Genomic DNA, 83,214 nt, shown 5'->3' with positions numbered 1-83,214 from the left:
AGCGCACATTGACCTGGTGTGGGCGTCCTCCTCGCTACACCACGTCGCCCACCCCGCGCGGCTCCTGTCGGGAGTCCGCCGGGCGCTGGCACCGGGCGGGGTCCTGGTCGTCGTCGAGCTCGCCGCCCTGCCCCGCTTCCTCAGCGATCCGCACGAAGCGCAGCTGGAGCAGCGCTGCCACACCGCCGCGGCGGCCGAGGGATGGAACCATCACCCGAACTGGGCACCGGTCATCGAGGGCGCCGGGTTCAGCGTCACCCAGTCCGAGGTGACGACAACCGCACCCGCGACCCCGGCGGCACGGGAGTATGCCCAGCAGTGGTTCGCGCGCTTCTCGCACCTGACCGCCCTGACCGCGGACGACCGTGACTCCGTGGAAGACCTGCTGGAACGGTTCCCCGACAACATCGAGCTGGAACCCCGCGCCACCCGCACCGTCTGGGTGGCCACCCCGGACCAGAACCAGCAGCACCCCTGAACCCGCACGCCCCGATGCAGAATTCGCACGCTCGGGAAGGGCCTGCTTTTCGCGGCTCCGGGCGACAACGGGCCCGCATTCTCCGCCGGTACCAGCGCTGTTCAAAGACCATGAACAACCCCAGAACGGCAATGTTGATGCCACAGATGACCACCGCAGTGACCAAAGACCCCCTGCACATCCCGTATTCCGGTGCCCGAATCTGACCTCGCCTGACAACAGCTGAATGTGGCCTTGCACGTTGCTAAAGGCCTTGTTTGGGTGGGAAACGACCAGTAGCGTTCTGCTCAGTGGGCCTGCGGACCGCTGGCCCCCTTCGAGAGGACGCGCTATGCCAACCGTGATCGGCCACCACGATGTGAAGGACAAGGATCATTGGCTTGCCTCACCGAAACGCGAAGAGGTCTTCGGGCCCCTCGGAGTCACTAACATCCGGACGTTCGTCAACCCTCAGAACCCGACGCAAGTGGCGGTGCTGATGGACGTTCCCGACATGGATGCCCTCATGGCCCTGATGCAATCCGGGGCCGGGGCCGAGGCAATGGCGTATGACGGCGTGCTGCCCGAGACATTGGTGATTCTCGTCGAGGCGTAGTTCCCTTTCTCGGACGCGGGCGCGGCCAATTCTTCACTTAGATAGAAGTCGTCTGCGTGGTCTGCCTTACGGGAGCGAATGCGTGCGGGGGCGACAGATCTCGGAGTTGCCAAATAAATGGTTCCCGCTTCTACACGAAGCCGCCTCATCAGTTTGCGATAATCCTCCTCGGGCATTCTTTCGGGACCAAAAAAGAAAAGTCGAGGACGACGTCTGCCACACCCGGCGCCAAACAGCGCCGCAATAAGACCGCCATTTACCGCCGAAAGTCTCAGGCGGGGAACACCGTCACTTTTCCCCCGGCGTCGACCTCCACGCTGAAACGCGTCTTGCCGGAACGCAGTCCCTCCACGCGCATGGCGCCGAACGGCGTCGGGCTGGAGGCTGAGCTGAGGGGAAGGCCGTCGGAGCCTTGCGGCTTCAGGTCGAGGGTGGCCAGCATGACGGGAACCACCGACGCCGCCGCCCAGGCCTGGGGGCGGCACGATGCCGGGTAGGGCAACGGCCCGCCCTCCTCGGCGGTATCGCCGGAGAACAGTTCCGGCAGGCGGTAGCCGAAACCTTCCGCGGCGTTCAGCAGCGCCGCCGCGAGCTGCGCGGCCTCGGCCGGATGGCCGGCTGAGGCCATGCCTTGCAGGATCACCGCGGTGTCGTGTGACCAAACAGATCCGGCGTGGTAGCGCAGCGGCCAGTAACCGGCGTTGCCTGTGTCCAGGGTGCGGATGCCGAAGCCGGAGAACATAGATGGGTGCATCAGCCGCCGCACCACCACCTCAGTCTCCTCGGCGTTGAGGATCCCCGTGCCGAGCAGGTGGCCCATGTTGCTGGCCACGCCGTCGACGGCGCGTTTGTCCACGTCGAGCGCGATGGCCGGGTACGGGCCGAGGTGGTCCGCGCACCAGAATGATGCCCGGAACTTGCCGGCCAGGTCCGTGGCGTAATCCCTCCATTCGTCCCCGCCCGGTCGGCCGAAAGCGTCGAGGATATCGGCCGCGTTGACGGCGGCTTGATAGGCATAGCCCTGCACCTCGGCCAGTGCAATGGGGCCGGTGGCGAGTGATCCGTCGTTCCACCGGATGGAGTCGCCGGAATCCTTCCAGCCCTGGTTGGCCAGTCCGTGGCCGGTCTCGTCGATGTATTCCAGGAACCCGTCGCCGTCGGCATCCGCCCAGTGCTTGAGCCATTCGAGCGCGCGGTCCAGGTTGCCGAGCAGGCCCTCGACTTCGAGCGCGGGCATGCCCCATTTCCAGGCGTCGTGGAGGAGGGAGACCCACAGCAGTGTGGCGTCCACAGTGCCGAAGTAGACCGGGGGAAGTGCCAGCCCCTCATGACTGCTGCCCTCCGGAAACCGCAGTTCGCCGCGCCGCACCTCGTGCAGGATCTTGCCCGGCTGCTCCGCCGTCTCGATGTCGTTCCGTGTGCCCTGCCGTGCGGCAAGGGTGCGCAGGGTGCCGGCGGCGAGGGCGGGGTCCACCGGCAGCAGCATGCGCGCCGCGATCAGGGAGTCACGGCCGAACAGCGTGAAGAACCAGGGCGCGCCGGCTGCAAGGAAGACGTCCTCCGGCGCCTGGGCCGTGGCCATACGGAGACCGCCCAAATCCGCCATGGCCTGGCCGGCGAGCAACGCCAACCGCCGATCGTCCGCGCGGACGTGCATTCCCGCAGGAGCCTTGCCCGGGGCCGCGACCACCGGCGCCTCGCTGTCCGCCGCCCGCACGGACCAGTCCACGGCGACGGATCCTCGGGCCGGGACGGTGACTTCCCAGCGCAGCCGGAGCCGGTGGGCCTCCGGGGAGACAGCCGCGCCGGCGGCGGTGATCACCGAGGTGACTCCCCCTGCGGCCGCGCGCCAGGCGCCGTCGTGCTCTTCCGGCCGGACGGGGTGGGAGGCGGCGCCGGACTTCACCGCTTCCAGGGGCGAAAAGTCGTTACCCAGAACCAGTTCCACCACGGCGGTGACGTCATGGGCGAGGTCCGAACTCAGCCGGATCTCCTCGGACACGGCCCCCGTTGTGACGCTCCGTGTTCTGGTGAGCCGGACCAGGGGGTCGCTTCCTTCGCCGCCGACGGTGCGGACCAGCGCCTCGAAGGAGGAAACGCCGCCGCGCGTTCGGCCGCTGCCGATCGCTTCCGGTTCCTCGCCAGTGACCAGCAGGACGGCCTCGTCGACCACGCGGGTGTCGGCGCAGTAGATCCCCTGGGCCCCCTGGCGACGAAGCTGCCCGTCATGACCGCTCCACGCCTGCATGGGTGCGGCGAGCAGAACGTTCAAGTCGTGCAGGAAGGGTTGGCGGTGGGTCATGAGGTTCCTCCTGGGAGTCCTGCGGACCCCGTTGAGTTGATGTGAGTTGGGCGATTTCCCAAGGACAGTTGACAGTGACCTCGGCCACAATCCATGATGAGGATAACTTTTTTGATCGATCAAATACAGTTTTATCCCAAATTTGATCGATCTAAAACCCCTAGAAGGCAATCGGAGGAACAATGGCGTCGAGGCCTACCCTGGCCAGCCTGGCCGAAGAGTTGGGCCTGTCCCGGCAGACCGTCTCCAACGCCATCAACGCGCCCGAACGGGTCAAGCCGGACACCCTGCGGCGCGTGAACGAGCTGATCTCAGCGTCCGGTTACCGCCCCAACGCCGCGGCGCGGCAGCTGCGGACCCGGCGCTCACGGAACCTAGGTTTCAGGCTTATGCCCACCGGGGACGGAATCAACGGCGCCATCCTGGACCGGTTCCTGCACGCGTTGACCGAAAACCTGCAAGATCACGGCTACCGGGTCACGCTGTTCGCGGCGCGCAATGACGAAGCTGAGATGCAGTCCTACGAGGAGCTCCTGGAGACCTCCGACCTCGACGGTTTCGTGCTCACCGGCACGCACCACGGTGACGCGCGGACCGACTGGCTGATGGCCCGGGACATCCCCTTCGTGACTTTCGGCCGTCCCTGGACCGGATCCGGCAATGACGAAGACTGTGCCCACTCCTGGGTGGACGTGGACGGACAGGCGGGCACCGCTGAGGCAACCACGTACCTGCTGGGCCGGGGGCACCAAAGGATCGGCTTCCTCGGCTGGCCGGCCGGCTCTGGCGTCGGCGACGACCGCCGGGCAGGTTGGGCATCCTGCCTCGCCACAGCACTCCCGTCGTCGGACCTCGAGGCCCTGGCGATCGGAGTGGACGACGGCGCACGGCAGGGCGCGGAAGGTGCGCGCCAGCTCCTGGAACGGGGCGCCACCGCAGTGGTCTGCGCCAGCGATTCGCTCGCCCTCGGCGCCTCCGAACAGCTGCGGGCGGCGGCGCCGGGCACGCCGCCGGCCGTAATCGGGTTCGATGACACCCCGGTGGCGTCCGCCCTGGGCCTCAGCAGCGTCGCCCAGCCGGTGGAGGCTGCCGCGGTGGCGATCGTCGACATCCTGCGCCATGTCCTCGACGGAGCACCGGAGCAGCCCGTTCCGGTGACGCACCGGCTGCTGAAGCCGAGGCTTGTCCTGCGCGACGGCGGCGGTCCCCTCGCCAGCCCGCACACCCATTAGTTCCGCCCACCTCACCACACTTTCCAACCACCCATGATTTGCCGTGCGCCCAACGATGGGCGCCCTACTGAAATGGAGTTCGACCCATGGCAAGAACCCGAACACAGCGACTGGTCACCGGCGCCGTCGCCGCCATCGGAGCCCTCGCGCTCAGCGCGTGCGGCTCCGGCTTTAGCAGCCCGGCTTCCAGCGGCTCGGCCGAAGCGACCGGCTCCGGTCCCATCAGCGTCCTGATCGGCAGTTCCGGCGACGCGGAGACGACGGCGGTCAAGTCCGCCGTCGCCGACTGGTCCAAAACATCCGGGACGGAGGCCTCGGTGAGCGTTGCCTCCGACATGGTGCAGCAGCTGAGCCAGGGCTTCGCCTCGGGCAAACCGGCAGATGTTTTCTACGTCTCCACCGACCAGTTCGCCGGATTCGCGGCCAACGGATCCCTGGAGCCCTACGGCGACACGCTCACGAACAAGGCCGACTTCTACCCCGGCCTGGCCAAGGCGTTCAGCCATGACGGCAAGCTCTACTGCGCCCCCAAGGACTTCTCCACCCTCTCGCTGGTGATCAACACGGAGAAGTGGGCGGCCGCCGGGCTTGGCGAGGGCGATATCCCCACCAGCTGGGACCAGCTGGAGTCAGTGGCCAAGAAGCTCACCAGCGGACCCACTACCGGACTGTCGTTCAGCCCTGAAATCGCCCGCGTGGGCGCCTTCTTCCCGCAGGCCGGCGGTTCGTTTGTGAGCGAGGACGGCAAGAGCGCCACAGTCAACAGCCCGGAAAACATCCAGGCCCTGACCTTTGTGAAATCCATGCTGACCGACGGCGCCGCCAAGTACTCTTCCGACCTCGGAGCGGGCTGGGGTGGCGAGGCATTCGGGAAGGGACTCTCGGCCATGACCATCGAAGGCAACTGGATCAGCGGTGCGTTGAGCAAGGACTACCCCAACGTGAAGTACCGTACGGTGGAACTTCCCGCCGGCCCCAAGGGCAAGGGAACCCTGCAGTTCACCAACTGCTGGGGCATCGCCGCGGACAGCAAGAACAAGCCAGCCGCGAAGAAACTGGTGGAGCAGCTGACCAGCACGCAGAGCCAGATCGGCTTCGCCAAGGCCTTCGGCGTGATGCCCTCCGTCGAGTCCGCCGCCACCGAGTTCAAGTCGGCCTTCCCCGATCAGGCAGCATCCCTGGCCGGCGCCGAGTACGCCCAGACGCTGCCCTCGCAGCCCGGCGCAGCTGATGTCATCAAGGACCTGAATGCCAAGCTGGCCACGCTGAAGACCTCCGACCCGAAGGCCATTCTGGACGCCGTCCAGACCGAAATGACCGCGGTCCTGGCTAAGTGACTGTGGCCCCACAGCAGCTCCCCCGGCGGCGTTCTGGTATCCACGGACACCAGAACGCCACCGGGTGGCTCTTCATCGCACCCGTCGTGATCATCCTTGGCCTGTTCCTGGCGCTGCCGGTGGCCATGGCGGCGTGGGTCAGCGTGTCCGACTGGACCGGCCGCGGCAGCCCCTTCGCGGGCACCACCCGGTTTGTCGGGGCCGGCAACTACGAGGCCATCCTCTCCGGCGGGGGCCTCGCCGCGCGCGACTTCGGCACGGCGCTGCGCAACAACTTCTACTACGTCATCCTCACCGTTCCGCTGCAGACCACGCTGTCCCTGCTGCTGGCTGTGCTGGTGAACCGGCGGATCCTGAAGGGCCGGGGATTCTTCCGCACGGCCTTCTACTTCCCCTCGGTGACCAGTTCGGTGGCCATCACGGTGCTTTGGCTGTTCCTCTTCAGCGCCGGCGGTGTGGTCAACAAGCTGCTCGGCCTCGTCGGCGTCGCCGGGCCCAACTGGTTTCAGGACCCCAACGGCGTGCTGCACCTGCTGGCCGGGAGCCTGGGCGTCACCACGCCGCCGGCCGCGCTGGCCAGCGGAACGTTCCTGGGTGTCAGCTGGTGGGAGTGGCTGTCCGGCCCCTCCGTGGCGATGTCCGCCTTCATCCTGATGGCCGTCTTCACGACGTCGGGCACATTCATGCTCTTGTTCATCGCGGCGCTGCAGAATGTGGGCGGCGAGCTGCAGGAAGCGGCCATGCTCGACGGCGCCGGCGGCTGGCAGCGCTTCTGGTACGTGACCCTGCCGATGCTCCGCCCCACCCTGTTCACCGTGATCACCCTCGGTCTGATCGGCACCTGGCAGGTGTTCGACCAGATCTATACCGGCACCCAGGGCGGACCGGCCAAGACCACTCTCACCCCGGCGTACCTGTCCTTCAGCACTGCATTCAACAACCAGCAGTGGGGCCAGGGTGCGGCCATTGGCTTCATTCTGTTCGCCATCATCATTGTTTTTGCCATTGTCCAGCGGCTGATCCTGCGCGAACGCACCACCGTTCCGCGCCGCAAACGGTTCAACCCGCCACCGTCCAAGGGAGGAACCCCGTGACCGTTCCGCACACTGGTTCATCCGCCGTCACCGCTGAACTGCCATTCCGGCCGGAAACCCTCACCCAGGAGGAGACACCGGCGCCGGGCAGCCGCCAGCCGGCTCCTGCCCGCGGTCGCAAGCCTGTCGCGTGGGGCTGGGTGACCTACGCTGCCCTGATCCTGCTGGCGATCGTGTACATCTTCCCGTTCCTGGTCAATATTGCGACCTCGTTCAAGACCGAACCCCAGGCCGCCGCGGATCCGCTGTCCCTGATCCCCCCGACGTGGACGGCAGCCGCCTACGAACGGCTGTTCCTGAATTCGGATTTCCCGCTCTGGTTCAAGAACTCGATCGTGGTCACTGTTGTAGTCACGTTCGGGCGGGTGTTCTTTGACCTGCTGGCCGGGTACGCCCTGGCCCGGCTCCGGTTCCGCGGCAGGTCGGTCGTCTTCGCCGCCCTCGTCGCCGTCATGGCCGTTCCCGGCGTCGTGCTGCTCATTCCGAAGTTCCTCGTCATCAACCAGCTGGGGATCTACGATTCCTACGCCGGCATGATCGTTCCCCTGCTGGCCGATGCCGCCGGGGTGTTCATCATGAAGAACTTCTTCGAGTCGATTCCGGTGAGTGTGGAGGAACAGGCGAAAGTGGACGGGGCGGGAACCTTCCGCACGTTCTGGTCGATCGTGCTGCCCATGTCTGTCCCGGCCGTGATGACCATCATCATCCTGTCCTTCCAGGGGTCCTGGAACGAGTTGAGCCACTTCATCGTCTCGACCCAGGACCCCGGGCTGACCACACTGACCAAGGGCGTGGCCCAGCTGTCCTCGGGCCAGTTGAGCGCCGGAACGCAGTACCCGCTGAAGCTGGCGGCGGCCGCCATCATGACCATCCCCGTAGCCATCGTGTTCTTCGTCTTCCAGAAACGGATCATGAATGCCACCGCCGGAGCGGTGAAGGAGTAGCCGAGCGGTGAAGGAGTAGCCGTCGCGGTGCTCCCGCGGCTTACCCGCCTCCAACGACGGCCAGGCTCACCAGCCTGCCGCCGTCGCGGTCCGCGAACAGCCCTACCTGTGTACTGGATTCCGTGGGGAACACCTGGTCCGTGATGGTGGCGAGGCCGTCCTGGGCGAAGACCTCCACGGAGCAGCGGTCCAGGAAGATCCGCAGCCGCAGCCGGCCTTCTTCCAGCGGCACGGGCACGCTTTCCAACGAAGCGAACGATTCGTGGAAGTCCGTGTTGCCGGAAGCGGACCGGTCCAGGCTGAGCACGCCCGTGGCGCACTTGTAGGCGAGGACCGTCCGTTCGGCGCCGCTTGCCCGGAGCAGGAGGCCCACTTCTCCTGCGGCGCCGGGTTCGAATTCGGCGTCGATCCGCAGGACGTCGCCGGAGGCTTCCGCGGGGATCCAGTGCGTTCCGGCAGGAAGAGGCCGGGCGGCCTCGGTGTAGGGGGAGGCTCCGAGATTCCGGCCGGCCCCGACGCTCTCGAAGGGGTCCAACGCCGTCTGCATGGGCACCACGCGGCCGCCGCGGACGGCCAGCCTGAATTCCCGCACCAGGGACATGGCGCCGCGCCATCCGTCGGTGGGTGTGAGGGCCCCGTACTCCCAGTTGTTCATCCAGCCGATCATGAGCCGGCGCCCGTCCGGGGCGTTGCTGAAGGAGACGGCCGCGTAGTAATCCCGGCCCCAGTCCAGCCAGCCGTACTCGGCCATGCGGCTCTCATCCTTTTGGAGCCCCTCGGTGACCGTCGTCTCGGAAACGAACGCGACGCCGTCGAAGGTTCCAAGGAAGTACTGTCCGGCGGAACCGCCGGCGATTCCGCCGGGGTTCAGGTTCACCACCAGCACCCACTTGGTGTTTCCGGGATCGCCGTCCACCGGAAGCTCGAACAGGTCCGGGCATTCCCACACTCCCCCGGTGGCGTTCGCCGGGCCGAAGGTGCTCAGGTACTCCCAGGCTTTGAGGTCGGCGGACTTGTACAGGACAGCTTCCCGGTCCATCGCCTCGACGGCGACCATCACCCAGTAGCTGCCGGCGGCGCCGTCGTACCAGAAGACCTTGGGGTCGCGGAAGTCTGCGGAGCCGCGGTCCAGCACGGGGTTCCCGGCGTGTTTTGTCCAGGTGGCGCCGTTGTCCGTGCTGTAGGCAAGCGACTGCGCCTGCCGGCCGGACAGCGGGGATGCGGGCGAATAGGCGCTGGTATAGATGGCAACGAGCGGCGGATTGTCCGGGGTGCCGAATCCGCTGGTGTTGGCCGCGTCAAGCACGGCCGAACCGGAGAAGATGGCTTCCTGGTCATCGCAGGCGATGGCCACGGGTTGTTCGTCCCAGTGCAGCAGGTCCGCTGAAGTCGCGTGCCCCCAGGACATGTTGCCCCACCCGTTCCCGGACGGGTTGTGCTGGTAGAAGAGGTGGTAGGTGCCGTTGGCGTAGACCAGTCCGTTGGGATCGTTCAGCCAGTTGCGGTCCGCCGTGTAGTGGTGCTGCGGCCGGTACTGGCAGCCGAGCGCGGTGGTGGTTGTCATGGTTGTGCTGTCTGCTTTCACGGTGTGTGCCGGAAGGGTGGGTACGGAGCGGCGGGTGGTTAGCCCTTGACGCCGCTGGACGCGATGCTGTTGATGAAGGAACGCTGGAAGGCGATGAACAGGACCACCACGGGAACCGTGATGAGGGACGCGTAGGCCATCACTTCGCCCCAGGAGACGTTCAGCTGGAAGAAGTACTGGATGCCGATCATGACCGGCCGAAGTTCCTCGGACTGGACCACCATGAGGGGCCACAGGTAGGAGTTCCAGGCCGGCAGGAACGTCAGGATCGCGACCGTCGCGGTGGCCGGGCCCGCCAGCGGCATGACCACCTGGCGGTAGATCTTGAACCAGCCGGCACCGTCGATGCGGGCGGCTTCGTCCAGTTCCTTGGGGATGGATTCGAAGTACTGGTGATAGAGGTAGATGGAGAACGCATTGGCGATGAACGGGATGATCTGGACCTGGTAGGTGTCCAGCCAGCCCTTGGAGATCTCGAGGCTGAAGCCGTTGAGTTCGAAATAGGGCAACTGGTTGACCCACCAGACCAGCGGCAGGGCCAGGGTCTGGAACGGCACGATCAGCGTGGCCAGGATGACCGTGAACACCACCCGCTTGCCGCGCAACTCCATGCGGGACAACGCGAACGCGCAGAGGCTGTTGACGAAGATGCCCAGCACCACAGTGATCGCGGAGATGCCGATGGAGTTGACCAGGAACCGGGCGGCCGGGACCCGGTCGAACACCGCCGCGTAGTTGTCAAAGGAGACGTTTCCCACGGGCAGGAAGGCGGCCACGGAGGACATGTCCCCGAAGATCTGGGTGTCCGGCTTGAGTGAGGACACCAGCATGAAGACGATCGGGAAGGCCGCGACGGCGGCGAACAGGATCCGGACCAGCATGGTTGCCGCATTGTTGAGTCGAAGCGAATTTTTCACGTCAGTCCTTCTCTCGGGTCAGGTATCGCTGCACCGCGGAGATGAGCAGCACGAGGACGAAGAAAACCAGCGAGATCGCGGAGGCGTAGGAGGTTTCCTGCTGTTTGAAGCCGGAGCGGACGGCCTCGTAGATGATGGTGGTGGTGGAGTCCAGCGGGCCGCCCTGGGTCATGACACTGACCTGGTCGAACAGGCCGAGGGCCTGGATGGTGATGGTCACCAGGACCAGGCTGCGGGTGTGCTTCAGGCCCGGCCAGGTGACGTACCGGAACTGGTGCCAGCGGCTGGCGCCGTCCAGCTGGGCTGCCTCGTACAGTTCGCCCGAGATGCTCTGCAGCCCGGCGAGCCAGATGATCATGTGGAATCCGGCCGCCTGCCAGATGGACAGCGCGATGATGGCGGGCATGGCCGTGGCGGGGTCGTTGAGCCAGTCGGCGCCCTGGATCAGGCCGAAGCTGAAGGTGGACAGCAGCTCGTTGATCAGGCCTTCCTTGCGGTACATGAAGAGCCACAGGAGGGAGACCACCACCATGGATGTGACCACGGGCAGGAAGTAGATGGTGCGGAAGAAGTTCACGCCGCGGAATTTCTTGTTGATCAGCAGCGCCATGGCCAGGGCCAGGGCCGACTGGACCGGGACCACCACCACGGCGAAGTAGGTGACGTTCAGCAGTGACCGCCAGAAGGTCGGGTCCGCGAACAGCCGGGCAAAGTTGTCTGTGCCGACGAACTCCACCGGGCGGGGCGAGATCAGCCGGGCGTTGGTGAAGGCTAGGCCGAAGCCCAGGATGGCCGGCAGGAACACAAAGAGCAGCAGCAATACCGCTGCGGGGGCGATCATGCCCCAGCCGCTGATCTGTTCGCGCAGCAGGCCTGCCCGGCGGCGGCGCGGCGGGGCCGGCAGCGGCCGTGGCGCCGGTTCGGCGGCGGGGCGGGGACGGGTGGGAAGTGGGCTGGTTGTCATGGGATTCTCCGTTGACCTGCAGCACCGGGGGGACGACGACGGCGGAACTCTCCCGCCGTCGTCGTCCTCCGCGGAGGGCTGCTAGTTCTTGTAGCCGCCGTTGGATTTGATGTTGGCGTCGATGGCCTTGACGGCCTTGTCCAGGGCCGTCTGGGGGTCGGCGCCTGCGAGGACGTCCTGGACGGCTTTGCCGTATTCGGTGGCGATGAACGGGTAGGCCGGGGTCTCGGGACGCATCACTGCGTACTGGCGGGAGAAGTCCATGAAGATCCGGTTGGTGCCGCCCTTTGCGAACGACGGGACCAGGGCCGCGGCCTCATCCGTCGCCGGGATGGTGCCCGTGGCCTTGGCGACTGCGGCCAGGTTTTCCGGCTTCAGCGAGTAGGAGAGGTAGTCCATGGCGGCGTCGGTGTTGGCGCAGCCCTGGGTGACGCCCCACTGCCAGGAGGCGCCGCCGATCTTGGGTCCGTTGCCAAGGTCCACGGTGGGCATGACCACCAGGTCGTCGCCCAGGGCAGCCCGGGCCTTGTCCGCGGCCCACGAGCCGGTGTACAGCACGCCGCTCTTGTTGTTCAGGAAGTCCTGGGTGGAGTCCTTGCCGCTCTTGGTGGCCATGAAGCCTTGGTCGGCCAGTCCGCGGAACCACTTGGCCCATTCCACTGCCTTGTCCCCGTTGAGGACACCGTCCGCGCTCTGGAAGCCGTCGCGGTTGATCAGGTCGGCGCCGAAGGACTGCAGGAACGGCGAGTAGCCGTAGGGCAGCCATTCGCCGCTGCCGGCGGTCCCCATGTCCAGCGGGTACTCCCATTTGCCCAGGGCTTTGAGCTTGGTCAGCGCGTCCTGGAACTCCGCTTTGGTCCAGGGCTGCTCGATTGTTGCGGCGCGCACTCCGGCTGCCTTGAGGTCCGACGCGCGTGCAAGCATGGCCAGCGCCACGTCGTAATAGCCGACGGCGTAGGTTTGGCCCTCCCACTTGGCCACGGTGCTGGGCAGGTTGGCGGACAGGTCGGTGGAGAGCTTGAGCGGGGTCAGGTACTTTGCCCATGCCCAGTTGGGGACATTGGGTCCGTCGATATCGACGATGCAGGGAAGTTTGCCGGCGGCGGCCGCGGAGACCACGGAGTCGTTGTAGGACTCCTGCGGGAACGCCTGCACCTTGATCTTGGCCTTGGCGCCGCTGCTCTTGTTGTAGGAGTCCACGATGCCCTGGATGGAGGCCAGCTCTTCGGGGTTGCCGGCGTTGTGGGTCCACAGGGTGATCTCTTTAGTGCCCTCGGACGTGGCCGAGGCACTGCCCTTGCCGCACGCGCCGAGGCTGCCGACCAGGGCGGCCGCCGTTATGCTGGTGGCCAGGATGCGGGTGAATCGCTTGTTCATGAGTGAGTCTTTCTGCTTATTTTTGTACGCGGATGATTAGCCCGGGTCCTTGGGGGCGCGGCCGGTGCAACGGCCGCGTCCCCTTTTTGCGGGGCCCGGGATGGGTCTGTGGTGGATGCGTGTGGGTGCTGGTGTAGCTGAAGGGCTCAGTTTGGGGGCTCAAGCCCGGGGGCTCAGCCCGGCGGCCCAAGCCCGGGTGCTCAGTCCGGCGGCGGCCCGACGGACCCCCGCTCAATGAGCGGGCAGGAAAGCAGTTCCTGGACGGCTTTCACCTCGGGGCCTTCGATGTCGTCGAGGAGCCGGGTGACGGCCCATCGCCCCATCTCATAGTGCGGCAGCGCCACCGTGGTGAGTCCGGGCCAGAGCGCGGCGGCGATCAGCTCCAGGTTGTCCATGCCGACCACGGACAGGTCCTCGGGAATGCGGAGTCCCAGGGTGGCAGCGCTCTGGTAGGCGCCCATGGCCACGCGGTCGCTGAAACAGAACAGTGCCGTCGGGCGGTCCGGACGCTGCAGCACCTGAAGCGCAGCTTCCCGACCGCCGGGAGTATCAGCCGTGCCTGTGGTCACCAGCTCCGGATTGAACTGGAGGCCGTGGCGGGCCAGCGCGTTCCTGTAGCCCTGAAGCCGTCCGTGGGTTGCCGGGATGTCGTCAACGTTGTTCAGCATCCCGATCCTGGTATGGCCGGCCCGGACGAGGGCTTCCACTGCCGTTTCCGCCGCGGCCACCTCGTCCGGGACCACCGAGGAGATGGACCGGTCCGCGCTGACGGCGTCGAGGAGGACCGTGGGCAGCGTGTCCAGGTCTTCAGGAAGGCTGACGCCCTGGTGGTACATCCTCGCGTAGACAATCCCATCAACCTGGTGCTGCTGCAGCGTCCGGATTTCGCGGTTTTCCAGTTCCGGGTCGAGGCCCGAGTTGACCACCATGACGACGTAGCCGCGCTCGTAGGCGGCGTCCTGGGCGCCCCTGATCATGGCCCCGGCGAACGGTGTGGTGGTGATTTCGTCGCTGACGAGGCCAAGGATCTGCGAACGATGGTTGCGCAGCCCGCTGGCGAGCCGGTTGGGCGCGTAGCCAAGGTTTTTGGCGACGGCCCGGATGTGTTCCCGGGTTTCCGTTTTGACCCGGGTGCCGCCCGCTGGGTTGAGGGCGTGGGACACCGTGGTCACGGAGACCCCGGCAGCTTTCGCTACGTCCCTAATTCCGACCTTCGTCACCGTTGACTCCCTTTGCAAAACGTTTTGGCATGTTGTGTGGCTCACACTATCCAAAACGTTTTGGCAGTGTCAAGAGGCACAGCGTCAGCGGGCAGCGCCGTCGGGCCGCGTGCCTGAAGCAATGCGGACCCGGGCTTAACGCAAGAACCCCCTCAGGAGAGGGGGTTCTTGCGGTGCCGCATGCTCAGTCGCCGGGTCAGGCAGGAATGTTCTCCGCCAGCTTGGAGTGCGCCGCGCGGTCGGCCGGCACACCGTCGCCGTCCTGGCCGTACAGCCAGTCGTTGTACTGGAAGTCGTTGTCCTTCCGGCTCTTGAACAGCAAGTTGCGCAGCGTGCGGGCCAGCCCGGAGACGTGCCATGATTCGCCCCAGACGCGGGCGGTGCGCTGGACCCGTGCGGTGCGGCCGGCGCGGAGGCTGTTGAACTCCTTGATGGCCTGGTCCCAGCCTTCCGGGTTGACGCCGTCGGCGGTGAAGACGGTGCCGGTGCTGGCGTCCTGCAGGACGGCCGCGTCCTCGAGGGCCTGGCAGGCGCCCTGGGCGAGGTACTGCAGCATCGGGTGAGCGGCGTCGCCCATCAACACCATGCGGCCGGCGACCCAGTTTTCGATCGGGTCGCGGTCGTACATCGGCCAGCGCATGCCCGTGCCCAGGTTCTTCAGCGCCTCCCGGACGGCCGGGACGCAGTCCTTGTACGCGGCCTCAAGCTCGTCCACTCCCCCGTACTGCTCCTCGCCGCGCTCAAAGGAGGCGGACTTGAAGACGGCCACGGTGTTCAGCAGTTCGCCCTTGCGCAGCGGGTACTGCACCAGGTGGCAGTCCGGGCCGAGGTAGACAATGACGTCCTCGAGGTCGGCCTTGGGCGTGTTTTCGGTGATCGGCACGGTGCCCCGGTAGGCCACGTAGGCCGAGGGGACCGGCTGGTCGTTGGCCACGAGGGGACGCAGGGTGGACTTGAGCCCGTCGGCGCCGATCACGACGTCGGCCGAGTAGTCCACTCCGGCGGCGGTGTGGGCCACGCCGCGGCCGTTGACCGTTTCCACGCTCTCGACCATGACGTCGTTGACCAGCGTGACGCCGGCGGCTTCACAGCCTTCGAGCAGGACCCGGTGCAGGTCGCTGCGGTGGATCACGACGTACGGCGCTCCGTAGCGTTCCTCGAATTCCCCGTCGAGGCTCTGGCGGGTGAGTTCCTCGCCGGTGACGGCGTCACGGAAGACCAGGTGCTTGGGCTGGACGCCGATTTCCAGGGCTTTTTCCAGCAGGCCCCAGCGCTTCAGGACGCGGGAGGCGTTGGGGGCCATCTGCAGGCCTGCGCCGACCTCGCCGAATTCGGGGGCCCGTTCCACCAGAGTGACGTTGGCTCCGTTTTCCCGCAGCGCGAGGGCTCCGGCCAGTCCGGCCATTCCCCCTCCGATGACGAGGACATCGGTGGAGATATCGATGGACGGGGCGTGCTCAGACATTGCTTGCTCCTGTTGGTGAGGTTGARGATTTTGACTTGAGTTTGAGGCCGACGGCGGCCAGCAGTACCGCGGCGATGGCGGCTGCACCGGCGAAGGCGAGGAAATTGGAACTGACGCCCAGCCCGGCCGCCAGCAGGAGGCCGCCGATCTGGGGTGCGGCGACGGCGCCGATGCGGCCGGTTCCCAGTGCCCAGCCAAGCGCGGTGCCGCGCAGGTGACCGGGATAGTGGCTGGCGACGGCGGCGATGATGAGGCACTGCGTGCCGTGGGTGCCGACGCCGGCGAGGACCAGCATGAGGTACACGACGGTGACCGGCGGTCCCGTAACGAGGACCACGAGGGCGCCGCCGGCGACGGCTGCGGCGGCGATCGCCGTCGGGATCGGGCCGAAGCGGGTCCCGGCCCAGGCTGTGATGACCGAGCCGGCCACCGCGCCCAGGTTCAGGGCAAGGGCGAAGGTCAGGGCGGAGCCAAGGTTGTAGCCGGCCAGCTGCATGAGGTTGGGCAGCCAGGTGCCCAGCCCGTACCAGGCGAACAGGGTGGCGATCGTCGCCAGGGCGAACAGCAGGCTGACTCCCAGGTACGGGGCGCGGAGCAGGGACTTGAAGCCGATCGGCTCCTCGAGGCTTCGGCCGCCGCTGGCGGCGCCGACCGGGGCCAGCGTCTCCGGCAGGTACTTCAGTCCGAGGGGCACCACGATCAGCAGGGCCAGCACGGCGACGAGGAACATGGACTCCCAGCCGAAGGCGGGGATCAGCTGGATGCCGACAAGGGCGGCGATGGATCCGCCAATGGGGACGCCGGACATCATCAGGGTGGCGATCGTTGACCGCCACTTGGCCGGGACAAGTTCGGCGACCAGGGCATTGGCCGAGGGCACCAGGCCCCCGAGTCCGACGCCGGCCAGGAGCCGCAGGGTGCCGAATACCGGGGCGTTGGGTGCGAAGGCGCACAGGATGGTGAAAATCGAGAAGACGATGGCGCAACCCAGAATGGTGCGGCGGCGTCCCCAGGAATCGGCCATCCGGCCGGCGAAGATCGCTCCGATCATCATGCCGACGAAGGCCATGGAACCGATGGTTCCGGCGGTGGCCTTGGTCAGCCCCCAGCCGGTCTCGGAAATCAGGGAGGACTGGACGGTGCCGTAGACAATCAGGTCGTAGCCATCGAAGACCACCAGGAGCCAGCAGACCAGGACGGCGGCGGCCGAGCTTTTGGAGAACCGTGCCGCGGGCCCGCCAACGGTAACGGGGGTGGGATCCCCCGGCGAGGACCGGCGCGGCGCTGCAACGGAGGGTGTGTGATTCATGCCACTACTGTCATGGCCTTCGCAGGTGAACCACAATACAATTCTGATGTGCAGAATACTCCATCGGCCCGATCCACCCGTAAGCCCGTCCAGAAGCGGCCGACCTATTCCATCGAGGCAGTGGACAACGCGCTGCAGCTGCTCCAGCTCCTGCGCGACGGCGGCGCCTTGCGTCTCAAGGACGCCGCGGCCGAGCTGGGCGTTGCACCCTCGACCGCGCACCGACTGCTGGCGATGCTGGTCTACCGGGGCTTCGCCGTGCAGGACGAAACGCGCCGCTATGTCCCGGGCCCGGCAATGGGGGTCGGGCCGGCCGGGCTGAGCTGGACCCGGCTGCTCCGATCCATCGCCCAGCCCCATATGGAACTCCTGTCCGCACGGCTGAACGAGACAGTGAATCTGATGGTTCGGGTGGGGACCAAGGTGCGGTTCCTGGCCACCGTCGAGGGCAGCAATGTGCTGCGCGTGGGTGACCGGCAGGGGACGGTAATGCCCGCCAACAAAACCTCCGGCGGGAAGGCCATGCTCGCGGAGCTGGAGCCGCCGATGATCGAGCAGCTGTTCCGCAGCCACAACGCRGAGATTGGCGGCGACACCATCCCGGATGACGAATTTCCGGCGTTCCTGCGGGAACTTGAGTCCATCCGCGGCAACGGCTTCGCAGCCAACTTCGAAGGCACGGAGGAAGGTGTAAGCGCCCTGGGGATGGCCCTGCACAACCGGCACGGAATAGTTGTTGGCGCGCTCAGCGTCGCCACTCCAGCCACCCGTTTCCGCAGGGTGTTCGACGCCGGGCTCGTCCCCGCCCTGCGGGAAACCTGCCGGCAGCTGGAGATCGACATCGCGGCCAACCCGGCGGAGCCGGACTGACGACCACCCAACTGACTCGCAGTTGAGGCCGTTTTGAGGGCCCATAACCGCCCCTGCTGCGAGTCAGCTGGGCTGCAGGGAATTCTGACCAGCAGAATATGTTGGGGATCACACGGATGAATCTTTAGTGTCGAACTACGCCAAGAACTGTTCTGACCTATCGAGGAGGCCCACGTGTCCATCAGCGCTGAGAACACGACTCATGAATCAGTGGCCGCGGGGCTTACTGCTCCGGAGCCGACACCTGAAGAGGCTGCCCAGCTGCAGGAGCTGTACCGGGATTTTGACCGGGAGAACCTGATTCCGCTGTGGACCGAGATCGCGGACCTGATGCCCATGGTCCCGACTCCCAAGGCGGTGCCCCACGTCTGGCGGTGGAGCGACCTGTACCCGCTGGCCGCCCGCGCCGGGGACCTGGTTCCCGTGGGCCGTGGCGGGGAACGCCGCGCCATTGCCCTCGCCAACCCGGGCCTGGCCGGGACGCCGTACGCCACCCCAACGCTGTGGGCTGCCATCCAGTATCTCGGGGCCCGCGAGACTGCCCCGGAGCACCGGCACTCGCAGAACGCCTTCCGCTTCGTCGTCGAGGGCGAAGGCGTCTGGACCGTGGTGAACGGGGACCCGGTCCGGATGTCCCGCGGTGACTTCCTGCTGACCCCGGGCTGGAACTTCCACGGCCACCACAACGACACCGATGAACCGATGGCCTGGATCGACGGCCTGGACATCCCGTTCGTGCACTATGCCGACGCCGGCTTCTTCGAGTTCGGCACCGAGCGCGTCACCGACGAGGCCACTCCGGACATCTCCCGCTCGGAGCGGCTCTGGGCCCACCCGGGGCTGCGCCCGCTCTCCGGGCTGGATGACACCACGAGCTCCCCCATCGCCGCGTACCGCTGGGAACACACGGACCGGGCTCTGCGCGAGCAGCTCCTGCTCGAGGACGAGGGCCACCCGGCCACCGTGTCCCAGGGCCACGCCGCCGTCCGCTTCACCAACCCCACCACCGGCGGTGACGTCATGCCGACCATCCGGGCTGAATTCCACCGCCTCCGCGCCGGCGCCTCCACCGAGAGCCTCCGCGAGGTCGGCTCCAGCGTCTGGCAGGTCTTCGAAGGCTCCGGCACCGTGGTCCTGAACGGCGAGACGAGGAACCTGGCGAAGGGCGACCTCTTCGTCGTCCCGTCCTGGCAGGAATGGTCGCTGCAGGCGGGGACCGAATTCGATCTCTTCCGCTTCAGCGACGCCCCCATTTTCGAACGGCTGAACTTCAACCGCACCTACATCGAAGGACGCAACAAATGAGACTCCTGACCCTCCGCACTGACAACGGAACCGGCACCGGGACCGTGGCTGTCCGCCAGGACGGCGACACCCTGACCGAAATCGACGGCTTTGCCGACGTCGGGGAGCTGCTCCGCACCGCGGACTGGGAAGCGACGGCCAAGGCCGCCAACGGCGCAACCCACGCGCTCGACGGCGCCGACCTGGCCGCCGTCGTCCCCTCCCCCGGCAAGATCATCTGCGTGGGCCACAACTACCGCAACCACATCAAGGAAATGGGCCGGGAGGTCCCCGAGTTCCCCACCCTGTTCGCGAAGTACGCCGAATCCCTGATCGGTCCCAACGATGACCTTGCCCTGCCGCAGGAATCCGACGCCGTGGACTGGGAGGCCGAACTCGCCGTCGTGATCGGCAAGAAGGGCCGCCGGATCAGCGAAGCCGACGCGTCTGACCACATCGCCGGGTATGCCGTGCTGAACGATGTGTCCATGCGTGACTACCAGTTCCGCACCATCCAGTGGCTGCAGGGCAAGACCTGGGAAAAGTCGACCCCGTTCGGCCCTGCCCTGGTCACCAAGGACGAATTCCGTGCCGGGCCGCTGATGACCTCCGAGGTCGACGGCGAAGTCCAGCAGCAGACCCCCACGGGCGACCTCGTCTTCACCCCCGAGTACCTGGTCTCCTACATTTCCACGATCATCACGCTGAATCCGGGCGACGTGATCGCCACCGGCACCCCCGGCGGCGTGGGCCACGCCCAGGACCCCAAGCGCTACCTGCAGGAGGGCCAGATCCTGGTCACCACCATCGAGGGACTGGGTCAGCTGAAGAACCGCGTGGTCAAGGAAGCCTGATGGTTGCCCGCCAGGACCTGACGACGGACCCGGAGCTGCTTGCGGCGCTGCTGCAGGCGCGCCGGGGCACGGCGTTCTTCGCCCGCAAGCTCAATGAGCTCTCCGACGCGGAGCTCGACGGCGACTCGCTGCTGCCGGGCTGGACCCGCCGCCACATCACGGCGCATATCGGCTACAACGCCCGGGCCATCGCACGGCTGGTCGAGTGGGCGGCCACCGGGGTGGAAACCCCCATGTATGCCTCGACCGGGGTCCGCAACCATGAGATCGATTTCGGCGCCACGCTGAGCCCGATCGCGCTGCGGAACCTCTTCGACCACTCCGCGGTGCATTTGAGCGTCGAGTGGCGGGACCTGCCCGGGGACGCCTGGCATAACAGGGTCCGCACCATCCAGGGCCGGGAAGTCCCTGCCACCGAAACGGTCTGGATGCGCAGCCGCGAAGTCTGGATGCACGCCATCGACCTCGACAATGGGGCCTCGTTCGCCGACATCCCTGCACCGGTGCTGGAGCGGCTCCTGGCGGACATCACGGGCGCCTGGAAAATCCGGGGCACCGACGCGGGCCTGGTGGTGAAGGTGGCAGGCTCAGGTTTGTCGTTCGGCGACACCACCGCCGCTGACCCGACGATCATCACCGGGGCCCTGCCCGGCGTCGTCGAATGGGCCGCCGGCCGCGGCACCAGCGGCGTGAGTGCGAGTGGCCCGGCCGCCAACGGCACGGTGCCGGCCGCGCCGAAGTGGATCTAGGCCCCATCTCCGTTGGGTTCGCGACGCTGGCGGACCTGGACGGGATCGAAGCCGGCGCATTCGATGCGTTCGACGTGAACCCTGCGAGCGTGGCGGTGTACCACCTCGGCAATAACGGGACGGCCCGCCAACTGCTCAAGGCATGGCCACTCAGCACCTAGGGCCTCAACGACACCCGAAATAGTTGACGGGGAATACCCGACGCTTCATGATAGTTGAAGCTTCAATAAACAGTCCTGTGCTCACTCCCCCTCACCCAGGAGCTTTCATGCGAATCCCCGAGACGCCCACGGTCGTGGGCGACCCCTCCCTCAGCGCTTCACCCGTGGTGGCGACCGCCGGATCAGCCGACCCGTTGGCGCCCCTGGTGGTGCTCCTGCATGGGCGCGGCTCAAGTGAGCGCGAAATCATTGCCCTGGCTGACCAGCTGCCGCCGGGTGCCGCCTATGCGGCAGTCCGGGCCCCTATTGCCGAAGGCGGCGGCTATGCATGGTTTGCCAACCGCGGCATCGGCCGCCCGGTTGCCGAGTCGCTGGCCGCCACCATGTCCTGGTTCCGAACCTGGCTCGATGCCGCTGCCCCGGACGGACGGCCCGTGGTGCTCGTCGGCTTCAGCGGGGGCGCGGCTTTCGCCGGCGGACTGCTGCTTGCAGATCCGGCACGTTTTGACGGAGCCGCCATCCTGTACGGGACTTTGCCGTTCGACGCCGGCGTCCCTGTCACGCCGGCCCGGTTGACCGGACTACCGGTGTTCGTCGCCCAGGGCGACCAGGACAGGATTATTCCGCCAGAGCTGCTGGAGCGCACGTGGCAGTACCTGCTCACGGATTCCGCAGCCGCCGCCTATGCGCGCCGCGATCCCGGCGGGCACCACATCAGCGCTCAGACGCTCGGTGAACTCGGCGGCTGGATCCACGAGCGCTTTTCGTTCCTTACGCGGCCCGGGGCGCGCGACCGCACCGCAAACAGCACCCACTGGTCGGCGCTGCCCGGGGGGCACCTGCCGGTGAGGGCCGGCCAGCGCCCGGCCGTGTCGTGGACCATCCCGCAGGAACAACTCAGTGACAACGCGCCACTTGAGCTTCAGGAAAGATTGTTCGACCGGATACGCTCGCTCGCCGGCGTCGCGACGTCGCAGTCAGCGATCTCCGTTCCGGGTGCGCGCGGCCTCAAGGTGAAGCCCGGGGCTGATGCCCCGGCCGATGCGTTCCTGGTTCCCTCGGTTGGGGAGTTTGCCCACCAGCACCCGCCCTACGACGGCTCGCTCCACCTGGCCCTTCCGCCCGAACTGGTGGCCGACGCCGTTGCCAAGGGCTGGGCGGCGGCCCATCCGTTGGCCGGCATCCGGCTGGCTCGAGGCATGGTCATGGTCTACGGGCCGCGGGACGACAGCGAGCTGGAGGTTGTCGCGGCGATGGTGGCCACCAGCCATGGCTACGCCACCGGGGCCGACGCCGAAGAGTTCTGACGGTTCACCGGGACGTGACGCCCAGTGCCTTCCCGAAGATGATCATGCGCCGCGGCGTTCCCCGCCAGCGGACCTGTTCCATTTCGTGGCGCGGCGCGCCCGGGCGCGTGCCGCGGCCCGGCTTAGCCGCGCCTGGATCCGGAGGAGCCGGGGCACCGCAAGGTAGACGGCAGTGGGAACCACCACGAGGGTGAGCGCAAACGCCCGAAGGACCGGAGGCCACTCCGGCACCAATGCAGCCAGCGCGCTCATCCCGATGGCGGCCAGCGGAAAAATCGCCAGCCACGTCACCGCGGCCCTGACATGGACGGATGCGATGCCGGCGGTCCGATGATGATCTACGCCCGTTTCGTCGGCGGCAAGCGCTTTGCCCTCGTGTTCCACTCAATCTCCAAACGTCTGGTTGGAAACGATGCTACGGAGCCGCGCCGCCCAAAAGCAAACGAACGGTTGGAGATAGGATGGGGCCATGGCCTGGGACACTGACGCGACGCGGGAGAAGATCCTCGCGGCCGCCATTGCCGAATTTTCAGAGCGTGGCTTCTCCGGCGCGCGGATCCACCAGATTTCGAAGAGTTCGGGGTGCAACCGCGAACGGATCTACTTCTACTTCGGCGACAAGGCCCAACTCTTCGAAGCGGCGCTCACCCGCCAACTCGCCACGGCCCTGGACGGCCTCCCGGTTATCGGCTCGGGACCTGCTGCGATCGCCGATTTCGCGGGACGGTACTTTGACTTTTCCAGGAGCCCCCCCGGTCTCGCGCGGCTCACGTTTTGGGAGGGGCTTGAGCTGGGCCATCCGGTCGGCGCAGAAGCTCGCGCCCTCCGCTCAGCAGACAAGGTGGCCGAGATCCGTCGCGCGCTGCCCACGGCGAGCGAGAGGGCAGCGGAAGACCTGCTGCTCACAATCGTGACACTCTGCCACGCATGGGCATCGAGCCCGAACGTCCACCTTGTGATCACCGGAGCGGCGGACGAGGAACGCAGGCGCGTGGCCATCATGCGAACCAGCGAACTGCTCGCCCATGACGCCGCGGACGCACAGTAGGCACAGATGCAGTAGGCACAGGCGGGCTCAGCCCAGGCGGACGACGGGGTGTCGCCTTCATCGCCGGTGAATGTCTTGCGGTCGACGGTGATCAGCAGCAGGGCAACCGGGGCGATCAGGACCGCCACACCGGCGGCCCAGAGTGAAGACCATCGAGTAGCCTCCAGAGAGCGCCGCCGGCAACATACCGCCGGCCGGAGCGGGCACCAGCCCCTCCCGAATCGCCCATGCTTTCGCCGTTTCGTGGTTTCGTGCCACGGACTGCCCTGACATGCTTGTGGGGTGTCCACTATCTCGACGGAAACACCCCGGACCGCGCTCAGCTGGAAACTGGTGCCGGCGGCGCTTGTTTCCACGTCCGGTGTGCTGCTGTTTGGCGTCCAAAATGACGCTCTTGGCTACGGTACTCTCGCGGCTGGCCTGGCGACGGCGGCCTTCATCGACCGCGGGTTGATGCGGCACCTCGTGCTCATTGCGGCGGGAATGGTCATCATCAGCGCGGTTCCTCTGAACGCCGATTTGAGCATCCGGCACATGGTCCTCATGGGTGGCGCCCTCGCCCTGGCCGTGCTGGTGCCGTGGCTGGTGTCGCGTTTCCTTTACGGCGAGGAGATCATCAGGTTTCCGGTGAACACCGGCCGGAAGTGGCCGCTCGCCGCGAAGCTGTACCTGGTTGGCGTGGCGGCGCTCGGATATTTCATTCTGCCCGTGTATCTGATCAGTACCGGGGTCTACCAAAACTGGCCGGACGCGTCCGATCCGGCAATCTTTTGGCGGCTTTTCCTGGGAGTGAACGCCGTTGGCATCTGGGACGAGTTGTTCTTCATCTGCACAACTTTCACGCTGCTGCGGCAACACTTTCCAGACTGGCTGGCCAACGTCCTGCAGGCCGTGGTTTTCTCCTCGTTCCTCTGGGAGATCGGCTATCAGGCCTGGGGACCGCTGTTGACGTTCCCCTTCGCGCTGCTGCAGGGCTATACCTTCAGGCTGACGAAGTCCTTCACCTACGTCGTGTCAGTACATCTGATCTTCGACTTTGTCCTGTTTCTCGCGCTGGTGCACGCACACAACCGGGACTGGCTGCCCATCTTCTTGTACTGACGTGGCGGCCCGCCGTGCAGCCAGGCTCCCCGGCCACTGCGGTCAGATTCGGTAGGCTGACGCCAGCCCGTCATCGAGCGGGAAGCGCCTGCTGGATTTCCATCGACAGGCCTGCGGGGACTATTGGTGGTGGGGTTGAGTCGGTGACAGGTTTTGCGCGGTGGGGGCGAACCTATTTCGYCATGCAGGCGATTGGCGGCATCTCCTGGTGGACCGCAGTGTTCCTCGTGCCCGGGGTGCGCGAGGCGACCCTAGGGAATCTGGACCCGGCCGCCGTCGCGGTCTTCGACATTCCGCTCTTCGTCGTGGCCTCGGCCGTGGCGGCATGTGGCGTCAGGGCTGCCGCGGTGGTGAGCGCCGGCTGGACAAGCGTCGTCGCCGTCGCACTGGCGGTGTACGCCACGTTCACAACCGAAGCGGGCTGGGGCGTACTGAGCATGGGTGCTGCTGCCGCATGTTCGGTGATCGCGCTCTGCGCCCACTTGCTGGGACGCGTACCGACCACGTGGATCATCCGCGGCCCCTTCGCATTCCGCCCCGCCGTCACCCGCTCAACCGCCGCAACCCACGTGGCGTCAACATTCGGGCAGATCGTCCTGTTCTGGGGGTTCTTCCTCGTGGTGGTTCCGTGGGCCATAACGGTTCTTGAGCAGCGCTGGGCGGTGTCGCTCCCGTTCCCTCCGGGTGCGGGGCCTGTCGGGGTCGCAGTTCTCCTACTCGCCAGCGGTCTTGGCATCTGGTCGGCCCTGGTGATGTCGACCCTGGGAGAGGGCACGCCGCTGCCGTCGGCGATGCCGAACCGTCTGGTCATCGCAGGTCCGTATCGCTGGATTCGGAATCCTATGGCGGTAGCGGGCATCGTCCAAGGCACCGCGGTCGGCCTGATCTTGCAGTCATGGCTTGTGATCGCCTACGCGGTCGTGGGCTCGCTGGTGTGGAACTACGTCATCAGGCCGCTTGAGGAATCTGACCTCAAAGAACGGTTTGGCGAAGAATTCCAGCACTACCGCGACACGGTGCGCTGCTGGATCCCGCGGGTGCCGACGTCTCAGCGTTCAAAGGGACTATGGAGACGTCTTTCCGAGACATACGAGAGGCCGGCTTTCTCACGCCGCCGCTAAACCTGCCTCGGCCAGTGTCTTGAAAAACCGTAGTATTCCAAGGCGTCCACGTGGCCAGACTTCGCAGGAATCTAGGTTGCAATTAGCGCCCCCTCACAGTGCATTTCACCGTACGGGTCATACGTACATTGCCCTCTTCGGCGCCGGACCAGGAGCCGTGGAAGTAGGGAGAGTGCTGTCAGGGACCGGCTAACGGGCGCCGGGCAAGTGCGGAGCGTTCGTTGCCGCGCGTGGTGGCCACCTGCCAAAGTGCTCGCATGGAATATCAACGCCGCCGCACGGTGGAGGCAATCGCCTGACATTGGAGTGCAGTGGTGGCCGTGGTCGAAACGATTGAGCTTCCCCGGGTGTGCACCGTGTGGAATAGTGCCATCCATAACCTTGGGGGTAGAAGTGATGAAGTGCAGACGTTTGCTGGACCTCGCAGTCGCGATTTCCCTTGTAGCGGTTCCGCTTACGGGATGCGCGGGGCAACAGCCAGAACGCGGGAACCCGCAATCTTTTGACTCCATTGATGAGGCCTATGCTGCCGTCGATAACGTCCTGGGCTGTGATACTAAACCCGATGGCGATCCGGTTGTTCCTATGGGCGATGGCATTCCTCTCACTTCGGCGCAGAGACTTTGTTCAGAAAAAATTCAGATAGATCTCTATCCGAATCAGGACGCCCTTGAGAAGAGCTATCAAATATGGTCTGACTCAAAACAGGGAAAGATCCCTCTCGTTCGGGGAAGTAATTGGATGGTTGTTGACCTCAGCCAAATCGCGAGTGGCCAGCCATCAAGCGTTAACATCGAACGTTTGGCCGAGAAACTGAATGGCCAGTACGCCATCGTCGGCACGTAACCGGTACACCCCGAGAACGTCCGTCCGCAAATTCCTTGACCAGATACTCTGCAGCCGCGCGCCCGGTGAAGGATCCACAACTGTGCCGCGTAATGCCTGCCCCTGCGATCAGGACTAGGTCTTGGGCAAGGCAGCAGAGTGGCTCGGTTTAGGACGATTAGTTCGTGCGAACTTGGGGTCTTGCGTGGCTGCCCATCGAGGTAACCACGGCGGCTACGGCGGCGGCCAGGGCTGGAATGTAGAACCATCCGATGCTTGCGGAGCCGATGACTACGAAGACAATAAGAACGACAGTAGTCGCGACCGACACTGGAGTCCGCGCGCGTCCTCGTGCGAGGAGAGGTAGCGCGGTCAGGGCCACGGGGATGAGCAACGGCACGAACATAGACGGCCCTCCTGTTTCCAACRGGGTCGGATGGCTAACCTGCTCTGGCCCACCGGACGTTAGTTTTACCTGGGTGTACATGGGAACCAGAAGAGAACCAAGGACGTGATTATCGCGAGTGAGACAGCAAGGACTTGGCGAACATTCCAAGTATCCGGATGACGTTTCATATGACTCCCCAGATGTAGCTGTGTAGGTCAACGAAAGCACCGTTGGTGTGTTTCCACTAGAGGCCAGTGGGATCGAACAGAACGTCCTGCTTGAGGTTCCTCAAATGGACGGGCTTGTAGGTCGCTTCCTCCTTATTGAGAAGAGAGCTAGGGCGATTCCTGCCGCCGCGATCGGCAGGGCCGTTCTGTACGCGCTGCCCAGATATGTAAGGACCCCACCTAGAGGGTAGGTCGCACCAAGCCACCCGACCGTCACCACCGTAGCCCTTCCGATGGTTGAAAGGGGGTGACCCAGCAGCGCAATAAGCCTCACCGTGAGGCACGAGGCTCCGGCTAGAAGGAATATGAACGCACCGACGAACGCAAGACGGTCGGCGGTAGATGCGCCAGCAAAATTTGCGAAGCCAGTTAGCGCCAGGACGAGTCCCAGAAGCAGCAGCCCGAGTTCCGACGCTAACAGGGCCGGGTGTTCGAAAAGCGGCTTGAGCATGGAACGACCCTAATTGGAGCGGCTACGACTTGCCATACCAACTCCGATTCGGTGAAAACGCTTAAGCTGTCCCGTTTACGGATCGGCCTACGGGCGCAGGTGTGACACCAAGGGATCACAGAACACCGTCACGAAGCGATCAAATCCACACTGACATCAACAGTGTGTTGACAACAAAGTGTTGATCGCGTGGGATTGATGCATGACTCCGGATGATCGCTCTCTCGCCGATGCTCTCGCTGCTCACCGTGCCGTCTTGGGTGCTGTCGGGGGCGACGGGCTGTCCGAGCGGCCGTGGCAGCATCTTGGGCAGCCGGCGAGCGACTGCGATCTCGTGCGTCTGGCGGCGTGGAAGGCTGCGGATGAGGACGTCGAAGCGGACGTTGTGACGGCTGGGTTGGGGCTGATTGGCGCTGCCCGGGCTGAGCTGGACCAAGTCGAGGCGGGGCTGTTGTTCGCCGCGAGGGCTGCGGGCGTCACGTTCCAGCAGCTCGCTGTAGCGCTGGGATTGGGGTCGGGGCAAGCCGCGCAGCAGCGGATGTCGCGCGTGCTCGCCCGCCTGGGTACCCAGTCGTGAACGCGTTCATCCCGCTTCGCGAGGCGAACGCGGCCTGCGGGTCGAAGGCTGGAGTGCTGGGTCAGCTGTTGCGGGCCGGGTTCGCGGTCCCGGATGGATTCGTCCTGCCAGTCGATCCGGACGCGGGCTGGGAGCAGGAACTACCCGGCGTCCTGGACGCGCTGGGCGGCTCCAGCTGCGCTGTGCGGTCTTCGGGGATGGTCGAGGACGGGCACGAGTGGTCGTTTGCGGGCCAGTTCCACACGAGTCTGAGGGTGCTGCCTACCGATGTCGAGACTGAGGTGCGCAGGACAGCTGCTGCTGTGGAGGAGGCGCGCGCATACGCGTCCGCCGTCGGCCAGCCCGCCCSTGACAAGGTGGCTGTCATAGTGCAGCGGATGTTGTCCCCCGCCGCGGCGGGCGTCGCTTTCACGCGCGATCCCGTCACCGGACAACGGATCAGCGTCATCGAGGCTGTCCATGACCTGGGTGACCGGCTCGTATCGGGACAGGGCCACGCGGAGCGGTGGCGAATCACGCCCGGCGACCGGCCTCGGCGCTTGACGGCGCGCATGGTCCTCAATGCCGAACAGGCAACCACGGTGAGCCAGGTCGCCGTATCGGCCGAGGAGCTCCTTGGCGGCCCACAGGACGTGGAGTGGGCGATCGCAGACGATCGGGTGTGGATTCTGCAGGCCCGGCCGATTACCGCAACCTGGACAACCGAACAGGTTCTCGCTGCCCCAAGCCGGGACGCGACGGCAACGGTGGGCCTGATGTTCGGCACGCCTTCGAGTCCGGGCACCGCACGCGGGCGCTTGCGCATCATCGAGGGCCTTGACGACTTCTCCCGGTTCGCCGCCGGTGAGGTGCTGGTATGTCGGGCGACGTCACCGGCTTGGACGCAGCTGCTTGCTCGAGCGGCGGCTGTCGTCACCACGCGCGGTGGGGTGCTGTCGCACGCCGCGATCGTCGCCCGCGAGTTGCGTATCCCTGCCATCACCGACGTCCCCTTCGCCATGGGCCTGCCCGATGGCGTGCTAGTCGACGTCGACGGCACCACCGGAACCATCACCGCAACGGAGACCCGATGACATCACCAGACGACGTCCGGCTCCAGGTCCTTCACACAGTGCGGATCCTCGGCTACGCCGGAACTTCCCCCGTGAGCGAGCGCGCGGGTCTTCCGGCCGCCCAGGTCGACGAAGCCCTGCTCGATGCTCAGGCAGCAGGGCAGGTGATCTGGACCCGGTTCGAGGCCGACGGCGGATGGTCGCTCACCGAAGCTGGCAAAGCAGAGGGCGAGAAACTCCTGGCCGAGGAGCTGGAGCGCGCCGGCGCCCGTGTCGTGGTGCAGTCCGTGATGACCGAGTTCGAATGGCTCAACCATCAGGTCACCGACGCCTGCACACGCTGGCAGTTGGCCGAGATGGGCATCGCCGAAACGGGCATGAGCCTCGCCGAGACCATCAAGGAACTCGCCCGGGTCGGGGAAGCATGGGCGATGCTCGAAGAGGCGTTGGTGCGCCGCTTGCCGCGGTTCGATGGCTACCACGAACGATTTAGCGTGGCTGTCGATCTCGCCTCGAGCGATCCCGCGTGGGTGACAGGGACCGGCCGCGAGTCCGCGCACCGAGTCTGGTTCGAACTTCACGAAGACCTCCTTGCCACACTCGGCCGCTCCCGCTGACGTGGGTGTTCCAAGCAGGCGCAAGAGCGAGCAACGACTGATGGCAGCGGGCAGCCGGGTTGAGCTCTTCGCGGCTATACGTCAATGTCGAATCGCGCCTTGCAGCGCAAGCACGGGGTCGGGTACCGCACGGTCGCTGCTGCGTTGGATCCGGCGTGGCCGAAGGCCAAGAAGCCGTCGCCCATGCGCGGGTCACGGCTCGATTCGTACCGAGACGTGATCGACGGCTGGTTGCGTGACGATCTCGATGCGCCGCGGAAGCAGCGGCATACGGCCAAGCGAATCTTCGACCGGCTGCTGGACGAGACCGCCCTGACCCCGCTGATCGCGTTGCCCGCCATGGGCTGGCTCTTCCTCCGGACCCTTCGCGAGCCGACGCCTCCACATCAAGTGACGACGGACGTAACTGCGGCAGCGAAGGCGTCCGCATAAGCAACCACAACTCCCGCCTCAGCATCAATTATCGAGGCTAGGAATGCCGCCATTTAGGGCTGCGATGCACGGACAGCGCCGGACTCAGAGCCTGGTGCTTCGTGCTCAATCAGTGAGCAGGAAGCACCAGTTTTCGACCATCAGATCCAGCGACATATCACGGTCCACGGTCCAGCCGAGCCGCATCCAGCGCCGTGAGAAGAATTCCAGTTCGCCGAAAGCCAGCGCGCACCGCACACGGCGGCTGGTTGGCTCAAACCGCCCGGCCCGGTCGAGGCCTGCCTGCATGTCATCGATCGCCGAGTCGAACCACTGGTCCAGGGCCGCCTGGATGTCCGGTTCGCTGGCCGCCGCCTGGTGGGCCGCCACTACGTAAGGGCGGATATCGGCCCACTGGTCGAACTTCCGGGCGAGCCAGGCCCTGATCAGTTCGCGGTCCCCGGATTCCACCACCGAATGCAGCGGCGGGACATCCGCCTCGGTCAGCATCTCGTTGGACCGCTCGACGAGCGACCGCATGAGCTGCGCCTTGGACGGAAAATGCGCGTAGAAAGTGGCCCGGGTGGTGCCGACGGCAACGGCGATGTCATCCACCGTGGTGGCGGCATACCCCTTCTCTTCGAAGAGCTCCAGCCCCTTCTCGCGCAACAGCCGGCGGGTCATCTGCTTCTGAGCTTCTCGAATGCTTGCCACTCCCCCAGATTAGTGCAGGACTCACAGCGGCCTTTCACTTGACGCGCTGTGTAGCTCCGGCCACGGCAGGCGGAGGGGAGATGGTCGCCCGGATCGCCCTAGACGGCGGCCATGACCCGCTCGCCGTTGAAGTATTCGAGCTCCCAGCCGTCAACGGCATGGTGGTGGGCCAGATTGAGCACTGCGTTGTCGATGCTTTCCAGGGTGCGGCCAATGGCCAGACTGAGGCTGACCCGCAGCAGCGTGCCGTGGGCGACGGCCAACACCCGCTGGCCGCTGAACTCCTCGGCCAGCGCGTCCAGCGCCGCCAACCCGCGGCTGGCCGCCTCGTCCTCTCCTTCCGCGCCGCGGAAGCCGCCGGGGATGCGCAGTGCCTCCAGTTCCGGTCCGGCCTGAAGCCCCTCAGCGGGTCCGAAGCTGCGCTCGGCAAGTTCCGGCACGCGCCGGGCCACACGGAGCCCCAGCCCGTCGGCAATCAGGTCGGCGGTTTCGGCGGCACGGCTCAGCGGCGAGGACACGACGGCATCCCAGCAGTAGCCCGACAGGACGGCGGCGGCGTCGCGCGCCTGGCCGCGGCCGACGTCGTTGAGCGGAATGTCGGTGGACCCCTGAAGGCGGCGCTGCGCATTCCAGTCGGTCTGGCCATGGCGAACAAGGGCAAAAGTCGTCAGGGTCATGCCGTCCATTCTGCCCTGACCTCGGGCGGTCTCCATCATCAGTGCGTCAGCGGCACGATATTATCCCGCGGTGCCGGCCTGAGCGGCGTAGCCGGTGGCCCGGTCGCGGACCTTGTTCACGTACGAATCCGACTGGTTGTAGGAGTAGATGGCGTCGGACCAGCCACTTGCGGTGGTGAGGTCACCGCCGTGGGCGCACAGGTACGAGGCGGCAGTCAGCGCGGCGTCGTCAATGTTGAACGGGTCGGCTTTTCCGTCTCCGTTGCCATCCCGTCCGGCGAGCTGCCACGTGGAGGGGATGAACTGCATGGGCCCGACGGCGTGATCCCAGCGGGCGTCACCGTCCAGGGCACCGCCGTCGGTATCAGGGATGGAGGCAAAGCCGTCGCCATTAAGGCTGGGCCCAACAATTGGCCCGCTCGCCTGCCCGGTGGCGGTCAGGCTTCCGCCGCCGTACGTGCCGTGGGCGGTCTCGACGAAGCCAACGGCCGCCACCGTATTCCAGCCGATCCCGCACGTCGGAGCGGTTTCATTGGCCGTACCGGCCGCAGCCACGTAGGCCTGGAGCGCGCGGGCAGGGATCCCGGTCCGCGCCGCGGCCTCGACGAGCCACTGGGCATCCGCGCTCCGGGTGACGTTCACCGCGGGGATGATGCCGCTGGACAACGTGGCCAGTTTTGCCTCCGCTCGCGGCGGTGCGGGCAACGCTCCCCGGGCTTCCGCGCCGGAGAACCGGAGCGCCCAAAACAAGAAGCCGGTGATGACGCAGAAAACGAACAGGCCCAGGACCACAAGGCGTTTCAGACGCAGCACGGACTAGCAGGACCTGCCGCGTACCTTGGCGACCTGCGGATCCATAGCCGGGAGGCAACTCGCCCCGGCGCCGGATACGTGCAAAGCCATCGCCCTAGCCTTCACATTCAACGCAGTAAGCGTGGCCGTTCTTTTCGCGCGCCACTTGGGACCGGTGCCGGACCAGGAAACAGGAGTAGCAGGTAAATTCGTCCTGCGCCTGCGGGATGACCTGGACAACAAGCTCCTCGGCGACGAACTCACCTCCCGGGGTGATCGCATCGTCAAAGGCATCGGCTTCATCCAGCTCACGGACAACGCTGCGGGCATCCGGGGCGTTGGCGGATTGGAGCGCCTGCAGGGAATTGTCCTGCGACTCCTTGACGTCGGATCGGACTTCGTCGTAATCGGTTGCCACGGGGGTGACTCTCATTCCTATGTTTAGTTCTGACGGGAAGCCAACGTACACCATTGCGCGCCTCGCCGCGGCATATGAACTGCGGCACCCCCGCTGCAGGCCTCAGGCCGAGCGGGAAATGGCCGCTAATGGCCCGGGTGCGACTTTCCTGGCCCGTTCCCGGGCGGCCGGGGGGCAGGGTGTTCGGCGAACGCTTCCCGGGCCAAGCGCGCAAACCCGGCTAGCAGGACTGATGGGTCGTCCTTCCAGGATGCAAGGAACACTGATATCGGTGCGGCGTCGCGGACTGGCTTGTAGACAACCCCGGCGCGTTGGTATTGCGCGGCGGTGGCCTCGGAGGACATGCCCATGGCCTTGCCTGTGGAGATCAGCGTCAGCCAGTCGTCCACGCTCTGGACGGGGCGCAGCGATGAAGGCTGGGAGTCCGGACCCCAAAGGTCCCCGGCAGTGGTTCCGGTCCGGCTGTCGATGGCGACGCTTCGCCCGGCAAAGTCCGCCATGCGCAGGAAGCGCCGGCGGGCCAGCGGATCCGTCGCGGCGACGGCCGCAACCCGGCGTTCCGTTCCGATCAGCGCCTCCGTGAAGCGGGGGTCGTGGAGCCGGCGTCGGACGACGGCGACGTCGACGGATCCGTCCGCAAGGCCGGCCGCTGCGGAGTTCGACTGCACCCAGATAAGCTGCGCTGCCGTGTTTTCTTCCTCCCAGCGGCGCTGCAGCGCTATGGTCCGGCTGCCCAGCGCGGACCAGGCGTAGCCGACCCTCAGCTCACCGGCATGATCCCTCGCGGCCACTTCGAGCAACCTGGCTTCATCAAGGACCCGCCGTGCATGTTCGATGATGCGTTTCCCTGCCGCCGTCGGGGTCACGCTGCGCGTGGTTCGCTGAAAGACGCGCACTCCCAGGGTGCGTTCCAGTGCCGCGACAGATCGGGAGATGCTTGCCTGGGACGTGCCCAAAGTGATCGCTGCGTCGGTGAATGTCCGGGCGTCGTCGACTGCTACGAGCGCCCGGAGATGGCGCAGCTCAAGATTCATACGGTCATCGTATAGAAACGTCACGGCAAGCATTTATAGGTTTGAAGATTTCGCCCCACACTTTGGGTTATGGAGGCATACACAGAGGACGGTTTGGGCCCGGACCGCGGCCGGTCGGCTCAATCCCAACCGCGGTTTTTCGGCGGCCTGTTGACCATGACGGGCAGCGGACTCAGCAATCAGATCGGGGCGGGAATCGGAGCGCACGCTTTCCCGGTCCTCGGACCCGCGGGGGTGGTCGCCGTGCGCCAGCTCGTGGCCGCGGCCGTGCTTTTGACTGCGGCCCGGCCGCCGCTCCATCGCTTTACGTGGAAACAGTGGTGGCCGGCACTCCTGCTGGGCGGAACGATCGCCCTGATGAACATTTGTCTCTACGTGGCCATCCAACGGATCGGGCTGGGGCTGGCTGTCACCCTGGAATTCCTGGGCCCGCTTGCAATCGCCCTCCTCCGGTCCGGGTCCAAACTCGACCTGGTGTGCGGGCTGTGCGCCGGCACCGGCGTCTACATCCTGGTGCTGCCCGGATCCTCGAGCGACTTCCTGGGCATTGGAATCGCCGTGGCCGGCGCAGCCTGCTGGGCGGCCTACATCCTGCTGAACGGGGTGGTAGGCCGGCGACTGCCCGGACTCCAAGGCCCGGCAGCTGCGACCTCGGTTTCCTTGCTGTTCTACTTGCCAGTGGTCGGCTATCTGGTCGCGGCGGGGTCCCTGACCGGCCCGGCCCTGTTGTTTTCGGTGATTGCCGGAGTGCTGTGCTCAGTCATCCCGTACGCCGCAGACGTGGTGGCGCTCCGTCACGTCAGGCCGGCATTCTTCGGCGTGTACATGAGCATCAATCCGCTGCTTGCGGCTCTCTCGGGGATGATCGTGCTGCGGCAGATCCTCGCTGTTCACGAATGGCTGGGTATCGGCATCATTGTCGCCACCAACGCGGCTGCCATCCTGCTGGCCAGCACGAAGCGGAGCGCATCCAGGTCCTGAGGCTGGGGTGTGTCTCTCTCCAGAAACAGCGGTGCAAGAGCATTCAGTGGAATGATGGCGGCCGGGGTCAGCCCTGCGAAATCTCGCCGGGTGGACGATCACCCTTCCCCGCTGGCTTCTGCATCCCGAGGATCAGGAATGTGACGCCCATAGTGAGGAACGCAATCCAGGCCGTGGTTCCAAGGAAGATCATTGTGATCGCAACGGCGAGGAAAACGATTCCGATGGGCAGGAATGCCGTGCCCCGGCTTCTCTTCGCTCGGCCGTCGGACTCCGACCTGGGCTTTCTTTCATCGCTCATTTGGCCGACGCTACGTGGGTGGACGGGGAACCGCAAACGCTACGGCAAAAGCTCCGCGCCCGAACGGATGGCTGGGATGTCCGGAATCCGGCACACAAATCACCAATTGAGCGGGAGCCCGCCGGACCGCATTGCCCTCGGATATGAGTTAGACACTTTAGTCGTGGAGGACTACCTGGTAGAGGTAGTGGTCTTGCCATTTGCCCGCAATCTGAAGGTATCGCGGCGCCATACCAATCTGCTGGAACCCGGCCTTTAGGAGCACCCGCTGCGAACCAACATTGTGCAGCAGAGTGCTCGCCTCGATGCGGTGCAGTCCGAGTTCGTCACGTGCCATTTCGACTAGCATCTGGACCGCGGCGGACGCCAGGCCGCGGCCTGCATACGTGCTGTCCACCCAATAACCCAGCCCCGCACTCTGGAGCGGGCCGCGCACGATTCCAGCCACGTTAAATCGACCGACGAGTGTATTGCCAGCAAACAAGCCGAGCGGATACCCCTCCCCTGCTTCATGCGCAACCAGGCGGCTGGCAATGTCGGCAGCCTGCCAAGTCTCGGTGTAGTACTCCTCGGGTCGTACCGGCTCCCAGGGGGAAAGGTACGCGCGGTTGCGTACATATGCCGCGGCAAGGGCTGCCGCATCACTCTCGCGCAGTACGCGCATGTTGACGCTTTCACTAAGTTGGCGCGATTCAATCATCGCTCGACAAGGATCCTTTACGGTGAGGGAACTTCAAGGACACTGGGAGCGCCCGGACACTTCCAGTCGAAGAGGTCAGAGGTGGGATCAACTGCCAGATAGAACGAACCGGTAACAGTCCGCATCAGGGGATCGTCCCCGCCGATAGCTGGTTGGTCCCGTTGCGCCATAACAATCTCCCCATCCCAGTGACTGCACTCTGCAAGGAGCGGCCATCTTCCGCGTCCCATGACCGACTGATTATGGCAGTTTGTGCGGGGCCGGCGGCGACCACTGCGGCCATCGTCGCCCGTGGCGCGACGTGACGAAGCCCCGGACAGCTGTTGCCGCCCGGGGCTTCCAGTCACGCGCGTCGGGTCCTGAGCCGGACTCCGAACCCGCTCGAATCAGCGTTCCGAGACCAGCAGGCCGCCTCGCGGTGCACCGAGGTTTCCACCAGGACTGCCCTCAAGGCTGGACAGTCCGGCCGCAACGAAGGTGTTGGCCGGCCGCGGGAGCCCATAGTGTTCGCGGAGGGTCCGTCCGGTGTATTCGCGCCGGAAGAGTCCGCGGTCCCGCAGGATCGGGATGACGTGGTCCACGAACGCGTCCAGGCCGGACGGGAGCACGGGCGGCATGATGTTGAAGCCGTCCGCTGCCCCGGCCAGGAACCATTCCTGGATGGCGTCGGCCACCTGCTCGGGGGTCCCGGAGAAGGTGCGGTGTCCGCGGCCACCGCCGAGGCGGCCGATGAGCTGGCGCACGGTCAGGCGTTCCCGCCGGGCGAGGTCCACGATCAGGGTGTATCGGCTCTTGGCGCCCTCAATCTCGTCCTCGGACGGCAGGTCCTCCGGCAGTTCGGCGTCCAGGGCCAGCGACTCCGGCGAGACCTTCAGGACCCCGGCGAGTTGCCGTCTGGCGTGGTCGGGGTGGATGAGCTCGTCGAGTTGCTGTTCCAGGCGCCGGGCCTCGGCCTCGGTGGACCCGATGACCGGAACGATGCCCGGAAGCATCTTGATGGTTTCCGGGTCCCGGCCTGCCGCGGCGGTCCGTTGCTTCAGGTCGGCGTAGAAACGCTGCGCGTCGGGCAAGGTCTGCTGGGCGGTGAATACCGCTTCGGCGTAGCGGGCGGCGAAGTCCTTGCCGTCCTCCGAGGATCCGGCCTGCACAATGACCGGGTGCCCCTGGGCCGAGCGCGGCACATCCAGGGGTCCCTGGACACTGAAATACGTGCCAGAGTGGTTGACCTGGTGGACGCGGGTGCTGTCTCCCCAGATCCCGGCTTCCTTGTCCCCGACGGCTGCCCCGTCCTCCCAGCTGTCCCAGAGCTTGCGGGCGACGTCGAGGAATTCCGCGGCGCGCTCGTACCTCCGGGCGTGGGCAGGCTGGTCCTGCAGCGAGAAATTCCTCGCCGCAGCGTCGCCGGCGGTGGTGACGACGTTCCAGCCGGTACGGCCGCCGCTGATGTGATCCACGGAGGCAAACCGCCGGGCCAGGTTGTAGGGGTCGTTGTAGGTGGTGGAGGCCGTCGCGATGAGCCCGATGCGGTCAGTGACGGCGGCGATGGCTGCCAGCAGCACGGTCGGCTCGAGACTGCCGTAGGGGCGTTGGCCGACGTCGCCGTGCAGCACTGGTGAGTCCGCGAAGAAGATCGAGTCGAACGTGCCCCGTTCCGCCGTCCGTGCCAGCCGCTGGAAGTGCGCGACGTCGGTCCCGGCGAAGCTGTCGCTTTCCGGCAGCCGCCACGAGGCTTCGTGGTGGCCGGTGCTCATGAGGAAAGCGTTCAGGTGCAGCTGCCGTTCGCCGCTCACAGCGGGGCTCCGGAGACGTCTGCGGGAAGGACAACCGTTTCGGAATAGGTGGAGGAGTCGCCCTGGATGGAGCTGCTGCTGCGGCCATCGATCCCCACGGGAACGTCGCCGGCGACCGTGACCCGGTTCAGCTGGCGGGGTTGGCCGTCGTAGTTGTCGGGGGCGTAATGCTGGGTGATGCGGTTGTCGAAGAGCACCAGCTGGTTCGGTTCCCAGTTAACGCGAACCACGTTCTCCGGGCGCGTGACGTAGGCCTGGAGCAGCCGCAGGATGTCCTTGGATTCGGTGTTGGACAGTCCCACGATGCGCAGCCTTTGGGCAAAGCCGCCGATGAAGAGTCCCCGTTCCCCGGTGAGCGGATGGATCCTGACCACTGGGTGGGCGGTTTCGAAGTGGATCCGGGTGAATTCCTTCCGCCGCTCATCGGCGTTGGCGTGCTCAAGGTTCTTCGGCACGGAGTAGTCGTAGTCGTTGGTGTGGACGGCCCACAAGGTGTCGGCGAAGTTCCGCAGTTCCTCCGGCAGGTCCTGGTAGGCACCTGCCGAGGAGGCGATCAGGGTCTCCCCGCCGTAGGACGGCAGCGTGATGCTGCGCAGGGTGGAGGCCTGCGGCGGGTTGACCACAAACGTGACGTCGGTGTGCCAGTTGTTCGCGCTGCCGTTTTCGCTGTCCACCGGCAGGACCGACGGTTTGCCGTCGACGGACGCCACGGTTGGGTGCGCCTTCGTGAGCGGGCCGAAGCGGCTGGCGAAGCGCACCTGGTCTTCGTCGTCGTGGATGTTGGCGTCCCGGAAGACCAGGGCCTTGTGCGTGTTCAGGGCCGCGCGGATCTGGGCGATCGTGGCGTCGCTGAGGTCGCCGCTGAGGTCCAGGCCGCGGATCTCGGCGCCGATGCGCGCGCTGAGTTTCCGGAATTCGAGGCGGGTTTCGGTAGCTGTCGACATGGTGGTGGTCTCCTTGAAGTGTGGGGGTGGTGAGGTTGGCCGGGTTGGTTCGACTCGGCTAGTTCGCTTGGGATCCGACGGCGGTCCGCCACCGGGAGAAGTGCCGTTCGACGGCGACCAGCAGGTAGTTGACCAGCAGGCCGAGCACCGAGACGGTCAGGATCCCGGCGTACATGTCCGGGATCAGGAAGCTCATCTGGGAATTGACGATCAGGTACCCCAGGCCCGCCTTGGCCCCGACCATCTCCGCAGCGATGAGCACCAGGATCGAGGATGTTCCGGCCATCCGGATTCCCGTGAAAATGGTCGGTACCGCCGAGGGCAGGATGACCTTCTGGAACAGCCGGAAGTTCGAGAGCCCCAAGGAGCGTGCGGCACGGATCAGGAGCGGGTCAACCGTCCGGACACCGGCGATGGTGTTCAACAGCACGGGGAAAAACGCGGCATAGGCCACGATGCTGATCTTGGACGTCTCGCCGATCCCCAGCAGGAGCGTGAAGACCGGGAGCAGGGCCAGTGCTGCCGTGTTCCGGAAGACTTCCAGCAGCGGGTTCAGGAACCGGTCCAGTGCCCGGTACCAGGCGACCAGCAGGCCCAGGACGACGGCGGAGACGACGGCGATGCCGAACCCGCTGGCGGAGCGGGTGAGGCTTGCCGCCAGGTGGTCCTGCAGCTGGCCCTTGGCGATGAGGGAGCCCAGGGCGCGCAGGACCTCGTGCAGCGGCGGGAGGAACACCCTGGTGGAGGGCGAGGCAAGGTAGGTGGGCCCCAGTTCCCAGAGCAGGAGGAACAGCAAGATGGCGCCGGAAGCCCAAATCCCGCGTCCGGCCCTGCGGGCACCGGACCGAACCAGGGAGGGCAGTTGTCGGGTTGCCGCTCGCGCCGCGGTCCGCCCGGCATCGGCCGCGGGTGAAGATCCCGGTGCGGGTCCTGGTGCGGCCAGGGCGGCGACGTCTTTGGTCAGTGTAGGTGCGGTCATCAGGCTGCCCTTCCCTTGCTAAGTTGGCCTCCGCCGAGTTGGGGTGCCTCGTCGGGTGCCGAGCCGTCGGGGCGTATCTTGGCGTGTCCGGCTTCCTGGGCTTTGCGGACCTCGTCGTGCAGCAGGGACCAGACCTTGTGGCGGTGCTCGACGAAGACAGCGTCGGAGCGGACGTCCCCGCCGCCGGTCCGCTCCCCCAGGTCAATATCGACGATCTGTTTGAGCCGGCCGGGCCGGGAGCTGAGTACGGCCACCCGCTGGCCCAGGTACACGGCCTCGTCGATGCCGTGGGTGATGAAGATGATGGTCTTGCCCGTGGACCGCCAAATGCGCAGGAGTTCCTCCTGGAGCTGTTCCCGGGTCTGGGCGTCCAGCGCCGCGAACGGTTCGTCCATGAGCAGGATGTCCGGCTCGTAGGCCAGGCTCCGGGCGATGGCGACGCGCTGCTTCATGCCGCCCGAGAGCTCATGCGGATACCGGTCCTCGAAACCGGACAGGCCCACAAGTTCCAGGAAGTGGCGGGCCTTCTCGGTACGTTCCTTGCGGCCCAGGCGGCGCCCGTCGCTGCCGGGTCCTTCCAGGCCGAAGGCGACGTTGGCCGCCGCGGTGCGCCATGGGAACAGCGCGTACTGCTGGAAGACCACGGCGCGGTCGCGGCCGGGTCCACTCACCTCCTGGCCGTCCACGAGCACCTGGCCGGTGTCAGGCCGGGTGAGCCCGGCGAGGAGGTCCAGGAGGGTGGTCTTGCCGGAGCCGCTCGGACCCACCAGGGTGATGAACTCGCCCGCGGCGACGTCAAGTGTGATGCCCTCCAGCGCCGTCAGGGTGGAGCCTTCGGGGTTTTCTTTGCCGGGCCGGACGGTGAACTGTTTCCCGACGTTCCGGAGGCTGATCTTCGGCGTCGGAATGTACGGTACTGGTAGGTTCGGCGTCGTTTCCGTGCCGCGGGTCATGATGCCGCCCCCTTCAGCAGGCCGTTGAAGTCGTTCGTGTAGTACTTGGAGGGTGTGATGTCGCCGGTGACGATGCCGGTGTCATTCAGCCAGGCTGACCAGCGGGTGAAGTCCTCGTCGCTGATGACGCCCTTGGACGGGACACCGACGCTCTTCCAGTACTTCAGGGTTGCGGTGCTCTCGGAGCGCTGGCGCTTGTTGATGATGCTCGTAAACCGCGCGATCACCTCTTCGCGGGGAGTAGTGCGTTCCCATTCGATGGCCTTGGCAACGCCGGTGGTGAAGATTTTCGTAGTCTCCGGGTTCTTCTCGATGAAGTCCTTGCGGAGAACGAGCTGGCCGCCGGCGAAGGTGCCAAAGAGTTCGAAGTCGTTGAACAGGGACCGCAGGCCGCCCTTGGCGACAGCGTTATCCTGCAGCACTCCGCCGAGCGCCCCGACGTCGACCTGTCCGCGGCGGATGGCCTCCTCGGTGTCGTTCGGTGGTACGACGACGAGTTGTACCTGCTTGATCTCTTCCTGCGAGAGTCCGTTCTTCTTCAGGTAACTGTTGATCACGGCGTCCGAGTGGGCACCCAAGGTGTTGACGGCGATTTTTTTGCCGATCAGATCTCGCGGCGACCGGATCGGGCTGTCCTGGGTGACGTAGAAGCCGTTGAACGTTTTGTCGTCTTCGCCGTAGTAATTGATCACCGCGGTGACGGGGGCCCCGGCTTCGATGAGTTTCACCACGGCGCCCGAGAACGCGCCGCCGAAGTCGGTGGCCCCGGTCGCCGCTGACTGGATGCTCGCCGGACCACTGATGGTGTTGCCCACCCAGTTCAGCTTCACATCGCCCAGGTAGCCGAGGTCCTGGGCCAGTTCCGGCAACGTGACATTGTTGGCCGAACCCTCGTAGCGGAGTTCGGTCACTTCCGGCGTGCCGGGGGCACTTCCTGCCGCAGGCTGCGCGCTCGCAGGGCCGCCGCAACCGGAGACCACCAGCGAGACTGCCACGGTGGCAGCCACGGCCAGGGCGGAGGAAAGTCCTGCGGGTAAGAGTCGGTTTTTCATAGCGGATTCTTCCTGGATTCGATGATGCGGACCGGTCCAGCCGGCTTGTGCCCACCACTAGAGCAGAGATGAATCCAAGCCGGCAGTCCCCCCGAAACCCAACGAAACCGCGCGTAACCCGGCGACGAAAGTGGCCACGGACGCCCGCCGTCACCCACGCCGACGCATCAGGAAGCAGTCCGTAACGGGGTGGACTCACGCGGTCATCTGCGGCCGTCCCGGGCGACTTCTGCGGCCCGTCGGGTCGGCGGTGTGACGTGATGGTGACGCCCGACGACGGCGGGTGACGGCGCCGCTGCCGCGCCGCCGTCGTGCCCCTGAGCGAAAGAATTCCTCAGAAGTAGCCGAATGTTGCGTCCCTCAGCGCTGCAAAGAAGGCCGACGGCGGGTCACTGCCCCCGGGCTGAGGTCCCGGAGGGGTCCATTGCTTCGACGGAAATCAGGGTCAGGCCGAGGTCCCGGACTTTCCCCAGCAGCCCATGCAGCGCGGCCTGGTCAGGGACTAAGCCGCTGAGGCTTGTTGTGCCGTCCCTGTGCCGGGTCACCGCGAGGTCCCCGAACCAGGCGGACCAGTGGTCCTCGAGGTGCCCGTCGACCACGATCCGGTAGCCCGTGGTTCCCGTCCCGGATGCAGGGTGCGTACTCATTTGGCGTCGGCCGGGTCGAGCGGCGCGGGTGTGGCCTCCGGCTGGGGACGGCCGGCGGCAGCGCGCTGTTCGCGCCACAGCGAGTAGCCCAGGCCGATCAGCGCGACCCCTGTGGGCACGGCGAAGAACCGTTCGTTGATCTGCGGCAGCAGCGGGATCAGGATGGTGGCGAGGGTGCCGCCGGCAAGGACCGCGGCCGCCCAGCGGGCGAGGACGTTGGCGCGGAAGAGTGCGATGCCAAAGATCAGCCCACCGGCCAGGTAGGTGATCCCGCCGACCGCGCTCAGGGGCAGCATCAGGCCAATGTCGCCCGCAGCGTGCCCGCCGGTGGCGACGGCGAGGACGTCGCTGACGTAGCCCGGTGCACTGTGGACCAGGGCGGGGAGGACCACCGCGCCAACGACTTCGATGCTCATCATGATCAGGTAGCCGGCACCAAACACGAGGTACCCGAGGAGGCCCAGCACTCCGATCTGCTTCACCTGGCGCAGGTACATGCCGGTGATGCCGATCAGCGACAGGACCGCCATGAACACCTTCAGGGTTTGCCGGACTTCCCATTCGGTCGTGGTGACCAAGCCGGCGTCCACGTGGGGGTGGTTGATCTGGATGCCGATGAACAGCAGTCCCCCGGCCACGGCGCAGAGGCCGGCCGCTCGGGTGAGTTTGGTGGTGGTGATGGACATGTCCGGCTCCCTGGTTCTGAGTATCCGTGGCGGGCGCCGCGGGATAACTCAAATCTAGGAACGGACGGGGTGACCGGGCGTCACCCGATGATGTGACCGGCAGGGTGATTTCTGCGACCGCGCCGCCTGGATCAGGCCGGCTACATCAGGCCGCGCTCGCGGGCCCGCCGCACTGCCGCCTGGCGGTTGGTGACCTCCAGCTTGGTGAAGATGTGCTTGGTGTGGGTGCGCAGGGTGTTGTGCGAGATGAACAGTTCGTCGGCGATTTGCGGGCCGGTCAGGTCGCTGCCGAGGAGCCTGAGCACCTGCCGTTCCCGCCTGCTGAGAGCCTCAGGCGGGAACGGCGGCCGGTGTTCCGGTCCGTCGGCCGGCGGCGCGGCAGCAGCAGGGACGAGGCTGAGCAAGCGGCGGGCTTGGTCCCCTCCGGCGCCTGGGTGGGTCCCGTCATGGTCTGCGGCGTCGCGCAGCAGCTCAAGCATGGGCTCGCCTTCGTCCAGGAAGAGCCGCACGTACCCATCTGCCTCGGGCGCTTCGGCAAAGGCCCGGCCAAGCGCGGCACGGGCCTGCGGACGGCGTCCTTGGGCGTGCCGGGACAGTGCCTGCAGCATCCGGATTTCCACCAGACTTCCGTCGCGTCCGGAGGACCGTGCGGCGTCGCCCAGCCGATCCAGCAAGCGATCCACACCCTCAGCGGCGCCGGCGTCGGGGTGCAATCTGTGCTGCGCGATGAGCAGGCGCACCAGCGTGAGGTGGTCGAACTCGTGCAGATAGCTGGCGGCGTCCGTGACGGCAATGTCACGTTCCCGTGCCCATTCGGCGGCGTCGGCCAGCTTGCCCTGCGTGATCCAGACCCGGGCCTTCATCGCGGCGATGGGACGGACCTCGGGGAAGAATCCGCGCCGGTACAGCGGCTCCGCCTGATCGAGGAACCCGATGGCCTGCTCCGGGCTTCCCTCGGCGTGGGCAAGAAGTCCCCTGGCCACGAACCAGCGGTAGCGGCTCTCCGTCATCACGCCCCGGTCGAAGAACGCGTCCGCGGCGTCAAGGTGTTGCCTGGCGTGGCCGAGCTCGCCGCGTAGGCAATCGATCTCGCTCAGCCCCACATGCAGCTCAGCAGTGGCCCGGGCAACGGGCTCGCCATGGGATCCGGCCACCCGCAGGGCATCCCCGTAAAGCCGGCGCGCCGTGCCGGGTCGGCCCGCGGCCAGCCACATGTCGGCGAGCACCACCGTGCTGCTGAGTTCGTCCACCAGGTTGCCGGATGCCTGCAGGCTGGCCACAGCCTGCGTGAAGGTCTGCAGTGCTTCCGGGATGTCGCCTTTCGCCCAGGCGGCGAGGCCCAGAAACCCGGCTGCGGCGCCCCTCGCCAGGTGATCCCCGGGACGTGCCAGGGCAAGGGCGTGCCGGGCGTTTTCCTCCACGCCTGCCGCATCGCCCCGTGCCTGGGCCAGCGAGGCACGGTAGACGGCGATGGTCGCGGGCAGCGTCTGGAGCTCCTCGGTGTCTGCCCACGGCGGAACCGCCCCGTCCGGTACCTCTGCCAGTGCGCGCTCCGCGTCGTCGAGTCTTGGCTCCACGCCGTGGAGGTCGCCGGAGACCATGAGCATGAAACCGTAGAACACGCTCAGCACCGGGCTCCGCCGGACAGCGCCGTCGGGGAGCTCCTTCAGCCAGCCGACCAGCATGGCTTCCTGACGGTTCCTACGGATCACCGGTACGGCAAGCTCCATGAGGTGCGCCGCACGGTCGAAGTCCCGGCCCGCCAGGGCGTGCCGGACCGCATCCTCCGGCAGGTCGTGCTGCTCGAACCAGCGGCTGGCGCGCTGATGCAGCAGAGGCAGCTGTTCGGGCCGCTCGCCGAGCAGGTTGGCCCGCAGCACGTCGGCGAAGAGGTGGTGATAGCGGTACCACTCCCGCCGGTCATCGAGCGGGACAATGAAAAGGTTGGCGCGCTCCAGTGCCAGGAGCATGCTGCTCCCGTCGTCGCGGCCGGTGAGGGCGTCACACAGCGGCCCCGTGAACCGGTCGAGCACCGCCGATTGCAGCAGGAAATCGCGGACCTGCTCGGATTGATGCCGCAGCACCTCCTCGACAAGGTAGTCGACGATGTACCGGTCGTTCCCGGCGAACCGGGCAATGAAGCCGGCGGCGTCGTCGCGCCCTTGGATGGAGACCGCGGCGAGCTGAAGCGCGGCGATCCAGCCCTCCGTCCGCCGTCCCAAAACGGCCACCTCCTCCACACCCAGGTCCAGCGCCGCCACCCCGTTGAGGTACGCCGCCGCCTCCCCGGACGTAAAGCGCAGCTCCGCCTCTCGGATCTCGACCAGTTCGCCGCGGGCCCGCCAACGGGGCAGGGGCAGGCCGGGGTCGGCTCGGGTGCTGATGACCACGTGCACGCGGGGCGGAAGGTGATCCAGAAGGAAGGCCATCGCGTCGCCGACCTCGCGATTGTCGATGAAGTGATAGTCATCGAGCACCAGCCAGAGAACGCCCGGAACTGCCGCGAGCTCGTTCAGTACCGTGATGAGGACGAGATCGGTGGGCACCGGAGACGAAGAGCTGAGTTCCAGCGCAGCAGACCCGACGCCGGGTAGCGCTGATTGGAGGGCGGTCACGACGCCGGTCCAGAAGGACGCGGGGTCGTTGTCCGCCGGGTCGAGCGAAAGCCATGCGACACAACGGTCTTCGGCGGACGTCGCGGCCAGCCATTCGGCCAGGAGCGTGGTCTTGCCGAATCCGGCCGGCGCGGACAACAGCGTCAGCCTCGACTCGGCCCCGCGGCGAAGGAGTTCGCTGAGCCGCGGGCGTGCCACGAAAGGACGCCGCAGCTGCGGGACGTAGAGCTTTGTTGCAATCATCGGACGTGCCATGGGACCCCGTTCCAAAGTGCACAACCGTGCCCGAAGTGTGCAACAGCTAAGGCTAGCGCACGGAGACTCTGGTGGTCAGGCTGCCGGCCCGGGTTCTGCATGCCTGCGTTCTGCATGCCTGCCTTCTGCATGCCCGCGTGAGCCAGTAGACCGGGCACGGCCCTGGATGAGGACTCAAGGGCCCCGGGATGCGAAAACGGCGGCCGGCCCTGTGAAGGACCGGCCGCCGCCGAAGATCTAACTGGACGTCAGGCCCGGGCCTTCCGTTTCACCCAGCCCCAAACAGCCGTAGCCACCAGCAGCACAAGGCCGATGATTGCCAGCCAGAGCAGGCCCTTGACTGCGAAGCCGAGGATCGAAAGAACAAGCCAAATGATAAGCAATGTGATTATTAGTCCCATATCGACAGCTTAGGGCATGCCCGCACCCAACAATTGCATCGGCGCTCGCTGCCGGCGTCCGACAGCGAGCCCAGCGACGGGCCGAATGCGCGGCATCCCCAGCCGAAGAAGGCTCCCCTATAGGCTGTGAAATGCATCTCTCGCAGAGAGGTTCTGTGGGGAGTTACCGAATGGGGCAGAGATGAGAATTTTGAGGCGCGTCGTCATGCCCGTGGCATGGCTGGCCGTGTTCACCGTCATAGCAGTGGCACTGGTCAAGATCGCATTTATCGATGGCATGAAGCCGGGAGAGGTCCTTGCCGGCCCCTCCGCGGAGGTGGCCATCCCAGTGGTTCAGGCCACCCGGGCCACAGTGACAAATGCCGTGCAGGTCAAGGCAACCGTGCAAAGCGATGCTCCGGTGGGAATCCGCAACACAACCGCCGGAGTCGTGACGCACTTTTTTCTTGCGGAGGGCCAACCGGTCACATCCGGTGACCGTATTTACCAGGTCCGTACCGAAGTGGTCACCGAATCAACAACACAGGACACCGCCGGGCTTGCAACGGCGGCTGACCAGGCGCCGTCACAAGCCCGGCAGCCGGTGACGCGCACCGGTCCTGTCTATACATATGCCGATGTCCTCGCCCCGGCGACGGGTCGGTTGGAAAGCCTCACAGTTCTGCTCAACCAGCAGGTTGGAGTCGGCGAAGCTGCGGGGACCGTCAACCCGGGGACTTTTACGGTCAGCGGATCCATCGACGCGGCCCAGCAGTACCGTCTGCTGGCCAAGCCCGGCTCGGCGGAGATCGCCGTCGTCGGGGGCCCTGCCCCGTTCTCCTGCCCCGCGGTGGCGTTGAAGGAAGCTGCCAGCGGCGGCGTATCAGGGAACGTGGGCGGCGTGTCGGGCGGGGTCAGCCGCACGGTGCCGTACGCCGTCGCCGTCCCGGGCGGGGGCAGCGGCCCTGAACAGGGCGGCGCGCCGACCGGAACCGTCAGCTGTGCCGTTCCGTCCGGCGTGGAGGTATTCGCAGGCCTGGGCGCGGCAATGACAGTGACCGCAGGCCAGGCCGCCGACGTCGTCACGGTGCCGCTCACCTCCGTTCGCGGCAGCGTGAAGGAAGGATCCGTGTGGCTCGCTCCCGCGGGAGCTGCACCGGATTCCTCAACCGGAACCCCGGCCGGAGAGCCGGCCGGCGAGCCGCAGGAACGCAAGGTGCAACTGGGCCTCAACGACGGTTCCATGGTGGAGATAGTCTCCGGCCTGGCCGAAGGCGAAGCTGTGCTGGAGTTCATTCCGGGCGCCCCCGCACGACAGGCCGGCGAGCAGTACGCCGGACCCGGTTCCATCCCGGCGGGCGGATGACCATGGAAGAACTGGTGTCCCTAGAAGGCGTGACCCGGACTGTCCGGCTTCCCGACGATCAAGAACTGCACATCCTCCGGGGCGTGGACCTTGCCGTCCATGCCGGAGACCACACGGCGGTGATTGGGCGTTCCGGGTGTGGGAAATCCACACTGCTGAACCTACTCGGGCTGCTGGACCTGCCCACCAGCGGGGAACTCCGCTTCCAGGGAACCCCGGTGCGGCAGCTAAGCGGCAACGCGCGGGCTGCACTGCGCGGCTCCTCGGTGGGCTTCGTGTTCCAGCAGTTCAATCTCCTGCCTGGCCGGAGCGCGCTGGAGAATGTCATCACTCCCCTGTTGTACGCCAAGGGCGCACAGTTCTGGCGGCGGAGGGAATTGGCCATGGACATGCTGGATCGCGTGGGCCTGGCCCAGCGCGCGGATACACTGCCGAACATGCTCTCCGGCGGGGAACAGCAAAGAGTGGCGATCGCGCGTGCCCTGGTTCGCCGGCCCCGGCTCATCCTGGCGGACGAGCCCACCGGGGCGCTCGACGTCGACACCGGGCAGGCCGTCATGGCGCTGCTGGATACGGTGGCAACCGAATCGGGAGCCGCGCTGATCACCATCACGCACGACGTCAATGTCGCGGCCCTCGCCCGGGCGTGCTACCGGCTTGATGCGGGCGTCCTCGCCGCCGCGGAGATTCCGGCAGGGGTGCCTGCATGACCGGGGTGGTGTCGGCCCTCGTGGAGGCCTGGCAGGAATTACGGATCAATAAGACGCGCATTCTTCTGGCCCTGGTGGGCGTTGCACTTTCGGTCGCGGCCCTCACCTCGGTGGTCGGCGTCGGCGACCTGGCGCGGGAGGGTTTCAAGGCCAGTTCGGAACGAAACGGCGGCCGTTCGGCGACGCTCGGCGTCGGGGTCTACGGCCCGAACGAACCCGATCCCCAACAGCTGGAGGAGGCCTACCGCGGCATTCTGGAGCGGTACGGCATTACGTACTTCACGCATTTGACCCAGACGCAGCAGTCCTTTCAGTTCCCCCACGGCGTCCAGCCCGTGCAGCTGCAAGTGATCGATCCCGGCTACGGCGTCATTCACCGGGTTGACGTCAGCCAGGGAGGCTGGTTCGCTGCGAACGACGACGAGCGGTTGGCACCTGCGCTTGTGGTCTCCGAAGGTTTTTACAACGCCGCCGGACGGCCGAACCTGGTCACCAGCCCCAAGATCACGATGGCCGGAGCACAGAGGGCCTCGGCAGTGATCATTGGGGTGGTACCGGACCAATATCCGGAGTCACCGCCCTCGGCCTACATCCTCACGGGCGCTGCAGGACGGGCAGGGATCACCACCGACGGCCAGTCAGGACCCGGGCAGTTCAAGATTTGGGTCCAGGACGAGCAGGCCGATCAGCTCAAGGCAGCCATCACGGCGGACCTTCAGCAGCGATTCCCCGGCATGCAAGCCCAGGTGGACCGCATGGACTACGCCAGCTACGGAGATCCGTTTGCACCGGCCCAGCTTGCCGTAGGCGGGGTGGCCGGGCTCGTTCTGCTGCTTGGGGCGGTGGGAATGCTGAACATCTCGATGGTCACCGTGCGATATCGGGTGCGCGAAATCGGGATTCGGCGAAGCTTCGGAGCCACGTCCCGGCGCATCTTCCTGGGCGTCATGATGGAATCGGTCGTGGCAACGGCCGTGGCCGGGGTGGCCGGCGTAATGCTTGCCGTCGCGGTGGTGAAGAACCCCTGGCTCGAATCCAAGATCGCACCGGGCCTGACTGAGTATCCGCCGTTCCCGCTGGACGCGGCACTCCTCGGCCTGGCGTCGGCCGTTCTTGTCGGTGCGCTGGCCGGGGCGATTCCCGCCGTCGTGGCGGTCCGGGTGAAAGTCATCGATGCCATCCGGTTCTAGCCGCAATGGTTGAATCCAGTCCCCTGTGACTATGGCGTGTCCGCCGCTGCCCYGCGGCGGCGGCGGACACGCCCGTTAGCAGGGCTAGCGGGCGGAGTCAGTCACGGGTCAGTCGCCCGGTTCCGGGTTTGCGGTTAGAGGTTCCGGTGGTGTTCGATGAGCCAGCGCGCCATCTGCTGGGCCCGCTTGGAAGCCAACAGGTCCCCCTCGGTGGCCGAGATGATGGAACCTTTCATCAGAATGTGCCAGGAGCGCGAAAATTCCTCGGGACGGTCCAGTCCGGCCTCCTCGGCCAGGGCCTGGATGTGACCCCTGATGCGGCTGAGGTAGTCGATGCTCGCCTTCCCCAGGGGGTGGCCGGCGCCCATCTCAAGAAGGACGTTGATGAACGAGCAGGCCTCGAAGTCATCACGCTGGAACCAGTCGCCGAAAACGTCAAATACCGCGAGCAGCTGCTCCTCGGGGGTGGTGCCCCGCTTCCGGGCCTCCCCGACAATGAGGTCCACGGTCCACACCTGGTCGCGTAGCTCCAGGAAGGCCAGCACCAGGGCGTCCTTCGACGGAAAATGCCGGTAGAAGGTGGCCTTCGAGACCCCCGAGCTGTTGATCAGCTCGTTGACTCCGACTCCACGGATGCCCCGACTGGAAAATAGCTCGTAGGCAGTGGCAAGAATACGGTCCACCGGCTCATCGCGGCCGACCATGGCTGTAGCGGGCAATAACGTAGGACCCGCAGCATCGTTGACAGTCATGATAAAAGGATTTTACACCGCGGAGGGGCGGACAGACCGGTCTGCCTCAGTGCATTCCATTCCTATATGACTGTCTGCGGTCCCGGCGCCGTGCCGGCCGCGCGCATTGGCCAGTGCGCTGGCCGCCGCCTAGTCCTGCCCGGGGGCACCGGGTCCACCTACGGATGAAGGACGCGGTCCGCATCATGGCGTGCCGAGAAACGGCTGTCCAGTGCGTGGACCAGGCTGCGGAGCGTGGCACTTTCCTGCGTGTTGTTTGCCAGCCTGACTATTGCCGAGGCAGCATGGGCAAGCTTGATGTTGTGGTGCTGGCTGTAGGCGGAGAGCCGTTCGAAGGCGGCGTCGGAACCGATGTGCAGAATACCCATCAGGATGCCCTTGGCCTGTTCAATCAGGCCCCGAGTGCCAATGGCACCGGCAATGGCATCGCGGGCAGACCGGTCCGTTTCCAGCTGGATCGTCCTGGTGAGATCCAGCACGAAGCCCTCAACGTAAAGTATTTTCCCCTCGCGGTCGGCAACACCTTCCCCCGCGGCGAGGACGCGGCGCTCCCGCCGACGTGCGTCGAAGAGGCGATGGTAGTTGGCAAAGAATCCTCCCCGACGGCACACGTCCTCAAAGATCTCCCTGCACGGCTTGCGGTCGTCGGGATGCGTGTGGGACACCACCAGGCCCAAAGTCGGCACAACCTCACCGCGGCGGTAGCCGTGGATCTGGTAGATCTGTTCAGACCACTCGAGCTCCCCGGAATCCACTTCGTAGTGAAAGGTCCCAGCGGGGCAATCTTCGCCGACCAGTGCGCTGGAGTAGGCCTGCAGTGCCTTCAGTTCGGCCATGGACGCGCTACCTGCCCAGCCGGGTATCGCGGATCACGACGCCGGTCAGCACGAGCTCAGCCCGACCTCACCGGTCCGCGAGTCCAGAGCCTGCCGCCACCGCGCAATCAACTGCTGGTTCCGGACGACGGCCCTTCCGCCCAGGAATCGTGCGGCGGATGGGATTCGAATGCGTGGCGGCCGGCCAGGAGACCCGGGCGCGCCATCACGAACCGACCTCCCTGGCGCGTGCGCCTCAACGGCGCGTGCCTCATTGGTGCTGCGGTGCACAACGGCCGCCTGTGAAAGCTTGCCTTCCGCGGACCGGTCGACGTCGTCGCTCTGCGGTTTCGCAATTTCTGTCACGTGCCCCATGCCGGCGTACTCCCGCACGGCGGCGATCCCAGCCACAGCTGATCGCTTGTCTGGGAAGGACCTGGAGAGGGCCATGATGGTCCCGTCCGGGGCGGTCAGTCGGAATCGGTAGGAAGTGTCGGAATCGGTGAACAGTTCGAACATGCCGGTCATAGAACCCTCCAGAAAGCTGAGACCCGATTGTTCCCGGCGACGCCGTTGTCACCGGGAACAGCCTGCATCCACCCGTACGACACCAGCCACACAAAGGGGGCCGGATCTAATTGATGAATTCATGAAAGTCTGAACTATGGTCCTGACCTGCGCAAGAGGTAACACTTTGTCTACCGGAGGCGCGACACGGCGGCGACATGGCGGTGTCCGGGCGCTAGGATGTACGTGCGAGCGGGCCAATAGTGACCGTTGCGAGACAGACTTTTCTGTCTCGCAAATGCAAGATTTATTGCGACGGGTTCTGCGCAGACGCGCGGCTCAGAAAATGTGAATGTGAAGGAGGGAAGCCCCGATGCCGGATGATATTCCCGCAGGTATGGCCCTCACCGATGTGAAGGCCGAACTCTTCAAGTCCCTGGGCCACCCTGCTCGAATCCAACTGCTGGAAATGCTCGCTGACGGGCCGGTTGCCGTGAGCAGGCTGCGCGACGGCACGGGCCTGGAGCCCTCCAACCTCTCCCAGCATTTGAGCCTGCTCCGCCGCCAGCGACTGATTGTCCCCTCCCGGCGCGAAGGGCGGCTGTTCTACGAACTGGCCAGCCCTGAGGTGAATGTCCTGCTGGCGGCTGCCCGATCCCTGCTCGGCACTCTCCTCCACACCTCCGGTTTGACCCTGAGCCCCCTGGGCGGGGCCCAGGACGTAGCGCGGGAAGACGCGCGCGAAGAGGCAATCCGCTAGGTCCCGGCACACCCCCCGGAAGGCAGCTTGCCTTCCAGGTCGTCGCCGGCCCGGCCCGACCGGCCGGCGCCTACCATCTCGGTGAAGCGCGGGGGGGAACGAGCGTTCTGTTCACCCTGGATATGCAGCCCAAGGGGCTCATGAAGCTCGTGGGCCCGATGACCGTGGGCCCGATGATCGTCCGGACAGTGAACGCCGAGGTCGCCCAGCTGGTCAACCTCAAGAAGGTTCTCGAATCCGCCTAGCGACAGCGTACGGCGCGGGGCCGATGCCGCCCACGCAACGGGCCGGGGCCATACGTCAGCCCGGGGTCAGGACGCAGAACTCGTTTCCCTCCGAGTCAGCGAGGCACACCCACGGCACATCGCCCTGGCCGACGTCGGCGATAGTGGCGCCCAAAGCCCGCAGCCGGGCCACCTCTGCTGCTTGATCGTCCCCTGGGTACGGCCTCAGGTCGAGATGGACACGGCCCCACACCGACCGCACGGCGGGCGTGCGAAGAAACTCCAGATATGGCCCGACGCCGTTGGCCGAACGCAGCCTCGCATGATCGTCAGTCACCTCGTGCAGGGTCCAGTCCGTCGCCTCGCCCCAGAACCGGGCCATGGCCCGCGGATCCGCACAGCTGACTACCACCGCGGCGATCGGCCCGGTGTCCCGGTAGATCGCTCGAGGCTCCAGCACGCGGAACAGGTTGCCCTCCGGGTCGGCCAGGACCGTCCACGGCACGTCACCCTGGCCCACGTCGGCGGGCGTCGCACCAAGCTTCAACAGGTGCTCCACCAGCTCTTCCTGGTGGGCCGCAGAAGTTGTGTTGAGATCGAGGCGCGTGCGGTACTTCACCGTCTCGGGGTCCGGGACGGTGACGACATCGACGCAGAAGGCAGCGGGGTCCGGGTGGACGGAGCCCACGGGTTCGACATTGGTCACACCGGGTCCCTCGCTGGAAATACCCCAGCCGAGCGCCTCCGCCCAAAACCGGCCGAGCGCGGAGTCATCCCGAGCCTTGAAATTCACCTGAACAAGTCGCAGCGCCATACCGCCTGACCCTATACCCCGGCATTTCCCGGCATAGGCGGACACTCCCTAGCGAAGAGTGGGAAGCTGTCCGCCGAGAACCTGCAGCACCGCGCGGTCTGGAAGGTATTGACCGGCTCGCACGCATCAGGAAGTCTCGAAGGAGTCCAGTCCAAGGACATCGCGGCCGCCCCGGCCTGTCCGCAGATTTTGCACACCACCAACGCGAGGAGATCCCCGATGGGAACCGCCAGTTTCACCGAACTGCTGACCCGCCAAGTCGGCAACGAATTTGCCGCCTCCCACCAATATGTCGCCGTGGCCGCATGGTTTGACGGGCAGGACCTTCCGCAACTGGCCAAGCATTTCTACCGGCAATCGCTCGAAGAACGCAACCACGCCATGATGATGGTCCGCTACATCCTCGACCGCGGCCTGAAGATCGAGATCCCCGGCATCGATCAGGTCCGGAACGACTTCGCGAACGTCGAGGAATCGCTCGCCCTTGTCCTCGCGCAGGAACTTGAAGTCACCGAGAACATCAAGGCAATCTTTGCCGCCGCCAGGGCTGAAAACGACGCCCTGGGCGAACAATTCATGCTCTGGTTCCTCAAGGAGCAGGTCGAAGAAGTCGCCTCGATGACCACGCTGCTGAACATTGCCCGCCGCGCAGACAACCTCTTCGACGTCGAAAACTTCCTGGCCCGTGAACGCGTCGGCGACCAGGGCGGCATCGGCGGGCACCACGGATCCGGCGGCCATCACACCGGGCAAGCCGGAGGGAACCACGACTCCGGAACACCGGAGGCCGCCGGCGGAGCACTCTGACCGCCGGCGCCATGGCACGCATTTTCATTACCGGCTCAACCGACGGACTCGGCCTCGCCACCGCCCGGGCGCTCATCCACGACGGCCATGAAGTCCTGCTGCACGGACGCTCCAGGGAACGCGCGGCCGCCCTCGCTGGACTCGCCCCGCTAGCGGCCGGCGTTGTTATTGGTGACCTCAGCAGCGCCGCCGAAACCCGGGACCTCGCCGAACAGGTCAACGCGCACGGGCGGATGGACGCCGTCATCCATAACGCCGGTGTCTACCTTTCGGCCGGGCGGATGGCGACCCCGGAGGGACACTCCCGCACGCTGGCCGTCAACGTGCTCGCACCCTACCTGCTCACCGCGATGATGGCTCGTCCCGGCCGCCTGATCTACGTCAGCAGCGGCATGCACCACGGTGCCGGCAGCAGTCTCCAGGACATCGACTGGATCGAACGGCGCTGGAATGCCGGCGCCGCCTACTCAGAGAGCAAGCTCTACGTCTCGGCGCTCTCCGCCGCAGTGGCCCGCCGCTGGCCCTCCGTGCTCAGCAACTCCGTCGACCCCGGCTGGGTTCCCACCAAGATGGGTGGCCCCGGCGCGCCCGATGACCTTGCAATGGGCCACGACACCCAGAGCTGGCTGGCGGTCAGCGAGGACCCCGCCGCGCTGGTCTCCGGCGGCTACTGGCACCACCGCCGGCAGCGGAAGCCCGCCCCCGAGGTCACCGACTCGGGCTTCCAGGACAGGCTCACCGCCAAGCTTGCCGAGCTCACGGGCATCACGCTCGCCTGAGCCGAAGACCATGGAATTTCGGCCCCCTTCCCGCGTTGCCGCCCCAGCCGGTCCCGGCGGGTGTGGCGGTGCGGCGGCCAGTCCCCCGGCTGGTCTCTATCCTGAGTTCCACCCGGCGGCTTACGCTGGTCGCATTCGATGAACTCGGTTGTGTCTCAGCTGAGTATCGAACGCAGTCGGCACCATGTGTTTCAGGTGCCGGTTCAGCGAGGCGAGAGGGGGGCCTGGGATGTCGCAGGCGGATAGGACGTGGACACCCGAGGATCAGGGCTGGCTCCGGGAAAACCTGCGGGAGGCCATCGACCACCTGGTGGAGATGGGCTACACGGTGCGCGGCGGGCAAGGGGAGGATCCAGAACTGATCCACCCCGGCGGTTCGGCCGTGCAGACGTGGCGGGAGGACTACCCCTACGAGGAACGGATGTCCCGCGAGGAGTACGAGCTGGAGAAATACCGGCTCCAGGTAGAGCTGCTCAAGTTCCAGTACTGGGGCCAGGACCAGGAGTTGCGGCACGTGATCGTCTTTGAAGGCCGGGATGCGGCCGGCAAGGGCGGCACCATCAAACGCTTCACCGAGCACCTGAATCCCCGCTCGGCCCGGGCGGTGGCACTGAGTAAACCTTCCGACCGTGAACTTGGCCAGTGGTACTTCCAGCGCTACATCCAGCACCTGCCATCGGCCGGGGAGATCGTGATGTTCGACCGCTCCTGGTACAACCGGGCGAACGTGGAGCGGGTCATGGGCTTCTGCACGGAGCAGGAGTTCGACACTTTCATGGTTCAGGCGCCGCTCTTCGAGAGGATGCTGGTGGACTCCGGGATCCACCTGACCAAGTTTTGGTTCTCGGTGACCCGCCATGAGCAGCGCACCCGCTTTGCGATCCGGCAAATAGACCCGGTGCGGCGCTGGAAGCTCTCCCCCATAGACCTGGCCTCGTTGGACCGGTGGGAGGAGTACACGGCGGCCAAGGAAGAGACGTTCGTGCGAACCGACACGGACCACGCACCATGGATCACCATCAAGTTCAACGACAAGAAACGCGGACGGATCAATGCCATGCGCTACTTCCTGAACCAGTTCGACTACGAGGACAAGGACACATCAGTGGTCCACAGCCCTGACCGGCTCATAGTGCGTCGCGGCCGTGAAGCCGCGGGCGACTAGCGCGCCCCCATGATTGGCGAGCGCCCCGCAGCGGGCCGGGTGGCGACTCCGGACGGCACTGTGGCCGGCCTGGCCGACGTCGGCGACAGATCTGTCGCCGGCGGGAAAGGGGTGAACCTGGGCGACCTGATACGGGCCGGTTTTCCGGTGCCTCCCGGGTTCGTCATCACCACGGCGGCCTATGGATTGATGCTCGAAGAGACGGGCTTGGCCCAGACCCTCAGCGGCCTGTTGCGGGAAGGGGCGGAGGGAGAACGGATCAGGGCAGCTTTCGGCGGTGCGCTCATGCCGGCGGGCATACGCGGCGCGATCACTGCCGCCTACCGGCGCCTGGGATCCGGTAGGGTGGCCGTCCGTTCGAGCGCCACGGCCGAAGACCTCCCTGGAGCCGCCTTCGCCGGTCAGCAAGACACCTTCCTGAACGTCGTCGGAGAACAGGCGCTCCTCAGGGCGGTCGAAAGTTGCTGGGCGTCGCTGTGGACCGACCGGGCGATTTCCTACCGGGCCCGGCAGGGCGTAACCGCGGACGGCCTGGCGATCGCCGTCGTCGTCCAGAGGATGGTGGACGCAAACGTCGCCGGAGTGATGTTCAGCGCGGACCCGATCACGGGGCGACGGGACCGGATCCTCCTGGACGCCGGCCTGGGTGTGGGTGAGGCTGTCGTCTCGGGCACTGTGACCCCCGAACACTTCGTGATGGACCGACGCGGCAGGCTCTTGAGCTGGCAGCCCGGGGGCGCTGACGCACTCACCGGCGCCGGACCCGTTCCCGGCGCCAGTGCCAGTGCCGCCATGGACGGGACCAGCAAGCCTGCGCTGGCGAGGGACCAGCTCGCCCGGCTGGCAGAACTTTGTGGCCGCGCCGTGGACCTTTTCGGCGTCCCGCAGGACATCGAATGGGCGGTGTCCGGCGGCAGGGTGTTTGTGCTGCAGGCACGACCGATGACGGCGTTGCCGCCCGAGCCCGCGGACCTGAACTTCCTGCAGAAGAGAATCGGCCCCACGTATGTCGAGATGTTCAACGAGCGGCCCTATCCGCTGGATGTTTCCGGGTGGCTTCGACTCGGGCTGTTCGACATGCTCGGGCAGATGGCCGGCAGCATCGGCGTTGGCTTTCCCGCCGTCGCGCAGATCCTTCCCGAAGCGGACGGCGTGGTGGTCCGGCTGGTGCCGCCCGTACCCCGCCCCACGTTCAAGATCCTGGGCGCGCCGGTGCTGATCCTGGCCAGGAGTCGGCGCTTCAAACTGTCGCACTGGACCAGCGACGCCCGGCTCACGGCCTATCTGGCAGAGGTGGACAGGCTGAACACGCAGGACCCCGGTCAACTGGACTGGCCCCAGACCCTCCAGCACGTGCGCCGCATTTTCGCGGGGCTGTCACCGGTCACCGACCTGCGCGTCTCGTATTTTCCCGGCCTGCTGATCTCCCAGGCCAGGCTGAGATCGCTGCTGCTTCTGCTCGGCCAATCACGGCTGGCCCCCGCCCTGGACGCCGGCGCACCCACCCAAACCAGCGCCGCGAACCAGGAATTGGAAACCCTGGCCGGCCTGGTGCGCGACGACCCCGGCCTGCGGGCCTTGTTTGAAAAGCCCGGCGCCCCGGATCTGGCGGCCATCCTGGCCAACCCACGGTACACGGACTTCGCGGGCCGTTTCGACGACTTCCTACGCACGTATGGCCACCGGGAGACGGCCAGCGTGGTGCTGAGCAGTTCACCCACCTGGTCCGAGGTACCTGAGGTTGTCCTGGGACTGGTCAAAGTCCTGATTGATGCCCCGCCCGCGAAAACAGACCAGACCGGCAACGCACTCCGGATACTCCTGGCCCACCCGGCCATGAAGAACCCTCGGTTCCGGAGCCTGGTGCTGAACGCAGTCGAGCAGGCCAAGGCAGGAATGGCGTTCCGGGAGGACACGCACTTTTACGCCACGGCGCTCCTTCCCCCGCTGCGCAGGTCCCTCCTGAGCCTCGGCCAGCGGTTGCAAGCTGCGGGGATCATCGACCGGCCGGACGAGGTCTTCCACCTCCGGTTCGAAGAGCTCTGCGCCATGGCCGACCCTGCCCGCCTCACGGGAGCCGAACGGGCCCGGTGGCGCAGCCTCGTGATCGCGCGCACCGCCAAGCGCCGCGACCTCGCAGCGGTTCCGCTCCTGGAACTGAGCGATCTTTTCGGGGAGGCGGCGCAGGACACGGATGCGCTCGTGAAAGGATCGGGCGCCAGCAGGGGCACGGCCACCGGCGCGGTGCGCGTCATCTTGCAGCCGGCGGAATTCGGGAACCTTCGCAGCGGCGAAGTCCTCGTCTGCCCCTACACCAACCCGTCTTGGACACCCCTGTTCCAGCGGGCCGCCGCCGTCGTGGTGGACACCGGAGGGATAGGCTCGCACGCCGCCATCGTGGCCCGCGAATATGGCATTCCCGCCGTCATGGGCACCCGCAACGGCACCGGCATCCTCACAACAGGCCAGCGCGTCACCGTGGACGGCGGCACCGGGCTGGTCATCCCCGCCCTGCAGCCTCCCGCCGTGTAGCTAGGACGCGCTGCCCAGCGCGCTGCGGGTCGGGGCTTCGGGCGCGCTTTCCCGTTCCTGGGTTGCAGCCCAACTCGCCAGGAGACGTACCCGCTCCGCGGTGGGTGTGCCGGGTTCAGCCGTGTAAATCAGGAGGGTCCAGCCGGGGTCGGCCATCAGCTCGGTGCCTTCGAAGAGGAATTCGAGGTCACCGACAATCGGATGGTGGAACCGCTTAATTCCGGTGGCGTGGCGGCGGACATTGTGATCGCCCCACTTGGCCCGAAACTCCTCACTRCGGGTGGACAGTTCGCCGACGAGATCCTGGAGGTCCTTGTCGTAGGGGTCGCGGCCCGCCTCGGTTCGAAGGATCGCGACGATCGCATCGGCCGCGGCATCCCAGTCCAGATAGAACAGTTCGGCCTTCCCACGATCCAGGAAGGCGTGCCGGGCCAGGTTCACGGGCCGTTCTGCAGCGGAATAGGCGTCGACGTGGAGTGCCCGGCCGAGGATATTCGCGGCGATGATGTCCAGCCGGCCGTTGCGCACCAGGGCTGGGCCGCCCGTTATCGCGTCGAGAGCCAGCTGAAGGCCGGAACGGACCGTCGGGCTGCGAGGCGAACGGCGCTTTCGGTGCCCCGGCGACGTGTTCGCCGCGCGGGCGAGGTCGAAGAGGTGGTCGCGTTCGGCGTCGTCCAGCAAGAGAGCATCCGCGATGGCATGAAGAACCGCGTCCGAGGCGCCGGCGAGGTCCCCGCGCTCCAGCCGCGAATAGTACTCAACACTCACGCCGGCCAGAAGCGCGGCCTCGGTGCGTCGGAGCCCGGGGACCCTCCGGTTCGTGCCAGGGGCCAGTCCCACTTGCTGCGGCTGCACCTTCGCCCGCCGCGTCGTGAGGAACTCACGAACTTCTTCCCGGTTCTCTGCGGTCATAGGACAACACTAGGAGGTGTTCGGGGCGCATGGGGTTCCCTGGCAGGGCACCCATAGTTGTGAACTGGGTGTGAACGCGGCCGACGACGTCTTACAGTTCCGCGGTAATTGCAACCAGGCGGCCGGCACCCCGACAATGGTCCTCATGACCGCCGTAACCCTGCTGGCCTTTGCCGGGCTGTGCCTGCTGCTTTCCGTCACCCCGGGCCCGGACACCTTCCTGGTGCTCCGGATCTCGCTGCAGAGTGCCGGGGCTGGCCTGGCCGCGGCGTTCGGCTCGGCGCTGGCCTCCATGGTCTGGGCGGCGCTGGTGGGCGTGGGACTCGCCGCCGTGCTGGAGGACCCCGCGGAAGTGTTCCGGTGGCTGAAGATCGCAGGCGGGTTATACCTCCTGTACCTGGGTATCTCGTCGCTGATCCGTGCCCGCGGCAGGTCAGCCACCGCCACAACGGTCGGGCACCCTCCGCGCCGCAGCCACAGCCGAAGGGCAGGGTTTGGCGCCGGCGCACTCTCCACACTCCTGAACCCCAAAGTCGGCCTGTTCTACCTCGCCGTCGTGCCGCAGTTCATTCCGCACGGCGGCAACACGCTGGACACAGCCATGGTGCTCGGCGCCATCGAAAGCGCCATCGGCTTCCTCTATCTGGCGGCCGTCGCCATCGCGGCGGCGAAAGCAATGGCATGGCTGCAGCGCCCCCGCGTAAGCCGGTGGCTCGAACGCGGTAGCAGCGGCATCATCGCCGCACTCGGCCTGGGCGTGCTGGCGTCCAGCACCAGCTCGTAGGCCGCCGGAGGGCTCGTCCGTTTCCCAGACTTCAATGTCGGTGCCGGCGTGTGACAGATCATGGAACGTAGGCCCGCTTCAGCCGGTTTCGCCGGAGCGGCCGTGGGACAGTCCGGTGGGGAATCCGACGAGCACCGGTTCAGGAGCCGCGCAACACGAGGACTCTGATACCGCGGGGGCGGCCGGGACGTCGCAGCTGGTGCCGGCGTCGGAGGAGCACACGCCGGTTTCAGGGAGTTCGAGCTGGACGGTGTCGGCCGCTTCGCGGTCCCCGGCCAGGGCGGCGACGACGGAACGGACCTGTTCGTAGCCCGTGGCCAGCAGAAACGTTGGCGCGCGGCCGTAGGACTTCATGCCAACGATGTAGAAGTCCTTGTCCGGGTGGGCCAGCACCGCGGCGCCGTGCGGGGGGACGGTGCCGCAGGAATGGAACTCCGGGTCGATGAGCGGGCCGAGTTCTGTGGGTGCTTCGACGGCGGGGTCCAGGTTCAGGCGGAGTTCACGCAGAATGTCCAGGTCCGGGCGGAAACCGGTGCAGGGAACGACGACGTCGGCCTCAAGGATGCGGCCGTCCACGGACTCGACCGTGACGTGCGAGGCGAGAGATTTCAGCGAGCCGATGCCAAAGCCGGTGTGCAGTTCGATGCTTCCTGCCTCGACGAGGCGGCGCAGGCGGGCACCGAGCTGGCCGCGGGCGGGCAGCCCGTCGGCGTCGCCACCACCGTAGACCTTCCCGGCGGACCCGCCGCGGACCGCCCAGAGGATCCGGGTGTCCGGTTCATCCTTGGCCAGGTCCGCCAGGCTGATCAGGGTGTTGGCGGCGGAGTGACCGGCGCCGACTACCAGGACGCGGCGTCCGGCGAACGCGGCACGGCCGCGGCCGGTGACATCCGGGAGCGGGGCGGAGATCCGGTCCGCGGCGGAGTCTTCGCCGATGGCGGGGAGCCCGGAGGTCCCCAGCGGGTTGCGGGTGGACCAGGTGCCGGAGGCGTCGATGACCGCGGCCACGGTGTGGTCGCGGGTTTCTCCGTCCGTGTGCTGGACCCGGAGGACGAACGGCGTGCTGTCGCGGTTGCGGGTGTGGGTCTTGTCCATGCCGGCGCGGGTCACGGCGATGACCCTGGCGCCGGTCTGCAGCTTTGAACTGATGGCCGGGAGGGCGGCCAACGGGGCGAGGTAGTCATCGATGAGTTCTCCGCCGTAGGGCAGGGCCGTGGGGCGGGGCGATTTCCAGCCGGAGGCTTCGAGCAGGCGGGCGGCGGCGGCATCGACATTGAACCGCCACGGGGAGAACAGCCGGATGTGGCGCCACTGCTCAATGGCCGCGCCCGCGGACGGGCCGGCCTCGAAGATCAGCGGTTCCAGGCCGCGTTCGATCAGGTGGGCTGCGGCCGCCAGGCCCACGGGCCCGGCGCCGATCACTGCAACGGGAAGGTTCTTCGCAGAATCCATGGTTTCCTCTGTTTGATCCATAGGTGTGGTGGTTCAGTTGGGAGAAGCCTGCAGGTCCAAATCTCCCAATGCTCAGCGGGGGCTATTTGGCGACGGTCGTGAGCGACGCGATCAGGTCCTCGATGCGGGTCTTGATCTCGTCGCGGATCGGGCGGACGGAGTCCATGCCCTGCCCGGCGGGGTCTTCCAGGACCCAGTCCTCGTACCGCTTGCCGGGGAAATAGGGGCATTCGTCACCACAGCCCATGGTGATGACGACGTCGGATTCCTTCACAGCCTCGGTGGTGAGGATCTTCGGGATCTCGGCAGACATGTCGATCCCGAGTTCGGCCATGGCCTCCACGGCCGCCGGATTGACCTTGTCCGCGGGCTGGGAACCGGCGGACCGGACCTCGATCCGTCCCTCGCCCAGGGTAGTCAGGAAGGCGGCGGCCATCTGGGAGCGGCCGGCGTTGTGGACGCAGACGAACAGGACGGAGGGCTTCTTGGCGGTTTCGGTACTCACGGGTTTCTCCTGGAATCAGTTAGGTGTGGATCGGTCTTGATGAGGTCGTCGTCCCGCACCACTCTTGACTGCGTAGACATTGATGCTTGTCGATGCTTGAAGTATCGAACTATAAATCGATACTTGTCAATATTGGTGGATTTCGGGTTTTAGGCGGCGATCACGCGGGGTGCGAGGCCGTTGATGCGGTGGACGATATCCGTAAACGCTTGCTCGAAGGCTTCATCGGTACCCAGGCGCAACGGGTCCGACACGGACCAGTGCACACCGCCAAGGCTGGCCAGTTCCTCATGGGCGTTGTCGCACACGGTCACCACCAAGTCCCCCTCCCCCACCACGTGCTCCAGCTTGCGCGGTGGAACGTCTGCCAGATCGACGCCGTGGCGGCGGGCGACCTCGATGGCCCCCTGGGCGATGCTCTCCGCGGGATGCGTTCCCGCCGACGTCGAGGGGATTTCGCTGACACGCCGCCAGAGCGCGGCGGCCAGCTGGGACCTGGCACTGTTTCGAGTACAGACGAACAGCAGGCGGCGGGCCCCGTGCTCAGCCCCGGGCACCAGGCCTTCCAGGGCGCCGGCAACAAGCCGAACATAGCTGCGGCGCCGGTCGGCCTCGGAGCGGTGGYGGGTTGTCAGCCCGGCCTCTTCCAGGGCGCGCAGGTGATGGGAGAGCAGATTCGACGGCACCCCCAGCTCCGCCTGCAGTTCCGTCGGGGAGAAGTCACCCAGAGTCAGCAGATCAACGATGCGCAGGCGCGCAGGATCAGCGAGGGCCGCGTGCTTGGCGACCCTCGCCCGGAAAGCGCCTGCTGCCTCAATATTCATTGGTTCAATTTTGATTGAGGCAATTCTTTCAGTCAAGCTGTTGCCATGACTTCAAACCAGCCGCCGTTATGGCGCCGCGCCACCGCCGAACTGCTCGGCACCAGCCTGCTCGTGATGATCGTCGTCGGCTCCGGAATCGCCGCCCAGCAGCTCTCCCCCAATGACCCAGGCCTGCAGCTGCTCCAGAACAGCACCGCCACCGTGCTCGGCCTGACGGTGCTGATCCTTGTACTCGGGCCCATGAGCGGCGCGCACTTCAATCCGGCGGTCTCGGCCGCCGACTGGATCCTGGGCCGGCGTAATGGCACCGGATTGAGCCTGCCGGAGCTTGGCACCTATGTGGTTGCCCAGACTGTGGGTGCGGTCGGTGGCAGCGTGGTCGCGAACGCAATGTTTGAGGTAAGCACCTCCATCTCCACCAAGGAGCGTGCAACCACGGGACACCTATTGGGCGAGGTCGTCGGTACCGCCGGCCTCATCCTTCTCATTTTCGCCCTCGCTGCCACATCCCGTGGCGTTCTCGCGGCACCGGCGGTGGGCGCCTACATCGGGGCCGCCTACTGGTTCACCTCCTCGTCATCGTTCGCCAACCCGGCCGTCACGGTGGGCCGAATCTTCACTGACACCTTCGCCGGCATCGCACCCGCCTCCGTTCCCGGCTTCGTCGTGGCACAGATGGTCGGCGCGGCAGCGGGTCTCGGACTCCTCCTGATCCTGTTCCCCTCGGCGGCCCGCACCGCGGACGACGTCGTGCTGGCGCACAGTTCCGAGCCAGCCCGCACCTAGCCTCGCCGGCAGCCGGGTGACTCCTCACACTCGTATACATTGATGATTATCAATATCCGGGCATAATAGGTACATGAACTTGCTCCCTGTCCTCGAACCGGCCACCGGTGAAACCTGCTGCACCCCGGCAGGAGTGACTGCCCTCGGTGCTGAGGAGGCGAAGCAGAAGGCGCTGGTCTTCAAGGCGCTGGCCGACCCGAACCGGCTGCGGCTGCTCTCCATCGTCAAGGCCGATCCGTCCGGCGAATCCTGCGTGTGCGACCTGACCGAACCGCTGGACCTTGGCCAGCCCACCGTCTCCCACCACCTGAAGATCCTGGTCGACGCGGGGCTGCTGCACCGCGAAAAGCGCGGGACGTGGGCGTATTACTCCCTGGTTCCCGGCGCCCTGGAGCGGACAGCCGGACTCCTGGCGGCCCTGTGACCGCGCTCGAACTGTCCGCGGTCACGATCCGCGCCATGCACCACGGCGACTGGCCGGCCGTCCAGGGGATCTACCGTGAGGGAATCGCCACCGGCCACGCCACCTTCGAAGTAGAGGCGCCCGACTGGGACCGCTTCAACGCTTCGAGGCTGCCGCGCCACCGGTTCGTCGCAGAGGCCGCAGACAGCCGGATCCTTGGCTGGGCCGCCGTCGCCCCCGTCTCTGCCCGCCCTGCCTACGCTGGCGTGGTGGAGCACTCCGTCTACATCGCAGCCGATGCACGCGGTCGCGGCCTGGGCGCGGCGCTGCTGCAAGCCCTGGCAGACTCCACGGAGAGTGACGGGATCTGGACCATCCAGGCCAGCGTCTTCCCCGAAAACGAAGCCAGCCTCAAACTCCACTTGGCCAACGGCTACGTCGTCGTCGGGCGCAGGAGCCGCATCGCCAGGATGGCCCACGGCCCGCTTACCGGACAGTGGCGTGACACCGTCCTGATCGAGCGCCGCTCCTCCGCCATCTGAACGGTCCACTGGGACCCGGCAGGCCTACAACTCAGTGCTTCCGGGAGCCAACGTCGATGCCRCATCCTGTGGTCCGGGCCCGGTTCCGCAACCCTCACAGCAGCCCGAACCGGCGCCGGGCGCAGGATCGGCCCCAGGTTGAGATGCCTCACCGGCATTCGCCCCGTGCGGAACGGCGCAGCAAACATCTCCGCGCCAGGCGTTGATGCCCTCGCGGACGGCGATCGCGGCAATGACCAGGGCTGCGCCGGCGTCTGCCCACCACCAGCCCAGGGTGCTGTTCAGCACCAGGCCGACGAGAAGGACCGCAGAAAGATAGGTACACAGAAGGGTCTGTTTGGAGTCGGCGACCGCCGTCCTGGAACCCAGCTCCCGGCCTGCCCGGCGCTGCAGCCAGGAAAGGACGGGCATGATGGCCAGGCTCAGGGCGGCGATGACGATGCCCGGGACGGAGTGCTGCGCCTCGCCCCCGCCGGTGAGGGACAGGACGGAATCTGCGGTGACGAAGGCCGCCAGGGCAAAGAACGAAATGGCGATGATCCGCAGCGTCAGGTGCTCACGCCGCTCCGGATCCTTGGCGGAGAACTGCCAGGACAGCGCCAGTGCCGACGCAACCTCGATCACGGAATCCAGTCCGAACCCGATCAGCGCCGAAGAGTCCGCTACGCCGCCCGCCCACAGGGCCACGACGGCCTCGATCAGGTTGTAGGTGATGGTTGCGGCGGCGAACAGCCGGATCCGCCTGGTCAGGACAGCCCGGCGCTCAGGCGCCGGCGCGTGCAGGAGGGCCGTCATGCCAGGCACGTCCCGTCCGGCGCGCAGCACGACGGGTCGACCGCGAGTACCACGCCGATCAGGTCCTTGATGGCATGGCCCAGCCGGGCATCAGCAAGTTCATACCGGGTCCGCCTGCCATCGGGAACCGCAACCACAAGCCCGCAGCCGCGAAGACAGGTCAGATGGTTGGACATGCTCTGCCGCGATACCCCGAGGGAGTCGGCAAGATCGGACGGATACGCCGGCGCGTCTGCCAGGGCCAGCAAAGTACGGGCCCGGGTAGGGTCCGAAACCGCGTAGCCGAACCGTGCCAGCACCGGGGCATGCGTGAGGGTCTCCATGAATCCAAAGTACAGCCGTGCATGTATTCACGCAATGATGTACATGACGAAGGCCAGGAAGCGTGCAGGGCAAATGGCTTGGGCGCAACGGCCGCCGCGGGTAGCGTGACCACCAGGCAGGTCCTGCCGCGGCTGCGGCCGACACACCACAAGGAGGAGGGCCCATGTGCCGACTGTTCGGCCTGCACGCCGGGCCTGGTCCGGTCCGGGCGACGTTCTGGCTCCTGGACGCCCCGGACAGCCTGTCGGCCCAAAGCCGTCGGGAGCCCGACGGCGCCGGGATAGGCACCTTTGACGCGAACGGCAGGGCCCACGTGGCAAAGCAACCGCTTGCGGCGTGGGAGGACCACGCCTTCGCGCGCGAGGCCCGGGTCCTCAAGAGCACCACGTTCCTTGCCCATGTGCGGTACGCCAGCACCGGCGCACACACCATGGTCAACACGCACCCGTTTGAACAAGACGGGCGGCTGTTCGCCCACAACGGCGCCTTCGGCGACCTGGGGCGGCTCAATCAGCGCCTGGCAGAACTCGGCGTCGCGGATCTGGTGCACGGCCAGACGGACAGCGAACGCCTCTTTGCGCTGATCACCGCCGAGAGCCGGCGCTCAGGCGGCGATGTCGGGGAAGGCATCACCCGGGCCATCCGGTGGGTTGCCGAGGAATTGCCCGTCTTCAGCCTGAACTTCATCGTGACGACGGCGACCGACCTTTGGGCGGTCAGGTACCCGGCCACCCATGAGCTGCACGTGCTGGAACGCAAGCCTGCCGCGGGCGCCGAGCCGGCACCCCTGGATGCACGGAGCGCCCGCATCCACGCACACAGCCGGGATCTGTCCCGTTCCGCGCACGTCCTTATCGCCACCGAGCCCATGGATCCCAACCCGGGGTGGCGTCCCATGGATCCCGGCGAAATGGTGCACGTTGGTCCGGATTTGGCCGTGACGGCCACGTTCCCCTTCCCGGAGGCGCCGGCGCATCCACTGACCCTCGCGGACCTTGACCCGTCCGCGGCGGCGTCCCAGAAGCCCTGACCGCGGCCTGTCCGGACTTCGGGGATCGCCATGCCCCTGCGTCGCTGGGCGAGCGAACGAGCGCCCCGTGATCTACGACATTCGTGCGGTGTGCAACGCCGTCCCCGGTCGAAGTGCGGCGGGCTACCGGGTCAGAGGAGCGGTCAAACCTGCTGTCGAGATTCGTGGGGTCAGTTTGCTCGCGGCAGGAACGGGAAATGGGAAACCGAGATTGGCAAGGCGGCCCCGGACCTGATTCTGGGCCTGGCAGTCCTGTACGCACTCCGTGGCCGGGTTGGCGACCTCGGTAGCGTCCTCACCAGTCACCATTCCCATCCGTCCGCCGCTGGCCACGTCCCAGATGGACATGCCGCCGCAATGGTCCCGGGTTTCAGCGAGGGCGAGGTTGTTGGTGAAGTCCGCGCCACAGTCCGGCTGCCGAACGCGGGTGGCAACCTGCGCGCTGTCGCGCACCACGAACTTGGCGGAGACCGCGTTGCCGATGTTGACCCGGGGCGCCACCCGGGCACAGAACTGGCTCGGCGGTCCGGCCTGAACGCTGGTGCACGCGGAGCCGAGGAATTGCCCGAGCCTGGTGCGGAAGTTGGAGTTGTCGAAATAGAAGGCACCGGCCGCCAGCCGGTGCACGATGAGCGTCCTGGTTCCGTCGCCGCGCTCGGGCTCCATCTGGAACAGTCCACCGGAGGCGCAGTCCTTAGCCTGGATCGTCATCGACAAGCCGCCAGTCCCGGTTCGGGACATCACCACGTCCGTGTCCTTAACCTTCAGCGCTACGGCACTGGTAAATTTCAGGCCGCGGTGGTCCGGGATCTTGCTCGCATAGACCGGCGTTGCCCGGCCGCCCGTGAGGTCCAATTCATTTGCCGCGCCGGTGAAGGCATAGTTGTAGATGGCAAAATTGGCGGGATCGACGTCGAACTGGACATACTTTCCTTGGACCCGGAACCGGTTTCCCGGAGCCGCCACGGCGCCGTCGAAGTCGCCGGCCTTACCGAGGACGCGGAACCCCCCGTCCGCACATCCCTTCGACGATGCGGCCTCCGCGGGGACGGTGGTAGCGACGAAGCCGACGCCAGAGGCCGCCAGGGCGACCGCCACAACCGCTGACCGGAATTTCCAATTTGGTCCGTACTTGCCAATGCCCATCAGATCCTCCTTGCCGGCCGGCATCGCAGAACCCAAGAGAGAGTTCCCGTCCCGTCAACCGGAGCCAGACTATGGCGTGCCGTTGTGCCGGAAGAAGCAACATGACCGCTACTGGACGCATCTTGTCCAGTTCTTGGATTTCCAGGCCGATCGCGGGATCTGCCTGGAACTCCACGGATTCGGCCGGCCACAGCAAGGCCCGCAGCAATCCGCTGTCGGGACCCCTCTACCGACGAGGAATCCCAGCAGGTGGATCAGGGAAGACGCACTCAGCTATCTCGCCGCGAGCCGGTCGGCGTTGTTGGTCATCCGTTCGAGGACGCTGACAGCCATGGCGTACTCATCGGCTCCGATGCCTGCCGTGAGCTCATGGCGGGTCGCTTCGACCAGCCTGGAGGCCTCCGAATGCAGGGCGTAGCCGGCCCCGGTCTGGGCGAGGCGGCCATCGAGGAGGAAAACGAGCTCCCTGCGAACGAGCGCGGCCAGGTCGCGTTCCTGTCCGCCGTCGCCAGTGTCGAAGGGGCGCAAGAAATCCCATATCTCCGCCGGAGTTGCGGGTGCCGAGCTCAACAAGTTGAGGACCTGCCACTGCCGTCTGGTCAGGTGGACGCGGGCCAGCGTGGAATCGAGTTGTGCCTCCAGCGCCGCGTCCAGGCGCTTGACCCAGTATCCGATAGGCCTGTTCACCTTGCCATCGTCGCAGGAGCGTCATACCCGGGCAAGGCGTTCCGGCGCGCCCCAGAGGAGAGCCACCTCAGCGCTCGGGACTGCCCTGGCGGCCATAGGCCCCCGCCCGGCCGTCAGCCCGGCCGTGTCTGCCGGTTGCCCCGGATGCTTTTCGATCCGGCTTTGTGTCGTAGCGGGCCAGCCTGCGGCAGGGGAGGGTTCCGGATACCGACGCCGGAAACTATGCCCCCGAGGATGAGCAGGACGGCGGTCACGCCCAGCATCCGGTGAAATCCGTCCAGTTCAAGTTTGCCGCCCACAACCAGGCCGACCACTGCGATGCCGACCAGACCCGCAACCCTGCTCACGGCATTATTTACTGCAGAGCCGATGCCGGCCTGCTGTTCTAGCACCGAGCCGAGAATGGCGGCGGTGAGCGGCGCGACTGTCGCAGAGAGCCCGACTGCGAACAGGAGGATCCCGGGCATCAGCTGGGTCCAATAGTTGACCGGGATTTCAGTTGCGAGCATCAGGAGGTATCCAACTCCGGCGAGAGCGGGTCCCAGGGCCATGAACCAGCGCGGCCCGAAGCGCCCGGCCAGTGAGCCAAACCATGATGCCAGGAGGATGTTGACGAGACTGACCGGAAGCAACGCCAGAGCAGCCAACGTCGCCGGAAACCCGGCCACCTGCTGCAGGAAGAGCACGATGATGAATCCCCCGATCGACAGCGCCGCGTAGACGAAGGCCGTCGCCACATTGCCGACGGCAAAGTTTCGGACGGAGAAGAGGCTGAGTGGCAGGAGAGGCTGCCGCGCGGTCCGTTCCCGCCAAATGAATCCGGCGAGGCACAGGATGCCCAGGACGAACGGCATCAGGATAAGCGGGCTCCGCCAGCCATAGTTGCCTTGTTCGATCAGCGCGTAGACCGGACCCGCCAACCCCAGAACACAAAGAACGGCGCCCGGGTAGTCGATGCGCACCCCAGCCACGCGAACATCCTTGGCCCGCAGCACGCCCAACATGTACAGCGTCAAAGCAATGGGCAGGACGTTGATTCCGAAAACCCAACGCCATCCCACCGAGTCCACCAGCACTCCCCCAAGCAGCGGGCCCGCGATGAACGCCACGGTTGTACCGGCGGTCCACTGCCCGATCGCCTTCGCCCGGGGAGCGTCGTCGAAGTTTGAGGTGATCAGGGCGAGGGAACTGGGCACCAGCAGGGCGCCCGCGACGCCCTGGAGCGCCCTCGCCAGGATCAGGAACTCCTCCGTGGGGGCCAGCGCACACATCACCGACGTTGCGCCGAATCCGATCAGGCCAGCGCGGAGGACCACAACGCGTCCGAGCAGATCAGAGAGCGAACCGGCCACCAGGATCAGTGAACCCAGGGTAATCAGGTAGGCGTCAACAACCCATTGCTGCGTCGTCAGACCGCCGCCCAGTTCACGGGAAATGGCCGGCAGCGCCACGTTGATGACGCTGCTGTCCAGAAACGACACAAAGGACGCGAGAATCGCGATCCACAGCACAAGCCTTTGGGTACGCGCCGACGGTAGGGAGCTCACCCTCCCAGTTAACACCCTCGCCTTCTGCTCGAGGCTTGCCCGCGGCCGGTGACCGGTCGATGAACATTGGATGTCTTTCGGCTTCCGGCCTCTACCAGCGCCCTAAAATGAAGCGCAAGCCTCCGCCGCGGCGATCAATCCAGACAACCCAAACAACCCAGACGGGATGGGCGGCCACCATGGAATCTACTGCGGCAAGAGCTGCCAATGAAGCCGTCCCCGGCGTCTACGAGTCCGCCCGCCGCGCCGCCGCGGACCGCATGGAACGCGCGCTGGGACACGCCAGCAAGCGACTCCTCAAGCGCTCCGCGCCGACGAGCCTCGCCGTCGTCACCACCGGAACCGATTGGACCGCCTGGCATTTCGTGGCCCAGTCCCTCGGCTGGCCCTTGGAAAGTGAACACCAAGGCACTGCATTCCTGACCGTCGACGGCCGCATCTGCTTCTACCGCCAGTCCACGAGCTTCGGCGGAGACGAGTTCCTGAGCATGGACACCATTCTGAGTACATTCGAAGGCGGTAGCGCCGTAAAGAAGCTGGTCAATCCCAAGGAGCTGGTCCCGGCGTCGGGCCGCGTGATCTCTCTGCCGTCCCGCAAACCAGGAAAGGAGCCTGCCTGGACGGCTGCACCGCAGCGCCTGGTCGAAATCACCGACAACGTGGCTATTGCCCGCTGGCCCCGGACCGCCCTGGACAACCTGGTAAACATCGATTTTGACTGCAAAGGCAAGGTTTGGGTCACCTACTCCGAACGGGACCACCACCAGAACATCCCACTGAAGGACTGGCTCGCAATCGCAGCAGCCAAGCTCCTCATCACCGGCTGACTCCGCCCGTCATCAGTGCAGGTGCTGCGTCCAATCACCGGGCACGCGCGAGGCTGGGCCCGGAACGCTCTGATCTTCTGGGTGGTGGGCCGGCGGCTCAAGGTCCGGCCCGTCAATAAATGAGGAGCTTGGATAGTGGTAGAACCAGCTTTCGCCAGGCTCAAAGCTGCGGATGACCGGGTGGCCAGTAGAGCGCGCATGTGCCGTGGCGTGTTGGGCCGGCGAGGTATCGCAGCAGCCGATGTGACCGCATTGGGCGCAACGGCGAAGGTGCAACCACCACCCTCCGCCGGCCAGGCACTCAACGCAACCGGTCCCGCTGGGTGGAACCGACACTTCGATTCCAGAGATGGCGTCCATGTGGCTTCCCCCTCGGATGCGCGCCCTCGACTCACGCTCCACCCTACTCTCGTAGCCAATCCCAACGCAGGAAAGGGGCCCGGTGCGGATCGCACCTCGCGTGTCCTGCTGCCTGGGGGTTACATCACCGCCGCCAACGGCGGGGATCCACTTCAAGTCCCGCGCGGTCCCAGTTTCCTGTCACCGCGGCCGCCTCGTACGTGGAGCGGAGGAACCGCAACAGCGTGCTGTCGGGGTCCGGCGCGGTCCGGACATTTTCGTAGGGCAGGAGGTAGAGCTTGTCCTCCCGGCGGTAGACAACCCCATCGGTTTCCCGGATGTACTCCGCGTACCCTGCTGGTTCGGGGTACGCGTAAGCGTAGAAGGCCCCTTCATCCCCCACCCCGGGCCAGAACCCGCAACTGCTCAGCTCGTGGGAATAGCCCTCCACCATGACCCAATCCGCGCAGTTTGGGACACCTCCGGGGTGGGTGGGGGCCTCGCGTCCGGAGAAGCGGGCATATGCCAGGTCCATGGACCCCCAGAAGAGGTGGACAGGGCTGGCTTTGCCTCTGAAGTGCGAACTGAAGTCAGTCAGGACCCGGTCCACCTGAACCAGTTGCTGCCAGAAGATTCGTACCGCATCTGGGTCGTAGGATGCGTGCCGGTGGTCATCGGCGAAGGGTATGGCCGGGTCCACCTCGTTCGGGACTGCACGGATGGATGACTGGATGCCGAGCCTGGCAAGGGTCGCGAACACCTCCGCATAAAACTCGGCCACCGACTTGGGCGCCAGGACGATGCTCCCGGCGGAGCCATCGCTGGAGCGGACGTTCAGCCGGTGGTCACAGAAATCGAATTCCATGTCGAAGGCCCCGCGCCCATAAGGGATTGTCGACGTCGTCAGTCCTCGCGGCGTGACGTACAGGGTCACGTGCCACCAGTGGTTCAGCATCGGAGAATGCGCCATGCGGATCTTGCCGACGATCTGCGTCCACATGTGCACGGTGTCGCGGGTCTGAATCCAATCATCGACCCGTAGCCGGGGCCACCCGTTGTGGGTGCCAGGATCGTCAATGGCGTCCATCGCAGGTCCTTCCGTGCCGGACTCGTCCCGGCGCTCCCAGTCGGGGCCGTGGCGGGCAGTGGGCACGGCCGCTTCTGCGGGCGAGCCTACGCCGGTGCCGGAGGACCAGCAATGGGGTCCTGAGTGAGTTCCTGCTCGGGATGCAAGGCGTTGGACCTCTTCGCGACCACGCGGCGGGCGCGGAAGTTGCCGGACGTATAGGATCAAGCAAAACACCGAGCAGCGGAGGCCAGTGATGGGCGTGGACCGACCAGATGCAGACACCACCCGGCAGGAAAACAGCCCCGTCAGCGCCGAACTGGCCACCCAACTCAGCGAACTCGCCCGGGAGCTGCAACAGGAAGATGACGTCCACGCCGTCCTCTCCGGCATTGTCTATGCCGCCCTGGACCTGATTCCTGGTACCGCGCATGCTTCCATCAGCCTCGCGACAGGGCGGAAGACAATTGACTCCAAAGCCGCCTCGGGCGAGCTTGCACGCCGGGTCGATGCCCTGCAGAGTTCCACCGGGCAGGGGCCGTGCATGGACGCGGCCCACGAGGATCGGGTGGTTCGTGTCCCGGACCTCAGTCTGGAGGACCGCTGGCCCGATTTCGCCAGGGCGGCCGTGGAACTCGGGGCGCGAAGCATGCTTTCGTTCCAGCTGTTCGTTGAAGATGATCGGCTCGGCGCCCTGAACCTCTATGGAGCGGGTCCCGACGCCTTCGACGACGAGTCCGAACAGATCGGGTTGCTGGTCGCCGCGCACGCCGCCGTAGCGTTCGCGGATTCCCAGAAAATCAGTCAGCTCGGCGAAGCCCTGGTGGCCCGGCAGCTGATCGGCCAGGCCGAAGGCATCCTGATGGAGCGGTACAAGATCACGGCCGAGCAGGCCTTTCTGCTCCTCAGCCGTGCCAGTTCCAGATCCAACCTCAAGCTCCGGGACGTTGCCGAACATCTCGCCCGCAGTGGCGAAATAGTTACCCAGGGTCTCCCAGCATCTGAGGCGTGACGTCCCTGACCGCGGCTCAACCCCGCGGCAGGCTGATATCGACCGGGAAGGTCATGAATGCCGGCGTCTCGTACGGATGCGCGGACAGCGCGGCGTCGACGACGGCGCTGCGCCGGGAGCGCGGGTAAATGGCCTCGATCCGGGTTTCCGGCACCTCCTCGGGGGAATCGACGACGCCGATTGTCGGGTTCGCGCCGGGCAGCGGCGTGAAGCGCCCGGCGCCTTCGAGGCTGAACGAGCAGTGCGAGTAGTTGCCCAGCCTCCCCGCTCCGGCGTCGCCTATGGCCTGCCGGACCGCCTCGGCAGCTGCGGTGGGGACGTAGATGACCAGACAGTCCATTGGCTCCATGGCAGAAAGTGTGCCACGAGAGCAGCGACGGAGCAGCGCCATGGAAGTCGGCCGGCGAGAGGAGGAAGCCGAGCCAGTCATCAGGGCCGTGGCACCGGGCCGGAATGTTTGCATGTCTGGACCCTGTCCTGCCGTTGCCCTATCGTTGGGGCACCGACTACATTCGACCTGCGGATCTCCGCATCGGAGGTACATGATGGGAATCATCTCGTCCGGTTTTCATGGAAAACGGCGCACCGGCAATCCAGCGTTACCGCCCGGCCAATACGAGACGGGGAGCTTTCCCGTGCTGACGGCGGGCCCGGCACCCTATATCGCCCCGACGGACTGGAAATTCTTCATCACAACCGAGACGGGGCAGCGCCGTGCCTGGTCGTGGGATGAGTTCATGGCGTTGCCGCAGGATGACATCCGGACCGACATTCACTGCGTGACCAGCTGGTCCAAGCTGGGCACCTCGTGGCGGGGCGTGTCCCTGGACACCCTGTTCGAGGACGTGGAAACGTCGTCGGAATTCACCACCGCCCACTCCTACGGCGGCTATACAACCAACGTTCCCCTGCAGGACCTGCTGGACGGCCAGGCATGGGTGGCCTGGGAATTCGACGGTGAGCCACTGGAACGGGCCCACGGCGGCCCTGCCCGCCTGTTGGTGCCCCACTTGTACTTTTGGAAGAGCGCGAAGTGGATCAACGGCATCGAACTGATGCCACACGATGCTCCCGGATTCTGGGAATCCAACGGGTATCACATCTACGGCGACCCGTGGCGCGAAGAGCGCTACTCATGAGGCAGGACATATGAGCACCCTGTGGCGCGTTGCCGAGGTGGTCAGTGGAGTTCCCGAAACGGAATCATCCAGAACCATCGGGCTGCGCGTGGACGGTCTGAACGGCAACCTTGCGGGCCAGCACATCGATGTCCGGCTCACGGCTGACGACGGTTACACAGCCGTGCGGTCCTACTCCGTGGCGACGGCCGGAATGGACGAAATCTTGGAGATCACGGTTGACGAATTGGCCAACGGAGAGGTCTCCCCCTACCTGGTCAGGGACCTCATGGTCGGAGACCAGCTGGAGATCCGGGGCCCCGTCGGCGGCTGGTTCGTCTGGCGGCCGACCGATTCGAACCCGGTACAGCTGATTGCCGGAGGATCCGGCGTCGTCCCGCTCATGGCCATGATCCGCGCCCACGAGGCATCGAAGAATCCTTCACAGTTCCGGCTGCTCTACTCACTCAAGTCGCCGGAGACCGGGTTCTATCGGGACGAGTTGCTTACGTTGAGCCGGGAATCCCAAAAGCTCACCGTCGACCATGTGTACACACGCGCAGTGCCGGACGGTTGGCCAAGCGCCCCGAAGAGACTCACCGCAGAAACACTGCTGGCGAACATCCTGCCGGCAGAAGATTCTCCCGATATCTTCATCTGTGGCCAGACGATGTTTGTCGAAACGGTCACAGACTGGCTCGTGAAGGCGGGCTATCCGGCCGCCTCAATCAAAACCGAACGCTTCGGCGGAACGGGAGGAATCCGGTGACTGGCAGCAACGGCTCTTCCCCTGGCGCCGAGGACCCGCGCCTCGAGGACCAGGACATCGCCGGAACAGCGGGCAATCCGATACCTCACCTCGATGGAAACGCGGCGGCAGGACAGCTGTGGGAACTGTTCCGCATTGACATCGTCGCCGCGATTGGTCGATGCAAGAACTGTGGCGCCGTCAGGGTCTTCGGGGAAGCCGCCGTCTACACCGACGCCCCGGGAATCGTCGTGCGCTGCAGTTCCTGCGGGGGCGTCCTCCTGCGTCTCGTTGAGACGCCCACCAAGTTCTGGCTCGACGTCAGCGGACTCAGCTACCTTCAGATCGACCGGGAGAGCTAGGTCAACGGCCTTGGTGTCCGCCCGGCAAAGCCGGCAGCCGCGGCGACAGTGTGGTTCGGGTCCGTTCCGAGCCTGGCAGCCAGATTTTCCGCCGCCTGGATTACTGATATCTCGGACTCGAATAGTTTCATGGGCCTATTCTGCCGGAACCCCATCTGCTGGCTCCGGAGACCCCCGGGTCGTGCGGACGTTCCTACCGGGACCTGCGGCGCAGCTATGGCCTCTTGCCTGCGGTGGTGTCAGTATGTTGGGAATCAGGCTCACTCAAGGCAGCCCCGTTCCGGGCAGAAAGGACGCGCAGTCATGACCTACATCATCAACTTCGGCGATGTGGGACAGGGCGACGCCGCCTTGGCCGGCGGTAAAGGCGTCGGACTGGGAGGCCTCGTACGGGCCGGACTCCCTGTCCCACCCGGGTTTGTGCTGAACACCGCAGCCTATGCGGATTTTGTGGCGGCCAACCACCTCGCCGCGGGCATCCGGGAGCTAGCCTCCCTGTCGCCGCAGTCGACGCCAAAGGACTACGAGGATGCCTCCAAAGGGATCCGCGCCCTGTTCGCCGGCGGAACCATGCCGGCCGTAATCGCAGCAGAACTCGGCACCGCCTACGGGCTCCTCGGCGACGGAGATACGGCCGTGGCGGTGCGCTCCTCCGCCACAGCCGAGGACCTCGCCTCGGCCAGCTTCGCCGGCCAACAGGAGACCTACCTCAACGTCCGCGGGGTGCAGGCCCTGGCCGCGGCTGTCACTGATTGCTGGGCATCCCTGTGGACTGCGCGCGCCATGGCCTACCGTGCACGTGAAGGCATCGAACCGGACGCGGTCCGCCTCGCGGTTGTGGTCCAGCGGATGGTGGAGGCCGAGGCGGCCGGGGTCATGTTCACCGCCAATCCGGCCAACGGACGCCGCGACCAGACTGTGATCAGTGCCGCGTGGGGCCTGGGCGAGTCCGTGGTCAGCGGAACTGTCACCACTGACGACGTCGTTGTCGAAGCAGCGGCGGGCAGTGTGCTGTCGCGCCGGACTGCTGACAAGGAGGTCATGACCGTCTACGCGGAGCACGGCACGAGGGAGCAGTCCGTGCCGGCGTCCCGCCGCCGTGAGCCAGTTCTGGATGACCGTGCCGCGGCCCTGCTGGCCGGCTACGGGGCACGGATTGCGGACCATTTCGGTACGCCGCAGGACATTGAGTGGGCACGGGCCGGTGACGAGTTCTTCATCCTGCAGTCCCGGCCGATCACGGCGCTGCCTGAACCGGCGGCCGACACCCCCGATGTCTGGACGGTGCCCTATCCGAAAGGAATGTACTTCCGGGCGAGCATCGTGGAGCAGTTGCCGGACCCGCTCTCGCCGCTGTTCGCCGACCTCATCGACGGCTCCGTTACCCGGTCGCTGAGAGCCTTGATGGCCGAGGCCGTCGGTCAGAACGTCATCCGGGAGGACGACGTCGGACTGCCTACCGTGAACGGCTACGCCTATTATTACTACCGCAACTCCGGTATGTGGCGGGTGATGGGCAAGTCGTTGACCGCGGTTCGCGCGCTGGCCCGCGGCAAGGCGCACATGGGGGTGGCCGGGTGGCGGAACTTTTCGCATCCGCGCTACGAGCGGGTGATCCAGGACTGGTCGTCGAAGCGGGTCCGGGAGCTTTCCGGTGGGGAACTGCTTGAGGGTGTGAAGACGTTGCTGGACGCCGGCACGGTGTACTACACGGCGGTGCAGTCGATCATTCCGATCGCCGCGACCAGCGAAGTCACCTTCCGGGCGTACTACGACAGGCTCGTCCGCCGCGATGGGGACCCCCCGGCGCAGACGTTCCTCCTCGGCTACGACAGCGAACCCATCCGGGCTGAGAAGTCACTGTACGACCTCGCGGTGTGGGCCCGGGGGGTTCCCGGGCTTGCACCGGCGATCCTCGATATGCCGACGGCGGCACTGGTTGAGTCGCAGCGCACCGGGTCCATCCCGGCCGGTTTCGACCAGACACTGTGGCAACAGTGGCAGGCGCGCTTCCAGGCTCACCTGGACCGTTTTGGCCATGCGGTCTTCAACCTAGATTTCCTCAGCCCGGTGCCGGCCGATGATCCGTCGTCGCTGCTGGAGACGGCGAAGTTCTACCTGCGCGGGCAGGGCAATGACCCGCACGAGCGCCAGCGGCTGTCGGCCGCACGGAGGGAGGACCAAACCAACCTGGCGGTCAGCCGGCTCGGGCCAAAGCGGCGGGCCGGCTTCCTCCGGTTGCTGCGGTGGGCGCAGAGCGCGGCCCCGATCCGCGAGGACGCCTTGGCCGACGTCGGTCTGGCCTGGCCGCTGCTGCGGCGCATGCTGCTGGAACTCGGGCAGCGTCTGGTTCACTCCGCGGTCATTGCCCAACCGGCCGAAGTGTTCTGGCTGCGCGAGCAGGAGCTGCGAAGCGCCGTCGAGTTCGGCCTTGCCGCGCCGGGCGAACCGGCCGCAGTGGCAATCACCGGGGCGGACCGGCCCGTCCGCGCAGACGCCGTCGAAGAGCGCAAGATGCTTTGGCGGGGCCAAGCCAAGGCCGCTGCCCCGCAGTTGCTCCCGGAGAGCCGGTGGATGCAGCGGGCCTTCGGGAGCATGATGCCCGCAGGCTCACAGGACCAGCCAGGCGACATTATCAAGGGCGTCGGCGCAAGCGCGGGCCGGGTCACCGCTCCGGCGCGCGTCCTGAGGGGGCCCCAGGATTTTGCCCTGATGGTCCCCGGGGACGTCCTGGTGGCCCGTATCACGACGCCGGCGTGGACCTCGCTGTTTGCGATGGCCTCCGCGGTGGTCACCGACGTCGGCGGCCCGTTGAGCCACAGTTCAATCGTGGCCCGTGAGTATGGCATTCCCGCCGTGCTCGGCACCGGGGTGGCCACCCAGCGGCTCACCAGCGGGCAGCGGATCCGCGTGGATGGCGACGCCGGTACCGTCACGATCGAGCAAACTGCCACTGGGCAGGAACCCTGAGCGGATACCCTCCGGTGAGCGGACAGTTGTGCAACACTGATCCGATGTCCATGGGCGTCTTCGCTCAATTCCGCTAGATGCACCTTCCGTGGACCAAATGGCCCGGCGTAGTGCCAGGGCGTAGATTGTGGGCATGGAACAGATTTCCTCCGGCCGCCGGGAAACGATCGCTGACCGCCTGCTGGGCATTGCGGAGTTCAGCCACGCCCACTGGTTCTTCGGCAACCTCTACGAGGCCCTCGTCAAGATCCCGCACCGCGTCGCCGCATCGGAAGCAAGCCCTGAACTCCCCCGGTCGCCCTTTGGAGCGGGAAGCCCGGGCCGCTACTACGCCCCGATCGCACCGCTCAATGCGCCCGTCGCCGTCGCTGCCCTCGTGGCCGGCTGGAAGCATTCCAACTCCAGAGGCTGGCTGATAGTCGCTGCCCTGGGCTCCGCGACTGGTGCGGCCGCCACCGCGTACTTGCTCCGGTCCATCAACCCACGCTTGTTCTTCAGCCCCCACCCGCTGAGCGAGATGCGCCGCAAACCCCTGCTGACGCGGTGGTACCGGATTCACGCCATCAGGCTCACGGCCAGCGCCATTGCGCTCGTAGCCATCCACCGCGCGCGGACAATCCGGCTGACCAGCCGCGGATGAGGTCCGGCGCGATCCCCCGTTAAGCAACCAGCCGGGTGTCGAACATTTCTTCTGCCCGCCGGATCAAAGGCTCGGGGACGTCTGCCTCCTCGCCGAGATCGCCGCGGCCCAGGAAGATAGCGGTGCCGCGTGCCACCCCTGCCAGGTCCAGGCCGCAGTCATCCATCAGCTGGGCGGCACGCAGGTTCGGTGGAAGGTTCACAATCACGCCTTCGGCGTTGAGGAAGACACGCCAGTCACCGCGTGTCACGTCCTCAATGTCTCCGCCAACCAGGCTTTGCAGGGGCTGAAGGCCGGGTTCAACAGATTCAATCCGGATGGGTTCGGCGAGTTGAGATGGAATTATCAGTGCTGTGTATGCGGTTCTCATTTTTGGTCTGTAGTAGTTAACAACGCTGGCCGAAGGTGTGTTCCCAGACGCCGGGCCAGGGGCCTTGCCTGATAGTCATTGTCCTCTTGACTTTGGCGCTATCGCCGGCGGCAGGAGCAGGGTCTAGAGGATCCGAAGCCTTTTGGGCAGCCCGACGCTCTCATCAAGGCACTTATGAACAAGGACCTCGTCGATGAATACTTTCTGCTGGTATCGCCGATCGTGCCCGGGAGTGGCATGAAGATGCCGCCGTCCCGACTGGCAACTCAGCGGAAAAGCCCGCAAGCTAGATAGGGGGTAACCAGGGAGAGCCGAACGCGCTCCCGCCGCACAGGAAGGCCCCGCAATTCCGAAACCAAAACGCCAACTCAATCCATTGATCCTCAAGTACCTCAAGGCCGGCGAGGCCGCCCGTGCTGCTGCCGGGGGCCTTGGCGAGCTCAAGCCGGTCGAGCCGGTCGCGCGGCGGGAAGGGCTGCCGCTTCTTGGCCATGACCAGGTCTACGTGATGAAGTACGGGACCGAATACCATACGGCGTGGTGTCCTGTTGTGGCCGACAAATGGAGCCACGCACCCCGGGGACTGCTCGTTACCCTGTTCGCGGACGCCGGGGCGCGTACCCCGTGCCAGGAATGCGACCGGCACCTGAAAGCAGCCAGGGTGATGCCCGAACCGGAATCCCCCATCCGCCCAGGAACCACGCCGGAGCCTGAGGCCGTGATTCCGCTGACGGTCGTAGGCGTCGCCCACGGAATCCTCTTCCTGGCCGCGGGGCCCGAACATCAGGAACGACTCAAGGAGACCGCGGTGGAGCCGGCRACCCCGCTGCTCGTGGGCGGGCGGCGGGACGGCATGGTGGTGCGGGTKGAGGCCGCCCGCGACGAACCMCTCCTGGTTGTCCAGTTGGACCCCCGCGCCACGTTCCTGAGCGGCCCCTACCAGGTGCGCCTGCGCCGYCCCCTKCAGCGCTCGGCCACCAAACCCTACGCCGTGGAGTGCGTCGAACCCGCGCCGCAGGGGTAGCTTGCAACAGGCAACCGGACGGCAGCAGGCCACACCGGGCGTGCMTGCGSGCCAGGCGACATCARCGCTGATGGACTTCGCASCCMAGGCCGGAAACAACCCAGCCACCAGGAACKGTGCGGCTGACACCCACGATCCAGTCRCCACTGCGCACCGTCTGCTCATCAGCTTGTTTCCATTCATCGGTTGGGGCGCCGRCRGGCGCGACCACCGACTTGGCCCACGCCGCAGCGGCCGCCTCAGGCGTCGGGTCCCCCGGGACACTCGTGTCGATATCCGCGACATAGGCACCGTGACACGCCACGGTCGACGCCGCTTCCCTGGCCATGTCGGTCGACGCCGGTGMCGTGGCACACGAGGACAAGGCGAACAKAAGAACGGCCGTCATTCCGCCCGCRCSGACGGTTTTTCCCATGGGCGAAACCGTACTGCCRGGGCCGCACGACGCATATGCTCCCCGTGCTGAGCTCRAGTCCGCGGTCACTTAACGGTCARTGAGCCGTGCATGTTGGAGTGATACCTGCAGTGGAAGGGGTAGGTGCCGGGCTGGGAAGGTGCTTTGAAGGTGGCCGTACCGCCGTTYTCCTTGACCTCGACATCAAAGAGYGTCGCATCCTGGTCAGCAGTCACCGTGTGCTCGGCCGTATCCAGGTTGACCACCTTCACCTCCGCACCGGGAGCCACCGAGCCGGGGATCTCGTAGGCGAAGCTTTTGATTGTGATGGCCGCCGCGGCGGCGGTTGCCGCCCCGCTCCCCGTTCCTGGYGCGGTCGACGCCGCCGGGGCAGAGGTTGCGGCCGTCGTGGCCGGCGCGGGTGTTCCGCCACCTCCGGCACACCCGCTCAGCCCTATCAAAACCGTTGCCAACACAAGTGCAGTCCGTGCCCTGTTGCTCGTCATGATGTGCCGTCCTCGATGCTGGAGGGGGCTGCGGAATCAGCCCGGCTTCCTTCCATTCTGCATCCGCCGCTTCCAAAAAGCACCGCGAAAAAACTCGGCCAAAAGGACGTTGTCAGGGTTGCGCCCTTACCTTTTCCARGTAGGCCATCAGTCCGGTCAGTTGYTCCGCGGACCATGGCAGATCGGCGCTGAGGGCGGYGCTATTTTCCTGCCACATGGAGCGGGCGGCGGTTTTGGTCTGCTCGCCCGAGTGGAACAAGGATCCGACTTCCTCCCAGGCCCTGGCCCACTCCCGGRCCGACGGATCCGAGACCGGCGTCCCGTTCCCTGCGTGCCGGAGGCCTTCCTCGACCAACGCGGYCCATCGGGTTTTGGCCGCCTCGATGCGGCCGGCGCCGAGTTCTGTTCTGCGGTCGGCCAGTTCCTGGCGCTGTTCGGTTGTGAAGTGGTTTTCGAGCACGGCAATCATCTCCAATGTTGATAGGAACTGTTCCGGGTCCGGCATGGCTGGCCCGTCCTCGTATGAAGGGYCGTTGTGTGAGGGGTCGATGCGYGACAGCAGGTCCCGTAGCCGGTCCTGGACTGCCTGGATCTGCTCGGCCTGCCGGCGAGTGTGYTGCAATTGCCGCTCCAGGAGCGTGCGCAGCGAGGCCATATCATCGGCGGCGGTCCCCAGCGCGGGGCCGATATCGGCCAGCGGGAGTCCAAGCATCTGCAGTGCACGGATCCGGTACAGCCGCCGCACGTCTTCCTCGGTGTAGCGGCGGTGGCCGGCAGARGTCCGCTTGCTTGCCGAGAGCAAACCAATGTCRTCGTAGTGATGGAGGGTCCGGACCGTGACGCCACACGCGCTGGCGAGTTCGCCGATGCTCCACTGACCTGCCGCACCGCTCGTCTCTTTCATGTGGACAACCGTAGATCCTCACGCAGCGTGAGGATCAAGACCCACCGTGTCGGCCGCTGCGGCGGCCCCCGACCGTMGTGGGGCCGTCCCGCCCGGTCAGCCAGCTKTCCCGACGTCGGCGACCGTTTTCCATGCTGCCAGYGTCCCGGGGAGCTAGTGTCCGGCGGCGCCGAGATCGTCCCGCACCCGTACGGGCTCGTCGGCRAGCGGCATGTTCGCCGCGTCCCGGACGCCGTCGAGTGCGCCGGCACCGTCCGCTTCAAGCCGGCCAAACAGCGCGTCAAAGTCCTCCGGTGCCGGGCCGGCGGTTGCCACCAGTTCGAAGGTCTTGCGCAGYGCGGAGCCCGAGCCCAGGCTCCGGACCAGGACCTCCGCRATCTGTCGGCGTGCGATGACCCCGTCGCTGGAATTTCCGGCCTGGCGGGTGTCGCCCTGCAGGAGGACGAGCCTGTGCTCGTTGGGCGCGTTGTAGTCGAACCATCCGGGCCGSACRATCGTATARGGCAACCCGCTGGCCCGCACGAGACGCTCGGAGCGCCGCTTCCAGTCGTGCGCCTCGGTCGAAAGGTTGTAGGCGCCCGTSCGGTTGGTGACGCCGATCGCCGTCATCAGGGCGATGCGCGCCGTGCGGGASCCCAGCGCGGTCAGCACGTTGCGCACCCCGCCGTAGTCGATGCTTTCCGCCCCGGMTTTGCCRCCGTGGGAACCGTGGGTGAACACGACGGCGTCGATCCCGTCCACGGCAGCGGYCAGGGTTTCCGGCCGCGTGAGATCCCCGAAAACCACTTCGGCCCCGACAGGCAGTTGCCCGGCCTTGCCAGGATCGCGGACCAGGGCACGGGTGAGGTACCCGTGCCGGAGAGCCKCTTCGACCACCAGATGCCCAATGCTGCCGGTCGCACCAACAACAAGGACGGCGGTGGGGTTACTCATGCCGGGACGACTTCGTTGAGGACCCGCAGCGCGTTGAGCGTCCGGGGGTAGCCGATGTAGGGC

The 83,214-nt window shown here is 66.2% G+C and carries 88 protein-coding genes; 42 read left to right on the top strand and 46 right to left on the bottom strand.

Annotated elements, in window-relative coordinates:
• Positions 1–478, top strand: a 478-nt coding sequence (locus AC1DEY_RS14375) for a class I SAM-dependent methyltransferase (RefSeq protein WP_476868522.1), incomplete at its 5' end; no start/stop codon positions are given.
• 331 nt (positions 479–809) lie between these two features.
• On the top strand, positions 810–1,073 hold the full coding sequence (locus AC1DEY_RS14370) for a hypothetical protein (RefSeq protein ID WP_441408412.1): 264 nt from the start codon (positions 810–812) through the stop codon (positions 1,071–1,073).
• A 271-nt stretch (positions 1,074–1,344) separates the two neighbouring features.
• Here the strand turns inward: AC1DEY_RS14370 and AC1DEY_RS14365 are convergent, their stop codons facing one another.
• Positions 1,345–3,375, bottom strand: a complete 2,031-nt coding sequence (locus AC1DEY_RS14365) for a glycogen debranching N-terminal domain-containing protein (RefSeq protein WP_476868521.1) — start codon at positions 3,373–3,375, stop codon at positions 1,345–1,347.
• 182 nt (positions 3,376–3,557) lie between these two features.
• On the opposite strand from AC1DEY_RS14365, the gene AC1DEY_RS14360 reads away from it, so the two are divergent.
• From AC1DEY_RS14360 to AC1DEY_RS14345, 4 genes are all read left to right on the top strand, one after another.
• Positions 3,558–4,607 (top strand): LacI family DNA-binding transcriptional regulator, encoded by a 1,050-nt coding sequence (locus tag AC1DEY_RS14360; RefSeq protein WP_476868520.1) that lies wholly within the window; start codon positions 3,558–3,560, stop codon positions 4,605–4,607.
• Between the two features lie 86 nt (positions 4,608–4,693).
• Positions 4,694–5,944, top strand: a complete 1,251-nt coding sequence (locus tag AC1DEY_RS14355; protein ID WP_476868519.1) for a sugar ABC transporter substrate-binding protein — start codon at positions 4,694–4,696, stop codon at positions 5,942–5,944.
• A 2-nt stretch (positions 5,945–5,946) separates the two neighbouring features.
• Positions 5,947–7,038: a carbohydrate ABC transporter permease gene (locus AC1DEY_RS14350; protein WP_476868526.1), complete on the top strand. Its 1,092-nt coding sequence runs from the start codon at positions 5,947–5,949 to the stop codon at positions 7,036–7,038.
• A gap of 140 nt (positions 7,039–7,178) precedes the next feature.
• Positions 7,179–7,982 (top strand): carbohydrate ABC transporter permease, encoded by an 804-nt coding sequence (locus AC1DEY_RS14345; protein ID WP_476868525.1) that lies wholly within the window; start codon positions 7,179–7,181, stop codon positions 7,980–7,982.
• 40 nt (positions 7,983–8,022) lie between these two features.
• Here AC1DEY_RS14345 and AC1DEY_RS14340 read toward each other — a convergent pair whose 3' ends face one another.
• The 7 genes from AC1DEY_RS14340 to AC1DEY_RS14310 form a co-directional block, all read right to left on the bottom strand.
• Positions 8,023–9,546 (bottom strand): glycoside hydrolase family 32 protein, encoded by a 1,524-nt coding sequence (locus tag AC1DEY_RS14340; protein ID WP_476868518.1) that lies wholly within the window; start codon positions 9,544–9,546, stop codon positions 8,023–8,025.
• 59 nt (positions 9,547–9,605) lie between these two features.
• Positions 9,606–10,484: a carbohydrate ABC transporter permease gene (locus AC1DEY_RS14335; RefSeq protein WP_476868517.1), complete on the bottom strand. Its 879-nt coding sequence runs from the start codon at positions 10,482–10,484 to the stop codon at positions 9,606–9,608.
• 1 nt (position 10,485) lies between these two features.
• Complete coding sequence (locus tag AC1DEY_RS14330) at positions 10,486–11,448, bottom strand: carbohydrate ABC transporter permease (RefSeq protein ID WP_476868516.1); 963 nt, start codon at positions 11,446–11,448, stop codon at positions 10,486–10,488.
• Between the two features lie 81 nt (positions 11,449–11,529).
• On the bottom strand, positions 11,530–12,825 hold the full coding sequence (locus AC1DEY_RS14325) for a sugar ABC transporter substrate-binding protein (protein ID WP_476868515.1): 1,296 nt from the start codon (positions 12,823–12,825) through the stop codon (positions 11,530–11,532).
• Between the two features lie 200 nt (positions 12,826–13,025).
• Positions 13,026–14,045 carry a LacI family DNA-binding transcriptional regulator gene (locus tag AC1DEY_RS14320; RefSeq protein ID WP_476868514.1) on the bottom strand — a complete coding sequence of 340 codons (1,020 nt, stop codon included), beginning with the start codon at positions 14,043–14,045 and terminating at the stop codon, positions 13,026–13,028.
• A gap of 196 nt (positions 14,046–14,241) precedes the next feature.
• Positions 14,242–15,510 (bottom strand): FAD-dependent oxidoreductase, encoded by a 1,269-nt coding sequence (locus AC1DEY_RS14315; RefSeq protein ID WP_476868513.1) that lies wholly within the window; start codon positions 15,508–15,510, stop codon positions 14,242–14,244.
• A complete protein-coding gene (locus AC1DEY_RS14310; RefSeq protein WP_476868512.1) occupies positions 15,503–16,819 on the bottom strand; it encodes an MFS transporter in 1,317 nt (438 codons plus the stop codon). The genes AC1DEY_RS14315 and AC1DEY_RS14310 overlap by 8 nt, the downstream gene beginning before the upstream one ends.
• A gap of 48 nt (positions 16,820–16,867) precedes the next feature.
• On the opposite strand from AC1DEY_RS14310, the gene AC1DEY_RS14305 reads away from it, so the two are divergent.
• From AC1DEY_RS14305 to AC1DEY_RS14280, 6 genes are all read left to right on the top strand, one after another.
• On the top strand, positions 16,868–17,689 hold the full coding sequence (locus AC1DEY_RS14305) for an IclR family transcriptional regulator (protein ID WP_476868511.1): 822 nt from the start codon (positions 16,868–16,870) through the stop codon (positions 17,687–17,689).
• A 174-nt stretch (positions 17,690–17,863) separates the two neighbouring features.
• Complete coding sequence (locus AC1DEY_RS14300; protein WP_476868510.1) at positions 17,864–18,994, top strand: cupin domain-containing protein; 1,131 nt, start codon at positions 17,864–17,866, stop codon at positions 18,992–18,994.
• Positions 18,991–19,827: a fumarylacetoacetate hydrolase family protein gene (locus AC1DEY_RS14295; protein ID WP_476868509.1), complete on the top strand. Its 837-nt coding sequence runs from the start codon at positions 18,991–18,993 to the stop codon at positions 19,825–19,827. Before AC1DEY_RS14300 ends, AC1DEY_RS14295 begins: the two co-directional genes overlap by 4 nt.
• Positions 19,827–20,576 carry a maleylpyruvate isomerase family mycothiol-dependent enzyme gene (locus tag AC1DEY_RS14290; protein ID WP_476868508.1) on the top strand — a complete coding sequence of 250 codons (750 nt, stop codon included), beginning with the start codon at positions 19,827–19,829 and terminating at the stop codon, positions 20,574–20,576. The genes AC1DEY_RS14295 and AC1DEY_RS14290 overlap by 1 nt, the downstream gene beginning before the upstream one ends.
• Complete coding sequence (locus tag AC1DEY_RS14285) at positions 20,567–20,737, top strand: hypothetical protein (RefSeq protein ID WP_476868507.1); 171 nt, start codon at positions 20,567–20,569, stop codon at positions 20,735–20,737. The genes AC1DEY_RS14290 and AC1DEY_RS14285 overlap by 10 nt, the downstream gene beginning before the upstream one ends.
• 107 nt (positions 20,738–20,844) lie before the next feature.
• Complete coding sequence (locus AC1DEY_RS14280; protein ID WP_476868506.1) at positions 20,845–22,044, top strand: luciferase domain-containing protein; 1,200 nt, start codon at positions 20,845–20,847, stop codon at positions 22,042–22,044.
• Between the two features lie 42 nt (positions 22,045–22,086).
• Here the strand turns inward: AC1DEY_RS14280 and AC1DEY_RS14275 are convergent, their stop codons facing one another.
• Positions 22,087–22,428 (bottom strand): hypothetical protein, encoded by a 342-nt coding sequence (locus AC1DEY_RS14275; RefSeq protein WP_476868505.1) that lies wholly within the window; start codon positions 22,426–22,428, stop codon positions 22,087–22,089.
• Positions 22,429–22,513: 85 nt separating this feature from the next.
• On the opposite strand from AC1DEY_RS14275, the gene AC1DEY_RS14270 reads away from it, so the two are divergent.
• The 4 genes from AC1DEY_RS14270 (at position 22,514) to AC1DEY_RS14255 (ending at position 26,160) form a co-directional block, all read left to right on the top strand.
• On the top strand, positions 22,514–23,092 hold the full coding sequence (locus AC1DEY_RS14270) for a TetR/AcrR family transcriptional regulator (RefSeq protein ID WP_476868504.1): 579 nt from the start codon (positions 22,514–22,516) through the stop codon (positions 23,090–23,092).
• 282 nt (positions 23,093–23,374) lie between these two features.
• Positions 23,375–24,193, top strand: coding sequence for a CPBP family intramembrane glutamic endopeptidase (locus tag AC1DEY_RS14265; RefSeq protein ID WP_476868503.1), 819 nt, complete (start codon positions 23,375–23,377; stop codon positions 24,191–24,193).
• 182 nt (positions 24,194–24,375) lie between these two features.
• The gene (locus AC1DEY_RS14260; RefSeq protein ID WP_476868502.1) at positions 24,376–25,314 is read left to right on the top strand and encodes a methyltransferase family protein; all 939 of its coding nucleotides are present in this window, start codon (positions 24,376–24,378) and stop codon (positions 25,312–25,314) included.
• Between the two features lie 366 nt (positions 25,315–25,680).
• A complete protein-coding gene (locus tag AC1DEY_RS14255) occupies positions 25,681–26,160 on the top strand; it encodes a hypothetical protein (RefSeq protein ID WP_476868501.1) in 480 nt (159 codons plus the stop codon).
• A gap of 655 nt (positions 26,161–26,815) precedes the next feature.
• Here AC1DEY_RS14255 and AC1DEY_RS14250 read toward each other — a convergent pair.
• The gene (locus AC1DEY_RS14250) at positions 26,816–27,205 is read right to left on the bottom strand and encodes a hypothetical protein (RefSeq protein ID WP_476868500.1); all 390 of its coding nucleotides are present in this window, start codon (positions 27,203–27,205) and stop codon (positions 26,816–26,818) included.
• Positions 27,206–27,407: 202 nt separating this feature from the next.
• Here AC1DEY_RS14250 and AC1DEY_RS14245 point away from each other — a divergent pair, with 202 nt between their 5' ends.
• From AC1DEY_RS14245 to AC1DEY_RS14230, 4 genes are all read left to right on the top strand, one after another.
• On the top strand, positions 27,408–27,782 hold the full coding sequence (locus tag AC1DEY_RS14245) for a hypothetical protein (RefSeq protein ID WP_476868499.1): 375 nt from the start codon (positions 27,408–27,410) through the stop codon (positions 27,780–27,782).
• The gene (locus AC1DEY_RS14240) at positions 27,779–28,855 is read left to right on the top strand and encodes a PEP/pyruvate-binding domain-containing protein (RefSeq protein WP_476868498.1); all 1,077 of its coding nucleotides are present in this window, start codon (positions 27,779–27,781) and stop codon (positions 28,853–28,855) included. The genes AC1DEY_RS14245 and AC1DEY_RS14240 overlap by 4 nt, the downstream gene beginning before the upstream one ends.
• Positions 28,852–29,451: a hypothetical protein gene (locus tag AC1DEY_RS14235; protein ID WP_476868497.1), complete on the top strand. Its 600-nt coding sequence runs from the start codon at positions 28,852–28,854 to the stop codon at positions 29,449–29,451. Before AC1DEY_RS14240 ends, AC1DEY_RS14235 begins: the two co-directional genes overlap by 4 nt.
• 99 nt (positions 29,452–29,550) lie before the next feature.
• On the top strand, positions 29,551–29,883 hold the full coding sequence (locus tag AC1DEY_RS14230; protein WP_476868496.1) for a hypothetical protein: 333 nt from the start codon (positions 29,551–29,553) through the stop codon (positions 29,881–29,883).
• Positions 29,884–29,988: 105 nt separating this feature from the next.
• Here the strand turns inward: AC1DEY_RS14230 and AC1DEY_RS14225 are convergent, their stop codons facing one another.
• The 5 genes from AC1DEY_RS14225 to AC1DEY_RS14205 form a co-directional block, all read right to left on the bottom strand.
• Positions 29,989–30,576 carry a TetR/AcrR family transcriptional regulator gene (locus AC1DEY_RS14225; protein WP_476868495.1) on the bottom strand — a complete coding sequence of 196 codons (588 nt, stop codon included), beginning with the start codon at positions 30,574–30,576 and terminating at the stop codon, positions 29,989–29,991.
• 98 nt (positions 30,577–30,674) lie between these two features.
• Complete coding sequence (locus AC1DEY_RS14220) at positions 30,675–31,253, bottom strand: histidine phosphatase family protein (RefSeq protein ID WP_476868494.1); 579 nt, start codon at positions 31,251–31,253, stop codon at positions 30,675–30,677.
• 60 nt (positions 31,254–31,313) lie between these two features.
• A complete protein-coding gene (locus tag AC1DEY_RS14215; RefSeq protein WP_476868493.1) occupies positions 31,314–32,066 on the bottom strand; it encodes a lytic transglycosylase domain-containing protein in 753 nt (250 codons plus the stop codon).
• Positions 32,067–32,160: 94 nt separating this feature from the next.
• Positions 32,161–32,463, bottom strand: a complete 303-nt coding sequence (locus tag AC1DEY_RS14210) for a DUF4193 domain-containing protein (protein WP_476868492.1) — start codon at positions 32,461–32,463, stop codon at positions 32,161–32,163.
• Positions 32,464–32,588: 125 nt separating this feature from the next.
• Entirely contained in the window at positions 32,589–33,497 is a 909-nt protein-coding gene (locus tag AC1DEY_RS14205; RefSeq protein WP_476868491.1) for a LysR family transcriptional regulator, read from the bottom strand.
• Positions 33,498–33,566: 69 nt separating this feature from the next.
• On the opposite strand from AC1DEY_RS14205, the gene AC1DEY_RS14200 reads away from it, so the two are divergent.
• Positions 33,567–34,478: an EamA family transporter gene (locus tag AC1DEY_RS14200; RefSeq protein ID WP_476868490.1), complete on the top strand. Its 912-nt coding sequence runs from the start codon at positions 33,567–33,569 to the stop codon at positions 34,476–34,478.
• Between the two features lie 458 nt (positions 34,479–34,936).
• On the opposite strand, the gene AC1DEY_RS14195 is transcribed toward AC1DEY_RS14200, so the two are convergent.
• The 10 genes from AC1DEY_RS14195 to AC1DEY_RS14150 form a co-directional block, all read right to left on the bottom strand.
• Positions 34,937–35,479 (bottom strand): GNAT family N-acetyltransferase, encoded by a 543-nt coding sequence (locus AC1DEY_RS14195; RefSeq protein WP_476868489.1) that lies wholly within the window; start codon positions 35,477–35,479, stop codon positions 34,937–34,939.
• Positions 35,480–35,865: 386 nt separating this feature from the next.
• Positions 35,866–37,269: an LLM class flavin-dependent oxidoreductase gene (locus tag AC1DEY_RS14190; RefSeq protein WP_476868488.1), complete on the bottom strand. Its 1,404-nt coding sequence runs from the start codon at positions 37,267–37,269 to the stop codon at positions 35,866–35,868.
• Complete coding sequence (locus tag AC1DEY_RS14185; protein WP_476868487.1) at positions 37,266–38,213, bottom strand: TauD/TfdA dioxygenase family protein; 948 nt, start codon at positions 38,211–38,213, stop codon at positions 37,266–37,268. Before AC1DEY_RS14185 ends, AC1DEY_RS14190 begins: the two co-directional genes overlap by 4 nt.
• Before the next feature lie 58 nt (positions 38,214–38,271).
• On the bottom strand, positions 38,272–39,192 hold the full coding sequence (locus AC1DEY_RS14180; protein ID WP_476868486.1) for an ABC transporter permease: 921 nt from the start codon (positions 39,190–39,192) through the stop codon (positions 38,272–38,274).
• On the bottom strand, positions 39,192–40,145 hold the full coding sequence (locus AC1DEY_RS14175) for an ABC transporter ATP-binding protein (protein ID WP_476868485.1): 954 nt from the start codon (positions 40,143–40,145) through the stop codon (positions 39,192–39,194). The genes AC1DEY_RS14180 and AC1DEY_RS14175 overlap by 1 nt, the downstream gene beginning before the upstream one ends.
• On the bottom strand, positions 40,142–41,197 hold the full coding sequence (locus tag AC1DEY_RS14170) for an ABC transporter substrate-binding protein (protein WP_476868484.1): 1,056 nt from the start codon (positions 41,195–41,197) through the stop codon (positions 40,142–40,144). The genes AC1DEY_RS14175 and AC1DEY_RS14170 overlap by 4 nt, the downstream gene beginning before the upstream one ends.
• Positions 41,198–41,586: 389 nt before the next feature.
• Positions 41,587–41,844 carry a hypothetical protein gene (locus tag AC1DEY_RS14165; RefSeq protein ID WP_476868483.1) on the bottom strand — a complete coding sequence of 86 codons (258 nt, stop codon included), beginning with the start codon at positions 41,842–41,844 and terminating at the stop codon, positions 41,587–41,589.
• Positions 41,841–42,530: a hypothetical protein gene (locus tag AC1DEY_RS14160; RefSeq protein ID WP_476868482.1), complete on the bottom strand. Its 690-nt coding sequence runs from the start codon at positions 42,528–42,530 to the stop codon at positions 41,841–41,843. Before AC1DEY_RS14160 ends, AC1DEY_RS14165 begins: the two co-directional genes overlap by 4 nt.
• 140 nt (positions 42,531–42,670) lie before the next feature.
• Positions 42,671–45,388 carry a winged helix-turn-helix domain-containing protein gene (locus AC1DEY_RS14155; protein ID WP_476868481.1) on the bottom strand — a complete coding sequence of 906 codons (2,718 nt, stop codon included), beginning with the start codon at positions 45,386–45,388 and terminating at the stop codon, positions 42,671–42,673.
• A gap of 260 nt (positions 45,389–45,648) precedes the next feature.
• Positions 45,649–45,801, bottom strand: a complete 153-nt coding sequence (locus tag AC1DEY_RS14150; RefSeq protein ID WP_441408904.1) for an LPXTG cell wall anchor domain-containing protein — start codon at positions 45,799–45,801, stop codon at positions 45,649–45,651.
• Between the two features lie 181 nt (positions 45,802–45,982).
• Here AC1DEY_RS14150 and AC1DEY_RS14145 point away from each other — a divergent pair, with 181 nt between their 5' ends.
• From AC1DEY_RS14145 to AC1DEY_RS14135, 3 genes are read left to right on the top strand one after another with little or no spacing between them, the layout of a single operon-like run.
• Entirely contained in the window at positions 45,983–47,146 is a 1,164-nt protein-coding gene (locus tag AC1DEY_RS14145; RefSeq protein ID WP_476868480.1) for an efflux RND transporter periplasmic adaptor subunit, read from the top strand.
• Entirely contained in the window at positions 47,143–47,856 is a 714-nt protein-coding gene (locus AC1DEY_RS14140; RefSeq protein WP_476868479.1) for an ABC transporter ATP-binding protein, read from the top strand. Before AC1DEY_RS14145 ends, AC1DEY_RS14140 begins: the two co-directional genes overlap by 4 nt.
• Positions 47,853–49,046: an ABC transporter permease gene (locus AC1DEY_RS14135; RefSeq protein WP_476868478.1), complete on the top strand. Its 1,194-nt coding sequence runs from the start codon at positions 47,853–47,855 to the stop codon at positions 49,044–49,046. Before AC1DEY_RS14140 ends, AC1DEY_RS14135 begins: the two co-directional genes overlap by 4 nt.
• Positions 49,047–49,180: 134 nt before the next feature.
• On the opposite strand, the gene AC1DEY_RS14130 is transcribed toward AC1DEY_RS14135, so the two are convergent.
• The 3 genes from AC1DEY_RS14130 to AC1DEY_RS14120 all read right to left on the bottom strand — a co-directional run bounded on the left by AC1DEY_RS14130 (position 49,181) and on the right by AC1DEY_RS14120 (position 51,132).
• Positions 49,181–49,750, bottom strand: coding sequence for a TetR/AcrR family transcriptional regulator (locus tag AC1DEY_RS14130; RefSeq protein ID WP_441409072.1), 570 nt, complete (start codon positions 49,748–49,750; stop codon positions 49,181–49,183).
• 206 nt (positions 49,751–49,956) lie between these two features.
• The gene (locus tag AC1DEY_RS14125) at positions 49,957–50,634 is read right to left on the bottom strand and encodes a PAS and ANTAR domain-containing protein (RefSeq protein ID WP_476868477.1); all 678 of its coding nucleotides are present in this window, start codon (positions 50,632–50,634) and stop codon (positions 49,957–49,959) included.
• 45 nt (positions 50,635–50,679) lie between these two features.
• A complete protein-coding gene (locus tag AC1DEY_RS14120) occupies positions 50,680–51,132 on the bottom strand; it encodes a YegP family protein (RefSeq protein ID WP_476868524.1) in 453 nt (150 codons plus the stop codon).
• 361 nt (positions 51,133–51,493) lie between these two features.
• Here AC1DEY_RS14120 and AC1DEY_RS14115 point away from each other — a divergent pair, with 361 nt between their 5' ends.
• Complete coding sequence (locus AC1DEY_RS14115) at positions 51,494–51,880, top strand: ArsR/SmtB family transcription factor (protein WP_441408910.1); 387 nt, start codon at positions 51,494–51,496, stop codon at positions 51,878–51,880.
• Between the two features lie 300 nt (positions 51,881–52,180).
• Here AC1DEY_RS14115 and AC1DEY_RS14110 read toward each other — a convergent pair whose 3' ends face one another.
• Entirely contained in the window at positions 52,181–52,918 is a 738-nt protein-coding gene (locus tag AC1DEY_RS14110; protein WP_476868476.1) for a VOC family protein, read from the bottom strand.
• 219 nt (positions 52,919–53,137) lie between these two features.
• On the opposite strand from AC1DEY_RS14110, the gene AC1DEY_RS14105 reads away from it, so the two are divergent.
• The 4 genes from AC1DEY_RS14105 to AC1DEY_RS14090 all read left to right on the top strand — a co-directional run bounded on the left by AC1DEY_RS14105 (position 53,138) and on the right by AC1DEY_RS14090 (position 58,201).
• The gene (locus AC1DEY_RS14105; protein ID WP_476868475.1) at positions 53,138–53,725 is read left to right on the top strand and encodes a ferritin; all 588 of its coding nucleotides are present in this window, start codon (positions 53,138–53,140) and stop codon (positions 53,723–53,725) included.
• A gap of 11 nt (positions 53,726–53,736) precedes the next feature.
• A complete protein-coding gene (locus AC1DEY_RS14100; protein ID WP_476868474.1) occupies positions 53,737–54,504 on the top strand; it encodes an SDR family NAD(P)-dependent oxidoreductase in 768 nt (255 codons plus the stop codon).
• Between the two features lie 229 nt (positions 54,505–54,733).
• A complete protein-coding gene (gene ppk2 / locus AC1DEY_RS14095) occupies positions 54,734–55,669 on the top strand; it encodes a polyphosphate kinase 2 (RefSeq protein ID WP_441408914.1) in 936 nt (311 codons plus the stop codon).
• Positions 55,670–55,678: 9 nt separating this feature from the next.
• Positions 55,679–58,201 carry a PEP/pyruvate-binding domain-containing protein gene (locus AC1DEY_RS14090; RefSeq protein ID WP_476868473.1) on the top strand — a complete coding sequence of 841 codons (2,523 nt, stop codon included), beginning with the start codon at positions 55,679–55,681 and terminating at the stop codon, positions 58,199–58,201.
• Here the strand turns inward: AC1DEY_RS14090 and AC1DEY_RS14085 are convergent, their stop codons facing one another.
• On the bottom strand, positions 58,202–59,113 hold the full coding sequence (locus tag AC1DEY_RS14085; protein WP_476868472.1) for a helix-turn-helix transcriptional regulator: 912 nt from the start codon (positions 59,111–59,113) through the stop codon (positions 58,202–58,204).
• Between the two features lie 145 nt (positions 59,114–59,258).
• On the opposite strand from AC1DEY_RS14085, the gene AC1DEY_RS14080 reads away from it, so the two are divergent.
• Positions 59,259–59,897, top strand: a complete 639-nt coding sequence (locus tag AC1DEY_RS14080) for a LysE family translocator (protein WP_476868471.1) — start codon at positions 59,259–59,261, stop codon at positions 59,895–59,897.
• Between the two features lie 78 nt (positions 59,898–59,975).
• On the opposite strand, the gene AC1DEY_RS14075 is transcribed toward AC1DEY_RS14080, so the two are convergent.
• From AC1DEY_RS14075 to AC1DEY_RS14065, 3 genes are all read right to left on the bottom strand, one after another.
• Complete coding sequence (locus tag AC1DEY_RS14075) at positions 59,976–61,349, bottom strand: FAD-dependent oxidoreductase (protein WP_476868470.1); 1,374 nt, start codon at positions 61,347–61,349, stop codon at positions 59,976–59,978.
• An 82-nt stretch (positions 61,350–61,431) separates the two neighbouring features.
• A complete protein-coding gene (locus AC1DEY_RS14070) occupies positions 61,432–61,854 on the bottom strand; it encodes an arsenate reductase ArsC (RefSeq protein WP_476868469.1) in 423 nt (140 codons plus the stop codon).
• A gap of 149 nt (positions 61,855–62,003) precedes the next feature.
• Entirely contained in the window at positions 62,004–62,678 is a 675-nt protein-coding gene (locus tag AC1DEY_RS14065; RefSeq protein ID WP_476868468.1) for an arsenate reductase/protein-tyrosine-phosphatase family protein, read from the bottom strand.
• Between the two features lie 45 nt (positions 62,679–62,723).
• On the opposite strand from AC1DEY_RS14065, the gene AC1DEY_RS14060 reads away from it, so the two are divergent.
• The 3 genes from AC1DEY_RS14060 (at position 62,724) to AC1DEY_RS14050 (ending at position 64,409) form a co-directional block, all read left to right on the top strand.
• Positions 62,724–63,464 carry an aquaporin gene (locus AC1DEY_RS14060; RefSeq protein ID WP_476868467.1) on the top strand — a complete coding sequence of 247 codons (741 nt, stop codon included), beginning with the start codon at positions 62,724–62,726 and terminating at the stop codon, positions 63,462–63,464.
• 73 nt (positions 63,465–63,537) lie between these two features.
• Complete coding sequence (locus AC1DEY_RS14055; RefSeq protein WP_476868466.1) at positions 63,538–63,888, top strand: ArsR/SmtB family transcription factor; 351 nt, start codon at positions 63,538–63,540, stop codon at positions 63,886–63,888.
• 35 nt (positions 63,889–63,923) lie between these two features.
• On the top strand, positions 63,924–64,409 hold the full coding sequence (locus AC1DEY_RS14050) for an N-acetyltransferase family protein (RefSeq protein WP_476868523.1): 486 nt from the start codon (positions 63,924–63,926) through the stop codon (positions 64,407–64,409).
• Positions 64,410–64,433: 24 nt separating this feature from the next.
• Here AC1DEY_RS14050 and AC1DEY_RS14045 read toward each other — a convergent pair whose 3' ends face one another.
• Positions 64,434–65,204 carry a cation efflux transmembrane domain-containing protein gene (locus tag AC1DEY_RS14045; RefSeq protein ID WP_476868465.1) on the bottom strand — a complete coding sequence of 257 codons (771 nt, stop codon included), beginning with the start codon at positions 65,202–65,204 and terminating at the stop codon, positions 64,434–64,436.
• Complete coding sequence (locus AC1DEY_RS14040; protein ID WP_441408923.1) at positions 65,201–65,527, bottom strand: ArsR/SmtB family transcription factor; 327 nt, start codon at positions 65,525–65,527, stop codon at positions 65,201–65,203. The genes AC1DEY_RS14045 and AC1DEY_RS14040 overlap by 4 nt, the downstream gene beginning before the upstream one ends.
• A gap of 164 nt (positions 65,528–65,691) precedes the next feature.
• Between AC1DEY_RS14040 and AC1DEY_RS14035 the strand changes: the two genes are divergently transcribed.
• Complete coding sequence (locus AC1DEY_RS14035) at positions 65,692–66,558, top strand: class II glutamine amidotransferase (RefSeq protein WP_476868464.1); 867 nt, start codon at positions 65,692–65,694, stop codon at positions 66,556–66,558.
• 123 nt (positions 66,559–66,681) lie between these two features.
• On the opposite strand, the gene AC1DEY_RS14030 is transcribed toward AC1DEY_RS14035, so the two are convergent.
• The 3 genes from AC1DEY_RS14030 to AC1DEY_RS14020 all read right to left on the bottom strand — a co-directional run bounded on the left by AC1DEY_RS14030 (position 66,682) and on the right by AC1DEY_RS14020 (position 69,938).
• Complete coding sequence (locus AC1DEY_RS14030; RefSeq protein ID WP_476868463.1) at positions 66,682–67,704, bottom strand: hypothetical protein; 1,023 nt, start codon at positions 67,702–67,704, stop codon at positions 66,682–66,684.
• Between the two features lie 273 nt (positions 67,705–67,977).
• Positions 67,978–68,391, bottom strand: a complete 414-nt coding sequence (locus tag AC1DEY_RS14025) for a MarR family transcriptional regulator (protein WP_476868462.1) — start codon at positions 68,389–68,391, stop codon at positions 67,978–67,980.
• 113 nt (positions 68,392–68,504) lie between these two features.
• Positions 68,505–69,938, bottom strand: coding sequence for an MFS transporter (locus AC1DEY_RS14020; RefSeq protein ID WP_476868461.1), 1,434 nt, complete (start codon positions 69,936–69,938; stop codon positions 68,505–68,507).
• 179 nt (positions 69,939–70,117) lie between these two features.
• On the opposite strand from AC1DEY_RS14020, the gene AC1DEY_RS14015 reads away from it, so the two are divergent.
• Positions 70,118–70,765 (top strand): hypothetical protein, encoded by a 648-nt coding sequence (locus AC1DEY_RS14015; RefSeq protein WP_476868460.1) that lies wholly within the window; start codon positions 70,118–70,120, stop codon positions 70,763–70,765.
• A 12-nt stretch (positions 70,766–70,777) separates the two neighbouring features.
• Here the strand turns inward: AC1DEY_RS14015 and AC1DEY_RS14010 are convergent, their stop codons facing one another.
• Positions 70,778–71,125 carry a UBP-type zinc finger domain-containing protein gene (locus AC1DEY_RS14010; protein WP_476868459.1) on the bottom strand — a complete coding sequence of 116 codons (348 nt, stop codon included), beginning with the start codon at positions 71,123–71,125 and terminating at the stop codon, positions 70,778–70,780.
• A gap of 124 nt (positions 71,126–71,249) precedes the next feature.
• On the bottom strand, positions 71,250–72,257 hold the full coding sequence (locus tag AC1DEY_RS14005) for a DUF5996 family protein (protein WP_476868458.1): 1,008 nt from the start codon (positions 72,255–72,257) through the stop codon (positions 71,250–71,252).
• A 175-nt stretch (positions 72,258–72,432) separates the two neighbouring features.
• Between AC1DEY_RS14005 and AC1DEY_RS14000 the strand changes: the two genes are divergently transcribed.
• A complete protein-coding gene (locus AC1DEY_RS14000) occupies positions 72,433–73,182 on the top strand; it encodes a GAF and ANTAR domain-containing protein (protein ID WP_476868457.1) in 750 nt (249 codons plus the stop codon).
• 16 nt (positions 73,183–73,198) lie between these two features.
• Here AC1DEY_RS14000 and AC1DEY_RS13995 read toward each other — a convergent pair whose 3' ends face one another.
• A complete protein-coding gene (locus AC1DEY_RS13995; RefSeq protein ID WP_476868456.1) occupies positions 73,199–73,531 on the bottom strand; it encodes a hypothetical protein in 333 nt (110 codons plus the stop codon).
• A 286-nt stretch (positions 73,532–73,817) separates the two neighbouring features.
• Between AC1DEY_RS13995 and AC1DEY_RS13990 the strand changes: the two genes are divergently transcribed.
• Genes AC1DEY_RS13990 through AC1DEY_RS13980 form a run of 3 tightly spaced genes read left to right on the top strand, consistent with a single transcriptional unit; the run spans position 73,818 to position 75,410 of the window.
• Positions 73,818–74,321 carry a molybdopterin-dependent oxidoreductase gene (locus AC1DEY_RS13990; RefSeq protein ID WP_476868455.1) on the top strand — a complete coding sequence of 168 codons (504 nt, stop codon included), beginning with the start codon at positions 73,818–73,820 and terminating at the stop codon, positions 74,319–74,321.
• A gap of 10 nt (positions 74,322–74,331) precedes the next feature.
• Complete coding sequence (locus AC1DEY_RS13985) at positions 74,332–75,069, top strand: ferredoxin reductase (RefSeq protein WP_476868454.1); 738 nt, start codon at positions 74,332–74,334, stop codon at positions 75,067–75,069.
• Positions 75,066–75,410, top strand: a complete 345-nt coding sequence (locus AC1DEY_RS13980; RefSeq protein WP_476868453.1) for a DUF6510 family protein — start codon at positions 75,066–75,068, stop codon at positions 75,408–75,410. Before AC1DEY_RS13985 ends, AC1DEY_RS13980 begins: the two co-directional genes overlap by 4 nt.
• On the opposite strand, the gene AC1DEY_RS13975 is transcribed toward AC1DEY_RS13980, so the two are convergent.
• Positions 75,407–75,541, bottom strand: coding sequence for a hypothetical protein (locus AC1DEY_RS13975; protein WP_476868452.1), 135 nt, complete (start codon positions 75,539–75,541; stop codon positions 75,407–75,409). The genes AC1DEY_RS13980 and AC1DEY_RS13975 overlap by 4 nt on opposite strands.
• Positions 75,542–75,713: 172 nt before the next feature.
• Between AC1DEY_RS13975 and AC1DEY_RS13970 the strand changes: the two genes are divergently transcribed.
• Complete coding sequence (locus AC1DEY_RS13970) at positions 75,714–78,380, top strand: PEP/pyruvate-binding domain-containing protein (RefSeq protein ID WP_476868451.1); 2,667 nt, start codon at positions 75,714–75,716, stop codon at positions 78,378–78,380.
• 133 nt (positions 78,381–78,513) lie between these two features.
• On the top strand, positions 78,514–79,020 hold the full coding sequence (locus tag AC1DEY_RS13965) for a hypothetical protein (protein ID WP_476868450.1): 507 nt from the start codon (positions 78,514–78,516) through the stop codon (positions 79,018–79,020).
• 19 nt (positions 79,021–79,039) lie between these two features.
• On the opposite strand, the gene AC1DEY_RS13960 is transcribed toward AC1DEY_RS13965, so the two are convergent.
• The gene (locus tag AC1DEY_RS13960; RefSeq protein WP_476868449.1) at positions 79,040–79,390 is read right to left on the bottom strand and encodes a DUF3846 domain-containing protein; all 351 of its coding nucleotides are present in this window, start codon (positions 79,388–79,390) and stop codon (positions 79,040–79,042) included.
• Between the two features lie 376 nt (positions 79,391–79,766).
• Between AC1DEY_RS13960 and AC1DEY_RS13955 the strand changes: the two genes are divergently transcribed.
• Positions 79,767–80,414, top strand: a complete 648-nt coding sequence (locus AC1DEY_RS13955) for a hypothetical protein (protein ID WP_476868448.1) — start codon at positions 79,767–79,769, stop codon at positions 80,412–80,414.
• A 480-nt stretch (positions 80,415–80,894) separates the two neighbouring features.
• Here the strand turns inward: AC1DEY_RS13955 and AC1DEY_RS13950 are convergent, their stop codons facing one another.
• The 3 genes from AC1DEY_RS13950 to AC1DEY_RS13940 all read right to left on the bottom strand — a co-directional run bounded on the left by AC1DEY_RS13950 (position 80,895) and on the right by AC1DEY_RS13940 (position 83,151).
• On the bottom strand, positions 80,895–81,314 hold the full coding sequence (locus AC1DEY_RS13950; RefSeq protein WP_441408942.1) for a cupredoxin domain-containing protein: 420 nt from the start codon (positions 81,312–81,314) through the stop codon (positions 80,895–80,897).
• A gap of 112 nt (positions 81,315–81,426) precedes the next feature.
• Entirely contained in the window at positions 81,427–82,218 is a 792-nt protein-coding gene (locus tag AC1DEY_RS13945; RefSeq protein WP_476868447.1) for a MerR family transcriptional regulator, read from the bottom strand.
• 153 nt (positions 82,219–82,371) lie between these two features.
• Positions 82,372–83,151 carry an SDR family oxidoreductase gene (locus AC1DEY_RS13940; RefSeq protein WP_476868446.1) on the bottom strand — a complete coding sequence of 260 codons (780 nt, stop codon included), beginning with the start codon at positions 83,149–83,151 and terminating at the stop codon, positions 82,372–82,374.
• Between the last annotated feature and the right edge of the window lie 63 nt (positions 83,152–83,214).

Source organism: Arthrobacter sp. 05T47 (assembly GCF_056395825.1).
This window is presented reverse-complemented; position numbering and strand designations above follow the sequence as displayed.

Excerpts from the sequence above, each read along its gene's own strand:
- AC1DEY_RS14030 (WP_476868463.1), bottom strand. The coding sequence starts at position 67,704 with ATGGGCATTGGCAAGTACGGACCAAATTGGAAATTCCGGTCAGCGGTT.
- AC1DEY_RS14150 (WP_441408904.1), bottom strand. The coding sequence starts at position 45,801 with ATGGGACTAATAATCACATTGCTTATCATTTGGCTTGTTCTTTCGATC.
- AC1DEY_RS14140 (WP_476868479.1), top strand. The coding sequence starts at position 47,143 with ATGACCATGGAAGAACTGGTGTCCCTAGAAGGCGTGACCCGGACTGTC.
- AC1DEY_RS14250 (WP_476868500.1), bottom strand. The coding sequence starts at position 27,205 with ATGCTCAAGCCGCTTTTCGAACACCCGGCCCTGTTAGCGTCGGAACTC.
- AC1DEY_RS13985 (WP_476868454.1), top strand. The coding sequence starts at position 74,332 with ATGAGCACCCTGTGGCGCGTTGCCGAGGTGGTCAGTGGAGTTCCCGAA.
- AC1DEY_RS14185 (WP_476868487.1), bottom strand. The coding sequence starts at position 38,213 with ATGTCGACAGCTACCGAAACCCGCCTCGAATTCCGGAAACTCAGCGCG.
- AC1DEY_RS14100 (WP_476868474.1), top strand. The coding sequence starts at position 53,737 with ATGGCACGCATTTTCATTACCGGCTCAACCGACGGACTCGGCCTCGCC.
- AC1DEY_RS13965 (WP_476868450.1), top strand. The coding sequence starts at position 78,514 with ATGGAACAGATTTCCTCCGGCCGCCGGGAAACGATCGCTGACCGCCTG.
- AC1DEY_RS14115 (WP_441408910.1), top strand. The coding sequence starts at position 51,494 with ATGCCGGATGATATTCCCGCAGGTATGGCCCTCACCGATGTGAAGGCC.
- AC1DEY_RS14010 (WP_476868459.1), bottom strand. The coding sequence starts at position 71,125 with ATGGACGCCATCTCTGGAATCGAAGTGTCGGTTCCACCCAGCGGGACC.
- AC1DEY_RS14235 (WP_476868497.1), top strand. The coding sequence starts at position 28,852 with ATGACATCACCAGACGACGTCCGGCTCCAGGTCCTTCACACAGTGCGG.
- AC1DEY_RS14125 (WP_476868477.1), bottom strand. The coding sequence starts at position 50,634 with ATGGCCGAACTGAAGGCACTGCAGGCCTACTCCAGCGCACTGGTCGGC.
- AC1DEY_RS13975 (WP_476868452.1), bottom strand. The coding sequence starts at position 75,541 with ATGAAACTATTCGAGTCCGAGATATCAGTAATCCAGGCGGCGGAAAAT.
- AC1DEY_RS14260 (WP_476868502.1), top strand. The coding sequence starts at position 24,376 with ATGCAGGCGATTGGCGGCATCTCCTGGTGGACCGCAGTGTTCCTCGTG.
- AC1DEY_RS14105 (WP_476868475.1), top strand. The coding sequence starts at position 53,138 with ATGGGAACCGCCAGTTTCACCGAACTGCTGACCCGCCAAGTCGGCAAC.
- AC1DEY_RS14155 (WP_476868481.1), bottom strand. The coding sequence starts at position 45,388 with ATGATTGCAACAAAGCTCTACGTCCCGCAGCTGCGGCGTCCTTTCGTG.
- AC1DEY_RS14355 (WP_476868519.1), top strand. The coding sequence starts at position 4,694 with ATGGCAAGAACCCGAACACAGCGACTGGTCACCGGCGCCGTCGCCGCC.
- AC1DEY_RS14090 (WP_476868473.1), top strand. The coding sequence starts at position 55,679 with ATGATTGGCGAGCGCCCCGCAGCGGGCCGGGTGGCGACTCCGGACGGC.
- AC1DEY_RS14340 (WP_476868518.1), bottom strand. The coding sequence starts at position 9,546 with ATGACAACCACCACCGCGCTCGGCTGCCAGTACCGGCCGCAGCACCAC.
- AC1DEY_RS14160 (WP_476868482.1), bottom strand. The coding sequence starts at position 42,530 with ATGTCCATCACCACCACCAAACTCACCCGAGCGGCCGGCCTCTGCGCC.
- AC1DEY_RS14170 (WP_476868484.1), bottom strand. The coding sequence starts at position 41,197 with ATGAAAAACCGACTCTTACCCGCAGGACTTTCCTCCGCCCTGGCCGTG.
- AC1DEY_RS14135 (WP_476868478.1), top strand. The coding sequence starts at position 47,853 with ATGACCGGGGTGGTGTCGGCCCTCGTGGAGGCCTGGCAGGAATTACGG.
- AC1DEY_RS14290 (WP_476868508.1), top strand. The coding sequence starts at position 19,827 with ATGGTTGCCCGCCAGGACCTGACGACGGACCCGGAGCTGCTTGCGGCG.
- ppk2 (WP_441408914.1), top strand. The coding sequence starts at position 54,734 with ATGTCGCAGGCGGATAGGACGTGGACACCCGAGGATCAGGGCTGGCTC.
- AC1DEY_RS14080 (WP_476868471.1), top strand. The coding sequence starts at position 59,259 with ATGACCGCCGTAACCCTGCTGGCCTTTGCCGGGCTGTGCCTGCTGCTT.
- AC1DEY_RS14220 (WP_476868494.1), bottom strand. The coding sequence starts at position 31,253 with ATGACCCTGACGACTTTTGCCCTTGTTCGCCATGGCCAGACCGACTGG.
- AC1DEY_RS14280 (WP_476868506.1), top strand. The coding sequence starts at position 20,845 with ATGCGAATCCCCGAGACGCCCACGGTCGTGGGCGACCCCTCCCTCAGC.
- AC1DEY_RS13995 (WP_476868456.1), bottom strand. The coding sequence starts at position 73,531 with ATGGAGCCAATGGACTGTCTGGTCATCTACGTCCCCACCGCAGCTGCC.
- AC1DEY_RS14120 (WP_476868524.1), bottom strand. The coding sequence starts at position 51,132 with ATGTTCGAACTGTTCACCGATTCCGACACTTCCTACCGATTCCGACTG.
- AC1DEY_RS14130 (WP_441409072.1), bottom strand. The coding sequence starts at position 49,750 with ATGGTCGGCCGCGATGAGCCGGTGGACCGTATTCTTGCCACTGCCTAC.
- AC1DEY_RS13960 (WP_476868449.1), bottom strand. The coding sequence starts at position 79,390 with ATGAGAACCGCATACACAGCACTGATAATTCCATCTCAACTCGCCGAA.
- AC1DEY_RS14205 (WP_476868491.1), bottom strand. The coding sequence starts at position 33,497 with ATGAATCTTGAGCTGCGCCATCTCCGGGCGCTCGTAGCAGTCGACGAC.
- AC1DEY_RS14370 (WP_441408412.1), top strand. The coding sequence starts at position 810 with ATGCCAACCGTGATCGGCCACCACGATGTGAAGGACAAGGATCATTGG.
- AC1DEY_RS14075 (WP_476868470.1), bottom strand. The coding sequence starts at position 61,349 with ATGGATTCTGCGAAGAACCTTCCCGTTGCAGTGATCGGCGCCGGGCCC.
- AC1DEY_RS14245 (WP_476868499.1), top strand. The coding sequence starts at position 27,408 with ATGACTCCGGATGATCGCTCTCTCGCCGATGCTCTCGCTGCTCACCGT.
- AC1DEY_RS14325 (WP_476868515.1), bottom strand. The coding sequence starts at position 12,825 with ATGAACAAGCGATTCACCCGCATCCTGGCCACCAGCATAACGGCGGCC.
- AC1DEY_RS14330 (WP_476868516.1), bottom strand. The coding sequence starts at position 11,448 with ATGACAACCAGCCCACTTCCCACCCGTCCCCGCCCCGCCGCCGAACCG.
- AC1DEY_RS14040 (WP_441408923.1), bottom strand. The coding sequence starts at position 65,527 with ATGGAGACCCTCACGCATGCCCCGGTGCTGGCACGGTTCGGCTACGCG.
- AC1DEY_RS14055 (WP_476868466.1), top strand. The coding sequence starts at position 63,538 with ATGAACTTGCTCCCTGTCCTCGAACCGGCCACCGGTGAAACCTGCTGC.
- AC1DEY_RS14315 (WP_476868513.1), bottom strand. The coding sequence starts at position 15,510 with ATGTCTGAGCACGCCCCGTCCATCGATATCTCCACCGATGTCCTCGTC.
- AC1DEY_RS14295 (WP_476868509.1), top strand. The coding sequence starts at position 18,991 with ATGAGACTCCTGACCCTCCGCACTGACAACGGAACCGGCACCGGGACC.
- AC1DEY_RS14270 (WP_476868504.1), top strand. The coding sequence starts at position 22,514 with ATGGCCTGGGACACTGACGCGACGCGGGAGAAGATCCTCGCGGCCGCC.
- AC1DEY_RS14180 (WP_476868486.1), bottom strand. The coding sequence starts at position 39,192 with ATGACCGCACCTACACTGACCAAAGACGTCGCCGCCCTGGCCGCACCA.
- AC1DEY_RS14195 (WP_476868489.1), bottom strand. The coding sequence starts at position 35,479 with ATGATTGAATCGCGCCAACTTAGTGAAAGCGTCAACATGCGCGTACTG.
- AC1DEY_RS14200 (WP_476868490.1), top strand. The coding sequence starts at position 33,567 with ATGGAGGCATACACAGAGGACGGTTTGGGCCCGGACCGCGGCCGGTCG.
- AC1DEY_RS14165 (WP_476868483.1), bottom strand. The coding sequence starts at position 41,844 with ATGAGTACGCACCCTGCATCCGGGACGGGAACCACGGGCTACCGGATC.
- AC1DEY_RS14060 (WP_476868467.1), top strand. The coding sequence starts at position 62,724 with ATGACTTCAAACCAGCCGCCGTTATGGCGCCGCGCCACCGCCGAACTG.
- AC1DEY_RS14110 (WP_476868476.1), bottom strand. The coding sequence starts at position 52,918 with ATGGCGCTGCGACTTGTTCAGGTGAATTTCAAGGCTCGGGATGACTCC.
- AC1DEY_RS14015 (WP_476868460.1), top strand. The coding sequence starts at position 70,118 with ATGGAATCTACTGCGGCAAGAGCTGCCAATGAAGCCGTCCCCGGCGTC.
- AC1DEY_RS14360 (WP_476868520.1), top strand. The coding sequence starts at position 3,558 with ATGGCGTCGAGGCCTACCCTGGCCAGCCTGGCCGAAGAGTTGGGCCTG.
- AC1DEY_RS14365 (WP_476868521.1), bottom strand. The coding sequence starts at position 3,375 with ATGACCCACCGCCAACCCTTCCTGCACGACTTGAACGTTCTGCTCGCC.
- AC1DEY_RS14035 (WP_476868464.1), top strand. The coding sequence starts at position 65,692 with ATGTGCCGACTGTTCGGCCTGCACGCCGGGCCTGGTCCGGTCCGGGCG.
- AC1DEY_RS14050 (WP_476868523.1), top strand. The coding sequence starts at position 63,924 with ATGCACCACGGCGACTGGCCGGCCGTCCAGGGGATCTACCGTGAGGGA.
- AC1DEY_RS14175 (WP_476868485.1), bottom strand. The coding sequence starts at position 40,145 with ATGACCCGCGGCACGGAAACGACGCCGAACCTACCAGTACCGTACATT.
- AC1DEY_RS14145 (WP_476868480.1), top strand. The coding sequence starts at position 45,983 with ATGAGAATTTTGAGGCGCGTCGTCATGCCCGTGGCATGGCTGGCCGTG.
- AC1DEY_RS13970 (WP_476868451.1), top strand. The coding sequence starts at position 75,714 with ATGACCTACATCATCAACTTCGGCGATGTGGGACAGGGCGACGCCGCC.